Here is a 114893-nt window from a genome sequence, read left to right on the forward strand (position 1 = left end):
CCAAAAAAGAAATGCAATCGTGGAATGCAGCACTTACCATTACCCGGGAACACCTGATTACCCATGTTGGTTACCGCCTCCTATCGGCACGCATGCTGGTGGGCTATTACACCTATTGCACTACAGACACCGGTATCAAGCTGGAAAATTTCTTCATCGATCCACGATGTATCAACCAGGGGTATGGCAAGGAAATGCTGACTCATTTTTTGCAGCGGATCTCTGAATCTTCTGCCTCGAAAATATATCTTGAAGCAGACCCCCACGCAGAGAGCTTTTACCATAAGTTCGGTTTTAAAACCGTGGGATCAGTTCCTTCATCCATCCCAGGGAGAAGTCTTCCCATTATGGAACTCAAAATCGGTGAAATACCCAGGAAACTTACCTGAGATCGACCTTCACCCCGAATTCAAGGGTTCTCGGGTAAAAACACTTTTTTTCATCACAGGCCTGATAAAAAAGTTGTCCGGGAATCAGCTTAACGCCTTCTTGCTGTGAACTGATCAAAATGGCTTTAAAGATCGCTTTGCCCGAATAAACCTGCAAGGAATCGGTACTTCCCTGCAGGAGTATGCGGTGCGGTTCCGGGAATTCCAGTTCTTCAAGTCGCACAGAGTTGGGGAGTTCCAGATGCAACTCGGTTTCCATGACATTTTCTTCACCCATTCCGGCAGCCTGAATATGAAATCCATCTGTGATATCAAATTGCAGGGTAAGTACCAGGGTATCTCCTATTCTGCTAAGCTCACTTCCACAGAACTGAACCCATTGCCCCGCTGCCTCCAAAGAAAACAGCAAACTCACCCATAAAATCAGATTTTTCATCTAATTACTCGCAAGATGCTCATCAAGCTTTAAACGAAGTGTTACCAGCCTGGCATCAAAATTTCTCGAATCAAGCAACGACATATACTTAATCATTCCTTCCCTGTCGACCAGAATGTTGGAGGCAAGCATCACCTCATCCCGGGCAAGGTCCGGCAATACTCCGGGAGGAGCGAATCGGGCTGCCACCTTCCCATCGCAATCAATAAGTACGGGAAAAGACAAATTATACTTTTCTTTCATGTTCGATCTGACCAATTCGCGCGATTCTTTCACATCGATGAGCAAAACCTGAACCCCTTTGTCATGGTACTCGCGGTAAAGTTGCTCGAGATGAGGCGCCTCCGCATTACAAAAGGGACACCAGGTAGTAGCGATATGAATTACCACGTAATTGCCGCGAAAATCACTCAGGGAAATTTCATTCCCGTCAAGGTCTTTGAGGGTGAATTCGGGCGCTTTCATTTCACCCCCATCTACACCGCTGTATTCCTGGGCTCCCAGCGGCACAAAAAAGAGAAAACAAAGTCCCAGCCATATGAGCTTTTTCATAATTTATTGGTTTTTAGGTGTTTGTATCATAAAATTACCAAATAAATCACTGTAAATGAGCATTTTAGACAATTAATCAAAAGATGAGTACGGTAAAAACTGCTTTAATAATCCCAGCTGTCAGGACTAAAAGCTGATCAGGAGGAAAGCCTCTGTAAGAAGCTCTTAAGGGGTTCTTTGACGTAATAAAATATCATCAGCAGACAAAGGCATTAACATTACAATTAAAATCCTTATTTTTAAGAAGATAAGATGAAGAATTGTATGATCGTAACCAATCAAATTGTTCGGGAGTTCCTCCAGACCAGGCAGGCCACTGACGAGATCTGTGCGCCCCTGAAATTCGAAGATTACGTGGTTCAACCCGTGGTTGATGTTTCTCCGCCTAAATGGCACCTGGGTCATACTACCTGGTTTTTCGAAGAGTTCGTACTTAAGAAGTTCAAACCGGGCTATGAAATATTCGATGAAGATTTCGCCTTTATTTTCAACAGCTATTATGAAACCGTTGGAAAAAGGGTCTTACGACCCAACCGGGGCAATCTTACCCGCCCTTCGGTCGAGGAGGTTTATCGTTATCGGGATTATATCACCAATCAACTTTCAGAATTCCTGGAAGACAATCTCACAGAAGAAGTCAAAAGAGTGGTAGAGATTGGCATGCATCATGAAAAACAACATCAGGAGCTTCTGATCACTGATATCAAATATATTCTGGGCAGCAATCCGCTTTTTCCGAAATACTCTGAAACCTTCGAGGAACATAAAATTGAAAAGCAGCGACAGAAGTGGGTGAAAATACCTGAGGGTGTCTATGAGATCGGTCACGTAACCCGGGGCTTCTGTTTCGACAATGAATTGGGCAGACATAAAGTATACCTGCATCCCTATAAGATCTCGAACAAATTGGTCACCAACGAGGAATATCTTGAATTCATGAATGCAGGAGGTTATAACGACTTCAACTACTGGCATGCTGAAGGCTGGGACTGGGTCAACACCAACCAGGTGAAAGCTCCTAAGTACTGGCATTTCATAGACGGAGAATGGCAGCATTATACCCTGAAAGGGCTCAAACCCATCGATCCTGAGGCCCCGCTTACTCATGTTTCCTATTACGAAGCCTTTGCTTTTGCCCAATGGAAAGAATTACGCCTGCCGACCGAATTTGAATGGGAGATAGCCCAGGATTATTTTGACTGGGGAAAACGCTGGGAGTGGACCGAAAGCGCCTATCTGCCATATCCCGGATTTAAAAAGGATACCGGAGCCTTAGGAGAATACAACGGAAAGTTCATGGTAAACCAAAAGGTTCTCAGGGGAAGTTCTGTAGCTACCTCTAAAAATCACAGCCGGTATACCTACAGGAATTTCTTTCATCCGCATCTGAGGTGGCAATATACGGGAATACGTCTGGCGAAATAAATAACAATGAATTGAAATCAACCCGAACATTTATGAGCACCCTGGAAGAAGATGTGTTCAGCGGACTGACCGCATATCCGAAAAAACTACCCTCTAAATATATCTACGATAAGACAGGCGATGAACTCTTTCAGAAGATCATGGACATGCCCGAGTATTATCTCACCAGAGCTGAATTCCAGATCCTGAAGAAACACAAGGAAAAGCTAAGCAAGGTATTTGATGCTTTTGGCGGATTCGACCTGATAGAACTTGGTGCAGGAGATGGTAAAAAGACTAAAATTCTTCTGAAGCACTTTATGGAGAAAGGGCTTGATTTTCATTACACCCCTATAGACATCAGCCAGAATGTGCTCGACTCTCTGAAAGCATCTTTAAAGGAAGAACTGCCGGGCTTGCAGGTTACCAGCAGACAAGGGATGTACTTTAAAGTGTTGCAGGACCTTGCAGGCTACAACAAACGCCGTAAGATCATCATGGTTCTGGGCTCGAACATCGGGAACCTTATGCATAAAAAAGCTATTGATTTCCTGAAAAATATCAGAGACAGCATGGGAGAAGATGATCTGCTGTTTATGGGTTTCGATCAGAAGAAACATCCACAGGTGATCCTCGATGCCTATAATGACAACACAGGTATCACGGCAGCATTCAACAAGAATTTGCTTGTCAGGATCAACCGGGAACTCGACGCTGACTTTGAGCCTGATAATTTTTTGCACTGGGAAACCTATAACCCTGAGACAGGTACCGCAAAGAGTTTTCTGGTAGCAAAGGAACCAATGACGGTACAACTAAAGAAGATCTCCCTCGAGGTGCATTTTAAGGCATGGGAAACCATACATACAGAAATATCTCAAAAGTACGATGATGACACCGTCAGGTGGCTGGCAGGGCAGTCTGACCTGGTGATCACAGAAATTTTCGGTACTGACGACGAAGCCTACAAGAACTATATTTTTAAAAGAAGGTGAACATGAAAGCAATTTGGAAAGACACAGTTATCGCCGAAAGCGACCAGACCAAGGTAGTTGAAAACAATCACTATTTCCCCCCGGATTCAGTGAATGACACCTACCTCAAAGAAAGCGAAACCACCTCTACCTGCCCCTGGAAAGGAAAGGCGTCGTACTACCATATCGAAGTTGATGGAGACATGAATAAAGATGCTGCCTGGTACTATCCGGAGCCAAAAGACGCAGCCAAAGAAATAAAAGACCACATTGCCTTTTGGAAAGGTGTCAAAATCACCTCGTCATGACTGAACAGATCAATGCCATACAGAGCAAATTTCATCACCTGGCTCAATTTCTGGCTAGCTTTAACAACAGTTTCCTGGAAAAAAAACCCGATGACAGCCAATCCAGTCTCTCCTGGTCAATAGCAGAAAGTGCATTATTCTCGAAATCGGTTGAAGGCGTACTGCTGGAACTGAACTATCCCGATATCATGATGCGTATGCATGGGGGAGATCGTACTCTGGAGGTAGATCTCCTGGGACTTGAAAAAAGCGGCATCGATGCCTGGTTACGTGAAAGCCTCAGTCAATTCTCACTGGATGCCGGGCGACTGAACCATGACAACGGTTATTCCCTGAATACAGAATTCGATACCTTTATCAGTGTAGACAGCGATGAAGAAAAAATGATTTTACAACTGGTGGAAGAGCGCAATATCGCGCAGAAAGCGCTTCAGGAGATCGGCGAACACCTTTCGAATATGAAACATTCTCCGGTGAGGGTATGGCCGCATCACTTCGATACAGGAATGCTCTCATATGCGGAATCCGGAGATCATTCAAAAGGTCTGAGTATGGGATATACCATTGCAGACAACATTTACCATCTGCCCTATTTTTATGCCTCTTCGTTAGCAGATAAAGATGCGGAAAAAACAAAAGGGATGCCGCCTCCGGGTGACGGGAAATGGGTCTCTTCAGATAATTGGAGAGGTGCAATACTCCCGACAGACAGTTCCTTCGACCTTACCGCCGTAAAGAATTTCTATCGGGAGTTTGCTGAGATTATCTCCGGTTAACGCTGATTAAAGCGCCAGAACAGCATTTTCACTGCCGGCATAGTCATTCCAACGGAAACCATCTGCCTCAGATTCGTTGATATATTCTCCGTCAACGAGATATCTGAATTCGTAACTGTTATCTGCAGGCAGGTTGAAAGCTCCTTTGAAATTACCATTTTTAAGCTTTTTCAACATAGCTCCCTTCGGGTTCCAGTCATTGAAATCTCCTACAACTGCCACTTCATTGGCAGACTCTGCAGGTACAGTGAAGGTTACCTTACAAACGGGTTTGCTTTTTAAATACTGTTTTGAAATTGCCATGGGTAAAAGAATTTTTTATAGTTGTTGTTTGCAGACAAAAGAATGTATTAAAATCAACTTAAGCAACACACTATCAAATAATTACCGATTTCGTAAAATTCTCTTAACCCTTGGGAAATAATTACAATATCCATGGTGATAAAATCAGAAATCGTCAACATAACCGGCAAGTTCAGCCACAATTTCCACATCGTTCAGATGATTATAAAGGTGAAAACCTATACGTACCCGACCCTTTCTTACCGAGTAGGCTATATTGTGAGCATCGAATCTTTGCCTGATCACCGCACTGTCTGGAAGGCTAAAGATAGTGCTGTGGCTCTTTCTGTGGGCGATACGGGGCTGCAGCAATCCACGTTCTGCATAAAGTTTATGAGCATGCTCAGACAGCCGTTTTAATTTTTCTTCCCTTTTGGCTTCCGGGGTCTCATCCAGAAACCGCAGTGCCGCACCCAGGCTGCCTGCCGCCAGAGTATCAAGGTGACCCGGCTCAAAGTGATTGGTGAGGTGATTCTTCCCCTTTAGAAATGGTTCAGTTCGTGGCGGGAGCTGCAGACTCCAGGGATATAACAAGGAATGCATACGGTCACTGAAACACATAAAACCATTGCCATAACCTGCCATGAGCCACTTATAACCGCTGGCCCCCAACACATCAATACCACTATCAACAAAAGACAAGCTGTAAGTACCGCAGTATTGCGTACCATCTGCCACTATAATCAGGTCAGGAAATTCCTCTTTCAGTGTTTTCGTGAATTCAGGTCCCATTAACAAACCATCAGTATATTGCACCAAACTGAAAGCAAAAATATCGGGCTTGTGTCGATGCAGGTATTCCCTGATCAGGTCTTCCGGATCATTATTGACCCTGGCCTTTACCAACGCTTTAAATCCCCCGGCTTCAAACGGCCAGTTCACCGACGGATAGTCATCTTCGAGCAGTAGCACCTTCATTCGTTTATCCAGACCCCCGGTGAGCACTTTCATACCGAATGAAAAGTTGGGCAGAAGAACGACCCCTTTTGCGGGAGCATCAAAAAATGATGCCACTTCTCTACGTGTTTGTTCCAGCGGATCGGATTCCCGAAACACTTCGTCTCTACCGAATCTGTAAATACGCTCTTCATGAAATTCACGCCACTTTCTCACGGTATTGCTCATTAAACCGTTGGAGGGTGTATCCAGGTAAACAGAGTGATCTGTAACAGAAAATTCAGATGAGGTAAAACGACTCTTTTCCATGAGGTTATAAAGTACTTAAAATTATTTTTTTCAGCCTGCACTGCAAAACTTACAGGTATTAATTTTTAACTTTGTACGAAATCCCGTAACAGCCTGATGTCATGAAAACCACCACCGATCAATCGAATCTCAAAAGTCAGCATGAAATGCTTGAAAGGGCACAAGAGCGCATTAAAGACAAAAAAAGACTTTATTACCATTTCGTCATCTTTCTTGTCGGAAGTCTTTTTATGGTGGTTTTTAATAAAGTATTGAATTACGGCGAACAATATGACTGGTATTTCTGGGGAATATCGGCCTGGTTGTTCATCCTGCTGATACATGCCATCAATGTCTATATCACGCATCCTTTCCTGGGCAGGGAATGGGAAAGAATGCAACGGGAGAGACTCATCGAAATTCAACAAGAGAAGATAAAAAAGATCGAGGAAGAGGTAAAAAAAGACTATCCGCTTCCATCTGATAAAAAAGAAGATACCGGCCAATGATAACGATGATTGCGGCAGCTGCCGAAAACAATGCACTGGGAAAAGACAACGATCTGGTCTGGCACCTTCCTGAAGATTTTAAAAGATTTAAAAGGATCACCTCCGGGCATGCGATTATCATGGGTCGCAAAACCTTTGAAAGCTTCCCGGGGCTGCTGCCTAACCGCAAGCATATCGTGATTACCCGCCAGGAGGGTTATGTCGCTGAAGGAGCCACTGTGGTCAATGACCTGGAGGAAGCTTTTAAAGTAGCTTCAGACGACCCTCAGCCCTTCGTTATAGGGGGTGGCGAAATTTATAAACTCGCGTTGCCTTACGCAGAAAAAATCGAATTGACACGGGTACACGGTTCTTTCGATGCAGACGCCTATTTTCCGGAGATAGATCCTGATAATTGGGAATTGACAGCCAGCGAGTTTCACCCGAAAGACGAGCGGCATAATTATGCATTTACCTATCTTACCTACCTCAGAAAGAGATAGATGTCATGCAAAAACAGCTTATCGGGATCATCCAGAAAGCCCTTGATACAGAAATCAGAGGCTATAAACCATTAAGCGGGGGAGATATCAACCAGGTCTACCTGCTTTCCCTGCCCCATGACAGGTCTGCAGTGGTCAAACTCAACGACGCCTCCCGGTTTCCAGGGATGTTCAAGGCTGAAGCAAAAGGCCTGAAAGAGATCAGAAGAACGAACTCTTTCAGAGTGCCCGATGTGCTTACAGAAGGAAAAATTAACCAACAATCATACCTGGTGCTGGAATATATCTCAGAAGGTGGGAAGAAGGACGATTTCTGGGAAGAATTCGCTTTCAAACTTCAGAAAATGCACCGGAAATCATCAGATCAGTTCGGATTAACTACAGACAATTATATAGGTAGTCTGCCTCAAAGCAACACCCGCCATCAAAAAGCTTCCTCATTCTACATCTCCGAGCGAATAGAGCCGCAGGTAAAAATGGCTCATGACCGTGGATTTTCTCTCAGGTTGAACGAATCCTTCTATGTTCGTTTGGAAAAATTGATTCCCGATGAAAAACCTTCACTGGTGCATGGAGATCTCTGGGGAGGAAATCATATGACAGATGAAACAGGATCACCATGCCTGATCGATCCTGCAGTATCGTATGCCCCAAGGGAGATGGACCTGGCCATGATGCAACTCTTCGGAGGATTTTCATCTCAGGTCTACCAACATTACGAAGCGCTCTTTCCCCCGGAAGGGAACTGGCGGGAAAGAACAGATATCTGGCAGCTATACTACCTCCTGGTTCATTTAAATCTTTTCGGCGCATCATACCTAGGAAGCGTCAACTCGATAATTGCCAAATACTCTTAAAACTTAATGTGTTCTATTTCAGTTATTTATGTTATTTTAAAGGGGTTGTTTGATTTTTATGAAATTCGATCGCACATATCAGTTCACAGCCATACTTTTATTTTTTCTCTTTCCGTTGTTTGCCCAGCAGGAAAGTGATGAGGAATGGATATTGATCGCCTCTAAAACCGTTTCCTATACAAATGAAGAAGATGTGATCACCCTGAACGGGGCGGAAAAAGAGATCAGCAGGATCATGCTTAAGTGTATTCAGGGAAGCGTCTCGTTCAGAGGGTTTCGTGCAGAGATGGAAGACGGCGGTGAGAAAACCTACAAGACAACGGGAGCTTTGATCATTCCTGAAGGCGGAAGCAGTATGTCATACGACCTTCCGGGAAAAAGACAAAAGGTAAAGCGCATCATACTGGACTATGACGCAGGTGAAAAAACACCGGAATCAAGACGGGCAAAAATAGAGATATGGGGACAAAAATGGAAGACCGGTTAAACTGAGGTAACCACAAGTTGGGGATCTTCATGTCTTTCAAAACGCAATAGAAAGCGCTTCAGTAAAACTGGATCACCCGAAGTCAGGAAGCGATGAACCGGTTCATTCGAAAGACCTGAAAGCAGATCGTACGATCGAAGCACGTTAAGGGTTTGACGGGCTACGGGCTTACCGCTATCAACAATGGTAATTCCTTCAGGCATGATTCTTTTGATACGCTCAGTAAGCAAGGGATAGTGGGTACAACCCAATACTACATGATCTGCCCCTGAACGTATCATAGGCTGCAGATAACGATTCAACAAGAGGGTCATGGTATCGCTTTCGATCTGATCACTTTCGATAAGAGGAACGAGCCCGTCTCCATATTGCTGAATGATCTGTATATCTTTCAGGTAGGTCCTGGCGGTTTTACTGAATAGCGAACTCGCCAGCGTACCCCGGGTCGCCAACACACCAATGGTTCCTGATCTGGACTGAAGCCCGGCGGGTTTAATGGCAGGTTCTATCCCGATGAACGGCACAGAAAACTCAGCTCTGAGTTCTTCAATAGCGTTGGTGGTAGCTGTATTACAGGCGACCACAATGAGCTTACAGCCCAAATCCATCAACCTTCTGGTATTGGCCCTGCTCAACTCAAGTATAGCCTCGGGAGACCGCTCTCCGTAAGGCGCATTTGCGCTGTCGGCCAGGTAAATGGTCGATTCGAACGGCAACAACTCATTGATCTCTTTCCAAATGGTGAGTCCGCCGATGCCTGAATCAAATACACCTATGGGATTCGGGTTCATATTTCTAAAAATAAAAAAACCGGCTGAGATACAGCCGGTTTTTCAAAAGGATACTAAAATTTATTAGAATCCAAGTTCCTTTTTCACATCGTCAGTGATATCTTTTCCGTCTGCAAGAATCACACCTGAACCAGCAGATGCATCCAGCACATAGTCAAAGCCCTGAGCACGACCTACTTTTTGAATAGCATCGTTAGCCTTTTGAAGGATTGGTTCCATCAGCTCAAGCTTCTTTTTATTGATCTCTTGTCTTGCCTGTTGCTCGGCCTGCATGATATTTTGTTCCATACTGGCCAGCTCCTGCATTCTCTTTGTGTTTTCTTCCTGAGACTGAGCATTGGCTTCGTTTTTGTAAAGCTGCGACTTGTTTTGCAGTTCCTGATAAGTAGTTCTGATATCAGCCTCATAAGTCTTACCCAATTTCTCAAGCTCTGCCTGAGCTGCTTTCATTTCGGGCATTTCGGTCAACAGTTTTTGAACATCGATATGGGCTACTTTGCTCTGGGCACTGGCAAAGCTCACGGTTCCTACTGCAAGGACAACTGCAATTACTAATGTCTTTAAGTGTTTCATGGTGTTCTAAATTTCTAAAATTGAATTACGTATTATCGGTTTATTAAATAAGACTACCCGTATTGGTAGTGTCTTTTTCTTTCTCATTTCGCTCAGCTTCCCGAGCCTTACGCCGCTTCTCTCTTTCTTCAAGCAGTTTTCTGCGTCGCTCTTCGTAGGCCTTTTTTCGGGCTTCTATTTCTTTCAGCTTTTCCTGTCTTTTCTCTTCCAGGGCTTCTTCTCTGTCGATCTTCTTCTGCTCATACTCATCCTGTTTCGCCTTGAGATCAGGATCGAGTTCTTTGATCACTTCGAGGGCTTCATTAGGCTTCCCTTCTTCCTCGTTCCGCTTGCGGTTGATATCAATACTGCGAAGTACCTGGTCGCTCACATCGAATCTTCGATCTGAATACAGCATAACCACGTCGGCAGATTTATCAAAAATAAAATCGTAACGCTTGGCTGCAGCCAGTTCCTGTACTGCGATAAAGACTTGGTCCTGTATCGGTTTGACAAGTTGACCACGTTGCCTTACAAGATCTCCCTGCGGACCAAAACGATCCTGTTGATAATCGAGCATCTCAGCCTCCAGGGCATCGATTTCCGCTTTGCGTTCTTCGACCAACTCAGTGGTGAGCAGAACCTTTTCAGCGTTCAGATCAGCGCGCATTTGTTTGATCGCCTGCTGCTGTTCATCGATCTCTTCCTTCCAGCGTTGTGCCTTCTTCTCCAGCAATTCGTTTGCCATCTGATATTCATCAACGTTCTGAAGAATGTATTCCATATCGACATATCCGATCCTCACACTCCTCTGAGTCTGGGCCTGTGCCACAAGCATGGAGAAGCCGAAAAGCACCGTAAAAAGAACCTTATGTCGTATGTTTTTTTTCGTTACCATCATCGCGGTATTTGCACAAATGTAAACAGCTCTAAACAATTAACAACGATCATGTATAGAAAATATCGTGCCAAAACGGTTTAAAATTGTTGTCCGATGATAAAGTGAGTTTGCCATCCGCTTGGTTGTGTATCGCCGGGAATGTTGTCGAAACCGTACCCGAAATCAATACCGAGCAAACCAAAGGCAGGCATGAAGATTCTCACACCCAGACCGGCTGAACGCTTAAGGTCGAATGGGTTATAATCTTCGAATCCATCAAATGAAGCTCCACCTTCCAGGAAGGTCAGCGCAAAGATAGACGCGGTTGGTTTCAGGGTGATCGGATACCTTAATTCAAGGGAGAACTTATTGTAAACCGTTGCCCCCAATCGTCCTGAAAGGGAGTTATTGGGATATCCTCTTAACTGAATATTCTCACGACCATCGAGGGTAAAGTTTCCAAGACCGTCACCTCCGAGGAAGAAACGCTCTAACGGAATCACACCTCTGTCCTGATTGTATGCACCAAGGAAACCAAATTCTCCAAGGCTTTTTAACACCAGGTCATCCACAATTCTGGTATACCAGGTTCCGCTGAACTTGATCTTGTAAAATTCGAGCCATTTAAATCTTTCCTGCCCGATCTTTTCTTCATCAGGAACGGGCTCTCCCTGTAAATTCAGACGCTGAAAATCCGGATCATCTTCCAGGCCGGCATAATCAACACCGTTGAACCATGAATAAGGTGGTGTGACCTTAGCACTGATCGACCACAATGAACCCCTTGTAGGGAAGATCGGGTTTACGGCAGTGTTGTTTCGCGTAAGTGCCACGGTATATGAAAGGTTTCTCGAATATCCGTTCGGGAACGGAAACAGACCTATGTCGTAATTCTGGAAATCGTAATTCTGAAAACTCAGAGCGTGAGAGAGCTGAAAGCTGTCGTCAGGCCAACGCAATCTTTTTGCCAGACCCAGTGTAATACCTGTGATCACAAAGCGCTGATCCCGGTCGGCTTCTCCTGTTATAGGGTTAAATCGGAACTGCAGGGTACGTGAAAGTGAGGTTGAGAACTGAACCGGTTTTTTACCTCCCAGCCAGGGCTCAGAAAAAGAGAAACTATAGGTCTGGAAAAAACGGCTGGCTTGCAACCTTAATGAAAGTCTTTGTCCGTCTCCCATAGGAACCGGCTTATAAGCTTCCCCGTTAAAGAGGTCTTTAATGGCAAAGTTACTGAACGAAAGCCCCAGGGTACCGATAAAGCCACCCCCGCCGTAACCACCTTGCAGCTCTATCTGAGAGGAACCTTTTTCCTCTACATTATACTGCAGATCAACCGTACCGGTTTGTGGGTTCGGATTCTGAATATCAGGCGTAATGGTCTCAGGATCGAAGAACCCAAGTTGTCCAAGTTCCCTGATACTTCTCACAATACGGTCTTTAGAATAGAGCTGACCGGGTCTCGTACGCAGTTCCCTGTAGATAACGTGGTCATTGGTCTTATCATTTCCAACCACTCGCACGTTATTCAGATACGCTTCTTTACCTTCAATGATGCGAATTTCAAAGTCTATGGTGTCATTCTGAGCAGAGGTCTCCACCACGTTGATCTGCGAAAAGAGGTAACCGTTGTTCTGGTAGAGGTTGTTGATGGTTTCTGCATCGGGCTTGGTATTGTCTTCAATACGTTTTGCCAGCAGTACCCCATTATAGGTGTCTCCTTTATTTATCCCGAGGAAGCCTTTAAGAGCCTCATCGCTGTATGCAGAGTTACCCACAAAATCGATATCTCCGAAATAATAGCGGTCTCCTTCTTCGATATTAATGTCAAGACTGATCGAATTATCGTCATTATAAATGATACTGTCACTCAAAACACGGGCATCGCGGTATCCGTTCTCCTTATAGGTATCGATCAGTGCACTGAGGTCTGTTTCGTAATCTTCCGGGATGAATTTGGATTTTTTCCAGAAGCGACCGAAGAATTTCTCCTTGGTATTCTTCATGGATTTCTTCAGCTTCCGGTCTGAAAGCTTTTCATTCCCTATGAAATCGATCTCATCGATCTTAACCTTCTCTCCCAGGTCTATATTCACCACCATTTTCACGGCGTTGGCCTCGGTGGTATCGGGTATGGTATTGATATTAACCTTGGTATTCAGGTATCCCTTCTTCTTGTACTTATTGACCAGGTAGTTACGGGTATTGGCCAGAAAGCCTTCGGTCACCTTTTTCCCTTTTTTGATATCGGCTTCAGTGAGCAGGTCTTCCACCTTTCGCTCTTTGATTCCGTTTATCTTAACATCAGACAAATTCGGAAGTTCCTGAATGGAAAGTTCCAGAAATACCTTGTCACCCTGTATATCTGTGATGTAGAATTCTATATCGCTGAACAACTGAAGACCCCAAAGCTTGCTGATCACGTCGCTGATCTCTTGTCCGGGAATGGTGATTTCCTGTCCGACACGAAGTCCCGTATAGGTAACTACGGTTTGTTCGTTAAAACTTTTAAGTCCGGTGACTTCCAAACCTCCAAGTATGTATTCTTTTCCCTGGTCATAAGTGGTTTCCTGGGCAAAGGTTTGGGTTGAGGTAATCAGAAAGCATAGTAGTAGTAAATAAAATACACCCAAATATCGGTTAAGCATGATATTCTTAGTTAAGTTGTTCGCTTGTTTTTCCAAATCTGCGTTCTCTGTTTTGATAATTCTCTATAGCCTGAAAGAGATGTTCCTTCTTAAAGTCAGGCCACAGAACTTCAGTAAAATACAGCTCGGCATAAGCGATCTGCCATAACAAAAAGTTACTTATTCGATGTTCACCACTGGTACGTATCAGTAGGTCGACATCGGGCAGATCATGGGTATAAAGATGTTTATTAATAACCGTATCATCGATATCATCGAGAGACATTAGGTTATTTTTAACTTTAGAGGCCAGCTGTTTTACGGCATTTTTTATCTCTTCCCTTGAACCATAGCTCAGGGCAAGAGTAAGCGTCATACGCTTGTTATTTCTTGTTTTTTGAATGACCTCGAGAAGTTCCTGATGAGCTTTTTCCGGGAGGGCGTCTAATTTGCCTATTGCATTCAGACGAATGTCGTTGTCAACAAGGGTGTGCAGTTCCTTCCGAAGGGAAGACACCAGGAGCTTCATAAGGGTATCGACCTCCAGTTTAGGGCGCTTCCAGTTCTCGGTAGAGAAGGCATAAAGCGTCAGGTTTTCGATACCGATCTCAGCACTGGCCTCTACCACCTCCCGCACCGACTTGGTGCCGTTCTCATGGCCGAAAATGCGCAGTTTACCCTTACTCTTGGCCCAGCGGCCGTTGCCATCCATAATGATCGCAATGTGTTTGGGTAAATTTTCCTTGTTAATCAGTTTCTCATTCATCATTCGTCAATCAAAGCAGTAATAACATGGCTTCTTACCAAAGGTGTAGGTCAGGGTCACCCCGGTAAATACGAACCAGTCATCACTAAAACTATTTCCAAACCTCACAGGATTTATTCCCACATCCTGTGTACCCGGATCACTCCCATCGAGATTATTGGTGAAGGTATACCTGGCACCAATCTCTCCTCCGAGAACAAAACGCGTTCCGATTTTCCCTTTCACACCCAGGGCCATCGGGATCGCAAATGTACTTTTATTTCTATTATGCTCGGCTGTATTGCCTTCAAAATAGAGATCGTTGTAGCGCACATAAGAAACCCCACCATAGATATAAGGAGTAACCGGATTACTGAAGTCATGAAGATTAAATTCTACAAAATTAAACTCCATTCCAACCGACACCTCCAGCAGGTCGTTCTCAAAGCTAAAGTCACGCTGTTGCCGGGCAGAGTTCTCTGAATCGGCATCATCTGACTGTAACTGCGTATAGATTACGCTGAGCCTGTAAGAGTAGCGGTTGCTGAGATTCCATTTTGCCAGGCCACCAATGGCCACACTGTTCGGGTTTATATAAGTGGTCGGACCGACATCACCGATATAGTTACTACCCCCTGCAAACGCACCTATTTCATAGGTTTGGGCAGAGGCGAAGCAGGTTAAGAACAGTAGTATGGCAAAAAGTTTGATTCTCATACACTTCAAAGTTTGCAAATATATACATTATGATATTCTAAAGGCAATATCATATTGACGAATCTGCTAGTTAAACAATTATTGTGAGATTTTATTGTATTTTTTGAGATGATTCCGATCAATTACGCCGATCTTCTCCCCAAAGAAGCTTATTTCTCAGGGTTTTCAGGAAACTTTGGTCTTCCAGGTCGACCATTTTTACTGTAAAGGGTGCCTTCTCAATAAAAATTTCGGTAGTATTTGACAGTGTAGCGATACGGCTGTCGAGAGACACCAGGTAATTTTCCTCCCTGCCGCTTACCTTAAGACGAATCTTGGTATTATCGGGTATAACCAGCGGACGGGCGTTCAGGTTATGAGGCGCGATGGGTGTCAACACAAAAGCATCGGTACTCGGCGTGATCACCGGTCCGTTGCAACTCAACGAATAGCCGGTAGAACCCGTAGGCGTTGAAACGATCAACCCGTCTGCCCAGTACGAGGTCAGGTACTCCCCGTCAAGCCATGTAGCCACAGTGATCATCGAAGTGGTATTCTTTCTGCTTATCGCAACCTCATTGAGGGCAAAATTAACCTCAGCCTGATCCTCTATACCGGGATCTGTGGTAATCTGCAGCAATGCACGGCGTTTGACCCTGAATTCTCCTTTACTGATCACCTCTACCGTTTTTTTGATATCTTCTTTCTGAACCGTGGCCAAAAAGCCGAGTCGCCCTGTGTTGATACCCAGTATCGGGATATCCAGGTCTCTTACATATAATATGGTTCTGAGTATGGTACCGTCGCCCCCGACACTGAAAAAAAGATCATACGAATTGTCAAGATCAGAAAAGTCTGAGAAGGTCTGGTAGGTATCAGCGATATCGAAATGATCGCGAAGTATTTCGAGATAACCCTTTTCAATATGAACGGTCGCATCGATGTTGCGAAGCTCGTCGAGGAGATTCAAAACACACTCTGTCTTATCTTCACGGTAATACTGACCGTAAATACCTATCTTCAAAATGAAAGAGATTTAATAGTTCTACATCACAATGTTCGGACATAAAAAGCAATTAGCCAACCAAAAATCATGTAAAGCAACCCAAAGACCCGGGAACATCATATATCCAAATAGCGCCTCAGGTAATCTGAACGCTGTCTCAGGCTCTCGATATAGCGATCATCTTCAGCTTCAGAAATAACCTGGTAATTATATCTTCTGAAAGTTTGCAGGATCTCATTAAGTCCTGAGGAGGCAATTTTCAGGGTTACCTGTACCCTGTCGTTTTCGAGATCTGAAATGAACGCCCCCAAAAGGCGACCGTCATTGCTCTCAACTATTTGGGCGATCTCGCTGAAGCTGTAATCAGCCTTTCCTTTTTCAATCACCAGCACGCCTCCTGATTCATTTAAAAAAGGAGTATCTTTAAATATCCCCACAATATCCACCAGGTCATAAAAGCCCAGATAATTCCCATCGCTGTCAAGCACAGGCATGACATTGGCATTATTACGGGCAAAGGCCTCCAGCACGTCGACCCACAAGGTCTTTTCTGTCACAAAGAAAAGATCGAGTGCGTACAGGTAATCGCTTACCCTTTTGTCAGGATCAAAAGCCTGCATATCCTCCTCTGAAATATTACCCAGCAACTTGTTTTCTTCAACCACCGGAATGTGGGAGTTGGTACAGGAAGAAAACATCCCTGCAATCATCTTGATGGGATAATTGGGTAATACGGGCAGCACATCGTTATTGATATAAGACCTGATCTCCATGACTCTGTTATTCTACCGGCAAATTAATCATTTCCACAGACATTCGGGCGGTCAATCCTTTGTATTTTTGTGCTAAAACATAAGAACAATGACCAAGCTAAGTGTAAATATCAATAAAATAGCCACTCTGAGAAATTCGAGAGGCGGTGATATCCCCAACGTAGTGAAAGCCGCTGTTGACATACAGAATTTCGGAGCCCAGGGAATCACCATCCACCCCAGGCCCGACGAACGACACATTCGTTACCAAGACGCAAGAGACCTGAAAACAGTGGTTCACACAGAGTTCAACATCGAAGGCAACCCTATCAAATCATTTAAAGAACTCGTACTTCAGGTGGTTCCCACCCAGGTAACACTGGTGCCTGATGCTGAGGATGCCATCACCTCTAATGCCGGATGGAACACCGTAAAACACCGCGATTATCTTACCGATATTATCAGAACCTTTAAAGAGGCCGGCATTCGTACTTCGATCTTCGTTGACCCCGACCCCGACATGGTCGAAGCAGCAGTGGAGACCGGAACCGACCGGGTGGAGCTCTATACGGAATCATATGCGGTCGATTTTGCCAAAGGAGAAAAAGAAAAAGGCATAGCTCCCTTTGTCAAAGCTGCCGAAAAGGCCCGGGAAGTGGGCATCGGACTCAATGCCGGGCATGATCTTAACCTGAAGAACCTGAAATATTTTAAAGAAAATATTCCCGGCCTGCTGGAGGTATCTATCGGGCATGCTCTTATTTCCGAATCGCTTTACCTGGGTCTGGAGAACGTGGTTCAAATGTATCTGGAACGATTAAAATAAACACATGCAAGTACTACATTCTAAAATACTCGGAAAAGGGGAACCCCTTATCATTTTACATGGTTTTCTGGGAATGTCAGACAACTGGAAAACCTTGGGAAGCAGTTATGCAGAAAACGGCTTCGAAGTGCATCTGCTCGATCAGAGAAATCACGGAAGAAGTTTTCACAGCAAGGAATTTGACTACGACCTGATGGTAAAAGACCTGAAAGCTTACATGGATGAAAACTCCATTGAGAAGGCATCCCTGATCGGGCATTCCATGGGTGGAAAAACGGCCATGTTCTTTGCCTGTCAGCATCCTGAAAGAACAGAAAAATTACTGGTAGCCGATATTGCCCCCAGAGCTTATGAACCTCATCACCAACATATTTTCAAAGGCCTGCAGTCGATCGACCTGAACAAGATTTCATCGCGAAACGAGGCGTCCTCTGCTTTGGAAAAACATATAAAAGAATGGGGAATTCGCCAGTTTCTACTCAAAAACCTCTACCGAAAGGGCAAAGATGAATACGGCTTCCGGTTCAACCTGCCGGTTCTGGCTTCCAGCCAGGAAGATATCGGGCAAGCGCTTCCGGAGAATCATCGGTTCAGCGGCCCCACCCTTTTCCTTAAAGGAGATCGCTCTGATTATATAACTGAGAAGGATCATAAAGATATCAGTTCCCATTTTCCGGAATCAGACATAAAAAGCATTGAAGGAGCAGGCCATTGGCTTCATGCTGAAAAACCGGATGAATTTTTTGAACTTTCGTCAGCCTTTCTTAAAAGCTGACCTCCAGCGAAATCAGGCCTGCCGCCTGTTAAATTGGTAATTTCGTTGCATAATCATTAAATAATTGTGACTTTTGGGCACCTTAAAAATTCAAAATCAAAAAGCATGAAGAAATTCCTTACAGGAGCAGTCATATTTTTGCTTATGTCTGCTGCTGCCTATGCAGGAGGATACCGTATTGCACTTCAAGGCCAAAAGCAATTGGCTATGGGGCATACCGGTGTCGCAGTGATCAACAGTTCTGAACTGGCCTTTTTCAACCCGGCCGGACTCACTTTTCTGGAAGACTCTTTCACTTCGAGTGTGGGGATGAACCTGGTTTATTCAAACATTGTATTTCAAAACGAAAGATACGGATGGTACACCGAGTCTGAAAGCCCGGTTTCTACCCCGTTCAACGCCTATGCCTCATTTAAAATAAACGAATGGGCAAGCGTCGGAATGGCTGTTTACACGCCCTATGGCTCAAGTGTTGAGTACCCTACCAACTGGGAAGGTTCTCACCTGATCAATGAGATCAGCCTCGCGGCCATCTTTTTTCAGCCTACCCTGTCTGTCAAGTTAACCGATAAGTTGAGTATCGGAGGGGGGGCTATACTGGTAAGCGGAAGTGTCGATTTTACAAGAAATCTTGACCGTAGCACCACCAATGTGGAAGGAGAACGACTTGGAGTGAATATCAACCAAAGCGGAATTACTGCCTGGGGTTATAATCTGGGACTGATGTTCAGACCCACCACAGCATTCACTCTTGGCGTTAACTACCGCTCAGAGATCATCGTCGATGCTGAAGAGGGTGAAGCCGACTTCAGAAACATTCCTTCGAATCTGCAAGGACAGTTCTCAGACGGAACCTTCAACGCCAGCCTGCCGCTTCCGGCTGAGCTGACCTTTGGAGCCTCATACCAGGTAAACGAAAAGTGGTTGCTGGCTGTAGATATCAACCGGGTATTCTGGGATGTTTACCAGAGCCTCGATGTGGAATTCAGCAACGGTCTGGTTTCAGAAAATCCGAGGAACTATAAGAATTCAACCAGCTATCGTTTCGGTATGCAATACAAGGCCAATGAGCGTTTCACTCTCAGAGGCGGGTATTATTTCGACGAGTCACCGATCCAAAGCCGGTACTTCGCTCCTGAAACACCCAGAAATGATTCGAACAACTTTACAGGAGGACTCACCTTTAACCTGAGCGAACACTTCGCTATCGACGCTTCTTTCCTTTACATTCACTTTGATGAGGTTAACGAATCGTACGATTTTTATCAGGAAAACGGACAAAATGTTTCCTTCGGGGGAACTTATAAGAACAATGCATTTATCCCCGGACTGGGAGTAACTTACAGACTCTAAAAAAGATATTCATGAGAAGATCATTATATATACCATTACTGGCAGGATTATTCGCAGCCTGCCAGCCCGAATTCAACGACCCTGTTAACGAAGAAGGATTCTACAGCAGCGGAGAAGCTGATCTGACCACTTACGTGGCCCTGGGTAACTCACTGACTGCCGGGTTCGCCGACGGAGCATTGTACAGAGACGCGCAAATAAATTCATATCCGAACATCATCGCCCAACAGTTCTCTCTCGCAGGAGGAGGTGCTTTTACCCAGCCACTAGTGAATGATAACACGGGAGGACTTCTGGCAAACGGACAAACGATCAGCAGTCCGAGACTGGTGCTGAACTTTAACGAAAACGGATCTCCCGTTCCCGTTACCCTCGATGCAGAACCGACAACAGACATCACCAATGTACTGGAAGGCCCCTTCAACAACATGGGTGTACCCGGTGCTAAAAGCTACCACCTGCTGGCCAACGGGTATGGTAATCTCGGAAATTTCCCGACTGCAGCCAATCCCTATTTCATTCGTATGGCATCGTCACCCGATGCCAGCATTCTCGAAGATGCGGTAGCTCAAGACCCTAGTTTTTTCAGCCTCTGGATCGGAGCCAATGATATTTTAGGTTATGCCACCTCCGGAGGTACAGGCGTAAACCAGACCGGCAACCTGAATCCGCAGACATATGGCAGTAACGATATTACTGACCCTACCCTTTTCGGTGGTGTCTACCAGCAAATTTTACAGGGACTCACGTCAAACGGGGCTCAGGGTATCGTTCTGAACCTTCCTGCCGTTTCAGGCATTCCGTTTTTCACGACTGTTCCTTACAATGCCATTCCGCTTGATGCAGGAACCGCAGCCTTGCTGAATGAGAATTATGCGGCCTACAACGGAGGAATTCGACAACTTCAAGCCGGAGGGGTGATCAGCGCAGAGGAAGCCGACAGCAGAATCATCAGTTTTCAGGCCGGACAAAACCCGGTAGTTATTTTAGATGAGTCACTGACCGACCTTACCGGTTTCAACCCGGCCCTGGTCAATCTGCGACAAGCTACTGCTGAAGACCTTTTACCACTGCCTGTTTCACGGGTACTGGGTACACTAGCCGACCCTTCAAACCCGCTTTCGGTAATCGGAGTTGCCGTTCCCTTGAATGACGCTCAGGTATTAACCATGACGGAAGTTGCCGAGATAGAAGCCGTAAGAGCCGCCTACAACAATACCATAGCGGCCCTGGCTCAACAATTCGATCTTCCGCTGGTAGACGTTGATTCTCTTTTCGATCAGCTGATCAGCCAAGGAATACCTTACGACGGCGGCACCATTACCGCAACGTTCGGTACCGGAGGAGCCTTTTCTCTTGACGGGGTTCATCTAACGCAACGTGGCTATGCCGTGATCGCAAACGAGATCATAGACCAGATCAATCTGCGCTACAACGCCAGTATTCCCGAAGTCAATGCAGGTTATTACCCGGCAGTTTTCGTAGAATAATCGATTTTATAATCTTTCATATTTTAAAAAGCGCTACAAATTGTAGCGCTTTTTTTATCTTTAAGACACACTAAATAAACAACCTATGAAATTTCTGATAAAAATCCTGCTTTCAGGACTTGCGGTGATCATACTCGAACGCATTCTTCCCGGCGTCTCTGTAGACGGCTATATGACCGCTATCATTGTAGCGCTCGTTTTGGGACTATTAAACTTTATAGTGAAACCCATTCTGGTCATTCTGACCTTACCGGTAACCATACTTACCCTGGGACTGTTTCTTCTTATTATCAACGCTATCATCATACTGCTGGCTGATTCTCTGGTAAGCGGCTTTCAGGTAGACAATATTTGGTGGGCACTCTTATTCTCCCTGTTGTTGTCGATACTCGAATCCATACTGTTTTCAGCAGTAAAAAAAGACAAATAGCCTGTAACAAAAACAGGCCAAAAGATACCAACATTGTAAAGCTGTTCTCCTATGAACAAAACAATGCGATTTGCCTTTGACGCCCTCCCTCTTCTGCCAGCGTTGGCCATTGGCTTGCTTTTCATGTTGGGAAAGGGCGGGGCATTTGACCCTTTAAACAAATTTTCGACAGCACTGCTTATCGACCTGCTGCTGATCATCCCTGTCACCTATTGGATCATTATCAGAAACCGAAAGATATCCATGATTACCGTGATCCCACTGATAGGTCTGGGAATAATCACGGCAAACCGGCTTTTGGGATCAGAGTCCGGCCAGACCCTTACCTTAATCAATACGTACGCAATCCCGTTGCTGGAGACGTTACTCATCTCAGTATTGCTCTTCCAGGCCCTACGGATCAGGAAAATATATCAGGCACATTCAGAAACCGCAGGATTTTATCCGGCATTAAAGCAGGCTGCGACCGAAATCTTACCGGGAATACCCGGCAAATTGCTCGCCCAGGAGATAGCAGTTATATACTACGCTTTCTTTAACTGGACCAAACCCTGCCATACAGGAAAAGCTTTTAATTACCACCGGAATAATGAAACAAGCCTGTGGTTGGGGGTCCTGCTCATCACAGGAATCGAAACCGTTGTGCTTCATCTTTTACTTGCCCGCTGGAACGAAACCGCAGCCTGGATAATCACTGCAATAAGCCTTTACACCCTCCTGCAATGCTTAAGCATTTTACGTTCACTTCGGCATTTTCCCATAGAGGTAACAGAAAAGCACATCTGTATCCCCTACGGCTTTATCAATGAAGGGATCATCGAGATCGACAACATCGAGGCAGTTACCATCAGCAGCAAAGACGAAGAAAAGAGAAAACTTACACGGTACCATTCGCCACTTGGCACTATCGCCCATCATAATTGCGTACTTACCCTCCGGCAACCCGCCGTGCTCAGCGTTATGGGTTTCGCCAAAAAATATGATAAGCTGCTTCTGCAGCTCGATGACCCACAGACCTTTTATCGTGAAGTTCAGAGCCTCATCACAACTGATCAACACGATGCTCCTGAAAACAAAAAGCTTTGTTAATTCCCTAGATTCTTGTAGCACAAGCATTTAAAATCTTTGCGCACTTGCTAAAAAGTCGTATTTTTGCAAGCCAAAATTAAGGCGATAATAAAGTTTAACATGGATATTACAAGAGAGCAAATCGATGATTTAAATGCAATCGTGAAGGTTGCGATTACTAAGGAAGACTACAGCGACCGCGTTGACGAGATATTGACAAATTATCGCAAGAACGCCAATATTCCCGGGTTCCGTAAAGGTCATGTTCCTATGGGACTGGTTAAAAAGCAGTATGGAAAAGCCGTACTGGTTGACGAAGTAAACAAATTACTTCAGGATTCACTGAACAAATATCTTACCGAAGAAAAACTGGATGTTTTAGGTAATCCGCTTCCAAAAGCTCAGGATGACCTGGATTGGAATGCCGAAGAGTTTTCATTCGAGTTCGAATTAGGTCTGGCCCCTGAATTTGAGGTTAGCCTGGAAACAAAAAAACCCATCACCCACTATAATATCATCGCTGATGATAAAATGATCGACGAACAGATCGATCGCATTGCCAAGCAATACGGCAAGCTTATCAGCCAGGATGAGGTTACTGAAGAAAGCGAGATCACCGGAGTTTTCAAGAACGAAGAGAAGGAGATCGAAAATCGCGTTACCCTTGAACTGGACAAGATCAAAGGAAAGCGTAATAAAGATAAATTCCTCGGATCAAAACCGGGAGACACACTGTCGCTGAAAACCAAGAATCTTTTTGAAGATGATCACGATCTGATCCAATACCTGAAGATCGATCACAGCGAGGCACACGATCTGGATATCGAGATCGACTTTGAGATCGAAGAGGTTAATAAAAGAGAAGCAGCTGAACTGAACCAGGAATTCTTCGACAAGATTTTCGGAGAAGGTCAGGTAAGCTCAGAAGATGAGATGCGCGCCAAGATCAAGGAAGATGCTGAGAAGCAATTCAAGCAGCAGTCTGACCAGAAATTGCTTAACGTTATAACCGAACAACTGATCGAAAACACCAAATTCGACCTTCCCGCTGCATTCCTGAAAAAGTGGATTCAGACCACCGGAGAAGAAGAAATGAGTGACGAGCAGGCCAGTGAAGAATATGAGAAGTCTGAGAAAGGCCTTCGTTATCAGCTGATCGAAGGAAAGATCATCAAAGACAACGAACTTCAGGTACAGTTCGATGAACTTAAAGATCATGCCAAGCAGTATGTGCGTATGCAAATGGCACAATTCGGACAAACAAATCCGGAAGAGGAAGTGCTGGAAAACATCGCAGGTCGTATCATGTCAAACCAGGAAGAAGTAAAACGTCTTTCTGAGCAGCTGATGAATCAGAAACTAATCGACCTCTTCAAAGAGAAAGCGAACCTGAAGACCAAAGAAGTTACTTACGAAGACTTCGTTAAAGAGGTCTACGGATAAAGACGTCTTAATAAAATAAGTATCTTTAAGGCGTTACATGAGTATATGTAACGCCTTTTTATATACTAAAAACCGATTAAGATTTATATGGACTTTGCAAAAGAATTCAAAGCGTTTGCTACCAAAGACCAGGGAATAAGCAGCCTGCGTCTGGAAAGCCTTATGAGCGCTATGACCCCGGTGGGTCTTACACCGAATATCATTGAAGAACGTCAAATGAATGCTGTGGCGATGGATGTTTTCTCCAGACTGATGATGGACCGCATCATCTTTCTCGGAACCGGCATCAACGACCAGGTGGCCAATATAGTTCAGGCCCAGCTGCTCTTTTTAGAGAGCACCGATTCGTCTAAAGACATTCAGATCTATATCAACTCTCCGGGCGGTAGTGTTTATGCCGGTCTGGGGATTTATGACACCATGCAATATATCAAACCTGATGTTGCCACCATATGTACAGGTATGGCCGCTTCGATGGGAGCAGTGCTTTTATGTGCCGGAGAAAAAGGTAAACGATCTGCCCTTCCCCATGCCAGGGTGATGATTCACCAGCCGCTTTCAGGAGGTCAGGGTCAGGCCAGTGATATTGAGATCATGGCGAATGAGGTCCTTAAGATCAAAGAAGAGTTGTACCAGATCATCGCCAAACATAGCGGTCAGTCGGTAGATAAAGTGACCGATGACAGTGACCGGGATTATTGGATGAAAGCCAAAGAAGCTAAAGAATATGGTATGATTGACGAAGTTTTAGAACGTAACGACTAAAAAAAAGGTTTAACCTGTAGTCGAAATCGTACCTTTTTACTATAGAACATTTAGGTCTTCCCCGGAAGACCGATAAATTAAATTTAATGGCAAAAGAACAATTAGAATGCTCTTTCTGTGGAAGGAAAAAGCCGGAGACCAATTTACTGATCGCCGGCCTGGATGCGCATATTTGCGACAGGTGTATAGAGCAGGCTCATGGAATCGTTCTGGAAGAGACACATCAGGCTAAAAAAAGCGAACTGTCGTCAGAGCTGATTCTCAAAAAACCCATTGAGATCAAGACATTTCTTGATCAATTCATTATCGGGCAGGACATCACTAAAAAAGTCATGTCTGTAGCAGTTTACAACCATTATAAGCGATTACTGCAACCCACTTCCAAGGAAGACATCGAGATACAAAAAAGCAACATCATCATGGTGGGTCAAACCGGTACCGGTAAAACCCTGATGGCCAAAACCATCGCCAAGATGCTGAACGTTCCCCTGGCAATCGTCGACGCTACCGTACTCACGGAAGCAGGATATGTAGGAGAAGATGTGGAAAGTATACTCACCCGCCTGCTGCAGGCGGCCGATTACAACCTCGAGAAAGCTGAAAGAGGTATCGTTTTTATCGATGAGATCGACAAGATCGCGAGAAAAAGCGATAACCCTTCCATCACCCGTGATGTTTCAGGTGAAGGAGTACAGCAGGCGCTGCTGAAACTTCTGGAGGGAACCACCGTCAATGTGCCACCCAAAGGAGGAAGAAAGCACCCGGATCAAAAGTTCATCGAAGTGAACACCGAGAACATTCTGTTCGTAGCCGGAGGAGCTTTTGACGGAATCGAACGCGTCATCTCCAAACGTCTGAACATGCAGGCCGTTGGTTATAGCGCTTCAAAGATGGATCAGGATATCAATAAGGAAAACCTCCTCCAATACATCATTCCGAAAGACCTGAAGGAATTCGGCCTTATACCGGAGATCATCGGAAGATTACCTGTTTTGACCCACATGGATCCGCTGGATGCGAAAACGCTTCGAGCGATCCTTACAGAACCGAAAAACGCCATTATCAAACAATATGAGAAATTGTTTGAAATGGATCATATCGATTTCGAGATCACCGACGATGCGCTTGACTATATTGTTGAAAAAGCCATCGAATACAATTTGGGTGCCAGAGGTCTTCGCTCACTTTGTGAAGCCGTGCTTACCGACGCCATGTTCGAATTACCGAGCGCGAAAGAAAAAAACCTCGTGGTCGATAAAGACTATGCAGAAGAAAAACTCACCAAGGCCAAGATCAATAAATTGAAGGCTGTTGGTTAAGAGAACAACGCACACACAAACAAGAATCCCGGAGGTCAACTTCGGGATTTTTTTATGTATGATTATTTGAAATTCCTATTTTTAAAGAAACCTGTTATTTATGAAAAATTATCTGCTCGTCGTATCCGCATGTCTTTTAACCTGCTTGTCTTTACAAGGACAACTTTCGAAAAAAGAAAAAGCCATTATAAACTCCGTATCAGAAAACCAGGCTGAAGCCATGGACTTCTTAAAGGAAACGGTGAATATAAACAGCGGAACCCTGAATCTGGAAGGCGTCAAAAAAGTGGCGCAACTTTATAAAAAGGAGCTGGAAGAAATGGGCTTTGATACGGAGTGGATACCGATGCCAGAAGAAATGCAGCGCGCGGGCCACCTGTTTGCAGTAAGAAACGGGAAAAAAGGGAAAAAAATTACTACTGATAGGGCATCTTGATACAGTGTTCGAGGAAGACAGTCCGTTTCAACAATTCACGATGTTGAATGATTCGGTTGCAGCAGGCCCCGGGGCCAACGACATGAAAGGGGGTAATGCCATGATCATTTTCGCTCTGAAAGCCCTTTATGAAAACGGCTTACTCAAAGACTCAAACATAACGGTAGCCTTTACAGGCGATGAGGAAAGCACCGGCAAGCCTCTTTCAGTCAGCAGAAAAGACCTTATCGAAGCTGCCGAAAAAAGCGACGTGGCACTGGGTTTTGAAACTTCAAGCGGCTTTGAATATGCCACTGTCGCCAGAAGAGGGTCTTCAGGCTGGAAACTCACTGTAACAGGTAAAAGAGCCCACTCTTCGGGTATCTTTAGCGAAAACACCGGAGCAGGGGCCATTTTTGAAAGCTCCCGCATACTTCATGAATTCTATGAAAGACTCAGCGATGTACCGCTGCTTACATTTAATGCCGGAACCATACTCGGAGGTACGCAGGTAAATATGGAAAACCATACGAAGGGCACCGTATTCGGGAAAACCAACGTGGTACCACAAACAGCTGTGGTACATGGCGGCTTACGGTTCATTACCGAGAAACAGAAAGACAGTGCACGGGCTGTAATGAAAGAGATCGCCAAAGAGAATCTGCCTCAAACTTCGGCTGAGATTGAATTCACAGACAGTTACCCGGCTATGCCGCCCACAGAAGGAAACTACGCCTTACTGGAAAAACTCAACCGGGTAAGTGAAGACCTGGGGCAAGGCCAGGTAATCGCCTATGACCCCGGACGCAGAGGAGCTGCAGATATCTCCTTTATCGCTTCCTACGTCGATGGTCTCGACGGCCTGGGCGCCATGGGAAGAAGTGCTCATACTCCGGAGGAAACCATCAACTTAAAAACGTTTGAAGCCCTGACCAAAAGAACAGCCCTGCTGATCTACCGGCTTATCGATGAAAAATAAAATAAGTTCAGCGAAAGATCCTTTACCTGTCTGTTCAATTGCGGTTCATGGAAAGCAACTCCTCGAGATAATCCCTTGAGTTCGACAACCTGGGCACCTTATGCTGACCTCCGAGCTTATCCTCCTTTTTCAACCAGTCGTAAAAAAGGTTTCCCCTGGCGATGTGCAGGGTTGGCAAGCGAAGGGTCATATCGTTATAACGCTTGGCCTCATAGTCAGAGTTCAGCGTCTTCAGGGCATTATCCAGAATAGTGATAAAGCGGTCTGCATCTTCAGGTGCCTTACGAAATTCAATAAGCCACTCATGCGATCCCTTTTTCTTTCCACTCATAAAAACAGGTGCAGCAGTATAATCAATGATCTCAGAACCCGTATGCTCACAAGCGATCTTTAAAGCCTCCTCAGCATTCTCAATAATAAGCTCTTCACCAAAGACATTGATGTGGTGCTTGGTGCGGCCGGTCACTTTGATTCGATACGGATCGGTAGAGGTGAACCGAACGGTATCTCCAATAAGGTATCTCCAGAGACCCGCGTTGGTGGTGATCACCATTGCATAATTCTTTCCTTGCTCAACCTCCCATAACGGAATAACCTTTTCGTTCGGAGTCCCGTACGTATCCATCGGAATGAACTCGTAAAAGATACCGTAATCAAGCATCAGTAAAAGTTCATCGGAATTGTTCCGGTCCTGAATCCCAAAGAAACCTTCAGAAGCGTTATATATTTCGTAATACCTGAAGTCTGAACGGGGCAACAGGTTTTCATACTGCTCCCGGTACGGATTGAAACTTACGCCTCCATGGAAATACACCTCCAGGTTGTTCCAGATATCAAACAGATTATCCTTCCCTGTGGTTTCCAGAACGCGGTTCAGAAGCACCAGCATCCATGAGGGAACCCCTGCAAGGCTGGTCACATCTTCATTTATGGTTTCGTTCACGATGGCGTCGAGCTTGGTTTCCCACTCGCTCATCAGCGAAACCTTATTACTGGGGGTACTGCTCATCTCTGCCCAAAAGGGAAGATTGTCTATTATAATGGCTGAAAGATCTCCGAAAAAGGTGTTATTGCTTTGATAGATCTCTTTACTTCCACCCAGGCGTAGACTTTTACCGGTAAAGAGCTTGGAGTCTTCATTATTGTTGAAATAAAGCGACAACATGTCTTTCCCTGCCTTAAAATGGCAATCTTCAAGCGCCTCAGGACTCACAGGAATGAACTTACTCTTGGCATTGGTCGTACCACTGCTCTTGGCGAACCATTTTATCTGGGTAGGCCAGAAAATATTGTTCTCTCCCCTCCGTGCACGTTCGATAAGCGGTTCGAAATCTTCATAACGCATAAGCGGCACCCTTTCGGCAAACATTTCATATTTCGATATATCTCTGAAGCCGTAGGCACTTCCCACCTCGGTATCTTTTGCAAGAATCACCAATTGATTCAGCAATTCAAGCTGGACTTCCTGAGGGTATTTCATGAACAGTTCCATTTGGTGAAAGCGCTTTTTCAGCAACCATGATGCAACCGAATTAAATAGAGGGAATGGCATTTATTCTGTTTATCTTTGGCTAAAAATAGCAAAAAAGTTCAGACATGTACGAGGGTGTTCTTACAAAAATGATCACAGAGTTTACATCACCTGTAAACTACTATCTGGTATTAGACAACGACTTTGTCAACCTGAATCAATTACTGGATCACTCGATCAGCATCACCTTTCTTAAGCATCAGTGTATTAACTGCGGATTGAACAAACCCATCTACCGGCAGGGTTTTTGTCAGAGCTGTTTTTTTGATGTTCCCCAGGCGGCCGACTGGGTGATGAAACCTGAACTCAGCAAGGCACATCTGGATGAAGAAGACCGGGATCTGGAATACGAAAAAAAGGTGCAATTGCAACCTCATATCGTATATCTTGCCAATTCGAGCAGTATCAAAGTCGGAGTGACCCGGAAGACCCAGGTTCCCACCAGATGGATTGACCAGGGCGCCCACGAAGCCATTGAAATCGTTGAAGTACCCAACCGATATCTGGCCGGCATCACAGAAGTGGCGCTGAAAGAACATGTGTCAGATAAAACAAACTGGCGAAAAATGTTGAAAAACGAGATCGAAGATGAAGACCTCGCTGCTTACCGTGACAAACTCAAGGCATTTATACCTGAAGAGGCCATGGAATATTTTATTGCCAGCAATCTTGAAACCGAGATACAGTTCCCGGTTCTGCGTTACCCCTTAAAACCAAAAAGTCTGAATCTGGATAAAACTCCTGAATACACAGGAACATTAAAAGGAATAAAAGGGCAATACCTGATATTTGAAGATGATACGGTTTTCAACGTGCGTTCGAACGAAGGTTATGTAATAAGGCTAACACCAAAGGACTAAGCCGAAACAAATCCATCAGAAGATTTACCCCATATATTTCAGCAGGCAATGACTTCGATCGCTATGCTGCAGCTTCTTGATAGCCAGATCTTTTATCTGACGGATGCGTTCACGGGTAAGATCGAGTTCATCGGCGATCTCTCCGAGACTTTTTGACGACATGCCTCCCAGCCCGTAGGCCAGTTTAATTACCAGAGACTCCCGCTCTCCGAGAAAACTCAAAACCTGTTCGATCTCGTTTTTGAGCGATTCATCCATCAATTCCTTATCAGGGGTATCTGAGGTGGTATCAGGGAGAAAACCGTAATAATCCGTATCAGAATCATCACTGATGGGCGCATCGAAAGAAAGGTGCGTTCGCTGAAGAGACATACAGGTTTTAACTTCGTTAAGACTTAAGTCACTTGCCTCTGATATCTCCTCTGCCTCAGGATTTCTCATAAATTCCTGTTCCAGGTATGAACGGGACTTTCTGATCTTGTTGATGGCATTCCATTTGTTAAGAGGAATACGCACCATGCGCGTTTGTTCTGCGATGGCCTGCATGATACCCTGCCTGATCCACCATACCGCATAGGAAATAAACTTAAAGCCCCTGGTTTCATCAAAACGTTCGGCAGCTTTCACCAACCCCATATTTCCTTCATTGATAAGATCTGAAAGGGTGAGTCCCTGACCCTGATATTGCTTAGCTACAGACACTACGAATCTCAGGTTCGCCTCTACGAGTCGGGTGAGAGCAATCTGACTTCCCGCCCTGATCTCCCGGGCAAGTTCTACCTCAGCCTCAGCAGTGATCAGTTGTAATTTAGCGATATCATTGAGGTATTTATCTAATGACATATCACCTCTGTCAGTAATCTGGGAAGAAATTTTAAGCTGCCTCATCGAAATATCAGGATTTAGATTTTTTGCGTACGTAGATCAAATTCCTGTTACCGACTGAATTCTTTCTCAATTCAATTTCAAACCCAGGTATCGATTTAATCAGCGGAGTAAGTTTATGAAAGCCGTAATTTCTTGCATCGAAATTCGGTTGTTTTTTTTGCAGCAATGCCCCTACTTCACCAAGAAAGGCCCAACCTTCATCATCTTCAAGGTCAGCTATGGTAGAACTGATGAGCTTTATTACTTTCGGAGTAAGTTTGTCAGGACCTGCTCTTTTCTTGGAAGGCTGTGCCTGCCCTTCGTTCTCGCCGTTTTCAAGAGCAAGAATTTCCAGATAGATAAATTTATCACAGGCTACGATAAAGGGGTTCGGGGTTTTCTTTTCACCGATCCCGAAAACCATCATTCCGGCTTCCCGTAGTCGTGTCGCCAGCCGTGTAAAATCACTGTCGCTGGAAACCAGGCAAAAGCCATCGAGTTTTCCGGTATAGAGAAGATCCATGGCATCGATGATCATCGCTGAGTCGGTAGCATTCTTTCCTACCGTATAGCCATATTGCTGAACCGGCGTGATCGCGTTTTCCAGCAACACCTGCTTCCATTTGTTTACCCCGGGACGAGTCCAGTCGCCATAAATTCTTCTGACGGTCGGATTCCCGTATTTGGCAATCTCCTCCATCATTTCCTTGACATGTCGCGAGGGAATATTATCCCCGTCGATCAATACGGCAAGGTTTAGTTCAGGTTTCATTATTTATTCCTCCTGACTGCGTCTGTATTCGTCACGGTAGATGGCGTTGGCAATCTCTTCACGTCTCTCCTTTGACGGCTTGCTGAAATATTGGTTTGAACGAATATTCTTGAGCTGTTGGGTTTTTCTGTATTTGCGTTTGTAGCGCTTAAGGGCCCTGTCTATTGACTCGCCCTGTTTAATGGGTATAATTAGCATATTGTATAATTTATATAAAAAAGGGGCTTACCGCCCCTTTTCAAACCGTTATTGTTCTTATTTGATACGAACGTTCACTGCATTGAGTCCTTTGCGACCTTCTTCGGTATCAAAGGTTACTTCATCGTCTTCTCTAATGTCGTCAATAAGTCCGCTTTCGTGTACAAAGACATCCTTGCCTGAATCAGACTCGGTAATAAAACCAAAACCTTTGGTTGCGTTGAAAAATTTTACTTTCCCTGTTTCCATTTGTTATATATTAAAAATTGAATAAATATTCTGCATTACAATGACGTTCCTGCATGGGTACGGGAACTCATCGTGGTCCTGAAGCAAAAAATCGAAATAGGGATGAAATAAAACCGCTGGAATTAAAAATCCGGTTTAAGATATGAATGCTTTGAGATGACAAAGAAACGCCGATAAAACGGCAATAACTAATTTTTAACCTTAATTTATTATAATTCGCTGGTATTCAGCAGAAATAAGATCAGCTATTCACCTTCCACTGGTGGGATTCATCGGCAAAGATCTCCTTTCCGAAAACAGGCACCTCGCTTTTAATACGATTCACTATGTGCTCTGTCGCCCGATAGACCTCTTTTCTCCTTTCTGAAGAGACAAAGACAAAGAAACAAATCTCTCCGGCAGCTACCCTCCCCAGGCTGTGATAAATGTGCATACAGGTAAGTGGAAACTCCCTGAAAGCCTCTTCCCTGATCTCATGTACCTTTTTTAAGGCCATCTCTTCATAAGCGGTATACTCTATAGCCGCGGTGGTTTTGCCGTCAACCACATCTGCCCTGACCTGCCCCAGAAAAATGTTGTGGGCTCCTATATCATGCTTGCTCTGATGTTTTGCGATAGCTTCGGCAATAAAATCGGGAGATATCGCCCCCTGCCTGAAAATATTCTTCATAAATCCGGTCTTTACAGCTTAAAGATACTACATTCTCCTCACGTCGGCCTTGTCAACAAGACAGGTATTTAAACAATTCCATTCCCTATTTAAAAATCTGACTGTTTGACTTCGGAGCTTACTGCTATATTCCTGAAAAATTCTGACAAACTGTTTCAGAACGAGCGCTTATTTCGTAGTTTCGCTTCTCTATCTCACTATACACTATGACGTTACAAGATTTTTTCAATGCCATACGAGAAGGCAACGTATCTGACATCAAAAAGGCCCTTACCGAAAACCCTGAATGGGTTGATCAGAAAGACGACAGAGGTTCTACCCCATTGCTGCTCGCTTCCTACTACGGGCATCAGGAGGCAGTTGAAATGCTGTTGAACTTCAATCCGGATATAGATGCCAGAGACGCCTCGGGAAATACAGCCCTTATGGGAGTGTGTTTTAAAGGACATACAGGCATAGCCCGTTTATTGCTTGAGAAGGGAGCGAATCCAAACGCTCAGAACGGCAATCAGGCTACACCTCTGATATTTGCAGCAACCTTCGGGCGGGCAGAAATCATAGCCTTGTTAATGGAATACGGTGCAGATGCAGATATCAAAGACAATAAAGGATATACCGCCGCAGACCATGCCAGGATGCAGGGAAACGACAAGATCGTAACTCAGCTGCAGTCTTAAGTCAGCGATAAGGCAGAATATTTCCGCATAAAAAAAGGGGGCAGCCGCCCCCTTTTGTTGTATAATATCTTATTTGAAATGGTATCTTCTGAATGCCTCGATCGCTGCGTAATCGGCCAGCCCCAGCTTGTGATATTTGGTCGCTGTATCTTTGTTTCTTTCTTCTGCACGCACCCAGAATTCCCTGCTGTCATCTCCCTGAAACATCACTCCGTCTTTCTGTGACTGATGGAAGAAGATCGCTCTTCTTTTACGCAGCACCTGGTCAGGGCTCATGGGAACTGCCATTTCGATCTCATGCATATCCCATTCATGCCATGCACCACGGTACAGCCATACCCAACAGTCATCCATATAAGCCTTTTCCTTCAAACGTTCCAAAGCAAGGAACAAGGCATCCAGACAGGTCTTGTGTGTGCCGTGCGGATCTGCAAGGTCACCCGCCGCATAGATCTGGTGAGGTTTGACCTCTTCAATGAGGTTCATCATGATTTGGACATCCTCCTCCCCCAGAGGCTTTTTCTTTATGGCACCGGTTTCATAGAACGGTAATTTCAGGAAATGAGCCCTCGAATCGGGAATTCCGACATAACGGGTAGCTCCCAGTGATTCCTTCTGCCTGATCAGTCCTTTTAACCTGCGCACCACTTCTGCATCGGGAGCATATTCTTCATTCTGATTAATGCTTTCGATCACCTCTCTGAAGAGTTTATCTTCCGGATTCAGTTCGGCCGCCACTTCAGCGAATTTCATTGCCTCATGATTTGACACTGCGATATTTCCTGACGTCTGATAGGCTACATGCACCTCATGACCCTGTTCAACCAGGCGGTCGAATGTCCCGCCCATGGAGATCACATCATCATCAGGGTGCGGACTAAATATGATCACCCGTTTTCTGGCCGGTTCAGACCGCTCAGGTCTTTTGGTATCATCGGCCCCCGGTTTTCCGCCGGGCCATCCGGTAATGGTGTGTTGCAGAACATTGAACATTTTAATATTCAGGTCATAGGAAGACCCTTCTTTGGTAAGAAGGCTTTCCATTCCATTATCGTTATAATCCTTATCGGTAAGTCTGAGTATCGACTTTTCAGTATGCTCACATAACCAAACCACGGCTTTTCTCGTAAGAGAAGAAGTCCATTCACAGGGTCCAACCAACCACGGGGTCTTTATACGGGTGAGTTCTGATGCTGCCCCCGTATCGATAACGAAAGTTGTGTTCTCATGTTCCTGAAGATAGGTGGCCGGTACCTGAGAGGTGATCTCCCCTTCGACCGCTTCACGAACAACTTCTGCTTTATTTTTTCCCCACGCCAGCAATACGACCCTTTTCGCCTCCATCACGGTCTTGATTCCCATGGTGATGGCTTTTTTAGGCACATTTTCAAGCCCCAGGAAAGAAGCAGCAGCATCTGAACGGGTCAGATGATCAAGAGTGATCAGACGGGTTCTTGAATTATAATGAGAGCCGGGCTCATTAAAACCTATATGACCGGTTCTCCCGATCCCTAAAAGCTGAAAATCAAGTCCGCCGTAAGATTTGATCTTTTCTTCATAACCGATACAAAAATCCAGAATCTCATCGGTCTCCAGGTCACCCCGGGGAATATTTACATTTTCCGGCGGAATATCCACATGATCGAAAAGATATTCATGCATGAAATAATAGTAACTCTGACTGTTCGCCTTCCCCATAGGGTAATACTCATCAAGATTGAATGTCACAACGTTTTGAAAGCTCAATCCTTCTTCCTTGTGCAGTCTGATCAATTCTTCATAAACCTTGATCGGCGAAGAACCGGTAGCGAGACCCAATACGCAGACTTCCCCCTTGTCATTCTTCTTCCTGATCAAATCAGCTATTTCGGCGGCGACGATGGCCGAAGCTACATTCGAATCGTCATAAACCACATTGTGTATTTTTTCGAACCGCGTATTTTCATATATACCGGCCGGCTGGTAACTGATATCCTTGAGATTACAGAGTTGTTCTTCAGCGATCATAATGATTTCTATTTTGTCGGAACTGCGTTGATAGTTCTATATTACAGCACTAAAATAAAAAACATCCATTTAAAAACTGCAATTAAAAGCAAAATATTTCCCTATTCCTGCTGTTTTTTGCTGCAAATGTAAGTTTCTCACTAGTTTTCAATAGGGTTCGCATGCCCTCATCTAAAATTACAGGCTATCTGACACATTATCAAACGTTTAATGCAATAAGGCGGTTTCGGCAATATCGGCATCACTCTCCCGAAGTGCCCCCTACAAAAAAGCCCTCCTACAGCAGGAAGGCTTTATTAAACCATATACCGGCTTCTTATTTACGATTTACCGTATCTTTTTTCTTCTTTCCGAAAATACCTTTCAGGAGCTGCCCTGCTTTCTCTTCAATAACTTCACGGCTGGCCGGGCTTGAATCTTTCGGCTTGCTTACACTGTCGGTCGCAGTTGACCCCAGCAGCTTATCAAGTGCCCCTCCTACTGCATCTGTACCCTTTTTGGTAAGCTCATCCCTTTGCTTTTGAACCAAACGCGTAGTGAGCGTGCTAACAGCCTCATCCATATCGGTACTTACCGAAGGATTGGTATAACTTCCGGTGACTGATGCTGTAACCGGAACCGTCATATCGGCACCACCAACTTTTTGCAACAGACTCTGCACTTCCCCTCCGAGATATCTGGCAGGCACTTCAAATCGCAACTTGTAGTTCATACTCATATCAAAATTGTGCCCTCCTGATACATTGACCTGTATATCGTTAAAAGTAAAACTGAAAGGTCTTACTTCCACTTTTCCGTCAGAAAACTCCAGATAGGTTTCTATGGTGCGACCTTCAAGCTTCTTGAGATCAAAAAATGAAAGATTATTGCTAAGCTGGTTTACCAACGGCATGGATGTCGATTCCACCTCACGGGTGGTGATTCTCGCATCTGCATTCCCGTTCAGGGAGTTCAGCACGGGGGTCAGGTCTGTACCCAGGTTACCATTCAGCCGCAACTGCGAATTGAGCACACCCTGCAGAGCTTCAGCAAGGGGAACAAGTCTTTTAAGCAGGTCAACCTTTTCAAAAGAGGAGGCTATATCAAGCTCATTAAGCCCGAAGTTCATATCAAACTGCGGTTCATTTTCACGGGTATTTAAAGTTCCCTTGAGGCTTAAACGTCCGCCCAGGGCATTCGCACTGATATCGTCGAACTTCAGTTCCTGATCGGCAAGGCTTAACGCTACCCGCGCGTTCTTTAATTCGATATTATCATAGACCACCGTGGCTGCCTGACCTCTGAATCGCAGGTCGAGGTTAGCGGGCAATTTAAAAGCATCTTCTGTCTCGCCGGAGGCATCGGTATTGCTGCTGTCGACCGCCGTTTTAAAATCTGAGACCACAAGCTTCTGGGAATCCAGCTCGAAATCTCCCTTCATGACACCGCCATTCATAACAGCCTCCAGCACCTTATCCAGATTTCCTGAAAGCTTCATATCGCTTTGCCCTGTTTTAACCATGGTGTTTGACAGGCGTACTTTGTTATTATTCAAAGCCAGATTTGCTGTTTCAATCATCACAATTCCCGGCAGCATTTCAGTGGCATATCTTACATCCCTTGCATTCATTGATCCGGCAACCCTGACATTCTTATAGTTCTCCTGCTCTATGGAACGCTGATCGAAATTAGCGTCCATATCCACAGTTATAATTCCGTTAAGCTCCTCTTCCATCGGGAGGGGGTAAGCTTTTGAAAGACTACCCAGGTTGATACGACCTTTTGCTTTCAGGTCAACCAGCATATTCCCGGTGAGCCGGTCGATAAGTGCATGAGCTGCAAATCGATCCTGATCGATCCTGAACCTCAGGGTATCGATATGCATATACGTATCATCTGTATCACCTGTTTCATTGGCCAGGCTTCCGGTAAACTCAATGTCATCTACTGACTTGGGAAGGTCCGGATAATTGAAAGAGGCATTCTCGGCTACCATCCCTATCGAAAAAGCGGGAATTCGCTCATCGGTAGACATTCCGTTAATGCGACCGTTCACCTTAAAGTCACCACTGGTGGTCACTCCCTGAATGTTTCCTGAATACGCTTCAGGGATCAGTGCCAGAAAATTGCTGAAATCAGATGCCGGGGTACTGAAGCTCAGATCTACCATTTGCCCCTCATCCATCAGTTGCACATACCCATCGAAGATAAGCGGCAAGCGATTTACCAGAGCCTTATTTTCGAGGAAGCTGTATTTATTCTGTTCCAGATCGATCTCCAGCAGCGCTTCGAGGTCTACCGAATGATGATCGAGATAATTAACACTGTCATATGTAAAAGACACCTTCCCCCGGGTTTGGGTATTGAGGCGGGAAACCACCTGTGAAAGATCTCCCTGACCACTATGCTCGAGACTGTCGAGCAGTAAATAAATTCCTGTGCCGTAGTCTTCATAACTGATCTTCCCGTTTTCGATACGATACGAACGGAGGTCTATTCCGGCCGAACTGCCACCTGGTTCAGCAGGAGCTTCATTGCCACCTGCTTTATAGATGTCGTAATTTGCTTTTCCTGCAGAGTCGATCACTATTTTCATACGGGGTTGCTCCATCAAAAACTCATTCACTGAGATCTCACCTGAGTTATCCCAGAGCGTTCGTAATGGTAATGACATACTCAGCCGGCCAGCCCTGAATAGCGTATCTCCCTTAAAAGGTTCCTTGTTGATCACCTCCGGTTCGCTGAGTGTCAGCGCTACGTCAGGAAAACTTCTGAACAAGCTCAGATCAGCCGATTCGAAGTCAAATTCAGCATCTATCTGCTTGTTGATCTGTTTTTTTATTTGGTCGGCGATACGATCTCTGAACATATAAGGCAGTATCACGAGGGCAGCCAACAGGACCACAAGAATACCGGCGATTATTTTAATGATCTTTTTCATTGAAGTAAGGGCTTTAATTGTTTGGTGAAGGTATAAAACACCGTCATTGCTTTTTTAAAAAATACGGAATTTTAATACAACTTTAAAACCCTCTTCAAAGGTCTCAACCCTTGGTCATTGAAAAACTGATCTCTTCGTTTCGTTCAAGGGCAAAATACCTCCTGAAAAGAAAGACGAACAGATAAAGAAAGGGCGTATCGAATATGGCCACAAGTACCTTGAAAGCGAAGCCGCTTATCACCAGCCCGTAAAAAGCACTCCAGGGCAATACACCAAACAGACACAACAGCAATACTACTGTGAAGGTATCGACAAACTGTGAGGTGAATGTCGAGAAATTATTTCTCAGCCATAAATATTTGCCGTCTGTAATTCGTTTCCAGAAATGGTAAATGGAAATATCGATATACTGAGCGAAGAGATAGGCCATCATCGAAGCGAGAACAGCTACCGGTGAGAGGGCAAATACCTGGGTAAACACCCGGTCATCTACCGGTGAATCGGCAATAGCGGGAACCGCATTGGCCACCCAAATGATAAGCATGGAAAATAAAGAAGCAAATATTCCGGCCGTTACCACCTGATTCGCTCTTTTTTGTCCGTAGATCTCTGAGATCAGATCAGTAATCAGAAAGGTGATGGGATACGGGAGAATTCCTACCGAAATTTCAAAAAACCGGGCCCCGAAAAGCTCTGAATCTCCGAAAGGATACCAGTAGAAGAATTTCTGGAAGATCAGATTCGAAACCACCAGGGAGGTAATGAACAGTGCTGCCAGAAAAAGATATACCCGAAAGGCCTTTGACTCTTTGCTGCGATCCATTCTTTAGCGTATGTTGATTTCAAAAGGGAGACGGGCATAGACTCCTTTTTGTTCACCCCAGGTTTTGATATTTTGTAAAATTCCGAACAGCTCTTCCCCTATTTCCTGCTTTAACAACTCCTGCTTTGAGCGAAACAGACCTACGCCTGAGCGTCCTCTGAGTATTTCCTCTATACTGGTTTCATATACCGGATAATCAATGGTCTTGTAATCGCTTATCCCCGCCTGTTCAGCTGCGTATTTCACGGCATCATCAAGGCCTCCCAATTCGTCTACCAATCCTTTTTCAAGAGCCTGAACACCTGTCCACACTCTTCCCTGCGCCACCTCATCTACGGCTTCCACACTCATATTACGCCCTTCGGCTACCTTGTTGAGAAACTCCCGGTAATAATCTTCGATCTGTTCCCTGGCCAGTTCACGGAACTCTTCATCTGCCGGTTCAAAAAGGCTATAGGGTGTGGAGTGCCTGTTCGTATTTACCTGTTCAGCATTAATACCAATACGATCTGCGAGCTCATGCATATTGGGAATGGTGGCGAACACACCTATCGAACCGGTTACAGTCGAAGGCTCTGCAAAGATATAGTCGCCGGCAACGGCCATAAAGTATCCGCCTGAAGCAGCCATATCTCCCATGGAAATCACAACCGGTTTCACTTTTCTGGTCACCAGGATCTCTCTCCAGATCAGATCTGAGGTCAGAGCCAATCCGCCAGGACTATCTATTCTGAGCACGACTGCCTTGATTTTATCGTCTTCCCTGGCCTTTCTGAGTGCTTTGAACATTACGCCCTGACCTATATAGTCATCACTCCCCTCACCATATCCGATCTCTCCCTGCGCATAGATCACGGCTACGCGATTGCTGCCATATGCACCCCTGGTCTGAGCCACATGTTTCGCGTAATCCCGTATGGTGATCAGGTTGATATCTTCAGAGGTGGGTTCATCAAGTTTACGCGTGATGAGATCCCTGTATTCGTCGGTATAGAAAAGGGCATCTACGAAGCCGTTTTCAAGTGCCAGCCCGGGTGTTCTCGCACCCAGGGAATCTGCCAGCCGGTTTAAACGCTCCTTCGGAATATTCCTGTCTGCCGAAATGTCTGCCAAAAAGGTATCCCATAATGATTCGAGCAGTTCGGAGATCTGCTCCCTGTTCTCTTCGCTCATTTCATTGCTCAAAAAGGGCTCCACCGCACTTTTATATTTTCCGTGACGTATTACCTCCATCTTGACTCCCGACTTCTCCTGAAGCTCTTTATAGAATAGCACTTCTGAAGAAAGCCCTCTGAAATCCAGCTCGCCTGCAGGGTTAAGAAAAACAGAATCGGCTACTGAAGCCAGGTAATAATCTTTCTGAACCATCAGATCCCCATAGGCATATACCCATTTTCCCGACTCCTTAAATGTCGCTATGGCATCACGAATCGCCTTGGCACTGGCCGAACCTGCGGTAAGAAAGGAGTTATTGATACTTATTCCCCTGATGCGATCGTCGGTTCGCGCGTGATCTATGGCAGAAAGAATATTATTAAGTCCGTTATAATTTTCGTATTCCCATTGCAGGTCAGTGAACTTGAACTGTCCGCCATAATCCTTTATCGGCTCCTGGAAGGAAATTTCAAGAACCGAGTTGTTTTTTACGCGCACAACATCCTCTGAACTTCCGGCCAGACTGGCGATTATCAGAAAGAACATAAAAATAATACCGAGCGCTATAAGGGTCCCCATGACAGAGGCAAGCAGGTTTCTGAGAAACTTCATCGTGCAATTTTTTTGATTGGTCTACAAAAGGCAATAAATGTTACAACCGATCCGGCTGATGCCTGTTGTATGAGCCTAAACTTTTCAACAATACCCACAAAGATAAACTTTTGTCGTATTCTTTTTTTTACTTTGCCGATCTATGAAATCGAGCAAAAAAGCATATCTCTCATTAGGTAGTAATGTAGGCGATCGAATGGGGTATCTGACCAATGCCCTGGAGATGCTGGACGGCCATGCCGGTCAGGTCACAAAAACCTCTCCGGTCTACCAAACCCCGGCCATGGGTTTCGAAGGTGACGACTTTTACAACGCCTGTGCACTGTTAGAAACCACGCTGGAACCTCAGGAACTGCTGGAAATCATTTTGGCAACTGAACGTATTTTGGGAAGAGTAAGAAGCAGTGACGGGAAATACACGGCGCGCACCATCGACCTGGACATACTGTTCTATGAAGATGAGGTCATCGACGAATTTGACCTGAGGGTACCCCACCCCAGGGTACATGAAAGACGTTTTGTTCTGCAACCTCTTTTTGATCTGGCACCTCAACTGAAACATCCCGTTTCAGGGAAGTCAATCAAAGAGCTGTTAGAGAACTGCCCTGACACCTCAACGATAAAAAAGATCGATCAGGAGCTGGAAGTGGTCAAGAAAGACTTCTCAGGATTCAGCTTCATAGCTATTGAAGGAAATATAGGTGCCGGAAAGACCACCCTGGCTAAGAAAATTGCAGCCGATTACGACGGAAAGCTCATCCTGGAGCAATTTGCCGACAATCCGTTTCTGCCTAAATTCTACGAAAACAGGGAACGCTACGCCTTCCCGCTTGAAATGTCATTTCTGGCTGAAAGATACCAGCAGTTTACGACCGACACCTCGCAAAGAGACCTGTTCAAGAGTTTTATGGTGAGCGATTACGATATTTTTAAATCGTTGATATTTGCCAAGGTAACCCTGGCTGAAGAAGAGTTTAAGCTTTACCGAAGACTTTTCAACTTCATGTATAATGAGGTCGCCAAACCCGATGTATACGTTTACCTGCACCAGAATACCGAACGGCTGCTCGAAAATATCAGGAAAAGAGGAAGGGATTACGAGCAAAATATTCCGTCTGAATATCTGGATGCCATTAATAAGGGCTACCTGGAATTCATCAAAACGCATTCAAGCCTGAATTCGCTGATCATCGACGTCTCCGAGCTTGATTTCGTTCAAAAGCCTGAGGATTACCAGTACATCATCGACCAAATACACGAATTCGGGGTCAAGAGAAGATAATACAGTTTTTTTCAGCGAATTTTTGGTTTTTAAAATCAGGTTTTATTAATTAGTACCACACAAAACGAGCGAAACTAGCTAACTTTACTTAAATATTTTTCGAGGATCCGCACTTACGGATCCTTTTTTTTGTCCGGTCACTTCCTCATTTTCGATACCACATCCCAGACAAGCACTCCGGCACTAACCGAAATATTCAGCGAATGCTTGGTTCCATACTGCGGGATCTCTATCACCCGGTCAACAGCAGACACCACCTTTTGAGCCACTCCCTTCACCTCGTTACCCAACACGAAGGCATAGCGCTTTCCTTTCTCGGGAGAGAAGTTCTGCAATTCCTGTGCCCCTTCAGCCTGCTCAAGAGCTATGGTCTCCACATTTTCTTTCTTTAGCTGCTCTACCAGTTCCAGGGTATCTTCAAAGTACTCCCAGCTTACGCTTTCGGTGGCACCCAGCGCCGTCTTATGAATGTCTTTATGCGGCGGAGTGGCGGTGATCCCGCATAACCAGATCTTTTCGATCAGAAAAGCATCGGCGGTACGAAATACAGATCCGATATTGTTAAGACTCCTCACATTATCGAGTATGAGAATCACCGGCATCTTTTCAACCTCCCTGAACTCTGAGACGTTCAACCGATCCAATTCGCTGTTTTTTAATTTTCGCATGCCATTAACTTTTCAGCAAAAATATAATTTCTTAACGCGATATGCATCAGATGTTGATTTCACCTGGCGTAATCCGGGAGAGACTTTGGCCGGCGGCTGCGAAATATCAACAGTTTCTGTTTATAAACAACCTGACAAAAAATGTAAAAGCCAAACAAAAAATAATAGTTTTGAATATTCTATAAATCCTTTGAGTTTTGGCGGCAAAGAAAAAGAAAGCAACCCCTTTAATGAAGCAGTACAACACCATCAAGGCGAAATATCCTGATGCTCTTTTACTGTTTCGGGTAGGAGATTTTTACGAAACTTTTGGTGAAGATGCCGTTCGCACAGCCAAAATTCTTGGGATCGTTTTAACCCAGCGAAACAACGGAAGCGATCGAACCGAACTGGCCGGATTTCCTCACCATGCCCTGAACACTTACCTGCCTAAGCTCGTAAAGGCGGGTGAAAGGGTAGCCATCTGCGATCAGCTCGAAGACCCCAAACAAACCAAGACGATCGTTAAACGGGGTGTGACAGAGCTGGTAACTCCCGGGGTAGCATTGAACGACGACATCCTTCAGGCAGGCAGCAACAATTTTCTCTGTGCGGTACATTCGGGAAAAACCCTGATGGGGGTTTCATTTTTAGATGTTTCAACCGGTGAATTTCTGCTGGCGGAAGGTAAACCCTCATATATCGACAAGTTGCTGCAGAATTTCTCTCCCAGTGAAGTTCTGGTATCTAAGAAGCAGAAAATCAGCTTCCGGGAAACCTTTGGAAAACACTGGCATGACTTTCTCCTCGAAGACTGGATCTTCCAGGATGATTATGCCCGGGAAACCCTGAACACTCACTTTAAAACCAACACCCTGAAAGGCTTTGGCGTTGAAGACCTGAAGGAAGGGATCATCGCGGCAGGCGCTATCCTGCATTACCTTTCAGAAACACAGCATAAGCAACTCGACCATATCAACAAACTTCAGCGAATCGCAAGGGAAGATTACGTCTGGATGGACCGTTTCACCATGCGCAACCTTGAGCTTCATCACTCAAACGCTGCCAATGCGGTCACCCTCATCGATATAATCGATCACACACAGTCGCCCATGGGAAGCAGGCTGTTGAAACGCTGGTTGGCTCTTCCCCTGAAAAAGAGCGAAGAGATCATCGGGCGCCATGAAACGGTCGAACACCTGACCCGGGAGAAAGAACTGCTGCATGCCCTGCAGCAAAAGATCGGCTCGTTAAGCGACCTGGAGCGCCTGATATCAAAGGTGGCCACCGGTAAGATCAACCCGAGGGAAGTGGTACACCTCAAAGAATCCCTTTCTGTAATCACACCGATTCAGGAGCTTATCAACAAAAAGGGAAACGACCCCTTGAAGTCTCTTGCCACATCTCTGGATCCTTGTGAGGAGCTCACAGGTCGTATCAGCACCATGCTGAACGAAGAAGCTCCTGTAAACCTTTCCAAAGGATCGGTGATCGCCGAAGGCTACTCGGCTGAACTCGACGAATTGCGCAAGCTGGCATTTTCAGGAAAAGATTATCTCGACCAAATGCTGGAGCGGGAAATGGAAAATACCGGGATCTCATCGCTTAAAATTTCCAGCAACAATGTTTTTGGGTATTATATCGAGGTGCGAAACACCCACAAAGACAAGGTTCCTGCTCATTGGATCAGAAAACAAACCCTGGTAAATGCAGAACGCTATATCACTGAAGAACTGAAGGAATATGAATCGAAGATCCTCGGAGCCGAAGAGAAAATAGCCGTTCTGGAACAACAGTTGTTTACCCAGCTTGTGGTATGGATGAATGACCACATACCCGCTGTACAGAAAAACGCAGGCTTGCTGGCGCAGCTTGACTGCCTCTGCGGTTTTGCCAACCTGGCTGTGCAAAATGATTACCGCCGTCCGCAGATAGACGATTCGACAGACCTGGAGATCGTACAGGGGCGTCATCCCGTGATCGAAAAGCAACTCCCCCCGGGAGAAGCCTATATAGCGAATGACGTATGCCTGGATCGCGAATCGCAACAGATCATCATGATCACAGGACCGAACATGAGTGGTAAGTCTGCCATCCTGAGACAAACCGCACTGATCGTTCTTTTGGCCCAGATGGGTAGTTTTGTTCCTGCCGAATCAGCCCGTATCGGGATAGTCGATAAGATTTTTACCCGGGTGGGTGCCAGCGACAATATCTCGATGGGTGAATCGACCTTTATGGTGGAGATGAATGAAACAGCAAGCATTCTGAACAATCTTTCTGAGCGAAGCCTGATCCTGCTCGATGAGATCGGCCGTGGTACGAGCACCTATGACGGGATCTCTATCGCATGGGCCATCACCGAATACCTGCATGAGCACCCTTCGAAAGCAAAAACGCTTTTCGCCACGCATTATCACGAGCTCAACGAGATGTGCGACAGTTTTGAACGTATTAAAAACTACAATGTTTCTGTAAAGGAACTGAAAGACAAAGTGCTTTTTCTGCGGAAACTGGTTCCCGGCGGAAGCGAACACAGTTTTGGTATCCATGTGGCCCGAATGGCCGGGATGCCTCAGCAGGTGATCACACGTGCCAATAAAATGCTGAAGAAGCTCGAAAAATCCCATTCGGGGGAAGAGATTGCCGGAAGCCTGAAAGAAGCGGCTGATGAAGAAATGCAACTGAGTTTCTTCAACTTAGATGACCCTTTGCTTGAGGAGATCAGAGACGAAATTCTGCATACAGACATCAATACCCTGACCCCGGTGGAGGCCCTTATGAAACTCAACGAGATCAAGCGGATGCTGGTGAAAAAAAAGCAGGCATAAAAAAGCATGCTTTTTAAAAAAATACTTTGCATTTTACAGAAATGTTTTAAATTTGCACCTGCTATCACGGCAAGAGTTCGAGAGAACGAACCGAATAGCACCGTTCATATAAACCATGCGAAAATAGCTCAGTTGGTAGAGCGCAACCTTGCCAAGGTTGAGGTCGCGGGTTCGAATCCCGTTTTTCGCTCTAATACGCAGGCCCCTGCTTGCGTATTTTTTTTACCAGTGCGAGAGCAGCTCGAGTGGTGGAATTGGTAGACACGTTGGACTTAAAATCCAATGAACAGCAATGTTCGTGCGGGTTCAAGTCCCGCCTCGAGTACAGATGCATAAAAAGCCGGAACGCAAGTTCCGGCTTTTGTGTTTTCAGACGGCCGTCAAAAACTCGTTTTTGTAAGGACAGATGAAAACACAAAAGACAGGCCCGGAGGGTCCTGGCTTTTTATGCTCAAGATGACCGGGCGGGACTCAGCGAGTGGAACGAGCTAACCCCGCCGTTACGGGATGCGGGATACGGATATGCTCATCAAAAAGGCTGATATTAACGATCTCCGGGTTCACGATGCACAACATCCCTGGGGATATCTGAACGGATACAATACCCCCTTCCGTCAACACCTTTGGTGTTGCCACCTTCCCCCGGCCGGGGGAAGAAACCTAATTTTTTAAACTTTGATCAAGCCCCAGGGAGTATAACGAAGACCCCCGTCATCGCGGGATGTGGGGTGTGTGATAATTACCAAAATACAAGTGCCGGTCACAAAATACCCACGGGTGTACAACTACCTGATAGTGATTATAATCAATAGTCTCTGATAATTTTCCTATATGGGGATTTATCAGCCATTAAACTTGTAAAAAACTTGGATTTTTTGGTTAATACTGATTATTTTACACCCCCCAAATCAGCCCTTAATCTATGCCCCAAAACCTGATTGATTCCGACCAAAGGCTTCGGGATCTGATTCAACATGACGTACAACTCCTGCATTGGCTTTTAGCCAGGCGCAGTGACGGATTTTGGTTCTTTGAAGCCGGAAATCCCGCATCCTTCTTTACAGATGAACGCTTCTGGAAGTCGGTTAATCTTGCCGTTCCCGAAGCAGCCGCTCAGTGGGAACGCTCGATGGAGCTGCTTTCTCCTGACGCCAGAAATCGTTTCCGAACTCTGATTACAGATATTCAGGCAAAATCAGATTTCAGCGAGACCCTTATCCTCCAACCGAACAACGGTGAGAAACACCCCTTTGCTATCGATACATACCTGGTGAGAAATCATAAGGTCCTGCTCATTCGTTTCAATAAAGTCCCCGAACGGGAAAACTCAGATCTTTTAAGCAGTCTGTCAAAACAGAACGAACTCTACCGGATCACCAATAAGGTTTCAAAAGTCGGTGGCTGGGAGGTGCGCTTTGATGAACCTTCAATAACCTGGACATCAGTCACAAAGGAAATTCATGAGGTCCCCGACGATTATGAACCGGATTTAGAAACAGCCATCTCTTTTTACAAGGAAGGCTGGAGCAGGGAATCGATACAGAAGGCCGTAAAAGAAGCTGTCGAAAATAGAATTCCTTACGACAAAGAATTAAAACTCATTACGGCTAAGGGACGGGAAATTTGGGTCAGAGCCGTAGGAACCCCAGAATTCGATAACGGAAAATGTATCAGAATTTTTGGGACGTTCCAGGATATCGGGGAGGATAAACGGAAAGAAAACGAGCGTTTACTTACCAAAGAACGATTCGAAGTTCTTTTCAACAAATCATTTATGGGAATGGTCCTGGTCGATACCAACCAGAAACTTATACGGTATAACCGGGCCAGTGTTGATATCATGGGTCTGGAAAACATGTCCCATGAAGAAATCATGGGCATTACCTTCAAAGATCTTGTACACCCTGAAGACCTCCCGACAGCCCAGACTTACAGAAGGAAACTGCTGAACAGAGAATTTGACTCATATAATCTTGAATGCCGCTTCGTTAAAAAAACCGGCGAAACAATCTGGTGTCAGGTACATACCTCATTGATACATAGTCCGAACCTCAATGAATCCTTTATCCTTACCACTTATGAAGACATCACGGCCCGCAAGAACCTGGAGGAAAAGGCAAGCACCTATGCCCGCAGATTCAAAGCGGCTTTTGAACACTCTCCCATTGGGGTAGCACTGGTTTCATTAAAGGGGCAATGGTTAATGGTCAATAACGCTTTGGGAAATATCATTGGCTATACCAAAGATGAACTACTGGAGATGAGTATTTCTGAACTAACCCACCCGGCAGACCGCCAGAACGACCTTCACCTAATCCAGCAATTAACCAGTGCCAGAAAAGAAAGTTACAGCGTACAAAAACGGTTTATTCACAAGAACGGCAATATTGTTCACGGACTCATACATGTCTCTCTCATCAGAAATGAACAAGGTGATCCCCTTTATTATATGGGGCAGATCAATGACATTACCCGAAGGGTGGTCACTGAAAAAGCTTTGACCGACAGTTTAGGAGAGTTGCAATGCCTGCTAAATGCCACCACTCATGTCTCGATCATCGAAACAGATCTGAACGGGGTGATCAGGAAGTTTAATAAGGGTGCTCAAAACCTTTTAGGGTATAAGCCCGAGGATGTAATAGGAATTCATCAGCCTGTTTGTTTCCATGACAATAAGGAAATTAAAATGCGTTCAGAGGAACTTACCGATTATTATGGCCGGGAAATAAAAGGGTTTGAGGTATTCATTCACAAAGCCCGGAAAGATGAGTTCGAATCACGGGAATGGACATACATCAAAAAGAACGGTGAACGATTTCCGGTACAGCTGGTGGTAACCGCCATTCACGATTATACCGGGCAGATCACTGGCTATCTTGGTGTAGCGACCGATATCAGCAGACTTAAAAAAATGGAAGCTTCTCTTTTGCTGGAAAAGGCAAAGGCCGAAAGAGCAAGCCGGTCCAAATCAGAATTTCTGGCGAATATGAGTCATGAGATACGCACCCCTCTCAATGCCATCGTTGGATTTTCTGAACTGATGAAGCAAACCGAGCTCAGTACGACTCAATCACAATATATTCAGACGGTCTGCACCTCGGCAGACCACCTGCAAGATATAATTAATGATGTGCTTGATTTTTCAAAAATCGAGGCGGGAAAGGTAGAACTGGAATCTGAAGACACCAACCTTTATTCCCTTTGTTTGTCAACCATTGACATGATACAATACAAAGCAGAAGAAAAGGGGCTAAAGCTTAAATTCGATTATGATCAATCTCTCCCCTATCTGGTGAAAACCGATAAGGTTCGTTTGAGGCAAGTATTGATCAATCTGCTCGGGAATGCCATAAAATTCACTCATAAAGGGCATGTACACTTAAAAGTAAGCATGCCAACAAACTCAGAAAAAGACTCGTCAGTGGTTCTTTTCTCGATAGCAGATACCGGCATAGGTATCGAATCTAAAAACATACAAAAGATCTTTAAGGCTTTCGACCAGGAAGATAGTTCGACCACTCGTAAATACGGGGGCACGGGTCTCGGGCTAACCATCAGCAACAGTATACTGAACCTTATGGGCAGTCAAATACATGTAGAAAGCGAACCCGGCAGAGGAAGTACCTTTTATTTTGAAGTACCCTTCGAGGCTTCAGAAAAAACAGGCCAGCCGGAAACTATATCTGTTTTACCGCGTCGTATCCTGCTGGTAGGCGAAAAACATCTTCTTCCCAAGGTAACTCTGGAGAACCTTGCAGCCCAGAAGGTACAGATATCAACAGCCCGCAACAGCATTGAAGCCATTGACCTTTTGAATGGCCCTCTGAGTTTCGATCTACTCATATCAGAGCTTACCTTACCCTATACAAGTGCGGGGAACCTGATAGGATATATCAGAAACCATATGAAAATACCATCCTCTCAATTACCGGTTATTGTACTTTTTGACCCTGATAAAGAAGTCAATCAGGAGCGAATCAAAAAAGCGTGTCATGATGCCGATCTGATACCCAAACCAATTACGGTGTTTTCGATTGCTGATTGCTGGGAAAGGCTTCAAAAATCAGCTGCAGCAACACTGGTGTTGACAAAAGAAAGCAAAGCGTTCAGCTGGATTGAGAACCCAAGGGTCCTGATCGCAGAAGACAACCCTGTAAACCTGTTGCTCGTAAGAACCTTGCTGGAGAAATATATTCCTCAGGTACAAATACTGACCGCATATAACGGGGAAGAGGCGCTTGAGATTTTTAAAACCCACAAGGTGGATCTTATTTTAATGGACCTGCAAATGCCCGGAATGGGAGGTAAAGAAGCCACCAGACACATACGTTCTTTTGAACCCGAAGGCCGTGAAACACCTATCGTTGCGCTTACCGCTCGGGCGCTTAAGGGTGAAAGAGACCGCTGCCTGTCTAACGGAATGAACGAATACCTTACAAAACCGATTGTGCAACAGGAATTGCTGCACATGTTAAAAAGATTCTTAACCCTGAAAAAAACCGACCTACATGTATTCTGAGGAGAAAGACATAACCAAAGTTCTTCTGATCGAGTCAGACAGCCAGGAGGCGTCCAGATTTGCCGACGCATGTAGCAAGGCGAATATTCAATCGATCATTCTGAAAGACAGTTACGAAGCGGTGCAATATCTTAAACACAAGAAAGAGGTTGATCTGATCATAGCTGAAAAGAACTGTATTCCGCTTGATTCATCACGGTTTCGATCTTATCTGCAGAACGAATTACAACTGCAGTTACCGGTGGTGGTTTCAGTAACTGCCGAAGAAATAGTAAATGACACTTATTCACAAGATCCCGGCCCTCTGATTCAAAAACCCTTTGAACCCGGCATTATTCAATATCTCAGACGGCTCCTGATGGCTGACAAAAACGTTTCCGATCAACAGATTTATTCACTCCAGTACCTCGAAGATATCTCAGAAAATGACAGCTCCTTCATAAAAGAATCCCTGATTCTTTTTTTGGAGACTACTGAAACATGCATTCCCGATTTGATCGCAGATGTTACAGAAGAAAAATTTGAAAGCGCCAGGAGTATCGCTCACAAGATCAAACCATCTTTTGCCATGCTTATGGCGAACCGCGCCGTTGAAATATGCGAGCAGATATGCCATCAGGCTTCTGATGAACAATTACCTGAGCTGGTCAGGGAATTATATAGCCTCCATGAGCAGATCGCTGAAAAAATTAAGCGTGACCATTTAAAAAACAAGCACGTATGACACCCAAAATCCTAATCATTGAAGATAACACCATGGTGTTAAAATCGTTGGAATTCAAACTAATCCGGGAGGGCTTCGAAGTGCTTACGGCCTCCGATGGAAGGCAGGGCATGTCACTGATCCGGGAAGGATCTTTCGAGCTGGTTATTACCGATTTGATGTTGCCTTTTATAACCGGGCTTGAAATCATCGAATATATTAAAACTGAACATCCCGACACTGCAGTTATCGTATTGTCGACTTCAAATCAGGAGCATATCATAGCTGATGCCTTCAATCTAGGAGCAGATGATTTTATCACTAAACCCTTCAATCCAAATGAACTGACACTCAGGGTTAAAAGAAGTCTGGGAATCAGAAAGACATGATTGAATTAATTCCTGAAATAAAGAATCATACCGAAGGGATCATCCATTTAATACATGGATTGTCTGTTTTTTTCCTCATCCTTGTGGTAAGCCTGATCCTGCGTATCATTATACTCCGTCATCTGAAAAGGAGGCGAGCTGTAAGGCGAATGAAACTGCAGGACAAAGGTCTGAAACTCATACATATCTTTCTTTTTGAAGAGACATCTTTAGACGCTGAAATCGTTCAGGAATTTCAAAGGAAACATCTAAGGACCGATTGGAGAAAAAAAACCTTTACCGACCAGGTCATCGAATTCCTGGAGAATTTCAGGGGCGAATCAACAGGGAAATTGAAAGAACTCTTCTGCGCCTTAAAGCTGGACCAGTATGTATTTGGTATTCTAAAGGAGGGTAAATGGTATGAACAGGCAGTAGCCATTCACTATTGTTCTGAATTATCACTGAAGGCCGACGACCTGATTAAAAAACTATTGAATCATAAATATTACAGGGTGCGCGAGCAGGCCTATTATTATTTTGTAAAAACGGCCGAAAGCAATCCCTTGGCCTTTATAGAGCATCTGGATCACGAGCTCACCATGTGGGAAATGATAAATCTAGAAGATTGCCTCAGGTATTACTATACCGGCTCTGAACCCGATTTTTCTATAGGATTATCTCATCCTCTGATTTCGGTTCGTATTTTCGCTATTCGACTGATCGGTGTCTTTAATCAATTTGAGCATAGCCTGAAAATCCTACCTTTTCTTCAGGCGGAAAAAGATCGGGTTAGAACAGAAACAATAAAAGCGCTTTCCAGACTGCAATATGCTGAACTGCACACGCACCTGCTTCGTAATTTTCCGGGTGAGTCTCCACGGGTACAAGATCATATCCTTAACGTGATCCTTGACAAAGGAAGCTATACAGAGATCAAGGCTCTGGAAACACTTATTCCGGGGTGTCACGCACAAACGCAGCGAAGATTCGAAAGAAACCGACGACTTGTTTCACCAGCTCATAAAATCGCCTGAACCGATGACACTTCTCAACGACATAACATCGTATATCACCCTCTCATTTCTGATTTATGGCTTCCTGGTGGGCATGGGCTATCTGTTTTCTGCAGTCTTTTCCTTCTTTGAGATCCGGGAATACAAGCGATCATCCAAGATTGAAAAAAAGGTGGTTATGCTGCAATCTTCCAACCTGCCCTCCATATCGATACTGGCCCCTGCCTATAATGAGGCGGTAAATATCGTTGATAATATTCGTTCCCTCCTTACCATCAATTACCCCTCATACGAAATCATCATAATCAATGACGGAAGTACCGATAATACCCTGCCTAACCTTATCAGGCATTTTAATCTCGAACAAACAGAACTGGTATTTCTAAACAACATTCCGACCCGGGATGTAAGGAAGGTTTATAAATCAAAAAACAAGGCATTTGAAAAACTGCTGGTTATCGATAAAAAAAACGGTGGTAAAGCAGACGCTTTAAATACGGGGATCAACGCAGCTTCACACGATTATTTCTGTGCAATCGATGTCGACTGCATCCTGGCAGATGACGCGCTTTTAAAGTTGGTAAGGCCCTTCTTGAACGACAAGAAAAAGGTGATTGCCTCGGGAGGTATCATACGTGTGGCGAATGCCTGTGAGATTCAGGGAGGAAGAATCGTATCGGTTCGTTTGCCCAAAGGTTTCCTCGAACGGGTTCAGATACTGGAATACCTGAGAGCTTTTCTTATGGGAAGAATGGCATGGTCAAGGGCAGACGGTTTATTACTGATTTCGGGAGCTTTCGGCCTGTTCGATAAGGAAACAGTTATCGATGCAGGGGGGTATAACACTCAGACCGTAGGAGAGGATATGGAATTACTGGTAAGAATGCGTCGTATGATGCATAAGAGAAAAACCGCCTATAAAGTTGGTTTTATACCAGATCCATTGTGTTGGACCGAAGTCCCGAATGGTCATAATATCTTAATCAGGCAAAGAAACAGATGGACCCGCGGAACGATTGAAACATTATGGATTCATCGCGGGATGTTGTTCAATTTGAAATACCGGGTTCTTGGAGTTCTGAGTATGCCCTATTGGTTATTCTTTGAATGGCTGGCACCCCTTATAGAGGGCTTCGGTCTGCTATTTTTCATCCTGCTCCTCAGTCTGGGACTGGTGAACTGGGTCTATGCCATATCATTTATGGCAGCAGCATACGGCTTCGCTGTTTTGTATTCGATTACAGCCATTTATTTCGAAGAAATTTCCTTTCAACAGTATAAAAAACCTAAATACATCTATAAACTGGTTCTTACGGCCCTGCTGGAACCAATATTATATCATCCTTTGGTGTTTTGGTCTGCCCTCAGGGGTAATATCGATCTGCTGAGAGGAAAAAAATCCTGGGGCCAGATGACCCGGCAAGGGTTTGACAGAATCGACAAAGCTAAAAACTGACAGATATCCATGAAGAAATTTAACCCTATACTTTCCCTCCTATTCTTTGTTATATCATTAACCGTTACGGCCCAGGATCACGCAAGCCCTGAGCGCTTATATGAAGATGCACGAAATGCAGCCTTTCAGCAAAAAGACTATAAAACTGCCATAGACCTGGCCCTCACAGCCCTGGATATTCAACCGGATTATCCTGAGCTGCAACTCTTTCTTGGCAGACTTTACCGATGGAACGAACAGCCCGAAAAAGCGAGAGCAGTATTTGAAGACCTGGTTTCATCACACCCGCAGTATCAGGAAGGTGTTCGGGCTTACAGCCGACTGGAACTGGAGGAGAGAAATTACATCAAGGCCCTGACACTGATCGAAAAAGGCCGCATCAATGATCCTGAAAACAGGGAGACAGCTATTCTTCAGGCTCAGATCCTGGAACAAATGGAAAAACATCAACAGGCTTTCAGGCTCTCAGACTCTCTGCTAAGGGAGTTTCCTGACAACAAAGAAATCGCCCGAATGCAGGAACGATTGTCGCGTACAAATTCTCAATCGGCCGTAGGATTGTCTTATGAAATAGTAAATTTTGAGACCCGTTTCGATACCCCCTGGCAGTTCGTTCGCTTATTCTATGAAAAGAAAACATCATTAGGGCCGGTACAGTTACATCTGAACTACGCTAACCGGTTTGAGATGAACGGCCTTCAGGCCAGTCTGGAATCCTATCCCCGCCTGGGTAAAAAAACATATGCCTACCTCGCTGCAGGCATCGCCACCGACAACGGAGTCTTTCCGCAATTCAGGGGAGCCCTCTCGGTCTTTCAGCAATTGCCGGCCAAATTCGAGTTAGACGGAGGTGTCAGGATACTGACCTTCGAGGAGACTACATGGACCTACACCGCAGGAATCGCCAAATACCTGCCAAACCTGTTCCTGCGATTCAGTGCTTTTATCACTCCTGAAAAACAGGATCTGGCGCCCGCTTTCAACCTTACCTCCCGCTATTACCTGAACGAAGCAACGCATTTCCTGGAGCTTCAGGCGGGTACCGGGGTGAATCCCGACAGCAATGTCAATGGCGTGCTCACACAGCAGGACGAAAGACTTACAGCCTCATCACTCTTCCTGAGTTATCAACTACCTCTGAAAAAGCTGTGGTATCTCAAAGTCGGAGGCGGGATTGAAAACATCGAATACACCGAAACAGAGTCCGGAAAGCAATATCGCTTTCAGGTCTCTGCCATCAAAAGATGGTAGAATTACTTCTGGTTCCTGGTAAAAAGCGCCGTCACGCTTAGCTTTACCTTGCCAGCTTCACTCCAACTGTTCAGCAACTGCACCATTACCGGATTAAAAATTATACCTGAAAGTTCATTTCAAAACATAAACAATTAATTAACAGGTACTTAGTTTTTTAATGTGTATTTTTTTGCGGAATTAAAATCCATATAATGATCAAAGAGCAAATTCATCTTCACGATCTGGATAAGATTATGAACCTCTTCTGGGAAAAAGGATATAAATCGGTATCCAGGGAGGATCTTGCAGAAATTATTGGCGATGAGGGGTCTCATCACACTAAAAAGACATTATTCAAATTAGCATTCCAACATTACCTGAAGATAAACTATAACTTCATTCAAACTTTTCTTGACAATCAGCGATCGGTTAAAGAAGGGCTCTCTCAGCTTATGATACTGGGTGCTGAGGAAGCGATTTCTGACCCCAAGTCTAAGGGTTGCCTGGTGGTCAATTCCATCGTGGAAATGACACCTGCAGATGATGAAATGATGATGCAATTCCTGGAAAACAAAATTTTTGTAGAGAACATTTTCAAAGAATATCTCAAACGTGGTATTGAAAACGGCGAGCTCAGGAAAGATCTTGATTTGACTTCGGTGGCTGCCTGCCTGTATAACAATTACAGCGGTTTGAAAATAATTGCCAAGGTTCAAAAAGACCGAAAGGCCATTTATGAAATGATCCGAACAAGCATGAAGGTTTTGGATTAGGTGGCATTCAAAATGGTTATTCAGAGACCAGCAGACATTTCCAACTTAGCTATCTTTGCATGGTAGTTAATGTAACATGTCTGAAATACGAATTGAGTTTTTCACAAGCCCTCGTTGCGGAATTTGCCAGGCGTTGAAACCAAAATTATTACGGCTGCTTGAAGAAGAATTTCCCGACATACCCATGGAGATCACAGACTCTGCAGCAGAACCTGAAAAAGCTGCTCAAGCCCTGATATTTACAGCTCCGGTGTTGCGCATCCTGCTCGATGGAAGGGAACAGCAACGATTCGCACATGCCTTCTCAATCGACCAGGTACGGTCGACCTTGCTGAAAGTAAGCAAGCAGGTTAAGTAATATTATTCCTTCTTTGATCAAATCTATTTTTTCGATTTTTTTCTATATTTATAAAGTCTTAAGCTCCTATTATGAAAAAAATCACCTTACTCCTCGTCCTGCTCTCATTGGCAGGATGTCGTTCCCGTGGCACTTTTAATATCACCGGCTCTTGGATCAGCAAACACAGTGAAACCCGGTTGATGCATATTGACAACACAGATGAGGGCCTTTATGTGGAAGTGTTTGACAGAAAAACAAGATTGGAGGAATTACAAGGCAACCGCTACGCTTTTGAACTTTTGGATAAAGACTTTGAGCTTTTACCGGTGAGCGATAAGGAGGTTGAGCTGAACGGAACTCCTTTCATAAGACTGGAAGACAGTGAAACCGCAAAAATTAGCGGTCTCTATATGCAAGAGAAGGAAGAAACTACTTTTAAATCCATTCAGATACGCCTGGAAAACGGAGGGCACATTTGGAGCATCACCCAAAATGATGACAGGGTAGCCGACTTTTTCCCGGTAAGTGAAGGCAATCACTTTATATTTTCCTACGATGGCCAAACCCATCGCTTCAAGCTGCAGAACAATTGCCTCATCCGGTCAGACGGAGAAAAGTATTGCAAATAGGTCACACTGACTTTAGTCATGTTTTTCACTCTTGATATTTCCTACATTTATTTTATAAACCGATGTCATGGGAAAGATCAGGAAATTGCTGCTTGTTTGCCTGCTATGCATAATACTGGTGGCCGCAGCGGTGCTTTTGATTCAAACTTTTGACTTTTAAACCAAAAATCATGAAAAAAAACATGGGTACCACTGATCGAATAGTACGATTAATAGTCGCTGCAGGAATCGCAGGGCTTTACCTTTCAGGAATAGTCGAGGGAACTTTAGGTCTTATACTCCTGGCCCTGGCTCTTGTATTTACCGTCACCTCGCTGATTGGATTTTGTCCCTTGTACCTTCCCTTTAATCTCAACACCTGCCCCGGAAAGAAATAAATAGAATGTAAGCGCGATCAATTTAACTGTATTGAACTACCAAAACATGAAATTCATCCCCTTTCACGAACAGAAAAGGAAGATTCCCCTATATTTATTTCATTGATTTTAAATTTGTTCACTTTCATGCAATACAGAAAAGCTGCCTGCTTATCGATATTGATCATACTTTTCTCTGCCTGTAAAGAAAAGATATCAGATACCGCATCCGCAACTGTAAAAAACGGAGAGGAGATAAAGGCGCCACACCCGGCTCCAGAGGGAATGGTCTGGATACCCGGGGGTAATTTCACCATGGGTGCCCCGGAGAGCGACCAGAGAGCCTGGCCGCACGAAAAGCCGGCACACCCGGTACGTGTTGATGGCTTTTTCATGGATCGAACTGAGGTCACAAACGATGAATTCGCTGAATTTGTTCGTGCAACCGGATATACAACTGTCGCTGAAAGACCTGTTGACTGGGAGGTACTCAAAACGCAGGTGCCCCCGGGAACACCCAAGCCACAAGATTCCCTGTTGCAGCCCGGATCTTTGGTATTTGAAATTCCAGATGACCCCAACCCGAATGAAATGAACTATTTCCAGTGGTGGAAATGGCAAACAGGGGCGAACTGGAAAAACCCACAGGGGCCGGGAAGCTCTATAGAGGGAAAGGGCAAGCATCCGGTAGTTCATATTGCTTTCGAAGATGCCCTGGCCTATTGTGAGTGGAAAGGGAGAAGACTTCCCACGGAAGCTGAATGGGAATTTGCGGCCCGCGGAGGTCTTACAGATCGAACTTTCAGCTGGGGAGATGAGCGTGAAAAACTGGAAGAAAATGCCAATACGTGGACCGGTCCTTTTCCCGAAGAAGAAACCCTGGAAGACGGCTATTCCCGTCTGGCCCCAGTAGCATCGTACCCCCCAAACGGATTCGGATTACATGACATGGCAGGAAATGTCTGGGAATGGACCACAGACTGGTATAGCTCAGATTACTACCTGCAGGCACGAAAGAAAGGAGAACTGGTAAACCCAAAAGGTCCTGAAGAATATAACAACCCTTCTAATCCATATACCGCTCAAAAGGTCACCAAGGGCGGTTCATTTCTATGCAGTGATTCCTATTGCGCCAGTTACAGAGCTACGGCCAGAATGGGCACAGATATTGACTCGGGACAGGAACACCTCGGATTTCGAACTGTTATAGATCCGAAATAAAAATTCCGAAGCCACAAGACCTGATCCTGTAGCTTCGGAAAACAACTTAAAATTAAACGGATTTTTACTTACATCCCGCTATACCGACTGCTTCACTCTTTTGAAACGATCTGTTATTCTCAAGCGGGTAAATGGCAGCACCCTTAAGCAGGTTTTTACAAAATTCAGGTGTATCTCTTTGACCACTTAAAATTCTTTGAAGCATCTTTTAAAGCGGTAACTGTTATATTCAATGATCACCATTTGAGGGATAAAAAAGGTGTACCATTATATAACGAATAATGGGAAGGATTCGTATGACGAATCGAAAAAAAAGGGAAGTTAGTTAGCCTCAGCTACTCCGGGAAGACTTAATTCTTAAGCACTTCCATTTGCTGAGAATGACTATGCCAGTCAAGCGAGGCATAAACGACTCTGATGTTGCGATAGGATTCATTTAACACCTCTTCTATTTCATGCTCATTCAGTTCAAACTGTGCCGATTCATTCAGGTCATTCATAAGAGATCTGCACAAACACAGCGAACCTGAAAGTGATCGCAAAACTAATTGCCTTTCAAGAGGAGTTCCGATACAGGCGCGAACACTTGCATCTTTTTTCAAGCGCTCCAACATAATACGTTCGCAAGCCTTGATGAATTTCTGCTTTTTCATATGCAGGGGGTTGGTTAATAGCAATGATTAGGTGAAAGTTATAAAAACCATAAAGCGGAACGAAAAATGATCAGTCGGCTTAATCGTTTTTTGCTACGCTTTATCGAAAATCATCACATAACAGCATTAATGTAAGTTTTAACTTACTAATTTTTGACGAAATATCTATAGATTTAGTAGACTTATTTTACCTACCCCCCTCAGCAAGCCTAATCTTCTAACCAAACCGTTCACTCTTCTGTTTCGTAAACTGGATTTCTACCATCACATTTTTAGTGCAAGGATGACCTTGTAGTATTTCATAATCCCCTTCTTCCAATATTGTTCTTCATAAATCATCATAATAATTCGGTGATGATTACATTTGTATCAACAACAATCAGGTCGACTGTCATAAAAAACAGCCCCGGCCACGAACCCGAAATCGTCAGTTTAAAGTAAAAACCTCAATAGCTCTATCATGGACAAAAGATCATCAACACCTTCATCAAGATTAGAAAGAAGGGTTTCTCAGGTTTTCAAAATACAGTTTCTTTTGACCCTGGGTTTACTATTAATGTCCTTTCAGCCCCTCACTGCACAGGTCACGGGTGAACTTTTCGGAAAAGTAACAGACCAGACAGGAGAGCCCATTCCGGGAGCTTCAGTCTACCTCGAAGGCACCAATATGGGTACACAAACCGATATGAACGGCCGGTATGAGATCAGAGATATTCCCCCGGGTTCGTATAACCTTGTCGTAAGCTATATCGGCTATGAAACTCAGACACGATACAACATCATAGTGCGATCAAAAGGAACCCCGAATTACAATTTTACCTTGAAAGAGTCTGCTGAAGAATTGCAGGAAGTGGTCGTTACCAACCGCAACAAAATAAGCAGGCCCAGGGAAACGCCGCTATCGACACAGACCTTATCAGCAGTCGAGATTGCAACCTATCCGGGCAGCAATAATGATGTGGTACAGGTGGCCCAGACCCTGCCGGGAGTATCTCCTTCCATAGGCGGTTTCAGAAATGATCTGATCATACGAGGGGGGGCGCCCAACGAAACGGTATACTATCTCGATGGTATGGAGATTCCCAACGTAAATCACTTTGCCACCCAGGGGAGTGCCGGGGGGCCGGTGGGTCTGATCAACGTATCTTTTATTGAAGATGTCACCCTCTCGACCTCTGCTTTTGGCGCCCGCTATGACAATCCGCTTTCAGGAGTACTGCGATTTTCTCAAAGGAAGGGTAACAACCGGAATTTCAATGGCAACTTCAGGGTGAGCGCTTCCGAAGCGGCCCTTACGCTGGAAGGACCGCTTTTCAAAAAAGACAGCGAAACCGCCAAAACCACCTTCCTGGCTTCGGTGCGACGCAGTTATCTGCAATTTCTGTTTGAAGCCATCGGGCTCCCTTTCAGACCTAATTACTGGGATTACCAATTCAAAGTGAACCACGTCATAGATGAATACAATGAGATCAGCCTTATCGGGATCGGCTCTATTGATGACTTTACCCTGGAGGCTCCCGATGAGTTTAACGAAGAACAACAGGCACAATTAGAACAGGCTCCGTTCATAGAACAACGAACCAATGCGACGGGTATCACCTGGAAGCGCAGGTTGAAAGATGGTACAGGATTTATGGAAACAACCCTTAGCAGGAATACGCTGATCAACGATTTCACCCGCTACCGGGATCCGGAAAATGAAACCGGGGTGATCTTCAGCAATGATGCCTCAGAAACAGAGACCAAACTGCGTTACGCCCTTACCAAATTCTTTGGCGGATGGAAGCTATCTGCCGGGTTCAACACACAGCGTTCAGATTATGAGAACGAGACCCTGAATGTGACAGATGATATTCGCTTTGATACCGCTATCGATTTTTATAAATACGGTTTCTTTTCAAACCTCACCCGGTCTTTCTTCTCAGACCGCCTTGACGTTTCGTTTGGTTTCAGAATGGACGATGACACCTTTACCGATGGAAGTGATCTGTTGTCGACCTTTTCCCCCAGGCTGTCTGTGTCTTACGAGTTCATAGACAACTGGAGGCTTAACGGATCTGCAGGCAGGTATTTCAAACTGCCCCCATATACCATCCTCGGCTTCAGAAGCAATACAGGGGAACTTATTAACCGGGATGTGAAGTATACCCAAAGCGATCACCTGGTGTTGGGGATTCAGCATTATTTCAGTCCTTCATCAAGTATTTCCCTTGAAGGTTTTTATAAACGCTATGACGATTACCCGGTATCAGTGCTTGACAGTGTCTCCCTGGCTAACAAGGGGGGTGGTTTTGAAGTGCTGGGAAATGAAGCCGTAGAAACCGTAGGTAAGGGCCGCAGCTACGGAATGGAACTGCAATTCCAGCAAAAGCTCACCAACAATTTTTACGGAATCTTCGCCTACACCTGGTTTAGAAGTGAATTTACAGGCTTTGACCCAAGTGAATATTCACCCTCTGTATGGAATAGTCGTCATCTGGTCTCCTTTACCGGGGGATACAAATTCAGTCGTAACTGGGAGATCAGCGCCCGGTACCGTTTTGCCGGAGAAACACCTTTCGTACCCACCGACAGGGATGCTACCCTTGCCAATTATCCTGAGGTCATTCTGGATTACAACCGCCTCGGAGAGGAGAAGCTGGATATTTTCAGTCAGCTTGACCTGCGTATCGACAAGAAATGGAATTTCAAGGCCTTATCGCTTGATGTCTTTATTGAAGCCCAGAATGTATTGAGTCAAAACATTCCTCAACCGCCTGAATACGGCCTTGCCAGAAACCCTGACGGCAGCGTGACCGAACCCCGCAGCCTGGTGGAGATCGAAAGCGATACCGGCCAGATCATTCCGAGTTTAGGGATCGTTGTCGATTTTTAGTCAGATTAGCTTGTTCAGTATGATTTGAAACAAAAAAAGCCTTCCTATACCGGAAAGCCTTTCATTCGGTTTAATTACTAAACCACGATCGTGACAAGCACGACCGACAACACAACGTTGCAAATATAAAAAAGCCTGATTGAATCAGCCCCACTTTTTCTTATTTTTTAATAATAACAGCCTGCTTATGCCCGCCAGACCGGCATTAAAAATGGGCTAAACTCACCTGTCCTGACCCATCATTACATATAGAAACCCGGGATGAACGGCAGTCTTAATTCACTTTTACCGGTTTTTTAAAAATATACTCCAGCACAACATCCCTTTCTGCCAGTTTATCTTCCAGGGCAGGCTTGACGATGATGTCAGGGACTACCGGACTAAAGATCTCAGGGTCACAGCCTGCGCCGTAATCCATCGCTGTGGTTACCTGCATAATAATTCCCGATGCAGGCAATGCAAAACTGTAGACTTCTCCAAAATCATTGGTGTTTTCTCCGGTCGGTTCACCAATCAGAGTGCCTATATCAGCTGTTTTTGCAGCATCGGCAACCATATTCGCGCTGGAGAACGTGAGCGGCCCTGTGGCCAGAAACACTTCACCGGTAAACTTTTCGTCGACCTGCATCCTGCTTACGGCCGATTCACAATTACCCATGTGCCACAGACTGCCATTATTTTGTGAATGGTATTCACTGTCTGTATTTCCGCTTTCCAAAAGCTGATCCTTATACTGCTGGCTGATTCGCCAATCGCGCGAACCTTGCAACTGAAAAGGCTTGTCTGTAATGAATCCGAAAAGCACCTCCCCCAAAATCGAATTTCCGCCCAGATTCTGCCGAAGGTCTATCACTACCCGACTGATATTATTCTTTCTGAATTCATCGAAAGCCTGCTGCAGGAGTGCACTCCAATCCTCCCATTCGCCACTCATGGTGGCGAAATTGATATACCCGGTATCATCCTGCAGAACCTTATACGCATTGCCCTCCAGAAGCCCCGGCAGTGTCAGCCTGATGCTTTCAACGAAATCAATACCTTCAGCTGTGGTTACCACACCGTGCTTACCATCTGTGGTCACATATTCAATGGCAAAAGGTGCACTAATTCCTTCGAGGTAAAGAAAATATGCAAGGACACTATTTGTAAATGACTCACCGAATTCAGGCAAGCCACCCATGTTCGTCAAAACATTTTGAAGCAAAGGTCCAGACTGGTGCCCATTAATGGCTACAACCTCACAAGCTCCGGGAATTCCTGCTTTTTCAGCTGTACTTTCAGATAGAAATAATTTTTCATCATGAATGATGGCAGGCCAGGGAAAGAATTGGCTTTTACTTAATTCTGCTCCCAGCACTTTCTGACTGATTGAAGGTGCGGTATGCCCGTCTTCAAGAACCGAAGTTAATTTGTAGAGCGCCTTTATAAAATCCTTTGGATGTACAGAGTCTGTGATCCCTTCCTTAATCAGGTTGACATGCCGATCGTATTCTTCGCGGCTAACGTAAAAATAGGGGTCATAATGCACTGCCAAAAGGGTCTTGTTAAAAAAATCGATATCTCCTAGTGCCGCTTCCCTGCTAACGAGGGTTTGTCCCACTGTATTCCATTGCATCAGACAACCGAATACAAAACCAAAAACATATTTCATCTGTTATAAAAACACACTTGTAAAACACTGTAAATTAAATACATAAATCAACATCTTTTGCAAAAATATTTTGAACAGGATATTTAATTTAATGCTGCTTACAGATGAAACAAAAGTTGACTTGTTACAGTTTGAAGATCATTTATTTAAACATGAAAGTATTCTCTGTGCCAACAAATTTAAGCGAGTTCAAAATCTGTAAATTCTTCAGATTACAGAGGTGATTTTTCAAGCCGGGGAGGTGACTGAGATAAGCGGGAAGGAAACTGTCGCTACATTATAAACAGCAGATATGAAATTCGAGGCAATGCCGGTTAACCCCTAAAATCAGCCCCATAAAAAAAGCTCCTCTGTTTTAGAGGAGCTTTTGAATTTGAAAGCGGTCTGGACGGGACTCGAACCCGCGACCCCATGCGTGACAGGCATGTATTCTAACCAACTGAACTACCAGACCTTTCTTGATTGCGGATGCAAATATACACCCCATTTTTAATAACACAAACCTTTTTGAAAGAAAATTAAAAATCTCATCGAAACAATCACACAAACCTTTGTCTTTCAACAAGGTAGGTAAGCAAAATATTTTCCAGGTCTCTTGATATATCGGCCTCCACATACTTGATTCGATACTGGGCACAACGCAACTGTATCGCCTTGAAGAATTTAGCGATCTCCTCCTGATAAACCTGTTGGTAATTTTCTGAAAAAATATCGATGCTTTGTCCCGTTTCCACATCGGTAAACCTCCCCGGTTTGCCGTCAAAATCAAACAGGAACTCATGAGCCTTATCCATAACGTGAAAAAGAATCACCTCATGTTTGTTGTATTTGAGATGCTGCAATGCAGAAAAAAGAGCATCCTGTTCAATATCGGGTTGGAACATATCGGTAAAGAGAAAGATCATGCTTCTTCTGTGAATTTTCTCTGCTATCTGATGCAGGTAGGTATAAGTATCTGTTCCCTTACCTCTACTACCGGTTTCCAGCAATGATTCAAGCGTATTGGTCACCAGGCTGAAATGACGTTCACTTCCCTTCTCAGGCGCGTAGAATTCATAGTCATCAGAGAAAACACTCAATCCGACAGCATCGCGTTGCCGCTTAAAGATATTCATAAGGGCTGCAGCTGCGAGAACAGAAAACCCGATCTTGTTGTACCGGTGTACAGATTGCTCACCCACCTCGGGATAATGCATGGAAGAAGAATTATCGATGATCAGGTGGCAGCGCAGATTCGTCTCTTCTTCATATCTGCGGGTATACAGCCGGTCTGTCTTGGCAAACAACTTCCAGTCTATATGACGGGTACTCTCTCCGGGATTATAGATCTTATGCTCGGCAAATTCAGAAGAAAAGCCGTGAAAAGGACTTTTATGCATGCCACTGATAAAGCCTTCGACCACCTGATTGGCAATCAGTTCGAGGTTTCCCGCCAGCTTTATGTTATTCAGTTCCTTTTGTAGATTCATTTTTGTCTATTAATCTCTTTCGAGCTGCTCTTTCCTGCGGCATCAAGCAATTATATATAAAACGGTTGACCGGGGCCTTTACCTTCAAACGCTCTGCTTCCCGAACAATATACCCATTAAAATCGTCAATCTCAGAGGGTCTTCCCGCCATTATATCTCTTTGTACAGAGGCGGTGGTGTGATAATCCTGTTTATCGATAGCTTCAAAGGTTTTATTCAGATCTTCATCTCCCAGGAAGACTTTTCTGGCATTTGCCACCCTGATAATTTCCCGGGCGGTTTCTTTCATCAGCGATCGTATTTCAGGGTCTTCCCTCATCACTCCTACCTCTGAACGGGTAAGCGCTCCCATTCCACTCAGGGTACAGATAAACAGGAATTTTCTCCAGATCTCCAGCTCGATATCTTCACTGAGACGGCTGTCAAAGCCGGCTTTATCGAAAAGCGATTTAATGTGGATGCCACGTTGGGAGTTCTTGTCGAACAATTCTCCGAAAATGATCTGAGGGTGAAAGGCAAAATGATTGATCACCCCCGGATTATCTATCTTGCTTATGATGCGGCACAGTCCGCCCATCACCCTTTCCTCACCTAAGATACGTGCCAGTTTTTCAGCGTTGTTCACTCCGTTCTGCAACGGGATCACCACCGAATCCGGCTTCAGAATTGCTGCCAATTCAGCTGCAGCTTCTTCAACCTGCCAGGTCTTGGTACAGAGCAGAACGAGGTCTGGGTTTCCTGCTTCATCAACGCGATCTGTCACCAGGTCGGGCACAGCCAGAAAATCTCCATAGATGCTCCTGACCTTAAGACCGTCTCTCTTTATGGCCTCTGCGTGATCTCCACGAGCCAGAAAGGTGACACGCGAATCGGTCAGGGTCAGTCTGCCTCCGAAATACCCGCCTACTCCCCCGATTCCGTATACAAGAATTTGCATGCTTATGACGTTACAATTATTATAGTGATTAAATTTACTTTATTACTTTTACACCAGCAATTTCTCCCGTAATGAGCAAATCTTTTGAACGCTATCAGAAACGCAAACTGATATCTTCCTACTTCTCGGTGGTACTCAGCATCGCCCTGGTGCTTTTCCTGCTTGGGGTACTGGGATTACTTGTGATCAATACCAAAAAACTGGCCGATCACTTCAAGGAACAGGTAGCCATTACGGTTTTTCTTAAAGACAATGCCAAGGAAGTTGAGATCTCCCAGCTTCAAAAAAGCCTGGCCATGGCCGATTATACCAGAGAAGCATCATTTGTTTCAAAAGACGAGGCCGCCGAAATGCACAGTAAGGAGATCGGGGAGAACTTTCTGGAATACCTGGGATACAATCCGCTTCAAAACTCGATAGACCTTCGCCTTAAAGCCGATTATGTAGCCAACGACAGCATTCAGATGATCGCTGCCGACCTGCAGAACCGGTCTTTTGTGGATGAAGTGTCATACGATCAGCCACTGATATCATTGCTGAACGAGAATGTGCGCAGAATGAGCTTCTGGATCCTGGTAGCCAGTGGAGTATTCACCCTGATAGCCGTTCTATTGATCAACAGTTCGATCAGGCTCTCGGTTTATTCCAAGCGATTTATCATCAAAACCATGCAAATGGTGGGAGCGACCAAAAGATTTATCAGGCGCCCCTTTATCTGGAAAAGTGTCAAACTCGGAATGATAGGTGCCGTGGTGGCCATTATAGCTCTGGTAGCCGGCTTATATTATCTCGACCAAAGATTTCCGCAGATGCAGCTACTGGGAGAACCTGAAACTCTCGGGATGCTTTGTCTGGGTATTTTCGCTATGGGTATTGTGATAACTTATATAAGCACGTATATTGCAACCCAGCGTTTTCTCAACCTGAGAACCGACGATTTATATTATTGATCTGCTATGAGTAAAAAACAGATGACCGGCAAAAAGAACAGAGTGACCCATTCGGCACACAAAACTTTCATCTTCGAGCGCAAGAACTACATATTCATGTTCATAGGCCTGGGGGTAATTCTTTTAGGGTTTATACTGATGAGTGGCGGCGGAAGTGACGATCCCCAGGTGTTCAATCCTGAGATCTTCAGCTTCAGAAGAATCCGACTGGCTCCCACCCTGGTACTTATCGGTTTTGCCATAGAGGTCTACGCCATCCTCCTGAATCCGAATACTGACAAAAAGGAAAGCTAACAGGTTTTTCTTTCTCTGCCTAAAAAATCACCATGGACACACTTGATGCCATAATCCTGGGAATCATCCAGGGGCTTACTGAATTCTTACCTGTCTCTTCAAGCGGACATCTCGAACTCGGGAAGGCCCTTTTAGGAGACGAATCCATCCCTGAGGAAAGCCTGCTGTTTACCGTCGTTTTACATTTTGCCACCGCACTCAGTACCCTGGTGGTCTTTCGCAAAGATATCCTGGAACTGCTTACCGGACTTTTCACCGCGAGTTGGAATGACGAAAAGATATTCAGCCTTAAGATCATCATTTCGATGATCCCGGCAGCCCTCGTAGGCTTCTTTTTCGAGGAGCAGCTGGAATTGCTTTTTGGAGGGAATATTCTGTTGGTAGGTTTCATGCTCATCATTACCGCCCTGCTGCTTTGGCTTGCAGACCGGGCAAGGTTTACAGAAAAAAGTGTGAGCTACCGCAACGCGTTTGTCATAGGGATCGCACAGGCCATCGCCATGCTTCCGGGTATTTCGCGTTCAGGAGCCACCATATCCACCTCTGTATTGCTGGGTAATGATAAGGAAAAAGCTGCCAGATTCTCATTCCTTATGGTCGTGCCTCTTATCTTCGGAAAGATCGCAAAAGACCTGTTGTCGGGTGCACTTACCTCGGAAAACGCCCAGTCAGGCGTACTGCTGATCGGCTTTACAGCCGCCTTTATTTCGGGTATAGCGGCCTGTACCTGGATGATCAGCCTGGTCAAAAGAAGTAAACTCACCTATTTTTCAGTCTATTGCTTTATTGTAGGCCTGTTGTCTATCGTACTGGGATATTACTATTATTGATTAAGTTTGTCACCGAACCGGTGACACCATTTTACCTATGGAATTTACAGAAGAGGCTATTAAAGCAGGACAGGTTCTGCTGGTTGACAAACCCCTGGGGTGGAGTTCCTTCCAGGCGGTAAACAAGATCAAATGGGCCATTAAGAAACGGTACAAACTCAAAAAGATCAAGGTAGGTCATGCCGGCACCCTTGACCCGTTGGCCACCGGCCTTTTGGTGATTTGTACCGGGAAATTCACCAAGAAGATTCCCGATATCCAGGGTCAGGTTAAGGAATATACCGGAACCATCAAACTGGGCGCCACCCGCCCCTCATACGACATGGAAACAGAGATAGATCAGCATTACCCGGTTGATCATATAACTGAAGAAAAGCTTCGTATAGCTGCAGAAAAACTCACCGGTGTGATCGCTCAGCACCCCCCTGTTTTCTCAGCTATAAAGAAAGATGGAAAACGCCTGTATGAACTTGCCAGACAAGGAAAAGACGTCACCACAGAAGCGAGAGAGGTTACCATATACGATTTTGATATCGACCAATCACAATTTCCGGAGATCGCATTTCGTGTGGTTTGCAGCAAGGGCACTTATATACGATCCCTGGCTCACGACTTGGGGAACCTTCTGGAATCAGGAGCCTATCTCTCTTCCCTGCGAAGAACCAAAATAGGAGATTTCAACGTAGATAATGCAGAGAGTCCTGATACCTATGCAGGAAGGATTGCTGAATCTTAAAAGAAAATAATTGCTATATTTAAAGACCAAGTCTGTTAAAATGAATCTGAGTAACAAACAATTATCCCTGATCATCACCTTTTGTATCATGGGTATTTTTTTGTTGATCTTATTCAATATCAGGATGGCCGGTGAAAAGGAAGAAGAGTTTCTCTATGAACTCAGCTTCGATGAGGAACTGCTCGAAGAAATTCCACAGGAAGAGGTTAAAATGACCGAACTGGAAACCCATCAGGCCTATAACGAAGCTGCCAAGAGTTCGTACGCCAAAGAAATCGAAGAGTTTAAAACACTGGAAGAACTCACCCAGGAGATGCAGGAAAATGCTTCAGAAGATCAATCGCCTCAAGACCTGGACGAATTATCAGAAAATCTGGGACTGGCAAAAGAATTTACCGAGAAGCTAAAGAAGCAAAAAGAGATGCTTCAGAAAAACCTGGAAAAAGGAGAAGAAGAAAAGGTAAACGTAAAAAGGCGTACCACGATCACCTACAGTCTGGTTGACCGCATGCACCGGGACCTTCCAAACCCTATTTACACCTGCGAGAGTTTTGGCAAAGTGGTGATCAATATTAAGGTCGATGCCCTGGGCAGGGTAACCGATGCAGACTTTAATGACAAAAGCTCTACTACCGATAACGGTTGCCTGGTCGAAAACGCCATCTATTATGCGAAACAGGCTCGCTTTGACGCATCATCCCGTTCCGAGCAGCTTGGCTCAATTACCTACCTGTTCCAGGGAGAGTAAATCCAGAATATCATTCTTTATATTCACACCTTTGTCTTTGTTGTACCAAAGTTGCAAATCTTTCTTAAAATCAGGACTCAAAACGCCTTTCAGCAATTTTTCCTTATCCACCATGGCCGTTGCCACCGAGGGTCTGGGCCCCCATTCACCCATAACCTGATTCTCTCGGTCGAGAAGAATCACTTTCGGAATGGAGCGGGCTCCTTTGGTCAGAAACCGATCCATTAATCGTTCTTCTTCATCCCTAAAAACAATACGCAGTTTCAATTGGTCTGATGCCTGAGCGATCTTATTAAGCACCGGAAGTGCGTGGGCAGCATCACCACACCACCCCTCACTGATCACCAGCATGGTCATGGGAACTGAAAGCGATGACAAACGGTCGAGATCATCTTCTCCCAGTTTGAAAGTTTTATCGAGACGTCTCATCCGACGCTGATTCAGCATACTGTAATGATTCATTGCCTCGCTCTGTACCTTTCCGGTAGAACGTCCCTGCAGCAGCAATTCATCTACCAGGGCTTTATATGCCTCATAATCGAGAGAACGATTTAAGGCCGAATCAATCATAATTTCACCGGTCAACTTTGTTTCCATCTGTTGTTCTAAAATCTAAAATGCTCTACATTAGTGGGAATAAAGTCAAAACCTTACGAAAACCACTTTCAGGGAGCAAAAATAACCAAAGTGATGAATATTAAAAGATGCGGCTGGTGTGAAGGAGATCCTCTCTATGAGGCATATCACGACGAGGAATGGGGAGTGCCGGTTATCGACGATGACAGGCTTTTTGAATTCCTGATCCTGGAAACCTTCCAGGCAGGATTATCGTGGATTACCATACTGCGAAAACGGGAGAATTTCAGAAGAGCCTTTGATCAGTTCGATTATCGGAAAATTGCAACATACGATGACCAAAAACTGGAGGAGTTAAGAAACGATGCCGGTATCGTACGAAACAAATTGAAAATAGCTGCCACCGTTCAGAATGCCCGGGCTTTTATGCAGGTTCAGCAAGCGTTCGGCAGTTTCAGCAATTACATCTGGCAATTCGTCGATCACGAACCCATACAGAACCAGGTAACGAATTACAGAGAAGCCCCGGCCACCACCCCGCTAAGTGATCGCATTAGCAAAGACATGAAAAAAAAGGGGTTCTCTTTTGTCGGCAGCACCGTGATCTATGCCCATATGCAGGCTACAGGAATGGTGAATGATCATGAGACAGACTGTTTCAGACATGACGAAGTCAGGGAGCTGGGGAAGCAGGTAAATGGGTAAGTGGATACATGGGTACATGGGTAGATGGGTAGATGGGTAGGCAGGTAAACGGGTACATCGGTACATGGATAGCAGGTAAATAGATAGGTGGATTAGAAGCCTCAACTCACGGCGACCGGTTTTCAGTGATCTAAAGCGAGCTGCAGTACACCCCAGGCTTGAGGATTTACTACTCTTCACTCTTAACCCATAACTCTTAACTTCATATCAATCCCTGAGATGCTCTATAAACTCCTTTCTCCGAATTTCCCGGGCACCCAGGCGTGATAAGTGATCTGTATAGACCTGGCAATCTATAAGCGTATAATTGAGAGATCTGAGGTGTTCCACCAGATGAACAAAACCCACTTTAGATGCATTGCTCACTTTTGAAAACATGCTTTCCCCGCAATAAACATTTCCAAGGTCTACCCCATAGAGTCCGCCTACCAGTTCATCATTCTCCCACACCTCTACAGACCTCGCCTTGCCCTGCCTGTGAAGCTCTGCGTATGCCTGTTTCATATCATCGGTTATCCAAGTTCCTGACTGGCCGGATCTCCTGATGGAAGCGCAGGCATTTATCACCCGGTCAAAGGCCCGGTCAAAGGTGACCTGAAACCTGTTTTTTCGCAATTCAGCCCTCAGACTTTTCGAGATCTTTAATTCTTCAGGAAAAAGCACCATACGCGGATCCGGACTCCACCATAAAATAATATCGTCATCGCTTTCAAACCAGGGGAAGATACCGCTCTGATAGGCCAGTAACAGTCTTTCCGGAGACAAATCGCCCCCCAAAGCCACTATGCCTTCAGCACTGGCCGCAGATAAAGGAGGAAACCATAAGTCTTTTGTCAGAAAATACATATGTAAATAAGAGATTAAATTATTTTACCGCTATTATTTACTTTTTGCATGAAATTTCTTGGAGTTAATAATAATTTACTACAAATTTACAGTAACCTTTACTAACTATTTATTTTCATCATTGCTTTTTGAGTTTAATGTAAAGGTGAACCTAAAACCACAAGATAAAGCTCCGGTTATTGCTTGCCGGAGCTTTTTTAGTATTTATCCCCTGCCATTCCGGTTCCCTTGCTTTCTCCTGCATCATCGCATACCTGATAAACGCCGTAAGGTTTGCAAATGTTGTATACCCATTTTTCAGCCATAAAAAAAGCCCTTCAGGAAAAGAAGGGCTTGTCGTATCAGAAGGGAAGATCGTCGTGATCTTCTTCATTAAAATCATTTGCCGGCTCGAAAGCATCTGCAGGTGGCACGGGCGGCACTCCCTGATCTGGAGCTGCAGGCTGCAACTGCTCGATACGCCAACCCTGTATGCTGTTAAAATATTTGGTTTCTCCCTGTGGGTTTGTCCATTCTCTTCCACGTAGATTAATGCTTACTTTTACCTGTTGACCCACCTGGAAATTGTTTAACAATTCACATTTATCCTGAACGAATTCGATCATCAGATGCTGTGGATATTGCTCTTCGGTGGTCACGACCATCTCGCGCTTTCTAAAACCATTGTTTCCGTAGGTTTTAGTGTCATCGATCATTTTAATTCTTCCTTGTACTTCCATTATAATTGCGTATTTATTTTTTTATTTGATTTGCTGCCATCAATAAATTCCAGGCAGAAGACACATCATCGGTTTCCAGGTACAATTGGGCCTGCCGGTGTATTTTTTTCTCATCATCACTGCTTAGTACCGATTTAGCCTCTATATTACCGCTGATGAACGCCTCGACCTCATCGGGTGTCGGCAGGGCTTCCACATTTCCTAATTTACCAAGGTCGTTTCCGGTTAGCACTTTGCTCAACCTGATCGATTCAGGGATGCGGTCTACCCCTATGCCGAGGGTGGCCAGTGGTTTCGGCACCTCAAATAAGCCCATATTGGAACGGCTGTACCAGTTCCCTCCCATTCTGCTGACCAGGTCGATGCGATGCTGATCGATATTTCCCTCTTCATCGAGCACCTCTTCAGATATATGCATCTTAAGCACCTCGCAAAGAATGAGGTTCCCGGCTCCTCCGGTTTCACCAAGCTTGATGATCTCACGAACTTTACACTCGAATTGTACAGGTGATTCGGCCACCCTGAAGGGTTTCACCTTATCAGAAGGCAGCATCGTAAGCCCTGATTTCTCAAATTCATTGACCCCTTTATCATATTCGGTGCTGCTGAGCGACATCTGTTGAACGATATCGAAATTAACCACATTGATCACCACTTCCCCGGTTGCTTCCGCATTTTCAAGGGTGTGCTTGGTAGTATTATTTCTAACCCTGCGGTTGGGTGAAAAGATCATCACCGGCGGGTTTGAACTGAACACATTAAAAAAGCTGTAAGGAGAGAGGTTGGGCTTTCCCGATTCGTCGACGGTACTTGCAAAAGCGATCGGTCTCGGTCCGACAGCCCCGAGAAGATATCGGTGCAATTCGGCCGTCTTTACAGATGAAGGTTCAATTGATATCATGATATGACTTTGGGCAAAAATAGCCATTCTCATGCCCAATAAAAAATGTTTTAAGGAGACCTAAAGTTTTAATTTATAGCTTTTACGCTATCTTTATACACCAAGCCCAGCTTTAAATCGTATGAAAAAAACCACACGTTGGATCCTGATCATTTCTTCTTTCGTTATTGTGGTATCGATACTTTCGAACACCTATGTGTTTTTTCAGCGATTCAAGGAGGAAGAACGAACCAAGATGAAAATCTGGGCTGAAGCCCAGGCAGAATTCCTGCAAACCACCGACCTGGAAAAAGACCTGGGAGATCTCACCCTCGAAGTTTTAAAGAACAACAATACCACCCCGATGATTTACGTAGGGAAGGAAGGCGAGATGCGTATCAACAATATTCCGGAGAAAAGAGCGGCAGACTCAGCCTACCTCAAGGAAAAGATCAGGCAGTTCGCAGAAGAAAACAGCCCCATAGAGGTCAGTTACAAGAACGACATCTACGGCACCCTGTATTACGGAAACTCCCAGGTACTCAACAATCTTAAATACTACCCCATTGCCCTCATACTTATCATTCTGTTGTTTGCCACCGTGGTTTACTTCTTTTTTCGCACGGCTCGTAATTCTGATCAGAATAAGCTCTGGGCCGGTATGGCGAAAGAAACAGCACACCAGATCGGCACCCCCATATCATCTCTTTTAGGCTGGAACGAGCTTCTTAAGGCAGAAAATACAGACCCTACGATCACCCGGGAAATAGAAAAAGACATCAAAAGACTGGAAACCATCACCGAAAGATTTTCCAAGATCGGTTCGGTACCGTCACTGGAAATGCATGATATCGTCAAAGAAACCCGGAACACTTACGAATACCTGCAGGCGAGAAGCTCAAAACTGGTGCATTTTAACTTCCACAGCAATCAGGAGGTGATCTATGCCAATCTCAATACGCAACTGTACAGCTGGACTATAGAAAACCTCATCAACAATGCCATAGACGCTATGAAAGGCAAAGGAGATCTTACCCTGGAAGTGCTGGAAGACAAGAAAATGGTAAAGGTGAACGTTAAAGATACCGGAAAAGGTATTCCAAAGAGCGATTACAGCAGAATCTTCAAACCGGGTTTTACCACCAAAAAAAGGGGGTGGGGCCTCGGATTATCACTGGTGAAGCGCATCATCGAAGATTACCACAAAGGAAAGGTGAGGGTTTTACATTCTGTGCTTGGAAAAGGAACGACCATACAAATAACCCTAAATACGGCCGAAAAATGAGTGTTAACGCCACATTGATCAAAGAAGCTGAACTAAGTAACAATTGCCCTGAATGCTATTCGAATGACAGCCTGAGGCTTCAGTTCTATCAGAAGCACTTGGAAAATCTTCTTTACACCAAAGCAACAAGCACCATCACAGAGTCTCTGAAATGCTCCAAATGCAAGACTACTATTTATCCCGTGAGGTATACGGAAGACATAGAAAGAGTACGTGATTTTTACTTTAAAACACTTGAAAGACCGGCCACAGGAATAAAACTCCGCCTGCTTTCATGGATACTCTTACTCGCAGTGATCATTGCCGGTGCGGGCATCTACTGGTACCTGCAGCAACAGAATCTCTTCACAACTGACTTCTGATCTGTTGAGCGATCGACTCGAATTCTTCCTTCTCCAGATTCACCTTTTGCTGAAAGGTCATATCAGCCATTTTTGATATCGGAATCAGGTGTACATGCACATGCGGCACTTCCAGGCCGATGACGGCGATCCCGACCCGCTTGCAGTCCATTGCCTTTTCGACGGCCAGGGCCACCTTTCTTGAAAATGCCATGAGCTCCATATACGTCTCGTTGTCAAGATCGGTGATCTTGTCAACTTCTTTCCTGGGTACGCAAAGCGTATGACCCTTTGTATTCGGGTTAACATCTAAAAAGGCGATACAATGCTCATTTTCTGCGATCTTATAACTGGGGATTTCCCCCTTGATAATCCTGGTAAAAATCGATGCCATACTGGTTATTTTTAAGGAAAAGGTACGTTATTTTGTTTAAGGTTAAAAACGGATACGGACATAAAAAAAAGGCCTGATTCTCATCAGGCCTCTATTTTCTTAATAACATTTTCACGCTTGCTTAGAGCAATTGCTCCAACGCTTCAGAATATGCTGTCTTTGGTGCAACACCTACCTGTCTTCCGACAACTTCTCCGTTTTGAAAAACAAGCACGGTAGGGATATTACGAACTCCGTATTTAGCCGCAAATTCCTGATTGGCATCAACATCTACCTTCCCAACCACAGCTTTTCCTTCGTATTCCTTACTGAGTTCATCAATGATCGGACCTACCATTCTGCAGGGTCCGCACCAGGCAGCCCAAAAGTCTACCATTACTGGTTTATCACTTTTTAAAACTACTTCGTCAAAAGTAGCGTCGGTTATTTCTAAAGCCATATGTTTAATTTTTTAAAGTTACAAAGTTAGTCATTTATTGTTCGAATCCTTACAGGGGCTGTATTTGTTTTACCTATGCCTTTATTTGTTAAGGTAATAGGCCCTGTTTAGTTAAGCTTATAAAGAACTTCCTGTCTGCTCAGCTCTGTTAGTAATTCACTGCTGATATTAACCTTATGCTTCCGGCTCGGCATATTGAGCTTGATCTCATTATCCATTTCATAGATCACAAAGTTCAAAATATGATCTCCTTTATGAAGTGTGAAAGTTTCTTTCAGACTGTTGATACGATCTTCCATTACCTCGTCCAGTTTCAGGTGGATGGTGAGTTTTTTAGCGTAAGTTTCCATGATGTCCTGCAGCAGCTGAATGGAATTAAACTGCATACGTGGCTCCCCCTTTTTCCCGGTATCGCGGTTCACCCAACCCTCACGTATAAACACCTTACAATAGACAAAAGAGTTCACTACCAGAAAATGGCGAAACTTGAGATAGTCTTCTCCAAAGATCCTGAACTCATATGATTCGTTGTAATCTTCAAGAGTAAAAGCAGCCCATCCTTTTCCGTTCTTCGATACCCGGTGTTGTACATCGGTCACAACTCCTGCCAGTGAAACCTCGCGGTTCACTATGGCATTCAGATCGCTGAGGGTGGCAAGGGAAGCGTTGCAGAAATTCTTGATCTCGGTACTGAAATCGTCAAGGGGGTGACCCGAGATATAGATCCCCACCACTTCTTTTTCCTTTCGAAGCTTCTCCATGGTACCCCATTCTTCACAAGGAGGAACCACCGGTTCAGGTATCTGAACTTCACTGGCCTCTCCGAAAAGGCTTACCTGAGCAGAATTGGCATTCTCCTGGAATTTGGCTCCGTACTTGATCGCCTTTTCCAGAAAGCTTATGCCGTCTCCATCTTCATGGAAATACTGAGCCCGGTGAGTCTCGGCAAAAGAGTCAAAACCGCCGGCCAGGGCAAGGTTTTCAAAGGCCTTCTTATTAGCCGCCCTGAGGTCGATACGCTTGGCCAGGTCAAAAACCGACCTGTATCTGCCTTCTTCGCGCATTTCGACTATGGTATCAACAGCACCACGTCCCACCCCTTTGATGGCTCCCATTCCGAAGCGAATCGCATTATCCTGGTTCACCGTAAACTTGTAGTATGATTCATTCACATCAGGCCCCAGCACCTCGATCCCCATTCGCTTGCATTCCTCCAGGAAAAAGGTCACCTGTTTGATGTCGTTCATGTTGTTCGACAGTACGGCAGCCATGTATTCTGCCGGGTAGTTTGCTTTCAGGTAGGCCGTCTGGTAACCAATCCAGGCATAACAGGTAGAGTGAGATTTATTAAAGGCATAACTGGCAAAAGCTTCCCAGTCTTTCCAGATTTTCTCCAGCTTCTCCCGCGGATGACCATTCTTTTCCCCACCATCAAGAAACTTGGGTTTCAGCTGTTCCAGCAGGGCAAATATCTTCTTACCCATCGCCTTCCGCAGCATATCTGCCTCACCCTTGGTAAAGCCGGCCAGCTTTTGGGAAAGCAACATCACCTGCTCCTGATAGACGGTAATACCATAGGTTTCTTTCAGGTATTCTTCCATGGCAGGGAGGTCGTAAACGATCTCTTCCTCTCCATGCTTACGACGAATAAAGCTGGGGATGTATTCAAGAGGTCCCGGGCGATAAAGGGCGTTCATGGCGATAAGGTCGGCAAATACCGTCGGCTTCAGGTCTTTCATATGTTTCTGCATTCCTGCAGATTCGTACTGAAATATCCCTACCGTTTCACCGCGCTGGAACAATTCATAGGTCTTCTCATCGTCAAGCGGAAACTCATCAGGATTGAGCTCAATTCCGTGCTTATACTTGATGAGCTTCACAGTATCCTTTATCAGAGTAAGCGTCTTCAGACCAAGAAAATCCATTTTCAGCAGTCCTGCGCTTTCAACTACCGAGTTATCGAACTGGGTGACATACAGGTCAGAATCTTTTGCAACCGAAACAGGCACAAACTTGGTGATATCATCGGGGGTAATGATCACACCACAGGCATGGATCCCGGTATTACGAAGGGAGCCTTCAAGTACCCTTGCCTGGTTGACCGTAAGGGCTTCAAGGTCTTCTCCTTCTGAAATATTTTTTAATTCATTGACCTTCTCGAGCTCGTCTCCCCTTAATTTGGCTTTCAGATCTGCATCTGAAAGACCAAAGATCTTATTCAGTTTAATATTGGGTATAAGCTTGGCGATGCGGTCTGCATCGTGCAGCGGAAGATCAAGTACCCTTGCTGTATCACGTATGGATGATTTAGCCGCCATGGTACCATAGGTAATGATCTGTGCCACCTGGTTGGCACCATACTTTTCGATCACATAATCCATCACCCGGCTTCGGCCTTCATCATCAAAATCGATATCGATATCAGGCAGCGAGACCCGGTCAGGATTCAGAAACCGCTCAAAAAGGAGGTCATAGGCGATCGGGTCCATATTGGTGATCCCGAGACAATAAGCAACTGCAGAGCCTGCCGCAGAACCCCTTCCGGGGCCGACCGAAACTCCCATTTTCCGCGCAGCATCGATAAAATCCCAAACGATGAGAAAGTAGCCCGGGTAACCGGTATTTTCGATTACCGATAATTCAAAATCGAGTCGTTCCCTTATCTCATCAGTAAGGGTTTCATATCTCTTTTTGGCTCCCTCGTAAGTAAGATGCCTGAGATAGGCATTCTCACCCCGCTTACCTCCGTCTTCATCATCCTTTTCATCCTGAAACTCCTGCGGAATGTCAAATTTAGGAAGCAGTACATCGCGGGCAAGCTCGAAGGGCTCTACCTTTTCAACGATCTCGCTTACGTTGATGATGGCATCAGGAAGATCCCGGAAAAGCTCCTTCATCTGCTCAGAACTCTTGAAGTAATATTCGTCGTTCGGCAAGCCGTAGCGATACCCCCGGCCGCGACCAATGGGCGTATCTTTTTTCTCGCCGTCTTTTACACAAAGCAGAATATCGTGGGCGTTGGCGTCTTCCTTATTTATATAAAATGTATTGTTGGTAGCGATCAGTTTAACATCATGCTTTCTTGCCAGGGCTACCAATGAAACGTTGACACGGTCTTCATCTTCCTGATTATGTCGCATGATCTCGACATAGAGATCATCTTTAAACTCTTCTTTCCACCACAACAGGGCCTCTTCAGCCTGGTTCTCTCCCACATTAAGCAATTTGGAAGGCACTTCCCCGTACATATTCCCCGTAAGCACGATCACGTCTTCCTTGTACTTTCGCACCACCTCACGGTCGATACGGGGCACATAATAGAACCCATCGGTATAGGCTATGGAAGACATCTTGGCCAGGTTATGATAGCCATTCTTGTTCTTCGCCAGCATTACGATCTGGTAACCGTTGTCTTTGCGGGATTTATCAGTATGATCTTCACATACATTAAAGGTACACCCCACGATGGGCTTCAGCATCACCTCTTCGGGTTCTGTCCCGTTTTCCAATGCTGCATCAATGGCCGATTTGGCTTTTTTGTTATGGTCGCTAACCGCCTTCACGAAGTGAAAGGCCCCCATCATATTTCCGATATCGGTCAGGGCAACGCCAGACATCTTATTGGCGGCAGCTGCCTCTACCAGCTGCGGTACGCTGGAAGTGGCCTGTAAAATAGAAAATTGCGAATGATTGTGGAGATGGGCAAAAGGAACATCGGCCAGTTCTCTCAGGTTTTGTCTGATCTCGTCTTTTGACGGGCCATCTTCGGTTTCGGCCTTTTGCAGACTCAGTCTGATACGCTCGGAGGCAGCCTTCAGGTTGATATGCTTCAGCCCGATAAGCTGAATGGTATCAGGATTGGCCTGCTCAAAGTCACTGAAGTAGCCGGGAGCCTGCTGCAGTTCTTCCAGGGTAAAACCTTCACATCGCCTGATCAGCTCGAAGAAACAGCGGGTGGTTGCTTCCACGTCGGCCGTTGCATTGTGAGCCTCACCAAAAGGCTCTCCAAAGAGATGCTCATGAAGTTCTGTAAGTGTCGGAAGTTTAAACTTTCCACCCCGACCTCCGGGAATCTGACATAACAGGGCCGTTTCTTCGGTACAGGTGTCCAGAACCGGAAGTTCGGCAAGCATATTGTCCATACCCTCCCGAAAGAATTCAGCCCCCATAATATTGACATCGAAGCCTACGTTCTGACCCACCACGAACCGCGTGCGTTCCAGGGCCTCTTTAAAACGTTCCAGAACAGTCTCCAGCACTTCACCTTCTGCCGCCGCCAGTTCTGTTGAAATTCCGTGAACCTGTTCAGAGTCAAAAGGGATATTAAACCCTTCCGGTTTAATCAGGTAATCCTGATGATCGATCACCTTCCCGTACTCATCATGCAATTGCCAGGCGATCTGCACCGCTCTTGGCCAGTTATCGGTATCAGATACGGGAGCATCCCATCGTTTGGGAAGACCGGTGGTTTCAGTATCAAAAATAAGGTACATGGGCACTGGAAGTTTTCTCGTTCAACTGCTCACAATCGCAATCAAAGCACCAAAAGTCATTATCCGGGATCCCCCGGGAACAGACTGATTCAAAGCAATGATTAACCGCTGGGCTGAGGTGCTAAAATTAAGCAGAAAATAAAGCTTAATAAAACCAATTTATCAAGAGTTATCAACGTTAAAATCAAGCCTCCGTCACCAAAGTCCTGAGACCCGGAACAAGCGACCGGAAGAGGCTTAAACACAGTTCCGCTGAGACTTTTCGGTTTTAACGGCAAGCTTTCGTCTCAAAAGTGGAAACTCAAAGATTTCATACCTCAAGGCCTTAGATAAAATCGCAAAAAATAGAGTTTATCAGTCCTGAATAAAAGGAGGTTTAATATCTTTGTTAAACAAAATAAACAATCAATACAATGTCCATATCTGATCTGTATTCAAGCGGTTTTCGTGAAAGAAACCGTGACCACTTTGCTTCAATTGTCAGGGTTGCCCTGTCTGATGGCGAACTGACTGAACAAGAGCACGCCTTTTTAAAACGACTGGCCAATAATCTCGATATACCTGAAGGCAATTATGAGGAGATTCTCGAAAATCCCTTTGCCTATCCTGTAAACCCTCCCTACGATCACGAGCGCAGACTGGAACGTTTATACGATATTGCCAGAATGGTTTATGTAGATGAGATCGAAGACGAACATGAGCTCAATATCATGCGACGACTGTGCATCGGACTTGGATTCAACCATGAAGACATTGACAAGGTTATAGACCACGCTATGCAGCTTATTCATGAAAAATCTGATCTGGACACCTTTGTTGAAGACTTCAGAAAGAAGATAAAGCATTAAAAAAAGCCGCTCTCACGAGCGGCTTTTTTAATTAATTTTTTGAATAAGCTTGCATAAACTCTTCAGCCTTGCTGACCATGTTCTTACTGCCGCAGAAAAAGGGCACTCTCTGATGCAGGGCTTCAGGCTCGATATCCATGATGGAATTAAACCCGTCACTGGCCTTTCCTCCGGCCTGTTCTGCCAAAAACGCCATAGGATTACACTCGTAAAGAAGCCTCAGTTTTCCATTGGCTGCCTTACTGCTCTTAGGATAGATAAATATTCCTCCCTTGATCATGTTCCGGTGAAAATCAGACACCAAAGACCCGATATAACGCGAGGTGTACGGACGATCCCCTTCTTCCTCCTGGCAATACTTGATATATTTTTTAACCCCTTCAGGAAAATGGGTATAGTTCCCTTCGTTGATCGAATAGATCCTCCCGTCTTCCGGGTATTTCATATTTGGATGCGATAGGTAAAAGGTGCCTATAGCCGGATTCAGCGTAAATCCATTTACCCCGTGACCGGTGGTATATACCAGCATAGTCGAGGTACCGTAGATGATATAACCCGCCGCTACCTGTCTTCTTCCCGGTTGCAGGAAATCCCTGAGTTCAACCGGAGAACCTATGGGGGTCACACGTCGGTAAACAGAAAATATGGTACCCACCGAGACGTTGACATCGATATTACTCGAGCCATCAAGCGGATCGAAAAGCACCACGTACTTGTTCTGATGATTCTTATCAAGACTGTTTACCGAGATAAAACTGTCTTCCTCTTCCGAGGCCAGGCCGCAAACGATCTCACGGTTTGTCAGGGTTTGAATGAATTTCTCATTGGCCAGAACATCCAGCTTCTGCTGATCTTCACCCTGTACATTGGTGTCTCCGCTTGTACCGAGTATATCGACCAAACCGGCCTTGTTCACCTCGTGATTTACCACCTTGGCTGCCAGCCGGATGGCATTGATCAATTTCGAAAGTTCTCCTGATGAATATTTAAAAGCCGCCTGGTTCTCTATGATAAATTCACCAAGGGTCTTGTTTTTTCCTGACATGTTTGCATTTTAATGTGAAGCTGTGAACAAATATCGATATTTTTGTGAAACTACAACGTTTTCGTAAAATTCTATTTTTTTCGTTTTATAACTTATAGTGATATTTGTAACAATATGGAGTATGTAATTCGTCCCGCAGTAAAAGAAGACATGAAACAGGTACTGGATCTTATCCAGGAGCTGGCAGAGTTTGAAAAAGAGCCAGACGCGGTTGAGATCACCGTATCAGACCTCGAAAAAGACGGTTTTGGAGAACATCCCAAATTCGTTTGCTTCGTGGCCGAGGTTAATCATCGTATCGGAGGCATGGCTTTGGTTTACCCCAGGTATTCTACCTGGAAAGGCGAAACGGTACATTTGGAAGATCTGATCGTTAGTGAAGACCTGAGAGGCACCGGAATGGGAAGTGCTCTTTTCGAAGAAGTGATTCGCTATGGCCGGGAGAAAGGGGTCAGGCGTATCGAATGGAATGTACTCGACTGGAACGACGGAGCCATTCGTTTCTATGAAAGAAACGGGGCCAGAGTTCTGCGCGATTGGGACACAGTACAACTCGATGAAGAAGGAATAAATAGTTTTTTAGAACGAATTGATGAGAATATTTAAGTTTGGAGGAGCATCTGTAAAAGATGCGGCAGGAGTGAGAAATATTGTTAAGGTTTTAGAAACCGTTGGCTATGAAGAGACCTTACTGGTGGTATCTGCCATGGGCAAAACCACCAATGCCATGGAAAAGGTGGTGAGAGATTATTTCGATGAAAAAGCCGATCACCTGGCCGCCCTGCAGGAAGTGATCGACTATCACCATGACATATTAAAAGAGCTTTTTCCCGGAGTGCAACATCAGATTTATGCGCGATTTAAAGAGCTCACCGATGAGGTCAAAGGCTTTCTGGCCTGGAACAAATCTCCAAAATACAGCTTTGTCTATGACCAGGTGGTCGGTTACGGAGAGCTCATATCAACCTCGATCGTAAGTGCCTATTTTGAAGAAACAGGCATCAAAAATACCTGGCTGGATGTAAGGGAACTTATTAAGACAGGTTCAGATTACCGGGATGCAACCGTGAATTGGGATCGCAGCCAGCAAAATATAACTTCCCGCATTAACAGGAAGGTTCTCAATATCACTCAGGGATTTATCGGAAGTGACGACAACAACTTCACCACTACCCTGGGACGGGAAGGTTCAGATTATACCGCAGCCATACTGGGATACTGCCTGAACGCCGAATCGGTAACCATCTGGAAAGATGTACCGGGAGTTCTGAATGCCGACCCGAGATATTTCCAGAATCCCGAACTCTTACATGAGGTCTCATACCGGGAGGCTATCGAACTGGCTTTCTACGGAGCTTCGGTTATTCACCCGAAAACCCTGCAACCCCTACAGCGCAAAGAGATACCCCTGCATGTACGGTCGTTCCTGCAACCCGAACAACCCGGCACGGTGGTAAAAAAATCAAAGGGTATCAGTCCGAATATACCATGCTTCATTCTCAAAAAAGACCAGGTTCTGCTGAAGTTATCTTCTCTTAATTTCGATTTCATCGTTGAGGAAAATATCAGTGAGATATTCAGAATGTTACACGACCACCGTTTAAAGGTTGACCTGATTCAAAATTCAGCCATCAGCTTCTCGGTTTGTGTAGATAACAAGTTCCAGCAGCTGCCTGAACTCTTTGAGAAACTCAAGTCCAAATACAAGGTAACCAGCTACGAATCTGTTTCGCTCTACACGATCAGGCATTTCAACCAGGAAGCCATCGATTCGCTTCAGAATGGCAAAGAAGTTCTTTTGGAACAACGCACACAGGAAACCGTACAGTTAGTGACCCGGGAAACAAAAGGATAGTTTCTTTTCCTATATTTGTAACCGACCAACAACCAAACCTATGGGATTAGTTACCGCTAAGGAAGTGGCTCAGGTTATCAAAGCTGATAAATACGGCATTTTAGGCACTTTCATGGGCTGGATGCTGATGAAAGCGTTGAAGATTTCTACCCTGAATCGAATTTACAACGATCATAAAGAGAAGAAAGATCTCGAATTTCTCAATGCCATACTTGAGGAGTTCGAGATCAACTTTGAAATTCCGGAGGAGGATCTGAAAAGACTTCCAGATGACGGGGCTTATATCACCATTTCCAACCATCCGCTTGGCGGGATCGACGGAATATTGCTGCTAAAGCTCCTGCTTGAAAAACGCCCTGATTACAAGATTATCGCAAATTTCCTGCTCCACCGAATCAAACCTCTGGAGCCTTATATAATGCCGGTCAACCCGTTTGAGAACCATAAAGATGCCAAGAGCAGTATTGCCGGTTTCAAACAGGCCCTGGCCCACCTGAGGGAGGGACACCCCCTGGGAATTTTCCCTGCCGGTGAGGTATCGACCTACCGGGACGGGAGACTGATCGTTGACCGCCCCTGGGAAGAAGCAGCCATGAAACTGGTCAAGAGAGCCGAGGTGCCCGTGATCCCGATTTACTTTCATGCCAAGAACAGTCAGTTGTTCTACAGGCTCTCAAAACTCGACGATACCCTCAGAACCGCAAAATTACCTTCAGAACTTCTCACCCAGCGACACCGGGTGATCAAAGTGCGTATCGGGCGCCCCATTTCAGTGAGTGCTCAACAGGAATATGAAAATCTTGGAGAATTCACCGAATTCCTGAGACGAAAAACCTATATGCTGGCCAACGCTTTCGAGAACACCCGTTTCATACCGAAAGTACCCACACAGATCAAACTTCCGCGTTCACCCCAGCAGATCATCAGACCGGTAGACCGCGATCTTATGGACCAGGAAGTGTCCTTGCTGAGGGAACAGGACAAACGGCTCCTGGAAAGCAAGAACTTTGAGGTTTTCCTGACCCAGGCCGAGCATATGCCCAATATCTTAAGGGAGATCGGAAGACTCAGGGAGATCACCTTCCGCGAAGTCGGTGAAGGAACGAATCGTTCTATCGATCTCGACAAATATGACGAGTATTATCACCACCTGTTCCTGTGGGATAACATAGAAAAATGCATCGTGGGAGCCTATCGCATGGGATTGGGTCAGAAAATCTATGATCAGTATGGCATCGATGGATTTTACCTCAAAGAACTCTTCAGGTTCGAACCTGAACTCTACAAGATGATGAGCGAATCGATAGAAATGGGCCGCGCCTTCATCGTTAAGGAATATCAGCAAAAACCGATGCCGCTGTTTCTTCTTTGGAAGGGAATCGTTCACACTACCCTGAGATTTCCCGAACACAAATACCTCATTGGTGGCGTGAGCATAAGCAACCAGTTTTCGAATTTCTCAAAGAGCCTCATGATCGAATTTATGAAATCACACTATTGGGATCCCTACGTGGCTCAGTATGTAAGACCTAAAAAGGAGTTCAAGGTGAAGCTGAAAGATGCCGACAAAGAGTTTGTTTTTGATGAGACGCAGGCAGATCTGAACAAGTTTGACCGCATGATCGACGAAGTGGAACCCGGCAACCTTCGTTTGCCGGTGCTTATAAAAAAATATATCAAGCAAAATGCCCGGGTGGTGGCTTTCAACGTAGATCCGTTGTTCAACAATTCTGTTGACGGATTGATGTATATCAAAATAGCAGACCTCCCTGAGAGTACGGTAAAACCTGTTATGGAAGAATTTCAGGCCGAATTGGAACGAAAGTTCGCCAATGGAAATAACCAGACATCGGCAGAGTAGTCTGATCAGGCAAAATATTTTTTCTTGAAGTCAAGGCAAAAATTACGAATAGCTATCTGAACATGATGATACAGCTCATAAAGCTGCTCTTCCCCGCCTTCAAAACCGCTTGGGTTAGGCAGGCTTTCATGAACATAGACCGCTCTCTCTGAAGGTACGAACGGACAATTCATTCTAAATTCATCGCTGAAGGAAATGATGTAATCAAAGGTCATATGTTCCAGGTCATCTATGGGATGTACTTTGATATGAGTAATGTCAATACCCTCTTCAGCCATCATATCGGCCGCCCTCGGATCAGCTTCCCCGGGTTGCACATAAGCACTGTAAACATCAGCTTTATCTCTCAGGTAAAACTCCAGGTAGCCATGCGCCATCTGCGTACGGCACACTTTACCGCCGCACAATATCATAATCTTAGTCTTCCCGTCTTCCCGGACCTGGGTTAACTTATCATCTGTTTTTTCCCTCATAACCAATAATCATAAAATGATCCTGCATGATGAAAGTCACCTTGCATCAGCAGATTGAAAATTTAAAATTATTATCAGTTTAGGTTGCGCTTGTGAAAAAGAGCTTTAGCCCTAAAACACTTACAAAAGTTAAGAAAAATTTAAACGCAAAGTCAGAATCAATAGATGAAATCTATATATGACAACCATTAAGGCATGCTATTATACCCTCAGAACCAGGGTTTATTTCCGGCCTGGTAGGTCTGGTAGAATTCCAGATCAGATTTGGTCAGGTATATCACCCCTTCTATAAGCCCTACCACCCATACCAGCCACCCGGCAGCACCACAGGTAATGGCGCCGAGTATGAGAGTGACCCCTAACATGATGAACCCCTCCTTATTGTAACCCAGTATGAATTTATGCACCCCAAAGCCTCCCAGAAGAATAGCCAGAATTCCGGCCAGCAACTTTTTATTGTCTTCCCTGCCCAGAGCTTCTTTAGCACCATCTGAGAATTCTTTGGCTGTTCTCTTGAATTCTTCTTCGGCTTCGTTTGCGAAATCTTTAGCCTTGTCTCCAAAGGGCTTCTTTTTTTCGTCCATAGTTTATTAATATTGATAGTTCAACCTTTTACTTTCCTTATCGCGGGACTTATTGCAAAGCCTCATCGATCGGTTCCCAGAGTTCGATCTTATTCCCATCAGGATCCATGACCCATCCGAATTTACCGTAACTGAAGGTCTCCATCTCACCGACAACCTCTACACCCTCTTCCTTAAGAACACTCAGGAGTTTTTCAAGATCTTCTACCCTGAAATTCATCATAAAATATTGCTGAGAAGGGGCGAAATAAGTTGATGAGGCATCGAAAACACCCCATTGGGTACTCCCACCGCCTGAGCGATCGTCTTTCCAGACAAAGTTCCATCCGTATTGGTCAGTGGGTATTCCCAAATGCCGGCGATACCAGTTCTTCAGACCTTCGGGATCTGAAGATTTAATAAATATTCCACCGATCCCGGTTACTCTTTTTTCCATCTCCTATCTTTTTATTTTTTCTTCATACAGGCTGATCCAGGCCTCCGGTGTGAATTTCGCGCTCAGTTCAGCGATCAAATCGAAGGGGATTGCGTCCATTTTACGAAACCGAACACAGCTTTTACCCATATCGGGCTTTTTACCTGTCTCATTCTTATAGCTCTCAGAAAACCATTTCAATAAGGTCTGATCGGCATATAACCCGTTATGATAAAGGGCCAGGTAATTTTTCTGACTGCCAAGATTTATAAAAGGAAGGGGTTTTTCAGGATCACAGTGATAACCTTCAGGGTAACGGCTGTGGGGAACAACATAGCCTATCATACCATAACTCATGGTTTCTTCGAAGCCGGCAGGCAGGTTGGAAAGTATGGTTTTCCGAAGTCTGGAAAAGGCTTCTCTCCTGTCGCTCTGAACAGAAGCGGCATAGTCGTCTGGCGTGGATGCTTCTATTTTCATACCCCCTGGAATTCTATTTCACCATTAATTTAGCGAATTCCCGGGTAAAATGGAATTATTGTTTGCTTTCCTTCATCACAAAATCAGCCTGAATCTTATCAACGATGGTACGGGCCAGCTTTTCCTTGCTTTCGACGGTCCATCCGGCTACGTGCGGACTAAGGATAACCCTGTCTGACTTGAGCAACCAGTCAAAAGCTTCGGGCAGTTCATGATCATCAAACATATTTTCAAAAGATGACTTCTCATATTCCAGCACATCGAGCGCTGCCCCCTTAACCTTCCCGCTTTTCATGGCAGCCACCAGGTCTTCAGTGACCACGCTTTTACCACGGGCGGTATTGATGAACCAGAAAGGCTTTTGAAACGCCTCGATATATTCCCGGTTAACCATCCCGACCGTCTCAGGGGTCTGAGGAGTATGCAAGCTCACCACATCGGCATTGCGCTGAAGCTCGAGTATTCCTACCTGCCGGGCGTAATCATCTCCCACCCCACCTACGATATCATAACAGATCACATCCACATCAAAACCGCTGAGTTTCCTGGCAAAGGCTTTTCCCATATTTCCATACCCGACTATCCCTACGGTTTTTCCTTTCAGTTCTTCACCCCTGTTTTCTTCTCTCAACCAAATCCCTTCCCGTACCTCACGGTCTGCTTTCACCATTTTGTTCATCAGGGCAAGCAACATCCCCAGTGCATGTTCCCCTACCGCATTACGGTTTCCTTCAGGCGCATTGTATAACGCGACCCCCTTCTTGCGGGCATATGCCACATCTATATTCTCGAGACCCGCGCCTACCCTTCCGATGAATTTCAACCGGGTGGCAGCGTCAAGAAAGGTCTTATCGATCGGGAACCGACTCCTGATTACCAACCCGTCATATTCATGCAGGATCTTAAGCACTTCCTCCCTGCTCTGGGTATATGCCTCTGTGTTGGTAAATCCCATTTTTTCCAGGGACTCTATCAGTAACGGATGATTGGTATCAAGATGTAAAACCTTCATAGTATGAATTTTTTAAGCAGGAATCGTTCGGGTATCTGGTTAAAAGCCCAGTATCAGCTTCGCAATATAGAAGAAAAGGAATATTCCAAAGATATCATTGCTGGTGGTAATAAAGGGCCCTGTGGCAATAGCGGGATCGATACCTTTCTTGTCAAGAATGATAGGAACAAAAGTACCGATCAGTGCAGCCATGATAATAACGGTAAGCATGGAAAATGCGATGGTCATACTTACAGCGATGGGCTGATTCATCAGGTAGCCAAAAAAGATCACTAAAAGAGCCAGTGCCCCTCCGTTAATCAGGCTCAGGCTCACTTCCTTGAGCAAACGGCTCAGCAGGCTCCCCTTCACCACATCGTTGGCCAGACCCTGCACGATAATCGCTGAAGACTGTACGCCCACATTTCCTGCCATCGCGGCGATCAGCGGGGTATAGAAAAACAGACTCCGGTATTCAGGACTGGCCATCACGTCTTCAAAGCCTTCCAGGATAAAAACACTTCCCAATCCGCCCAAAAGTCCGAGCACCAACCAGGGCAACCGTGCCTTGGTCAGTTCCCAAATGCTGTCGTCGGCCTCCACCTCCTGGGTAATACCCGCAGCAAGCTGATAATCCTTTTCTGCTTCCTCTTTGATCACGTCAACGATATCATCAATGGTGATACGACCAACCAGCCTTCCCATCTCATCGATCACAGGTATGGCTTCCAGGTCGTATTTAGACATCAGTCTTGCCACATCTTCTGCTTTATCGTGAACGGTGACGAAATCTACCTTGGGAATATACACTTCATTGATCTGGCTTTTGGTTGAAGTGGTCAGCAGGTCTTTCAGCGAAAGCCTTCCTTTAAGTTTGTCGTTGTCATCGACCACATAGATCGAATGCACGCGAGTAACATTTTCAGCCTGCCGCCGCATCTCTTTGACACAGGTCAGCACGTTCCAGTTCTCGTTCACCTTCACCAGCTCCTTCGCCATGAGACCCCCGGCCGAATTTTCGTCATAGCGAAGCAATTCGACGATATCTTCGGCATGCTGCTTGTCTTCAAGATGCGAAATGATCTCCCGCACCCGCTCTTCGGGCAGCTCAGCAATAATATCGGCTGCATCATCGGTATCAAGCTCCCCTATTTCCTCAGCGATCTCCTTACTGGAAAGGTTTCGCAGGATTTGCTCCCTGACATCGTCATCGAGCTCGGTAAGCACGTCTGAAGTTTTCTCACTATCGAGCAGCTTAATCAGGTAGGTCGCATGATCCAGCTCCATTTCATCGATGATCTCAGCAACATCGGCATAGTGATAATCTGCCATCAGATCCATCAGGGCATCGTTCGACTTATCGTCGATAAGCTGTTCGATCTGCTCTATAAGGTCAGGACTGAGCTTGAATGGAGTCATAGCAGTGTTTGATTTTTTTAGGCGCCTCCCGGGCTTTCGGCAGTCGCTTTTGAACCTGACGGCTCAAAGAGCTTCAACAATGCCTCAATCCCTGGCGCGATTCAATGCGTCATCTGAAATACGTCCCGTAAGCGCGATAAAATCTTCAGTGCTGAGTTGCTCGGGACGCCGATCAAAGATAGTATCTTCTTTTAAATTATCAGAAAGGTTGAAGCTTTTTAAACTGTTGCGCAGCGTCTTTCTGCGTTGTTGAAAAGCTGTTTTCACCACCCTGAAAAAAAGCTTTTCGTCACAATCAAGATGATGGTCCTTTCTGCGTATTAACCTGAGCACCCCCGAATCGACCTTGGGAGGCGGATTAAAAACACCCGGGGGAACCGTAAAAAGATACTCCGCCTCATAAAATGCCTGAACCAGCACTGAGAGTATCCCGTAGGTCTTTGAACCGGGCTTCTCACAGATGCGCTGAGCGACTTCCTTCTGGAACATCCCTGTAAATTCGGGCACTCTTTCCCTCCATTCAAGTGCCTTGAAAACGATCTGAGATGAAATATTATAAGGAAAGTTTCCCGTGATGGCAAAATTTCCCGGTGCCACAATCGCAGCAGGATCCAGCTTTAAAAAATCAGCCTCAATGATATGAAAGCGTTGTTTTTGCTCTTCGCTCAACCCCTGTTCAGAAGGAAAGGTTTGCTGGAGATAAGCGACAGATTCGGTATCGAGATCGATGGCATAGACCGACAAAGGTTTTTGTAAAAGATATTTTGTGAGCACACCCATTCCAGGCCCGACTTCCATCACCTGTTTATAATCAGCCAATGTGAGAGTGTTCCCGATTCGTTCGGCTATGCGTTCATCCCGAAGAAAGTGCTGACCAAGGTGCTTTTTTGCGCGCACCTTACCCCCTTCCTGCGGAGATTGCTTTGCTGTTTCCTTTTTCCTTTTGTAGGGTTTGCTCATCTGTGTATCGCCTGAAACCGGTTAATGCTCACTAACGATCTCAAGCTCGGTGCGAAAAGCAACGAATTTGTCGGCATAACGGCGTTGGGCATCTGCCCTCAGCCTTTCTGAGTCTTCTTTATAATATCTTTCGAGGGTGGCACGGTCTTGTGTAAAATATTGTACTGAGTAAGTAATCCCACCCATTTCTTCTTCGACCAATACTTTTACCATGCGTGCATTGGTGAATTTTCCCGTAGCGATCATATCGGGTATATGTGTTTCTTTCATCCATTGCAGCCAGTCATGGTGCACCTCTTCATCGATATTGATCGTTACATTGTATATTAACATAATCCTTGCTTTTACTTACACCCTGCAAAAATACTAATTAATTACGTCTCCCCTCAACTGGCGAAAACGCTTACGAGCCTTAACAAAATAGATGCTGTCTTCGTGCTCAAAGATCAGGCGTTCAAGAAGCGGGGCGGCTTTCTCCTCGTCCTCAAGCGGACCGAGGTAAAGCTCTGCAAGCTGGAAAAGCGCGTCATCTGTAAGTATTCCTTCAGGAAAGAACTCTATGATTTTCTTGTAATTGGTAGCTGCCTTTTCATACGCTTCCTGCCCCTCTAAAAGCAGGGCCTGCCTGAAGAGCGCCTCATCTTCGATACTCTCGTCTTTGTGTTCCTGTAATATTTGTTCCAGCAGGTCGATCGCTTCTTCATTCTTGTTCTGATAAGCCATAAGATCAGCCTTTGAATAGAGCTTCAGGGCTGTTTGCAGCGAGTCATCAAGTGAATTATCTGAGATAAGCAATTTCAGTTGTAAGGCATCGTTGGCGATCAATTGAGAGGTAGACGACTTAAGTACTTTCAGCTGGGTTTCGGCCCATTCGAAATCGCCCTTGTAGAAACTCGTTTGGGCGACCTTAAAGCGTGCCTCCTGGGCTATCACATCATTTTTAAGATTCTTTTGCACCTGTGAAAAATAAATCAGGGCCTGATTGAACTTTTCCTGGTAGACCAGAATATCACCAAGGGCCATTTTTACAGATGCCTCCTGGTACCGGTCCAGACCTGCATTCAGCAATTCTCGCAGATCTGAAATAGCCTGGTCGCTTTCTCCCATTTCAAAGGCCAGGTAATTCGCATGCAGAATTCTCAGATCGGCCGTTTGCGACGGGTCCCGGAATTCCTGGAAAAGCTCACGAAAATCCCGTTGAATCTTTTCAACATCCTCCTCCCGGTTAATGGCGATCTTTAAGTTAAACAAACGTGCCTGCAGATAGGTGTCAGGAACACTGGTCTTTTCGGCCACAAAGGTGAAGATCTCATCTGCGGCACTGTATTCCCCGGCATCATAGGCGATCAGTCCCAGATCGATCAGCTCTTTGAGGCTGGGCTGCTCAGAGCGGTTATAGATGGCCTTTTCCTGGGTAAACGCACTGCTGTACTGCCCCTCCTGAACGAACAACCAGCTGAGCAGTTCGTTCCAAAGTATATTCGGGTCTTTCTGAGCCCTTAGTAACAGCATGCGTTTAAGCATTTTATTGTTGGTATCATCGGTCTCATCAAAAAGAAACCTTCCGATATTGCGCTTGATGTTTTCTTTCAGGTTCTGCCTTTCCACGATCAGATCGAGATAGGTGGCATACATCTTTTCGATATCACCCTGCTCTCCGTAGATATAGGCAAGGTCATAATTGAAGTTCATGTTCTCATCGAGCTCCATCCCTTTCCTGAAAGCCTTGATAGCGTAGTCGAGTAAGGTTTTACTTCTGAAGCTGTTACCGATCGAATAGGCGTAATTGGGATTCTCTTCAATCACCTCCAGCGCTTTTTCATAATATTTTTCTGCCTCCTGATCCTGTTGTTGCAGCATGTAATTGTACCCGAGTTCTATATAGATCATGGGCAAAACCTTATCGGCACGGGTCTTCTCAAGCAACAATGCTTCTGCCTTATCATATTCCTCAAGCTGTTGATAACATTTGACCAGCGACTGCAGGTAGTTGATATTATATGGCTTTTGCTGGTATAACTTTTCATAATAGGCAGCAGCCTGTTCGTATTTTCCATTATTCAGGTACTGAAAAGCAATAGCTTCATCCTGGGCTGTGGCCAGCTGAATGAAAAAAACGAAAAAGCTTAAAACGATAAGGCGTGAAAAAGTACTGCTCATACTCAAATATAACGGAAAAGCAGCTAGGTTACTGTTAAGAAGATGTGAGATATCAGTTCAGCTGCAAAGAAACTGGCATGGGCGTATGCTAAATGGATGAACACCCTTTTCAGACATGCTGGTCGATCAGGATCACATTCCCATCAGGATCTTTCAGAACGATGCTTCCGGGACCGGATCCTGAAGTATCGGTTTCCCGCTCCAGCGCAATCCCCCTGGACTTGATGTTATTCTGAATCTCTCTGACATCTGTATATTCCGAAAGCTCTTCCGCCTCCTGGTTCCAACCCGGATTGAAGGTCAGTATATTCTCCTGGAACATGCCTTCAAAAAGGCCGATGAGCGTCTGTTCGTTCTTCATGATCAGGTAATGAGAAGTACTGTCTCCCGCAAAAACACTGAATCCCAGATCTTCGTAAAACTTCCTGGACGCATCCAGATCTTTAACCGCAAGGCTTACTGAAAAGGCTCCTAATTTCATTTTTGTATTTTTTAGAACAACTCTTAAAAATACGTATTTAATGCCTTGAATTTCACAATCGGTAAACCAAAATTACTCATCCATTTTAAGACGACTAATTTCAATTCCTGCCAGTTACGGTTAACGATAATCACAGTCGGGCTAATAAAGCAATAACCGGCGACCACAATCAGGCTGCACCTTCCCTTTATTTTGTATAGATGGTTTTGAAATGTTCACAGACAATAACCATGTCTTCGGTGAATTTGTCTCCGTAAGGCTCCATTTCCCTGGTATAATAGGCCTCATGTACTTTTCGCCAATATTCCAGCGATTTATCCCCTTCTCCTTCGATTTCTGCAAACTCAGCAGTGATCTCCCTGTAAGGAGTGAGCTCCACTTTTGTGGTTTCTATGATCGCTCTGGGATTTCCCTGCCAGTCGGTGACTATGTACTGATCTCCCACCTCAGGAAGAGATTCGTTGTGTTTTTCATACCACCAAAGGGAGGTCGCTGTCGCCTGTTTTATACCTTTGACCACTAAATCGGCACATTCATCTGCATCCGTTTTATTGTCACAGAAGTAGAATGACTCAGGCTTTTCCCGGATCGGATTATCCGGATGACCTGCCAAAAACTCATTCCATATCAAATCGGTACTGACTGTATTTACTTCTTCCTGATTCATGCGTCACAAATAACTGAGAGACATTGTTGAGATTATCAAAATTCTCTAAAGCTTTCATGCCTTTACATCAATGCGGTTTCAGGCCAGGGTCAGTCGATCATTTCGAAACCGGTATACGGCACCAGCACTTCCGGCACTCGTATTCCTTCAGGTGTCTGGTAATTTTCCAGTATACCCGCAAGCACTCTTGGCAGGGCCAGGGCACTTCCGTTCAGGGTATGAGCAAGGGTTGTTTTTCCTTCCTTATCCTTAAAACGGAGCTTCATGCGGTTCGACTGAAAAGTCTCGAAATTCGACACGGAGCTGATCTCCAGCCATCGCTCCTGAGCCGTTGACCAAAGTTCGAAATCGTAGGTCAGGGCCGAGGCGAATGTAAGATCACCTCCACAAAGTCTCAGAATTCGATAAGGCAACTTCAGGTCTTTGAGTATCCCTTTTACATGCTCGATCATCTCTGCATGGGCTTCGTAACTCCTTTCCGGGTGTTCGATGCGAACGATCTCCACTTTATCAAACTGGTGGAGACGGTTCAGGCCGCGCACATGAGCCCCGTAACTACCTGCCTCTCTTCTGAAACAAGGGGTGTACGCTGTGGTGCAAAGCGGAAAATCTTCTTCCTTCAGGATCTCATCGCGGTAGAAGTTGGTAACCGGTACTTCTGCAGTAGGAATAAGATAGAGGTCATCTACCCCGATATGATACATTTGTCCTTCCTTATCAGGCAGAGACCCTGTACCTATCCCGCTGGCTTCATTGACCAGGTGAGGCACCTGAACTTCCTGGTAGCCGGCTTCGACATTCTTATCCAAAAAATACGAGATCAGCGCCCGTTGCAGCCTGGCTCCCTTCCCTTTGTAGACCGGAAACCCGGCACCGGTGATCTTGGCTCCCAGGTCAAAATCGATAATGTCATATTTTTTTGCCAGTTCCCAGTGCGGAAGTGCCCCGTCATGCAGTTTCGGGATCTCTCCTTCTGCGTATATCTCTTCGTTATCAGCATCGGTATTCCCCTCCGGAACACTCTCATGGGGCAGATTTGGTATCTTGTAAAGCAATTGGGTCAGGGCTTCAGCCTTGATGCCCAGTTGTTCATTCAGATCCTTGGAGCGTTGCTTCAGGTCGGCGGTAGCAGCCTTCATTTTATTTGCCTCCTCAGCATTTCCTGATTTGAAAAGCATCCCGATCTCTTTTGAAAGCCGGTTCGATTCAGCTAAGGTATTGTCCAGCTCGGTCTGCAGGGAACGACGTTCTTCATCGAGGGCAATCACCTCTTCGATCATCGGTGCAGCATCCAGATTTCGCTTTTTCAACCTGTTGATGACCTCTTCCTTATTATCTCTTATATAGGGTACCTGAAGCATATGTATTCGAATTTATTCTTGAAAAAACTATAAAAGTCCGGCACAAATTTAATCGATTACCAACGATATGGAAACCTATTCGTTTCCTTTTTTAGAAGGGTATATCCAGGTTTCGTGCCTGAAGGTGTGCCATGGCTCTGCAGCAATATCCACATCAGGTCTGATGAAGCGCTCAAGGGGTCTTCCGTTCACACTCACCTTACTCCGGGTCACATAGACCGAGACATCTTTTCCCTGGGCCGCCATATCTTTTTTGATACGCCTGGCAAACTGCCAGATGACATCAGGTTTGGTCGTAATGATACGGCGCTGCTTAGGGGAGAGTATCGCCTCGTGATCGATGTGTATTCTTTCTCCTGTCGCCTTATCTACCGCCTCAAACGTGATATAACCATGCTTGGTTCGAAGCATCATCCTCCAGCTCATGCGATGGCCCTCTTCGGTCCACAACACATCATCGGGTATCACGTGATGCCTGAGAGGCAGCAGTATCTGTACCGTAAAATAGATGCCGCCCACCAGCAACAAGGTATTTTTATAATTTGGCACCTGCACAGGATTATTCTCAAAAGCCGGTTTATGTTTTAAAAACCGTTTCCTGATCGTCTCCGGATCATAAAAAAACAGGATAAAAGCCAGTGACAGATAAGGGAAGATCCCGATCTGCAGAACAATCGAGTTGAACAGATGAAAGAAGACCGAAAGCAAGAGGGCGAAGTTTCTGGTGCGCTTCCATAGCAGCAGAGGAATGATCAGTAAATCAAAAAGAATCCCGAACCATGCGATTGATGCATGAACCCATGGTTCCTGGAGCAGGTCCCCGATGACAGGATAATTTGCTTTGGTAGCCATTAGTCTCGCAGGTACGGTCAGGTCCAGCCAATCGGGATAAAGCTTGGCTACCGACGCGTAGGTGTAAACAATAAAAAGCTGAAGTATGATCACTACCCGTACCCAGTTGGGCATATCCAGGGATTTTCTCTCCGGGTTACGCCTCACGTCTATTGACTTGTAACGATCTGCAGGGACAACCAGCATAAACAGACAAACCAGTATCAGCAGGTAATAATGATTGTTGTACGAAGACTTCTGCATCAGGTACACACAGGTCCACATAACCGTAAAAAGACCCAGGCTGAGCCTGTATCGGTAACCTAACATCACCATGATTCCGAGTACGGCCATGAATCCAAAATAAAAATACATTCCCATACCCGGCAGCGGCTGTAAAAAATCAAACCCGATAAAGTTAAAAGTGAATTCCGGTTCAACAAGGGTACGGCGAACCCATCCGGTCAGTATGGCGCCGAAAGTCTCCAAAAAAAGCAGCAGGCCGAATATGATCCTGAAAACGATCAAAGGCGCATTGTCTACCCTTTTGTATAGGAGTTTGTCGATCATTTTTTACCCGCTATATAGGCCAGGGATTGTTCCCGGTCTTTCTTAAGCTGCTCCTGCAGATCATCGACAGAATCGAATCGCTGTTCATCGCGAAGCCGGTGCAGGAACCTGATGGTAAGCTTCCTGCCATAAAGGTCTTCATCAAAATCGAAAAAGTTCACCTCGATACTTCGTTGCTCCCCGTTGACGGTAGGGTTGTATCCTATATTCATCATCCCGTACAGCTCCCGGTTGCCAACCTCACTTTTCACCACGTATACTCCGTTGAGAGGAATGAGCTTGTAAGATTCAGCCACTTCGATATTGGCTGTAGGAAAATCGATTTGCCTGCCGAGACCCTTTCCCTTACTCACCGTGCCGGTGATCAGGTACTCATACCCGAGATAATTATTGGCGGTTTCGATTTGACCCGCCTGCAGTGCCTTTCTAATTTTTGTCGAACTCACCGAGACCTCATCGACCTCCTTGGCCCCGATCTGCTCCACCTCAAAATCATACTGCTCTCCGTAACGAATCAGGTCATCGATGGTTGCCGTGCGGTTTCTTCCAAAGCGGTGGTCGTAACCAATAATGACTTTCTTAGCGTTGATGGCATCGACCAGCACTTCCTTCACATAGCTTTCGGCCGTCATACGGGAAAACGATTTTGAAAAAGGGTGTATGATCAGCTGATCCAGGCCGGTCTTTTCCAGGATGGCAATTTTCTCATCTAAAGTATTAAGCAGTTTCAGATCAGAAGCCTGCTGCAGCACCATTCGCGGATGAGGGAAAAATGTCAGGATGGTCGATTTCAGATCATTAGCCCTGGCGTTGGCCACCAGTCGTTCTATGATCTTCCGGTGACCGACATGAACGCCATCGAAAGTTCCAATGGTGACGACGGTATGATGATCTTCCTGTGCTTCAAAAAGGTTGCGCTTTATGATCACTTAGAAAGCATTTACGTTTTAGGTTTCAGTTCACAAAATAACGAATTTAATGGTTATAAAATGGATATTTATCTGCTGCTTCCCGAATTTCAATAACTTTCTGTCAGGCTTTTTTTTATAATTTTAAGCCAACACTAAAAACGCATGAAAAAGACATACTTCTACTTACTACTCTATTTTACTCTTTTTGGTAGTTTACAGGCTTTTTCCCAGGATAACCAGATCTGGAAAAGAACGGCCGTTAGTACACTAAACGCCGCCACCATCCCCGGTTCCGAGCCTATGGGATTTACCGTATCACAAAAGACTCTGAAACAAAACCTGAGTAAGACCTCCGGTAATGTTTTTAACAAAGAGATTCTTACCATGACATTTCCCGGACTGAATGGCGAAATATTGTCATTCCGGCTTCAACCATCAGGAGTACTCTCAGAAGGTCTGCAAAGAAAATTTCCGCAATTAACCACCTATAAAGGCTTCGCTCTGGAAGATCCGGAGCAGCAAATACACCTTTCATTTAACGGTGAGAAGTTGCATGCCATGATCATGAAGAATAATCAGATCTCCCTGCTGAACCCTGTGTCAAATGATTCTTACCTGCTTGCAGCCAAAAGCTCTTTTCAGCGGAAAGAATTTAACTGTCTTTATGAAGAAACAAAAACCCGGCTCGAAGTGGAAAAAGAGCCGGGCGTGCTCAGAGCTTTCGACGACAGCTCGGTACGCACCTATCGCCTTGCCGTAGCTGCCACTGCCGAGTATTCAAATTATCATATCGAAAATAAGGGGTTGACCAATGCCACTGTGGTTGAAAAAAAACTGGGGGTTCTTGAATCTATAGTCACCACTATGGTAAGGGTCAATGCTGTTTTTTTGAACGACCTGGGTATCACTATGGAACTGGTCGAAGATAACGAAGCGGTTATCTTTCTGGATCCCGACACCGATGGATTCACCAACAGCAGTCCGGGTGCCATGATTTCAGAGGTGCAGCAAATCATCGATTCACGCATCGGTATCAACAATTACGATGTGGGTCATGTTTTTGCCACAGGTTCGGGAGGAATAGCACAGTTGTCTTCACCCTGTACCAATGCCAAGGCAAGAGGGGTGAGCGGACTAAGCTCTCCCGAAGGCGATCCTTTCGACATAGATATTGTGGCCCATGAATTCGGTCATCAGTTCGGAGCCTCACACACTTTTAACAATTCGTGTAATAATAACCGTAGCTCTGCAACAGCCGTAGAACCCGGAAGCGGCTCGACCATTATGGCCTATGCCGGGATCTGCCCTCCGAATGTGGAAGGACAGAGCGATGGATATTTTCATGCCATCAGCATCGCTCAGATTCACGAAAATGTCACAAATGGCAACAGCAGTGGCTGTGCTGCTATCACAGCCAATGGCAATACCGCTCCCATAGTAACCGATGAACCGAATAAAAGCATACCCGCCGGAACAGCCTTTGTTCTGACGGCAGAAGCCACCGATGCAGATGGTGACAACCTCACCTACTGCTGGGAGCAACAGGACAACGAGATATCGCAACAACCACCAAGGCAAAATGCCTCGGGAGGACCGAATTTCAGGTCGGTGATACCCAGCCCCTCTCCGACCCGTTTCTTCCCGCGTGCCTCGGCCATACTTAACAACAACCTCAGTCCTACCTGGGAAGTCATCCCAACAGTCGCCAGAAATCTGGACTTCTCGGTTCTGGTCAGGGATAACAGCCTGGACGGAGGACAGTCGGCACGGGATGATGTACGCATTGAGGTGGTCAATACAGGAGAACCCTTTACTGTCACCTCCCAGGCCGAAGATGAAACGATCGGAGGAAGTTCGATCATTACTGTTACCTGGAATGTAGCGGGTACCGACATGGCTCCGATCAATGTTTCCCGGGTTGATATATTCATGAGTATCGGGGGAGACCTGCAAAATCTGATACCCCTGCAGACGGGAACTGCGAACGACGGAGAAGAGTCGGTAGTGATTCCCGGTGACCTTACTTCAGACAATGCCCGCATAGTGGTGAAAGCGGTTGATAACGTATTTTTTGCCGTGAATCGTGGAACCCTAAGCCTGCAACCGGCAGACTTTTTCCTTGAACTCGAAGGCCTGGAATATCAGGTATGTAAACCGGATGACCTGCAAATACCGGCTATCTTCAACACTTCCCAAAGCTTTTCGGGCAGCGTTGACCTTCAGGCTTCTCAGGTACCGGCCGGACTATCGGTCACTTTCGATCAGAACGGGCTTACCACAGATGAAACGCCTGTTACTATCAATGTCTCCGGAACAGCCAATCTGAACAAAGGCAATTATACCTTTCAGATAACAGCCACCGATGGAACAGAATCGATCTCGTACCCTTTCCGGCTTACCGTGTTCGATGATCAGTTCGCTGCTGTAACACCGGTGAGTCCTGCAGAAAACAGTGTTGATGTACTTGTCGACACCCCTTTGGAGTGGGAAACACTTTTCAATGCTGAGACCTATACTGTAGAGATATCAAACGCGGCCGATTTCAGCAGTATCGTGGAAACGGCGACTACAACCACCACGAACTACACCCCTCAAAATCTATTGGGAAGTACGGAGTACTTCTGGAGGGTAAAACCTGTAAATCGTTGCGGGGAAGGTTCGTTTGGTGCGGCCTCAAGCTATACCACCATTCCTATCGACTGCCGTGTTTTTGATAATAATGAGACAAAAACCATCGGCAACGATCCGACCACGGTCAGCTCGAGCATTTCCATTGCAGAGCAGGCTACCATCAACAGTATAAGCGTGTCGGTAGATATCACACATACCTATGTGGAAGACCTGATCATTCGTTTGACCTCTCCTTCGGGAAATACCATAGTACTGTTGAGCAATCAATGTGGAGAGAGCGATGACATTTCAGTGACCTTTTCAGACGAAGGTGAAATTCTGACCTGTGTTTCTGATCCTGCAATACAAGGGGTGGTCATGCCTCAACAGGCACTGGAAACCTTCAAGGGAGAACCTGTTAACGGCTTATGGACCCTCACGGTTGAAGATGTCGCAGCAGAAGATGGCGGATCGCTAAATTCTTTTGCGCTTGATATCTGCGTGAACGGAAGCTTTGCTCCTGATTCAGATAATGACGGGGTTTTTGATGATGACGATCTTTGTCCCGACACCCCTCCGAATACCAAAGTTGATGTAACGGGCTGCCCGGTTTTCAGCCTGGCTAACGATAATTTCAGTATTCAAACCATCGGGGTGAGTTGCAGAAACAATAATGACGGTTCTGTTATTATAGAAGCCGATCAAACCTTTAACTACACCGCTACCCTGACGGGGGCAGGCGGCGAACAGATCAGTGGCTTTACCTCTGGGACAACTTTTGACAACCTTTCCCCCGGAAGCTACAGTCTTTGCATCACCCTTCAGGAGCAGCCGGATTATGCACAGTGTTATGAGGTGATCATCGACCAGCCTGAAGCACTCAGTGTTTCTCAAAAGATCGATGAGTCCGAAAAAACAATTGAACTGAACCTTCAGGGCGGGGAGCTCTACACCATCAGGCTTAACGGTCTGACCACGCAAACCCGTGATTCGGAGCTTACCCTATCTTTAAAAGAAGGATTGAACAGCCTGAAGGTATCGACAGACAAATCATGCCAGGGTGTGATTGAAAAAACCTTTATAATCGGAACACAACTCAGTGTTTTCCCTAATCCGGCAACCGATCTGATCACATTAAGCGGGAAAGAACTCAGCAATGCTACCGGTTTCTCTGTTTATGACCTAAACGGAAGACTGGTTCTTACCGGCAAACCCGTGATCACCACCAGCAATACCTGGAAGATCGATTTAAGCAGTATTCCTTCGGGGATGTACATTGGTTCCCTGAACGGAATCGAATCAGAGAAGACCTTTAAAATCGTGAAAAAATGAACCGACTTTTATTACATATAAGCCTTGCCTTCACGGCACTGTTTCTAATCTCATGCGGAGGTGATGACCCCCAGCCACCACAAGCTGCAAGCCTGGTATTTCCTGAAGATAACACCGAATGTCTTGAAGGAGTAGTCTCTAGTTCTGACCCTGGTCAAAGCACCATAACCTTCAGCTGGCAACAAGCTGCCGGAGCAACCTCCTACAACCTGATCGTTAGAAACCTCAACACCAATATCTCAGAAAGCTTTGCCACCAGTGCCACCAGCTTTGACGTTACCCTTGAAAGAGGCGTTCCCTATTCATGGCAAGTGGAATCGTTATCAAGGGAACTACCTAATGAGACAGCGGTGAGCCAGACATTTCGGTTTTATAACGCCGGAGAAGGAGTGGTCAACTATGCCCCTTTTCCTGCAGAATTGATCTTTCCGGCTTCGGGAGCCACAGTATTCATCAACGGAGGTGACCTGAATCTGCAATGGAGCAGCAATGATGTCGACGGAGATCTTGACAGATTCAGAATTATACTCGATACGACAGATCCGCCACTAACCCAGGTGGGCGAATCTCAAAACAGAACAAGTTTTGCGGTTTCCGGCTTGCAGCCCGATCAGCTATATTACTGGCGTATCGTCAGCATCGATGAGGCCGGCAACGAATCGGTGTCTGAGGTGTCTGAGTTTATCGTAAGGTAATCAGGTATTGTTAAAGGTATTCATGGTAATGGCCGGGCCTGCGGTTCCGAATGAACGAATGAGCTCTGCAGATCGCTCCAGTCTTTCGGTAAGTTTTTCCCTTTCGGCTTCGGTCCATTCTCCCAACACATAATCAACCTGCTTCCCCTTCGAAAATTCAGCACCTATCCCGAATCGAAAACGGTGATACTGGGTTGTTTGCAAACGTGCCTGTATATCTTTCAGACCGTTATGTCCGCCATCGCTTCCTTTGGCCTTTAACCTTATGGTTCCGAATGGAAGATTGATATCATCGGTTATTACCAGCAGGTTCTGAAGTGGAATGTTTTCCTTCTCCAGCCAATAACTAACAGCTTTCCCACTGAGATTCATATAGGTGTTGGGCTTTAATAACAAGAAGGAACGGCCCTTGAACTTATAAGTGGTTACATCTCCCAGTCGTGCGGTTTCAAAAGTCAGGTCCTGCTTTTCAGCCAGGTGATCAAGAACCTTGAACCCGATATTATGCCGGGTTTCTGCATATTCCGAACCTATATTACCCAGTCCGGCGACTAAATACTTCTTCATGGGGTCTGAATTTGATGGTAACTTCTCGTTTTCTGTATTGAAGATCCTGCGAAACCAGTCGATCATAGAGATGCTGTTTTCACAAAAATAAAAAAAGCACCTTCACGGGGAAGGTGCTCTGATATATTTCCGAAAATGGGCTTACTCGGCTGCTTCTTCTGCAGGAGCTGCTTTTCCGGCTGCTTTTGCTTCTTTGGCTGCATCCTGAGCTGCTTTCATAGCCGCACGAGATACTCTCACCTGACAAACAACTGTATTGTCTGGGTGCATGATTTTGTAATCATCGCTTCCAACTTCAGTAACATAAAGCTTGTTTCCGATCTCTAGCTTAGAAACGTCAGCATCGATAAAATCAGGAAGTTTAGAAGGTACAGCTTTCACTTTAAGCTTACGCTTAGTCATACGCAGTACCCCACCGGCGATAACACCCGGAGAGTTTCCTACCTTACGAACAGGCACCTCGATACTTACCTCTTTATCTTCAAATAACTGGTAGAAATCGATATGCAAGATACTGTCTGATACAGGATGGAACTGGATATCCTGCATGATCGCATCATGACTCTCACCACCCAATGAAATTTTCACAGTGTGTGCATTTGGAGTATAAACCAAATCTTTAAATGCGATTTCATCAGCTGAAAAGTGAATCGGTTTATCCCCTCCGTAAAGCACGCAAGGAACCTTTCCAGCATTACGTAAGGCTTTGGTCGCTGCCTTGCCTACGCTTTCTCTTTTAGATCCTTCAATTGTGATAGACTTCATTATATAAAAATTAAAATAGTTTACATTAAAAATTTTGAACTGATCGAGGTGTTGTGATGTACGCGATGCATTACATCTGCAAACAACTCTGCACAGCTCAGCACCTTGATCTTCGGACTTTCCTTACGAAGCGGGATCGAATCGCTTACGATCAGTTCTGTAAGCTTTGAATCCTCGATTCGTTCGTAAGCGTTTCCTGAAAGCAGGGCATGGGTTGTAATAGCCCTCACGCTCTGGGCTCCTCTCTCGATCATCAGGTCTGCCGCTTTGGTCAGCGTTCCTGCCGTATCGACCATATCGTCAACAAGTACCACGTTCTTTCCTTCCACATCTCCGATCAGCTCCATATGATCGATCACATTGGCTTTTTTACGTTGCTTGTAACAGATCACCACATCGCATTCCAGGAACTTCGAATAGGCATAGGCTCTCTTGGAACCACCCATATCAGGAGAGGCGATGGTCAGATTGTCGAGTTTCAGACTCTGAACGTATGGCAAAAAGATGGTTGAGGCAAAAAGGTGGTCAACCGGTTTCTCAAAGAAACCTTGTATCTGATCGGCATGAAGATCCATGGTGATGATACGGGTGGCACCTGCCGCTTCTAAAAGCTTGGCGATCATCTTTGCACCTATCGGAACCCGGGGCTTATCTTTACGGTCTTGTCTTGCCCATCCAAAATAGGGTAAAACCGCGGTGATATGCCGGGCAGAAGCTCTTTTCGCTGCGTCGAGCATCAACAACATTTCCATTAAATTATCAGAACTTGGGTGGGTCGACCCGATGATGAACACCCGGGTTCCCCGTACCGACTCCTCAAAAGACGGCTGGAACTCTCCGTCGCTGTAACGGGAAAAGATCACCTTCCCCAATTCTGCGCCGAAAGATTTGGCAATTTTCTCAGCTAATTCCTGTGATTGTGTACAGGCAAATATCTTTGGTTCCGGCACTGAATAAGGCATCTTAAATTCTTGTTTAATAGTTATTTATTGTCGTGTCGATTTTAAACAGGGTGCAAATTTAGAAATTTCTAGGAACTATAGGGATATTATTATATGTAATTTTTGCGCGGGGAAACAAAATATTTTTTAGTTTTGCACACCGAAATGCTCGAGTGGCGGAACTGGTAGACGCGCTGGATTCAAAATCCAGTTCTTTCGGGAGTGCGGGTTCGATTCCCGCCTCGAGTACAGATGAATACAAAGTCAGGATGAAAGTCCTGGCTTTTTTGTTTTCAGATGAAGTAGAGCGCTTTGTTTTTATTCAATAGTAATCGCAGATCTCGTGAATATAGAGCATCCTCTTTCAAAAAAGACCTCCTGCTGCCTGTCGCTTTAAATGTCTCACTATCTTTGCCCTGCATTCCGGAGGACTTCGTTTATTCTTCCCATTAAAAAGCAAATACATGTCATCTTTTCAAGAATTCAACATCTCCCAACGATTACTGCAAGGCCTGAGCCAACTGGGGATCACCAAACCCACACCTATTCAGGAAAAATCATTTTCGGTTATTAAGTCCGGGTCTGACATGCTCGGAATAGCACAAACAGGTACCGGGAAGACCCTGGCCTACCTGTTACCGGTTTTACAACAACTGAAATATTCCAAAGATCCGCACCCCAGAGTATTGATCGTGGTACCCACAAGAGAGTTGGTCGTTCAGGTTGCCGATACTGCTGAGACCCTTTGCAGGAATTTAAATCTCAGGGTTCTTGGGGTATATGGAGGCACGAATATCAACCGCCAAAAAGATATGCTGAGCTTCGGCTGTGATATCCTGGTAGCTACCCCCGGAAGGCTATACGACCTGGTCATTTCCCGGGCTGTACAATTACGTGCTATAAATAAATTCATACTTGATGAAGTAGATATTATGCTGGACCTGGGTTTCCGGTTTCAGCTCACTAATATTTTTGACCTGCTTCCCGAGCGCAGACAAAACATTATGTTTTCTGCCACTATGACCGAAGATATTGAAGCCTTTATCTTGAATTTCTTTACCAATGTGACCAAGGTTTCCGTAGCATTAAGCGGAACCCCTCTGGAAAACACTACCCAAAAAGCCTATGCAGTTCCCAACTTTTACACCAAAGTAAATCTTCTGCGTGAGCTGCTCCGGGATGAGGAAGAGTTTCGAAAGGTCCTGGTGTTTGTATCCAATAAAAAAAGTGCCGACCTGCTGTCTGAAACCCTGAAAGATCCCTTTGGAGAATCGCTTGGCGTTATTCACTCGAATAAAACCCAGAATTACCGCTTGCGGTCTTTAGATCAATTTGAAAAAGGACAGCAGCGCATATTGGTCACCACTGATGTGAGTTCCCGCGGGCTCGATCTCGATAAGATCTCACATGTGATCAATTTTGACACACCCCATTATCCGGAAAACTACATTCATCGTATAGGCCGTACCGGGAGAGCCAAAGAAAAGGGAACCTCCATTTTACTGTTCACTGAAAAGGAACAGCCCCTGAAAGAAGCGATTGAAACTCTTATGGATTTCAAAATCCCGGAAATTGCGATGCCGGAAGACATAACGATCGCAACGCAGCTCAGCCCCGATGAACGGCCATATAAAAAGGAAGCCCACAATCCGTTGACCTATTCTGATAGCGATGCCCCCGGACCGGCATTCCATAAAAAAAAGGAAAAGAATCAGAAGACCAACCAAGGCGGTTCCTATCGCAGGACCATCAAGCAGAAATATAAAAAGCCCAAAACCAGAGGTGATAAAAAATTTAACAATCGTAAAAAAAAGAAATAGTCCTAAGAGGCTTCCGACACTTCATCTTACAGAACCACTGCACGCCTGAGGAGTACCCCTCCTTAAAAAGGATGGGATAGATTTCTTTTTTTCAATTGAGCTTACCTCAAATTCGCATAAAAGATGCCTTCCTGATTCATGAACGTGCCATCCTTTCTGTTCAAATCCAACCTTCCTCCCGCAAAATTCGTGGCCTGTAATCCCAATTCCCGGAACATACACGCCGTAGCGGCAAAGTCCCATATGCTACCTCCGCCACTTTCTTTTTTGGGATACTTTAGCATGCATGCCGGACCATTTTCCAGTACAAGGATAGCATTCATCACGGCACCTCCTCCGGCAAGCTCTTTTATCCCCTTCAAATTCAATTTTTCCACATACTCAGACAGCAGGCTTTCTATTTCGGAGGCTCTGGGTGTGTCCTTTAATTCCCGATCGGTCACGTAGGTCAGATAGTTGTTTGTATGTTGTATTTTCCAGGGCTCACAATTCTTAAAAACACCTTTTCCTTTTACAGCGTGATACAATGTATTTGTGGTGGGATCAAAAACAACTCCTATATGCGGGGTTCCATCTTTTGCGACCAAAGCTATCGATACAGAGAAACCGGGTTGTTTATTGATAAAAGGTAGTGTTCCGTCCAAAGGGTCAATACACCAAAAATAATCAGCTTCGAACCGGCTCCCGTCATCTTCGATCTCCTCTGATAAAAGCCCTAAACCGAATGCTTCACAGCTAGGGAGCAGCTGCGAAAGAATTTCTTTTTCAGAGGCCAGATCGGCTGCAGTTACGACCTGGGAGGCGTAGCTTTCACCCCCGTCCTTTTCCACTGCTTTAAGATCATCATTCATGTGCTGCTGAATGATGCTTCCTGCAGCCATGGCGGCCTCGATCGCTATATCGGTAAGTTTTGACAAGTTCATTGCTATAAATTATCGATCACTTCTGCAGTGATACGTTCACTGTAACTATTGATCTTCCAGTGATCGGGACTCCACCCTTTCAGAAAGCGATGAAAATCTGCCCAGGCTACCCGATACAATGACCGCCATTCGTCTTCCAGAGCTTCATTCCTTTCCGGCAATGCTCTTTGCAGATACCCGAAATAGGTATCCAGGATCTGAGCTTCCAACCGTTCACAATCTCTTTCATTCAGGCAGCTTCCTATAAAATAAGCGACATCTTTCATCCCGCATCCGCCACCGACATACTGAAAATCCACCCCGCTAACCTCTCCGTCTATTCCAAAACAGAAGTTTGCGAGTTTCGCATCACCATGAACAAAGGTCTTGTATTTACACCCATTTAGTTTTTCATCAATGATTGGCGCTGCCTCTTTCAGCTTTGGATCATTCAATACCGCTAATTCCTGAGGCCTGGTTTCCAAATGCCAATACGTACCAACCTCCCATAGGCCTTCAGGATCTTTACCCAGGTAACTCGCGTGAAATTTTGCCAACCACTCTAAACACCATGCTATTTCGTCCCATGAAACATCAACCTTGCGTATAGGGTAGCCCGCTTCATCCAGATCTTCCAAAACCATCAGCACCTCATCATCTTTCGTCTCAATGGCAAGACAATGTGGCAACCGGGCAGCACTGAACTTACTGTAGGTATCATACCATGTAGTTTCTACCTGGTACGACTTTAATTTGCGTTGATGACCTATATCGGTGTTCCATCCGCGAGGGTGCTTTTTGTCATCAGGAATCTGTACGTGTTTTACCACCACACTGGCTACCGCAGCATTCTCCAAACCCACCCGAATGATTTTTCCGTACCCACTCCACAATTCCTGGATCACCTCTTTTTCGAAGCAGGTCAAAGCCCCTGTTTTTTGCAGAATGATCGATCTGAAAGATTCTTTCATAAGGTTCCAAATATAACAAAATGCAGCCGGGAGTAACTTATCAGGACCTTTTGGAGGTGCCATGGTATGCAACAACCTTATTCTTTTTCAAATTCGATGAGTTCATTTAATTTACTCTCAGCTTCTTTTAATTCTGAATCCCACTTTTTGTAAGCATCGAAAGGGATTAAGCGGATTAAAAAGGAGACAGAAACTATGCTTAGTATAAAGATCAATAAATAGTCTTGATTGGAGTAGATGGATATATGGAAATATAGCTTAAGGTAAACCGGGATTAAAGTGATAATCCAGAATGCCACTATTCCTTTGTCGAATTTTGAGAACTTCAAGGTGTGAATTCTGAAATTTTCAATGGTTTTCTGAAGCTCGACAATATTCATTGTACTGTAATTCACTTTTTTCAATGAAAGATGCTGAAAGAATGAAAAAAGCATGGCAAGCCCACCCATTATCGCAGGCACACTATATGCCAAATCATCAAACACTTTTACAGCAAAGAAAATAGAAATACCAAAATACACCAGCGCCAGGTTTCTCCCCAGAATGGAGATGTTCATATATTTCTCAAGCTTGTTTTTAGAATGATTTATAGTGATTTGATTCAATCTGTTCTCGTTTATTTCAAGCCGATTAGAAATGTCTGCATTTGTCTCCACCCACATCTTTTTAAATTCGTTTAGATCCATTTTGTCACGTTTTGTTTTAGTTTATTTTTTATTCGATTGATTTTAGTACCAACATTGGTTGTGGAAATACCGACGATCTCGCCTATGTCGGAGTAATTAAAATCATCTAAATAAAGCAGCATGATGGCTTTATCGAGTTCATTCAGTTGATTCAGGAAGTATTTCACAGTCTGCCATTTTTCAAGAACATCATCCTCCGATTCTGCAAGTGTTTGCTCCATAAAAATGGAATCCATAGATACATGAGACGCGGCTCTTTTGTTTTTCCTGTAAAAGGAAATAGAAACATTCATCGCAATTCTATATATCCAGGTTGAAATTTTAAACCTTTCGTCATAATTATCGACAGACTTCCATAATTGGATCAAAATTTCCTGTTCCAGGTCTTTCTTATCCTGTTCGTCTTTGCAATAGATGTTTATGACCTTGAACAAGACACCTCTGTTCTCCTGTATGATTTTTTTAAACTTCTGCGTTTTCTCTTTTTGATTCAAAACTGTTGTTTGTTTACACCCCATTATTCGCAACTTTTCCTTGAAAAATCACAATCGGGTAAAAGATTTTTTTCGTCTGAGTATTTTAAGCTTGTGTAAAGCTGTATTTTAAACGCTTCAAAGTAAGAAAATGATTAAAAAAATTCTCCTCAGCCTGTTGGTTATCGTTTTATTGTTTGTAACCTGGTTCGTTTGGTACAATCTCAAAAGTGACGACCCAATGAAAGTCATCGCAGAACTACCTTCTGAGGTTCAGTCAAGGTATGATAGTTCAGACGACTGGTGGAAATCAACAACAGTATACCAGGTCTACCCCCGCTCCTATTATGATTCTGATGGCGATGGTATCGGTGATTTGGCCGGCATCATTCAAAAACTCGACTACATAGATTCCATTGGATTTGAAACTATCTGGATATCACCTTTTTTCCAAAGTCCGCAAAAGGATCACGGTTATGATATCGCGAACTTTCGTAAAATAGAACCGGAATACGGCGATCAAAAACTGGTAGACAGCCTGATCGCAGAGGTTCACCGTCGCGACATGAAGATTGTTTTTGATATGGTTCTCAACCATACCTCAGATCAGCATGAATGGTTTCTGCAATCAAAGAGCTCACGTGACAACCCGAAAAGCGATTGGTATGTATGGCGGGACGGAAAAAAGGATACTCCCCCTAATAACTGGAAAAATATAGTCGGACAGGAAAGCGCCTGGAATTATGATGAAGCCCGCGATCAATGGTACTACGCGGCTTTTTTACCCTTTCAGCCCGATCTCAACATGCGCAATCCGGAGGTGAAAGCGGCTGTTTTTGATATGGTGCGCTTTTGGCTGGATCGTGGGGTAGATGGATTCCGGCTGGATATTTTCAATTTCATTTTTGAAGATGAGCAATTACGGGATAATCCGTTTACTTTTCGCTACCTACCCGATTTTGATAATCGAAAATGGCTCTTCAGAAATCATCTCTACAATTTTCACCAACCTGAGGTGATCACGTATGCCAAAGATCTTCGTAAAGTACTGGAAGATTACCCGGAAGAGAAATTTATGGTGGGAGAAGTTTTTGGATCACATCACCACATGCGGGAATTGCTGGGCATGGAGTCACATGATGGGCTAAACCTCGTTTTTCTGTTTGATATCGTGGAAGAATTCGAATTTTCGGCCGACTTTTTTCGAAGTAAACTGAGTGAGTTCGAAGCAGCATATCCCAAACCCCTGGCACCAACCTATGTTTTCGGCAACCATGACCAACCCCGTATAATTTCCAGGTTAAACAATAAGCCTGAAAAGCACGAAGTATTGGCTACCTTTCAATACACCGCACGTGGAGTACCCTTTACCTATATGGGAGAAGAGATCGGAATGCATTCAGGTGATATCCCTTTGGAAGAGGCACAGGATCCTCTTGCACGCTACTGGGTGGGACTTCCTGAGTTGATACGTGAAAACTCCCCCATATTCAATCGCGACAACTGCCGCACGCCTATGCAGTGGAACAGTAACGCAAATGCGGGCTTTACCACGGGATCAGATACCTGGTTACCGGTGGAAAAACATTACAAAGAGATCAATGTAGCGAAATCGGTGGCCGACAGCAGCTCGCTTCTACATCTTTACCGTGACATCATTCAGCTGCGTAAAACCCATCAGGCACTGCAGACCGGAGATCTGGAATTGATCGAGAAAGACGCAGTACCAGACAATATTCTTGCCTACACTCGTCAATCACCTGAAGAAAAGTTGCTTATACTATTGAATTTTTCAGAGAAGGAAACATCGATCAATTCAGAACGCCTGGATCTACCTTCGGAACCGTTGTATGCCCGCAGAACAGAATCAGACGGAAAGAATTTGACATTGGGTGAATTTGGAATCGCCATTTATCGTTTACCTTAAACCGGATACGATATATTATTCATTCTTTTAGAAAAATGAAGAAATACGACATAGCCTGTTAAATATTTACATTCGAATTATATGGTAAACTGTTTTAAGGATTTGAATTCCCTACAACATTATCTTCTCTTTTCCCTCTTGCTTATCTCCAGCTTTGGTTTTACCCAGAATAAGGAATTTATAAGGGTTTTCGATTCTGAAGGCAAAAAAATTCACGCCGGTTTTATCACCTCGGCAGACGAAAATTTTCTTCATCTTAAAAGGGGCTCAAAGGCTTATACCCTGCCTTACCTGGAGATCGGCTATATCAAAACCTTTCGTTCGTTCGGTCATGACAGTGGTTTGGGCGCGGGGATCGGCCTGGGAATATCTGCAATTTTTGGGGCTATCGTTTTATCAGACACCGGTGATACCGGCATTGGGGGAGCTCTCGGGGCTGGTATTGCCGGAGGAGGTGCTGCCGTTCTGACCACCAGTGGTTTTCTTACAGGAACCATCATCTGGCTACTCAAAAAAAAGAAAACTTATCACATTCAGGGAGACCCAGTTTCCTGGGAGCTTTTCCGAAACAGCTTAGCGAAACCTGACAGGTGAATACAAAACCCGGATTTTTGCCCGGGCCTTCTGTTTCAAGGGACCGTCAAAAGCCTGCTTTAGTAAAGGGGATGGATAATAAAAAAGCAATAGCCATTGGCACTTCGCTTTGAATTTCCAGCAGGATGTTTCAGGGCATTAAATTAAACCTCCCAAACAGGCCTCTTACCTGAATAAAGCAGTTCTTAATTTCACTTCTTATCCAGCTCCTCAAGCAGCGTTCTCGCCCTTTCTGTTAGAAGATCCTTGGCAATAAGATCTTCTAATACCCTTTGCGCTTTTTCTTTATCCCCTAAAGCACTGTAGGTCTGCGCCATAACCATTTGCAGATTTTCATCAAAGAAATAGGGCGAGCTCAATTCAACCATAGTAACGCCTTTTACAATCTCTTTTTCATCTTCTTTTGAGGCCAGGATCTTATAATACCCCCATACGGCGATCAACGGCATCTCATAGGAATCCTGGTTGCTTTTCAGTTCTTCGGCGGCCGATGTGACCGATCTTTTACCATTGGTCACCTCCTGGATCAGGTCTATACTTCTTTCATCTTTGTACAGATCTCTGGCTACAGGTTCTATCCCCAGGGACTTCACCACTTCCTCGGCCGACTTGGTGGTGGAAAACGGATTCTGCCCGGTAATAAACTTCCCCGAAACCGACACTTTGCTAAGCATAAAATCGGCCTGACTGAAAACAGCTCCCCTGGCTTTTAACTTATCTTCCAAACTAAAAGGGAATTCCTTCACCCATTTCTTACCAAAGAGATCTTCTTCCAGGTTGCAAAACCCGGTGAGCTCCACGCCTTCAATAATGAACTTGTCGCCATCCTTCACATTGGCAAAAGCCGCGGGTCCATGACAAACCGATGAGATCACGGTACCCTCTCTGCGATAGAGGTTCACTATGATATCTTGCAGGGAAGGATCAAAAGGAAGGTCGAACATCGCTCCCTTGCCTCCTACCACATATACAGCATCATAGGCAGATGGATCTACCTTAGAGGTGGGTAGGGTATTGTTCAAAACCTCCAAAGTGGTCGGGTCATTCAAAACGGCCTGATTGTATGCCTTATCTTTATTGAACTGGTCTGCTTCCACCTTTCCTCCCTTAGGACTAGCCACATCTATGACAAGATTATTCTTCTTAAATATCAAATAGGCCTGGGTAAATTCATCAAACTCATAGCCCGGTCTGGTTTCCCCTAAATCCTTTCCGTAGGAACTTACCACCATCAGAATCTTTTTAGGTTGATTCTTTGCCTGGCCAAGGAGCATAAAAGGAACCATTAGGACAAGACATACTATTGCTTTTTTCATTTTGTCATGATTATTATAGATATATAAAATCGACGAACAACTCACGGTTTTGTTACCCTGAATCTTTTTTAAAACCAATAAATTCAATCAATCTTTCGTCCACGGCTTTCGGCAAGGCGTAAAAAAGAGTATGACACCGTTAAAAAAGGAAGGTATATGAGACCAGGAGCCTGAATGACCCCATTAATTATTTAGTGCGCTTTCCATTTGTTCTGTCACGAACCGCATGATCTTCTTTGCTCCATCTATTCCGATTTGATAGTCAACCACCTCCCCATTTTGATTTAACAAAACCGTTGCTGGCAATATATCTGCTTTATAAGCAACCCTTACGGCAGTGGTTGAATCAATCAGTATCGGGTATTGAACCTCCACCTGATGAATCGTTTCTCTTATCCTGTTCATCGCCTCCAGCTCATCTCCCTGAAATTCTGTAAAGCCAATAACTCCTACCCTTTGATCCTTGTGGGTTCTATAGAACTCATCAAGCATCGGCATCTCCTTCAGACAGGGAGCGCACCAGGTAGCCCAAAAGTTCAGAATAGTAAACCTATTACCTGCCGTATAGGTATCGACATTGAATGCATCCATAATATTAATAGCATGAACAAAGGTGACGGCCGGAGCTTTATTTTTCTCTAAAGCCTCCATAGACCTGCTCCTGGATGCTTCCATTCTTTCAGCATTATAAATATTGAAATGAACATGATACAATCCTAAAGCAGACATTACCACCAAGGCAAAACCTATCAGGCGGTATTTCGGTAAAGCCGTTCGGCTGATCCAAATAAAGATCAATCCTAGCAAAACTGAGACTATAGCAAATACTACGGGCAAAATATCCTTACCCTGAAAAAATCCCCGGTAAGCTAAAATGGCTAATAGAATATTCAAGGTCACGAGGACTAACTGAGCATGTTTCAAAATTTTCATAAAATTCGGTTTTACAGATACCGAAATTAATCACGGTCCCCTGAAATCTTCCGGTCTGAACAAGGAATGATTTGAAAAGAAGCAATTTTGGTGCGAACATCAGAAAGAGTCATCTTCACCACTGCTATGCTGTGATGATCAACCATCTTTTTGGGATAAGTGCCCCTATAGAATTTCTTTAATTACCGATTTATATTTCCTGGAGACAGGAAATGTGAAATACTCATCATTTACCTTCAATTGTATTTGAGTATTCCCTTTTTCAGTGATCAACTTATGGTAGAAATTCATATTGACCAG

113 protein-coding genes and 4 tRNA genes (2 of these 117 cut by a window edge) are annotated in these 114893 nt (G+C 45.0%); 57 read left to right on the forward strand and 60 right to left on the reverse strand.

The window, feature by feature from the left end:
* A protein-coding gene (locus K7R10_RS15335) for a GNAT family N-acetyltransferase (protein ID WP_224483925.1) crosses the window boundary here: on the forward strand, positions 1–389 show its 3' portion. It extends 82 nt beyond the left edge of the window; the window shows 389 of its 471 coding nt (coding positions 83–471); its start codon lies beyond the left edge, outside the window; the stop codon is at positions 387–389.
* Here K7R10_RS15335 and K7R10_RS06770 read toward each other — a convergent pair.
* Both K7R10_RS06770 and K7R10_RS06775 read right to left on the reverse strand, forming a co-directional pair.
* Complete coding sequence (locus K7R10_RS06770; protein ID WP_224483926.1) at positions 382–825, reverse strand: protein-disulfide reductase DsbD domain-containing protein; 444 nt, start codon at positions 823–825, stop codon at positions 382–384. The genes K7R10_RS15335 and K7R10_RS06770 overlap by 8 nt on opposite strands.
* Positions 826–1377: a peroxiredoxin family protein gene (locus tag K7R10_RS06775; protein WP_224483927.1), complete on the reverse strand. Its 552-nt coding sequence runs from the start codon at positions 1375–1377 to the stop codon at positions 826–828. It lies immediately after the preceding gene.
* Positions 1378–1641: 264 nt separating this feature from the next.
* On the opposite strand from K7R10_RS06775, the gene egtB reads away from it, so the two are divergent.
* Genes egtB through K7R10_RS06795 form a run of 4 tightly spaced genes read left to right on the forward strand, consistent with a single transcriptional unit; the run spans position 1642 to position 4839 of the window.
* Positions 1642–2802, forward strand: a complete 1161-nt coding sequence (gene egtB / locus K7R10_RS06780; RefSeq protein ID WP_224484314.1) for an ergothioneine biosynthesis protein EgtB — start codon at positions 1642–1644, stop codon at positions 2800–2802.
* 11 nt (positions 2803–2813) lie between these two features.
* The gene (locus tag K7R10_RS06785; protein ID WP_370631300.1) at positions 2814–3776 is read left to right on the forward strand and encodes an L-histidine N(alpha)-methyltransferase; all 963 of its coding nucleotides are present in this window, start codon (positions 2814–2816) and stop codon (positions 3774–3776) included.
* 2 nt (positions 3777–3778) lie between these two features.
* Entirely contained in the window at positions 3779–4063 is a 285-nt protein-coding gene (locus tag K7R10_RS06790; protein WP_224483928.1) for a DUF427 domain-containing protein, read from the forward strand.
* Positions 4060–4839, forward strand: coding sequence for a hypothetical protein (locus K7R10_RS06795; protein ID WP_224483929.1), 780 nt, complete (start codon positions 4060–4062; stop codon positions 4837–4839). Before K7R10_RS06790 ends, K7R10_RS06795 begins: the two co-directional genes overlap by 4 nt.
* Positions 4840–4845: 6 nt before the next feature.
* On the opposite strand, the gene K7R10_RS06800 is transcribed toward K7R10_RS06795, so the two are convergent.
* Both K7R10_RS06800 and K7R10_RS06805 read right to left on the reverse strand, forming a co-directional pair.
* Complete coding sequence (locus tag K7R10_RS06800; RefSeq protein WP_224483930.1) at positions 4846–5142, reverse strand: isoamylase early set domain-containing protein; 297 nt, start codon at positions 5140–5142, stop codon at positions 4846–4848.
* A 144-nt stretch (positions 5143–5286) separates the two neighbouring features.
* Positions 5287–6387, reverse strand: coding sequence for an aminotransferase class V-fold PLP-dependent enzyme (locus K7R10_RS06805; protein ID WP_224483931.1), 1101 nt, complete (start codon positions 6385–6387; stop codon positions 5287–5289).
* A 101-nt stretch (positions 6388–6488) separates the two neighbouring features.
* Here K7R10_RS06805 and K7R10_RS06810 point away from each other — a divergent pair, with 101 nt between their 5' ends.
* The 4 genes from K7R10_RS06810 to K7R10_RS06825 are packed head-to-tail and all read left to right on the forward strand — an operon-like array spanning position 6489 to position 8701.
* Positions 6489–6875 carry a 2TM domain-containing protein gene (locus tag K7R10_RS06810; RefSeq protein WP_224483932.1) on the forward strand — a complete coding sequence of 129 codons (387 nt, stop codon included), beginning with the start codon at positions 6489–6491 and terminating at the stop codon, positions 6873–6875.
* Positions 6872–7357: a dihydrofolate reductase gene (locus K7R10_RS06815; protein WP_224483933.1), complete on the forward strand. Its 486-nt coding sequence runs from the start codon at positions 6872–6874 to the stop codon at positions 7355–7357. The genes K7R10_RS06810 and K7R10_RS06815 overlap by 4 nt, the downstream gene beginning before the upstream one ends.
* Positions 7358–7362: 5 nt before the next feature.
* Positions 7363–8214 carry a fructosamine kinase family protein gene (locus K7R10_RS06820; protein ID WP_224483934.1) on the forward strand — a complete coding sequence of 284 codons (852 nt, stop codon included), beginning with the start codon at positions 7363–7365 and terminating at the stop codon, positions 8212–8214.
* Between the two features lie 58 nt (positions 8215–8272).
* Positions 8273–8701 carry a DUF2541 family protein gene (locus tag K7R10_RS06825; protein ID WP_224483935.1) on the forward strand — a complete coding sequence of 143 codons (429 nt, stop codon included), beginning with the start codon at positions 8273–8275 and terminating at the stop codon, positions 8699–8701.
* On the opposite strand, the gene murI is transcribed toward K7R10_RS06825, so the two are convergent.
* The 8 genes from murI to K7R10_RS06865 form a co-directional block, all read right to left on the reverse strand.
* Positions 8698–9492 carry a glutamate racemase gene (gene murI / locus K7R10_RS06830; RefSeq protein WP_224483936.1) on the reverse strand — a complete coding sequence of 265 codons (795 nt, stop codon included), beginning with the start codon at positions 9490–9492 and terminating at the stop codon, positions 8698–8700. The two genes, K7R10_RS06825 and murI, sit on opposite strands and share 4 nt — an antisense overlap.
* A 63-nt stretch (positions 9493–9555) precedes the next feature.
* Positions 9556–10065, reverse strand: a complete 510-nt coding sequence (locus K7R10_RS06835; RefSeq protein ID WP_224483937.1) for an OmpH/Skp family outer membrane protein — start codon at positions 10063–10065, stop codon at positions 9556–9558.
* A gap of 43 nt (positions 10066–10108) precedes the next feature.
* A complete protein-coding gene (locus K7R10_RS06840; protein WP_370631301.1) occupies positions 10109–10945 on the reverse strand; it encodes an OmpH/Skp family outer membrane protein in 837 nt (278 codons plus the stop codon).
* A 77-nt stretch (positions 10946–11022) separates the two neighbouring features.
* Positions 11023–13572, reverse strand: a complete 2550-nt coding sequence (gene bamA / locus K7R10_RS06845) for an outer membrane protein assembly factor BamA (protein WP_224483938.1) — start codon at positions 13570–13572, stop codon at positions 11023–11025.
* 7 nt (positions 13573–13579) lie between these two features.
* A complete protein-coding gene (gene uppS / locus K7R10_RS06850; protein ID WP_370631308.1) occupies positions 13580–14317 on the reverse strand; it encodes an undecaprenyl pyrophosphate synthase in 738 nt (245 codons plus the stop codon).
* Positions 14318–14323: 6 nt separating this feature from the next.
* A complete protein-coding gene (porG, locus tag K7R10_RS06855) occupies positions 14324–15013 on the reverse strand; it encodes a type IX secretion system protein PorG (RefSeq protein WP_224483940.1) in 690 nt (229 codons plus the stop codon).
* A 118-nt stretch (positions 15014–15131) separates the two neighbouring features.
* A complete protein-coding gene (locus K7R10_RS06860; protein WP_224483941.1) occupies positions 15132–16016 on the reverse strand; it encodes an NAD kinase in 885 nt (294 codons plus the stop codon).
* 98 nt (positions 16017–16114) lie between these two features.
* The gene (locus K7R10_RS06865) at positions 16115–16771 is read right to left on the reverse strand and encodes a CBS domain-containing protein (protein ID WP_224483942.1); all 657 of its coding nucleotides are present in this window, start codon (positions 16769–16771) and stop codon (positions 16115–16117) included.
* A gap of 88 nt (positions 16772–16859) precedes the next feature.
* Here K7R10_RS06865 and K7R10_RS06870 point away from each other — a divergent pair, with 88 nt between their 5' ends.
* The 11 genes from K7R10_RS06870 to K7R10_RS06915 all read left to right on the forward strand — a co-directional run bounded on the left by K7R10_RS06870 (position 16860) and on the right by K7R10_RS06915 (position 27613).
* Entirely contained in the window at positions 16860–17576 is a 717-nt protein-coding gene (locus tag K7R10_RS06870) for a pyridoxine 5'-phosphate synthase (RefSeq protein ID WP_224483943.1), read from the forward strand.
* A 4-nt stretch (positions 17577–17580) separates the two neighbouring features.
* The gene (locus K7R10_RS06875) at positions 17581–18351 is read left to right on the forward strand and encodes an alpha/beta fold hydrolase (RefSeq protein WP_224483944.1); all 771 of its coding nucleotides are present in this window, start codon (positions 17581–17583) and stop codon (positions 18349–18351) included.
* Between the two features lie 105 nt (positions 18352–18456).
* The gene (locus K7R10_RS06880) at positions 18457–19704 is read left to right on the forward strand and encodes an OmpP1/FadL family transporter (RefSeq protein ID WP_224483945.1); all 1248 of its coding nucleotides are present in this window, start codon (positions 18457–18459) and stop codon (positions 19702–19704) included.
* 11 nt (positions 19705–19715) lie between these two features.
* On the forward strand, positions 19716–21194 hold the full coding sequence (locus K7R10_RS06885) for an SGNH/GDSL hydrolase family protein (protein ID WP_224483946.1): 1479 nt from the start codon (positions 19716–19718) through the stop codon (positions 21192–21194).
* Positions 21195–21279: 85 nt separating this feature from the next.
* Positions 21280–21624, forward strand: a complete 345-nt coding sequence (locus K7R10_RS06890; protein ID WP_224483947.1) for a phage holin family protein — start codon at positions 21280–21282, stop codon at positions 21622–21624.
* 51 nt (positions 21625–21675) lie between these two features.
* On the forward strand, positions 21676–22713 hold the full coding sequence (locus tag K7R10_RS06895) for a hypothetical protein (protein ID WP_224483948.1): 1038 nt from the start codon (positions 21676–21678) through the stop codon (positions 22711–22713).
* A gap of 99 nt (positions 22714–22812) precedes the next feature.
* Positions 22813–24135: a trigger factor gene (gene tig, locus K7R10_RS06900; RefSeq protein ID WP_224483949.1), complete on the forward strand. Its 1323-nt coding sequence runs from the start codon at positions 22813–22815 to the stop codon at positions 24133–24135.
* Positions 24136–24222: 87 nt separating this feature from the next.
* Positions 24223–24900, forward strand: a complete 678-nt coding sequence (gene clpP / locus K7R10_RS06905) for an ATP-dependent Clp endopeptidase proteolytic subunit ClpP (RefSeq protein WP_224483950.1) — start codon at positions 24223–24225, stop codon at positions 24898–24900.
* An 86-nt stretch (positions 24901–24986) separates the two neighbouring features.
* On the forward strand, positions 24987–26219 hold the full coding sequence (gene clpX, locus K7R10_RS06910) for an ATP-dependent Clp protease ATP-binding subunit ClpX (RefSeq protein ID WP_224483951.1): 1233 nt from the start codon (positions 24987–24989) through the stop codon (positions 26217–26219).
* A 100-nt stretch (positions 26220–26319) separates the two neighbouring features.
* Positions 26320–26655, forward strand: a complete 336-nt coding sequence (locus K7R10_RS15340; protein WP_370631302.1) for a hypothetical protein — start codon at positions 26320–26322, stop codon at positions 26653–26655.
* A gap of 40 nt (positions 26656–26695) precedes the next feature.
* Positions 26696–27613, forward strand: coding sequence for a M20/M25/M40 family metallo-hydrolase (locus K7R10_RS06915; protein WP_370631303.1), 918 nt, complete (start codon positions 26696–26698; stop codon positions 27611–27613).
* Between the two features lie 34 nt (positions 27614–27647).
* Here K7R10_RS06915 and K7R10_RS06920 read toward each other — a convergent pair whose 3' ends face one another.
* Positions 27648–29165: a GH3 auxin-responsive promoter family protein gene (locus tag K7R10_RS06920; RefSeq protein WP_224483952.1), complete on the reverse strand. Its 1518-nt coding sequence runs from the start codon at positions 29163–29165 to the stop codon at positions 27648–27650.
* A gap of 44 nt (positions 29166–29209) precedes the next feature.
* Between K7R10_RS06920 and K7R10_RS06925 the strand changes: the two genes are divergently transcribed.
* Positions 29210–30004: a DUF2797 domain-containing protein gene (locus K7R10_RS06925; protein ID WP_224483953.1), complete on the forward strand. Its 795-nt coding sequence runs from the start codon at positions 29210–29212 to the stop codon at positions 30002–30004.
* A 24-nt stretch (positions 30005–30028) separates the two neighbouring features.
* Here K7R10_RS06925 and K7R10_RS06930 read toward each other — a convergent pair whose 3' ends face one another.
* The 5 genes from K7R10_RS06930 to K7R10_RS06950 all read right to left on the reverse strand — a co-directional run bounded on the left by K7R10_RS06930 (position 30029) and on the right by K7R10_RS06950 (position 32760).
* Positions 30029–30892 (reverse strand): sigma-70 family RNA polymerase sigma factor, encoded by an 864-nt coding sequence (locus K7R10_RS06930; protein WP_224483954.1) that lies wholly within the window; start codon positions 30890–30892, stop codon positions 30029–30031.
* A 7-nt stretch (positions 30893–30899) separates the two neighbouring features.
* Positions 30900–31643, reverse strand: coding sequence for an NYN domain-containing protein (locus K7R10_RS06935; RefSeq protein WP_224483955.1), 744 nt, complete (start codon positions 31641–31643; stop codon positions 30900–30902).
* Positions 31644–31646: 3 nt separating this feature from the next.
* Complete coding sequence (rpsU, locus tag K7R10_RS06940) at positions 31647–31841, reverse strand: 30S ribosomal protein S21 (protein WP_224483956.1); 195 nt, start codon at positions 31839–31841, stop codon at positions 31647–31649.
* A 57-nt stretch (positions 31842–31898) separates the two neighbouring features.
* Positions 31899–32090 carry a cold-shock protein gene (locus tag K7R10_RS06945; protein ID WP_224483957.1) on the reverse strand — a complete coding sequence of 64 codons (192 nt, stop codon included), beginning with the start codon at positions 32088–32090 and terminating at the stop codon, positions 31899–31901.
* Between the two features lie 241 nt (positions 32091–32331).
* Complete coding sequence (locus K7R10_RS06950) at positions 32332–32760, reverse strand: molybdenum cofactor biosynthesis protein MoaE (protein ID WP_224483958.1); 429 nt, start codon at positions 32758–32760, stop codon at positions 32332–32334.
* A 206-nt stretch (positions 32761–32966) separates the two neighbouring features.
* Here K7R10_RS06950 and K7R10_RS06955 point away from each other — a divergent pair, with 206 nt between their 5' ends.
* On the forward strand, positions 32967–33437 hold the full coding sequence (locus K7R10_RS06955; RefSeq protein ID WP_224483959.1) for an ankyrin repeat domain-containing protein: 471 nt from the start codon (positions 32967–32969) through the stop codon (positions 33435–33437).
* Between the two features lie 69 nt (positions 33438–33506).
* Here the strand turns inward: K7R10_RS06955 and nagB are convergent, their stop codons facing one another.
* The 4 genes from nagB to sppA all read right to left on the reverse strand — a co-directional run bounded on the left by nagB (position 33507) and on the right by sppA (position 40954).
* Positions 33507–35444 (reverse strand): glucosamine-6-phosphate deaminase, encoded by a 1938-nt coding sequence (gene nagB / locus K7R10_RS06960; protein WP_224483960.1) that lies wholly within the window; start codon positions 35442–35444, stop codon positions 33507–33509.
* Positions 35445–35760: 316 nt separating this feature from the next.
* Entirely contained in the window at positions 35761–38364 is a 2604-nt protein-coding gene (locus tag K7R10_RS06965) for an AsmA family protein (RefSeq protein WP_224483961.1), read from the reverse strand.
* A gap of 103 nt (positions 38365–38467) precedes the next feature.
* On the reverse strand, positions 38468–39187 hold the full coding sequence (locus tag K7R10_RS06970; RefSeq protein WP_224483962.1) for a queuosine precursor transporter: 720 nt from the start codon (positions 39185–39187) through the stop codon (positions 38468–38470).
* A 3-nt stretch (positions 39188–39190) separates the two neighbouring features.
* The gene (gene sppA, locus K7R10_RS06975; protein ID WP_224483963.1) at positions 39191–40954 is read right to left on the reverse strand and encodes a signal peptide peptidase SppA; all 1764 of its coding nucleotides are present in this window, start codon (positions 40952–40954) and stop codon (positions 39191–39193) included.
* Between the two features lie 142 nt (positions 40955–41096).
* On the opposite strand from sppA, the gene folK reads away from it, so the two are divergent.
* Positions 41097–42236: a 2-amino-4-hydroxy-6-hydroxymethyldihydropteridine diphosphokinase gene (folK, locus tag K7R10_RS06980; RefSeq protein ID WP_224483964.1), complete on the forward strand. Its 1140-nt coding sequence runs from the start codon at positions 41097–41099 to the stop codon at positions 42234–42236.
* A 137-nt stretch (positions 42237–42373) separates the two neighbouring features.
* Here folK and K7R10_RS06985 read toward each other — a convergent pair whose 3' ends face one another.
* Positions 42374–42904, reverse strand: a complete 531-nt coding sequence (locus K7R10_RS06985; protein ID WP_224483965.1) for an RNA methyltransferase — start codon at positions 42902–42904, stop codon at positions 42374–42376.
* On the opposite strand from K7R10_RS06985, the gene K7R10_RS06990 reads away from it, so the two are divergent.
* From K7R10_RS06990 to K7R10_RS07060, 15 genes are all read left to right on the forward strand, one after another.
* Complete coding sequence (locus K7R10_RS06990; RefSeq protein WP_224483966.1) at positions 42903–43172, forward strand: hypothetical protein; 270 nt, start codon at positions 42903–42905, stop codon at positions 43170–43172. The genes K7R10_RS06985 and K7R10_RS06990 overlap by 2 nt on opposite strands.
* The gene (gene mutS / locus K7R10_RS06995) at positions 43135–45714 is read left to right on the forward strand and encodes a DNA mismatch repair protein MutS (protein WP_255610467.1); all 2580 of its coding nucleotides are present in this window, start codon (positions 43135–43137) and stop codon (positions 45712–45714) included. Before K7R10_RS06990 ends, mutS begins: the two co-directional genes overlap by 38 nt.
* A 117-nt stretch (positions 45715–45831) precedes the next feature.
* Positions 45832–45904, forward strand: a tRNA-Gly gene (locus K7R10_RS07000).
* Between the two features lie 49 nt (positions 45905–45953).
* A tRNA-Leu gene (locus K7R10_RS07005) sits at positions 45954–46039 on the forward strand.
* A 597-nt stretch (positions 46040–46636) separates the two neighbouring features.
* A complete protein-coding gene (locus K7R10_RS07010; protein ID WP_224483968.1) occupies positions 46637–50233 on the forward strand; it encodes a PAS domain S-box protein in 3597 nt (1198 codons plus the stop codon).
* Positions 50223–50957 (forward strand): Hpt domain-containing protein, encoded by a 735-nt coding sequence (locus tag K7R10_RS07015; protein ID WP_224483969.1) that lies wholly within the window; start codon positions 50223–50225, stop codon positions 50955–50957. Before K7R10_RS07010 ends, K7R10_RS07015 begins: the two co-directional genes overlap by 11 nt.
* Positions 50954–51325, forward strand: a complete 372-nt coding sequence (locus K7R10_RS07020) for a response regulator transcription factor (RefSeq protein ID WP_224483970.1) — start codon at positions 50954–50956, stop codon at positions 51323–51325. Before K7R10_RS07015 ends, K7R10_RS07020 begins: the two co-directional genes overlap by 4 nt.
* Positions 51322–52341 carry a hypothetical protein gene (locus K7R10_RS07025; protein WP_224483971.1) on the forward strand — a complete coding sequence of 340 codons (1020 nt, stop codon included), beginning with the start codon at positions 51322–51324 and terminating at the stop codon, positions 52339–52341. The genes K7R10_RS07020 and K7R10_RS07025 overlap by 4 nt, the downstream gene beginning before the upstream one ends.
* Before the next feature lie 4 nt (positions 52342–52345).
* Complete coding sequence (locus K7R10_RS07030; RefSeq protein ID WP_224483972.1) at positions 52346–53776, forward strand: glycosyltransferase family 2 protein; 1431 nt, start codon at positions 52346–52348, stop codon at positions 53774–53776.
* Between the two features lie 9 nt (positions 53777–53785).
* Positions 53786–55027 (forward strand): YaiO family outer membrane beta-barrel protein, encoded by a 1242-nt coding sequence (locus K7R10_RS07035; protein WP_224483973.1) that lies wholly within the window; start codon positions 53786–53788, stop codon positions 55025–55027.
* 194 nt (positions 55028–55221) lie between these two features.
* Positions 55222–55782 (forward strand): TetR/AcrR family transcriptional regulator, encoded by a 561-nt coding sequence (locus K7R10_RS07040; RefSeq protein WP_224483974.1) that lies wholly within the window; start codon positions 55222–55224, stop codon positions 55780–55782.
* A 76-nt stretch (positions 55783–55858) separates the two neighbouring features.
* Positions 55859–56140 carry a thioredoxin family protein gene (locus K7R10_RS07045; protein ID WP_224483975.1) on the forward strand — a complete coding sequence of 94 codons (282 nt, stop codon included), beginning with the start codon at positions 55859–55861 and terminating at the stop codon, positions 56138–56140.
* 71 nt (positions 56141–56211) lie between these two features.
* Entirely contained in the window at positions 56212–56751 is a 540-nt protein-coding gene (locus K7R10_RS07050; protein ID WP_224483976.1) for a hypothetical protein, read from the forward strand.
* 170 nt (positions 56752–56921) lie between these two features.
* Positions 56922–57128: a YgaP family membrane protein gene (locus K7R10_RS07055; protein WP_224483977.1), complete on the forward strand. Its 207-nt coding sequence runs from the start codon at positions 56922–56924 to the stop codon at positions 57126–57128.
* Positions 57129–57254: 126 nt separating this feature from the next.
* Complete coding sequence (locus K7R10_RS07060) at positions 57255–58328, forward strand: formylglycine-generating enzyme family protein (protein ID WP_224483978.1); 1074 nt, start codon at positions 57255–57257, stop codon at positions 58326–58328.
* 350 nt (positions 58329–58678) lie between these two features.
* Here K7R10_RS07060 and K7R10_RS07065 read toward each other — a convergent pair whose 3' ends face one another.
* Positions 58679–58981, reverse strand: coding sequence for a hypothetical protein (locus K7R10_RS07065; RefSeq protein ID WP_224483979.1), 303 nt, complete (start codon positions 58979–58981; stop codon positions 58679–58681).
* A 460-nt stretch (positions 58982–59441) separates the two neighbouring features.
* Between K7R10_RS07065 and K7R10_RS07070 the strand changes: the two genes are divergently transcribed.
* The gene (locus K7R10_RS07070; protein ID WP_224483980.1) at positions 59442–61856 is read left to right on the forward strand and encodes a TonB-dependent receptor; all 2415 of its coding nucleotides are present in this window, start codon (positions 59442–59444) and stop codon (positions 61854–61856) included.
* Between the two features lie 274 nt (positions 61857–62130).
* Here the strand turns inward: K7R10_RS07070 and K7R10_RS07075 are convergent, their stop codons facing one another.
* The 4 genes from K7R10_RS07075 to K7R10_RS07090 form a co-directional block, all read right to left on the reverse strand.
* Positions 62131–63507, reverse strand: coding sequence for a S41 family peptidase (locus tag K7R10_RS07075; protein WP_224483981.1), 1377 nt, complete (start codon positions 63505–63507; stop codon positions 62131–62133).
* Between the two features lie 380 nt (positions 63508–63887).
* Positions 63888–63961 (reverse strand) — tRNA-Asp (locus K7R10_RS07080).
* Positions 63962–64046: 85 nt separating this feature from the next.
* A complete protein-coding gene (locus K7R10_RS07085; protein ID WP_224483982.1) occupies positions 64047–64976 on the reverse strand; it encodes a DUF58 domain-containing protein in 930 nt (309 codons plus the stop codon).
* The gene (locus tag K7R10_RS07090; protein WP_224483983.1) at positions 64951–65913 is read right to left on the reverse strand and encodes a ketopantoate reductase family protein; all 963 of its coding nucleotides are present in this window, start codon (positions 65911–65913) and stop codon (positions 64951–64953) included. Before K7R10_RS07090 ends, K7R10_RS07085 begins: the two co-directional genes overlap by 26 nt.
* A gap of 71 nt (positions 65914–65984) precedes the next feature.
* Here K7R10_RS07090 and K7R10_RS07095 point away from each other — a divergent pair, with 71 nt between their 5' ends.
* Genes K7R10_RS07095 through K7R10_RS07115 form a run of 5 tightly spaced genes read left to right on the forward strand, consistent with a single transcriptional unit; the run spans position 65985 to position 69471 of the window.
* On the forward strand, positions 65985–66863 hold the full coding sequence (locus K7R10_RS07095) for a cell division protein FtsX (RefSeq protein WP_224483984.1): 879 nt from the start codon (positions 65985–65987) through the stop codon (positions 66861–66863).
* A gap of 6 nt (positions 66864–66869) precedes the next feature.
* Positions 66870–67157, forward strand: coding sequence for a DUF3098 domain-containing protein (locus K7R10_RS07100; protein WP_224483985.1), 288 nt, complete (start codon positions 66870–66872; stop codon positions 67155–67157).
* A 32-nt stretch (positions 67158–67189) separates the two neighbouring features.
* On the forward strand, positions 67190–67987 hold the full coding sequence (locus K7R10_RS07105; RefSeq protein WP_224483986.1) for an undecaprenyl-diphosphate phosphatase: 798 nt from the start codon (positions 67190–67192) through the stop codon (positions 67985–67987).
* 37 nt (positions 67988–68024) lie between these two features.
* A complete protein-coding gene (gene truB / locus K7R10_RS07110; protein ID WP_224483987.1) occupies positions 68025–68723 on the forward strand; it encodes a tRNA pseudouridine(55) synthase TruB in 699 nt (232 codons plus the stop codon).
* A 40-nt stretch (positions 68724–68763) separates the two neighbouring features.
* The gene (locus K7R10_RS07115; protein WP_224483988.1) at positions 68764–69471 is read left to right on the forward strand and encodes a hypothetical protein; all 708 of its coding nucleotides are present in this window, start codon (positions 68764–68766) and stop codon (positions 69469–69471) included.
* Here K7R10_RS07115 and K7R10_RS07120 read toward each other — a convergent pair.
* On the reverse strand, positions 69442–70068 hold the full coding sequence (locus tag K7R10_RS07120) for a thioredoxin family protein (protein ID WP_224483989.1): 627 nt from the start codon (positions 70066–70068) through the stop codon (positions 69442–69444). The two genes, K7R10_RS07115 and K7R10_RS07120, sit on opposite strands and share 30 nt — an antisense overlap.
* Before the next feature lie 93 nt (positions 70069–70161).
* Between K7R10_RS07120 and K7R10_RS07125 the strand changes: the two genes are divergently transcribed.
* Positions 70162–70752 carry a DNA-3-methyladenine glycosylase I gene (locus K7R10_RS07125; protein WP_224483990.1) on the forward strand — a complete coding sequence of 197 codons (591 nt, stop codon included), beginning with the start codon at positions 70162–70164 and terminating at the stop codon, positions 70750–70752.
* A gap of 207 nt (positions 70753–70959) precedes the next feature.
* Here the strand turns inward: K7R10_RS07125 and aat are convergent, their stop codons facing one another.
* The 3 genes from aat to K7R10_RS07140 form a co-directional block, all read right to left on the reverse strand.
* On the reverse strand, positions 70960–71598 hold the full coding sequence (gene aat / locus K7R10_RS07130; RefSeq protein ID WP_224483991.1) for a leucyl/phenylalanyl-tRNA--protein transferase: 639 nt from the start codon (positions 71596–71598) through the stop codon (positions 70960–70962).
* Between the two features lie 341 nt (positions 71599–71939).
* Positions 71940–72317, reverse strand: a complete 378-nt coding sequence (locus K7R10_RS07135; protein WP_224483992.1) for a DUF3127 domain-containing protein — start codon at positions 72315–72317, stop codon at positions 71940–71942.
* Between the two features lie 13 nt (positions 72318–72330).
* Positions 72331–73218 (reverse strand): flavin reductase family protein, encoded by an 888-nt coding sequence (locus K7R10_RS07140; protein ID WP_224483993.1) that lies wholly within the window; start codon positions 73216–73218, stop codon positions 72331–72333.
* A gap of 121 nt (positions 73219–73339) precedes the next feature.
* Here K7R10_RS07140 and K7R10_RS07145 point away from each other — a divergent pair, with 121 nt between their 5' ends.
* Together K7R10_RS07145 and K7R10_RS07150 are read left to right on the forward strand one after the other, a co-directional pair.
* On the forward strand, positions 73340–74482 hold the full coding sequence (locus tag K7R10_RS07145; protein ID WP_224483994.1) for a sensor histidine kinase: 1143 nt from the start codon (positions 73340–73342) through the stop codon (positions 74480–74482).
* Positions 74479–74844: a hypothetical protein gene (locus K7R10_RS07150; protein WP_224483995.1), complete on the forward strand. Its 366-nt coding sequence runs from the start codon at positions 74479–74481 to the stop codon at positions 74842–74844. Before K7R10_RS07145 ends, K7R10_RS07150 begins: the two co-directional genes overlap by 4 nt.
* Here K7R10_RS07150 and K7R10_RS07155 read toward each other — a convergent pair.
* The 3 genes from K7R10_RS07155 to dnaE all read right to left on the reverse strand — a co-directional run bounded on the left by K7R10_RS07155 (position 74828) and on the right by dnaE (position 80149).
* Complete coding sequence (locus tag K7R10_RS07155; protein ID WP_224483996.1) at positions 74828–75217, reverse strand: HIT family protein; 390 nt, start codon at positions 75215–75217, stop codon at positions 74828–74830. The two genes, K7R10_RS07150 and K7R10_RS07155, sit on opposite strands and share 17 nt — an antisense overlap.
* Before the next feature lie 121 nt (positions 75218–75338).
* A complete protein-coding gene (gene trxA, locus K7R10_RS07160) occupies positions 75339–75656 on the reverse strand; it encodes a thioredoxin (RefSeq protein ID WP_224483997.1) in 318 nt (105 codons plus the stop codon).
* Positions 75657–75763: 107 nt separating this feature from the next.
* The gene (gene dnaE, locus K7R10_RS07165; RefSeq protein ID WP_224483998.1) at positions 75764–80149 is read right to left on the reverse strand and encodes a DNA polymerase III subunit alpha; all 4386 of its coding nucleotides are present in this window, start codon (positions 80147–80149) and stop codon (positions 75764–75766) included.
* A 413-nt stretch (positions 80150–80562) separates the two neighbouring features.
* On the opposite strand from dnaE, the gene K7R10_RS07170 reads away from it, so the two are divergent.
* The gene (locus tag K7R10_RS07170) at positions 80563–80997 is read left to right on the forward strand and encodes a tellurite resistance TerB family protein (RefSeq protein ID WP_224483999.1); all 435 of its coding nucleotides are present in this window, start codon (positions 80563–80565) and stop codon (positions 80995–80997) included.
* A gap of 31 nt (positions 80998–81028) precedes the next feature.
* On the opposite strand, the gene fbp is transcribed toward K7R10_RS07170, so the two are convergent.
* A complete protein-coding gene (gene fbp / locus K7R10_RS07175) occupies positions 81029–82042 on the reverse strand; it encodes a class 1 fructose-bisphosphatase (RefSeq protein WP_224484000.1) in 1014 nt (337 codons plus the stop codon).
* Between the two features lie 114 nt (positions 82043–82156).
* On the opposite strand from fbp, the gene K7R10_RS07180 reads away from it, so the two are divergent.
* The 3 genes from K7R10_RS07180 to K7R10_RS07190 are packed head-to-tail and all read left to right on the forward strand — an operon-like array spanning position 82157 to position 85758.
* The gene (locus K7R10_RS07180; protein WP_224484001.1) at positions 82157–82648 is read left to right on the forward strand and encodes a GNAT family N-acetyltransferase; all 492 of its coding nucleotides are present in this window, start codon (positions 82157–82159) and stop codon (positions 82646–82648) included.
* Positions 82635–83897 (forward strand): aspartate kinase, encoded by a 1263-nt coding sequence (locus K7R10_RS07185; RefSeq protein ID WP_224484002.1) that lies wholly within the window; start codon positions 82635–82637, stop codon positions 83895–83897. Before K7R10_RS07180 ends, K7R10_RS07185 begins: the two co-directional genes overlap by 14 nt.
* 40 nt (positions 83898–83937) lie before the next feature.
* Entirely contained in the window at positions 83938–85758 is a 1821-nt protein-coding gene (locus K7R10_RS07190; protein WP_224484003.1) for a GNAT family N-acyltransferase, read from the forward strand.
* Between the two features lie 5 nt (positions 85759–85763).
* Here K7R10_RS07190 and K7R10_RS07195 read toward each other — a convergent pair whose 3' ends face one another.
* From K7R10_RS07195 to K7R10_RS07260, 14 genes are all read right to left on the reverse strand, one after another.
* Positions 85764–86231 (reverse strand): arsenate reductase/protein-tyrosine-phosphatase family protein, encoded by a 468-nt coding sequence (locus tag K7R10_RS07195; RefSeq protein WP_224484004.1) that lies wholly within the window; start codon positions 86229–86231, stop codon positions 85764–85766.
* Between the two features lie 209 nt (positions 86232–86440).
* Positions 86441–86815: a TM2 domain-containing protein gene (locus K7R10_RS07200; RefSeq protein WP_224484005.1), complete on the reverse strand. Its 375-nt coding sequence runs from the start codon at positions 86813–86815 to the stop codon at positions 86441–86443.
* A gap of 49 nt (positions 86816–86864) precedes the next feature.
* Positions 86865–87251, reverse strand: a complete 387-nt coding sequence (locus tag K7R10_RS07205; RefSeq protein ID WP_224484006.1) for a VOC family protein — start codon at positions 87249–87251, stop codon at positions 86865–86867.
* A gap of 3 nt (positions 87252–87254) precedes the next feature.
* Complete coding sequence (locus K7R10_RS07210) at positions 87255–87710, reverse strand: DUF1801 domain-containing protein (protein ID WP_224484007.1); 456 nt, start codon at positions 87708–87710, stop codon at positions 87255–87257.
* A 55-nt stretch (positions 87711–87765) separates the two neighbouring features.
* Positions 87766–88722, reverse strand: coding sequence for a 2-hydroxyacid dehydrogenase (locus K7R10_RS07215; protein WP_224484008.1), 957 nt, complete (start codon positions 88720–88722; stop codon positions 87766–87768).
* 39 nt (positions 88723–88761) lie between these two features.
* Positions 88762–90120: a magnesium transporter gene (gene mgtE / locus K7R10_RS07220; RefSeq protein ID WP_224484009.1), complete on the reverse strand. Its 1359-nt coding sequence runs from the start codon at positions 90118–90120 to the stop codon at positions 88762–88764.
* A gap of 84 nt (positions 90121–90204) precedes the next feature.
* On the reverse strand, positions 90205–91080 hold the full coding sequence (rsmA, locus tag K7R10_RS07225; protein ID WP_224484010.1) for a 16S rRNA (adenine(1518)-N(6)/adenine(1519)-N(6))-dimethyltransferase RsmA: 876 nt from the start codon (positions 91078–91080) through the stop codon (positions 90205–90207).
* 21 nt (positions 91081–91101) lie between these two features.
* Positions 91102–91413, reverse strand: a complete 312-nt coding sequence (locus tag K7R10_RS07230; RefSeq protein WP_224484011.1) for a DUF4286 family protein — start codon at positions 91411–91413, stop codon at positions 91102–91104.
* Positions 91414–91446: 33 nt separating this feature from the next.
* Complete coding sequence (locus K7R10_RS07235) at positions 91447–93240, reverse strand: tetratricopeptide repeat protein (protein WP_224484012.1); 1794 nt, start codon at positions 93238–93240, stop codon at positions 91447–91449.
* A 109-nt stretch (positions 93241–93349) separates the two neighbouring features.
* Positions 93350–93721 (reverse strand): VOC family protein, encoded by a 372-nt coding sequence (locus K7R10_RS07240; protein WP_224484013.1) that lies wholly within the window; start codon positions 93719–93721, stop codon positions 93350–93352.
* A 187-nt stretch (positions 93722–93908) separates the two neighbouring features.
* The gene (locus K7R10_RS07245; protein WP_224484014.1) at positions 93909–94388 is read right to left on the reverse strand and encodes an ASCH domain-containing protein; all 480 of its coding nucleotides are present in this window, start codon (positions 94386–94388) and stop codon (positions 93909–93911) included.
* 89 nt (positions 94389–94477) lie between these two features.
* Positions 94478–95749 (reverse strand): serine--tRNA ligase, encoded by a 1272-nt coding sequence (gene serS, locus K7R10_RS07250; protein WP_224484015.1) that lies wholly within the window; start codon positions 95747–95749, stop codon positions 94478–94480.
* Positions 95750–95824: 75 nt separating this feature from the next.
* The gene (locus K7R10_RS07255) at positions 95825–97150 is read right to left on the reverse strand and encodes an HTTM domain-containing protein (RefSeq protein WP_224484016.1); all 1326 of its coding nucleotides are present in this window, start codon (positions 97148–97150) and stop codon (positions 95825–95827) included.
* On the reverse strand, positions 97147–98079 hold the full coding sequence (locus K7R10_RS07260; RefSeq protein WP_224484017.1) for a bifunctional riboflavin kinase/FAD synthetase: 933 nt from the start codon (positions 98077–98079) through the stop codon (positions 97147–97149). The genes K7R10_RS07255 and K7R10_RS07260 overlap by 4 nt, the downstream gene beginning before the upstream one ends.
* Before the next feature lie 144 nt (positions 98080–98223).
* On the opposite strand from K7R10_RS07260, the gene K7R10_RS07265 reads away from it, so the two are divergent.
* Positions 98224–102003 (forward strand): reprolysin-like metallopeptidase, encoded by a 3780-nt coding sequence (locus K7R10_RS07265; protein ID WP_304621896.1) that lies wholly within the window; start codon positions 98224–98226, stop codon positions 102001–102003.
* Entirely contained in the window at positions 102000–102698 is a 699-nt protein-coding gene (locus K7R10_RS07275; RefSeq protein ID WP_224484018.1) for a fibronectin type III domain-containing protein, read from the forward strand. Before K7R10_RS07265 ends, K7R10_RS07275 begins: the two co-directional genes overlap by 4 nt.
* Here the strand turns inward: K7R10_RS07275 and pth are convergent, their stop codons facing one another.
* From pth to K7R10_RS07290, 3 genes are all read right to left on the reverse strand, one after another.
* Positions 102699–103331 carry an aminoacyl-tRNA hydrolase gene (gene pth / locus K7R10_RS07280; RefSeq protein ID WP_224484019.1) on the reverse strand — a complete coding sequence of 211 codons (633 nt, stop codon included), beginning with the start codon at positions 103329–103331 and terminating at the stop codon, positions 102699–102701.
* 75 nt (positions 103332–103406) lie between these two features.
* Positions 103407–104030, reverse strand: coding sequence for a 50S ribosomal protein L25/general stress protein Ctc (locus K7R10_RS07285; RefSeq protein ID WP_224484020.1), 624 nt, complete (start codon positions 104028–104030; stop codon positions 103407–103409).
* A gap of 20 nt (positions 104031–104050) precedes the next feature.
* Positions 104051–104992, reverse strand: a complete 942-nt coding sequence (locus tag K7R10_RS07290) for a ribose-phosphate pyrophosphokinase (RefSeq protein WP_224484021.1) — start codon at positions 104990–104992, stop codon at positions 104051–104053.
* A gap of 146 nt (positions 104993–105138) precedes the next feature.
* Between K7R10_RS07290 and K7R10_RS07295 the strand changes: the two genes are divergently transcribed.
* Positions 105139–105220: transfer RNA gene (locus tag K7R10_RS07295), tRNA-Leu, on the forward strand.
* Between the two features lie 215 nt (positions 105221–105435).
* On the forward strand, positions 105436–106791 hold the full coding sequence (locus K7R10_RS07300; protein WP_224484022.1) for a DEAD/DEAH box helicase: 1356 nt from the start codon (positions 105436–105438) through the stop codon (positions 106789–106791).
* A 101-nt stretch (positions 106792–106892) separates the two neighbouring features.
* On the opposite strand, the gene K7R10_RS07305 is transcribed toward K7R10_RS07300, so the two are convergent.
* The 4 genes from K7R10_RS07305 to K7R10_RS07320 all read right to left on the reverse strand — a co-directional run bounded on the left by K7R10_RS07305 (position 106893) and on the right by K7R10_RS07320 (position 109844).
* The gene (locus tag K7R10_RS07305) at positions 106893–107714 is read right to left on the reverse strand and encodes a 3'(2'),5'-bisphosphate nucleotidase CysQ family protein (RefSeq protein ID WP_224484023.1); all 822 of its coding nucleotides are present in this window, start codon (positions 107712–107714) and stop codon (positions 106893–106895) included.
* A gap of 2 nt (positions 107715–107716) precedes the next feature.
* Positions 107717–108664, reverse strand: a complete 948-nt coding sequence (locus K7R10_RS07310; RefSeq protein ID WP_224484024.1) for a protein kinase family protein — start codon at positions 108662–108664, stop codon at positions 107717–107719.
* 77 nt (positions 108665–108741) lie between these two features.
* A complete protein-coding gene (locus K7R10_RS07315) occupies positions 108742–109350 on the reverse strand; it encodes a hypothetical protein (protein ID WP_224484025.1) in 609 nt (202 codons plus the stop codon).
* Entirely contained in the window at positions 109341–109844 is a 504-nt protein-coding gene (locus K7R10_RS07320; RefSeq protein ID WP_224484026.1) for an RNA polymerase sigma factor, read from the reverse strand. Before K7R10_RS07320 ends, K7R10_RS07315 begins: the two co-directional genes overlap by 10 nt.
* A gap of 130 nt (positions 109845–109974) precedes the next feature.
* On the opposite strand from K7R10_RS07320, the gene K7R10_RS07325 reads away from it, so the two are divergent.
* Together K7R10_RS07325 and K7R10_RS07330 are read left to right on the forward strand one after the other, a co-directional pair.
* Complete coding sequence (locus K7R10_RS07325; RefSeq protein ID WP_224484027.1) at positions 109975–111750, forward strand: glycoside hydrolase family 13 protein; 1776 nt, start codon at positions 109975–109977, stop codon at positions 111748–111750.
* 102 nt (positions 111751–111852) lie between these two features.
* Entirely contained in the window at positions 111853–112344 is a 492-nt protein-coding gene (locus K7R10_RS07330; protein ID WP_224484028.1) for a hypothetical protein, read from the forward strand.
* 191 nt (positions 112345–112535) lie between these two features.
* Here the strand turns inward: K7R10_RS07330 and K7R10_RS07335 are convergent, their stop codons facing one another.
* The 3 genes from K7R10_RS07335 to K7R10_RS07345 form a co-directional block, all read right to left on the reverse strand.
* Positions 112536–113660: a type 1 glutamine amidotransferase domain-containing protein gene (locus tag K7R10_RS07335; protein ID WP_224484029.1), complete on the reverse strand. Its 1125-nt coding sequence runs from the start codon at positions 113658–113660 to the stop codon at positions 112536–112538.
* Positions 113661–113843: 183 nt separating this feature from the next.
* Complete coding sequence (locus K7R10_RS07340) at positions 113844–114593, reverse strand: TlpA disulfide reductase family protein (RefSeq protein WP_224484030.1); 750 nt, start codon at positions 114591–114593, stop codon at positions 113844–113846.
* 165 nt (positions 114594–114758) lie between these two features.
* Positions 114759–114893, reverse strand: partial view of a LytR/AlgR family response regulator transcription factor gene (locus K7R10_RS07345; RefSeq protein ID WP_224484031.1) — the 3' portion only. Its footprint extends 348 nt past the window's final position; the window shows 135 of its 483 coding nt (coding positions 349–483); its start codon lies beyond the right edge, outside the window — the gene reads right to left on this strand; it ends in the stop codon at positions 114759–114761.

Origin of the sequence: Robertkochia aurantiaca, from assembly GCF_020166495.1 — a bacterium.
GTDB lineage: Bacteria > Bacteroidota > Bacteroidia > Flavobacteriales > Flavobacteriaceae > Robertkochia > Robertkochia aurantiaca.

What these genes read in the sequence shown, in the direction of transcription:
- K7R10_RS06770 (WP_224483926.1), bottom strand. Translation starts at nt 825, where the DNA reads ATGAAAAATCTGATTTTATGGGTGAGTTTGCTGTTTTCTTTGGAGGCA.
- K7R10_RS06775 (WP_224483927.1), bottom strand. Translation starts at nt 1,377, where the DNA reads ATGAAAAAGCTCATATGGCTGGGACTTTGTTTTCTCTTTTTTGTGCCG.
- egtB (WP_224484314.1), top strand. Translation starts at nt 1,642, where the DNA reads ATGATCGTAACCAATCAAATTGTTCGGGAGTTCCTCCAGACCAGGCAG.
- K7R10_RS06790 (WP_224483928.1), top strand. Translation starts at nt 3,779, where the DNA reads ATGAAAGCAATTTGGAAAGACACAGTTATCGCCGAAAGCGACCAGACC.
- K7R10_RS06795 (WP_224483929.1), top strand. Translation starts at nt 4,060, where the DNA reads ATGACTGAACAGATCAATGCCATACAGAGCAAATTTCATCACCTGGCT.
- K7R10_RS06800 (WP_224483930.1), bottom strand. Translation starts at nt 5,142, where the DNA reads ATGGCAATTTCAAAACAGTATTTAAAAAGCAAACCCGTTTGTAAGGTA.
- K7R10_RS06805 (WP_224483931.1), bottom strand. Translation starts at nt 6,387, where the DNA reads ATGGAAAAGAGTCGTTTTACCTCATCTGAATTTTCTGTTACAGATCAC.
- K7R10_RS06810 (WP_224483932.1), top strand. Translation starts at nt 6,489, where the DNA reads ATGAAAACCACCACCGATCAATCGAATCTCAAAAGTCAGCATGAAATG.
- K7R10_RS06815 (WP_224483933.1), top strand. Translation starts at nt 6,872, where the DNA reads ATGATAACGATGATTGCGGCAGCTGCCGAAAACAATGCACTGGGAAAA.
- K7R10_RS06820 (WP_224483934.1), top strand. Translation starts at nt 7,363, where the DNA reads ATGCAAAAACAGCTTATCGGGATCATCCAGAAAGCCCTTGATACAGAA.
- K7R10_RS06825 (WP_224483935.1), top strand. Translation starts at nt 8,273, where the DNA reads ATGAAATTCGATCGCACATATCAGTTCACAGCCATACTTTTATTTTTT.
- murI (WP_224483936.1), bottom strand. Translation starts at nt 9,492, where the DNA reads ATGAACCCGAATCCCATAGGTGTATTTGATTCAGGCATCGGCGGACTC.
- K7R10_RS06835 (WP_224483937.1), bottom strand. Translation starts at nt 10,065, where the DNA reads ATGAAACACTTAAAGACATTAGTAATTGCAGTTGTCCTTGCAGTAGGA.
- K7R10_RS06840 (WP_370631301.1), bottom strand. Translation starts at nt 10,945, where the DNA reads ATGATGGTAACGAAAAAAAACATACGACATAAGGTTCTTTTTACGGTG.
- bamA (WP_224483938.1), bottom strand. Translation starts at nt 13,572, where the DNA reads ATGCTTAACCGATATTTGGGTGTATTTTATTTACTACTACTATGCTTT.
- uppS (WP_370631308.1), bottom strand. Translation starts at nt 14,317, where the DNA reads ATGAATGAGAAACTGATTAACAAGGAAAATTTACCCAAACACATTGCG.
- porG (WP_224483940.1), bottom strand. Translation starts at nt 15,013, where the DNA reads ATGAGAATCAAACTTTTTGCCATACTACTGTTCTTAACCTGCTTCGCC.
- K7R10_RS06865 (WP_224483942.1), bottom strand. Translation starts at nt 16,771, where the DNA reads ATGGAGATCAGGTCTTATATCAATAACGATGTGCTGCCCGTATTACCC.
- K7R10_RS06870 (WP_224483943.1), top strand. Translation starts at nt 16,860, where the DNA reads ATGACCAAGCTAAGTGTAAATATCAATAAAATAGCCACTCTGAGAAAT.
- K7R10_RS06875 (WP_224483944.1), top strand. Translation starts at nt 17,581, where the DNA reads ATGCAAGTACTACATTCTAAAATACTCGGAAAAGGGGAACCCCTTATC.
- K7R10_RS06880 (WP_224483945.1), top strand. Translation starts at nt 18,457, where the DNA reads ATGAAGAAATTCCTTACAGGAGCAGTCATATTTTTGCTTATGTCTGCT.
- K7R10_RS06885 (WP_224483946.1), top strand. Translation starts at nt 19,716, where the DNA reads ATGAGAAGATCATTATATATACCATTACTGGCAGGATTATTCGCAGCC.
- K7R10_RS06890 (WP_224483947.1), top strand. Translation starts at nt 21,280, where the DNA reads ATGAAATTTCTGATAAAAATCCTGCTTTCAGGACTTGCGGTGATCATA.
- K7R10_RS06895 (WP_224483948.1), top strand. Translation starts at nt 21,676, where the DNA reads ATGAACAAAACAATGCGATTTGCCTTTGACGCCCTCCCTCTTCTGCCA.
- tig (WP_224483949.1), top strand. Translation starts at nt 22,813, where the DNA reads ATGGATATTACAAGAGAGCAAATCGATGATTTAAATGCAATCGTGAAG.
- clpP (WP_224483950.1), top strand. Translation starts at nt 24,223, where the DNA reads ATGGACTTTGCAAAAGAATTCAAAGCGTTTGCTACCAAAGACCAGGGA.
- clpX (WP_224483951.1), top strand. Translation starts at nt 24,987, where the DNA reads ATGGCAAAAGAACAATTAGAATGCTCTTTCTGTGGAAGGAAAAAGCCG.
- K7R10_RS15340 (WP_370631302.1), top strand. Translation starts at nt 26,320, where the DNA reads ATGAAAAATTATCTGCTCGTCGTATCCGCATGTCTTTTAACCTGCTTG.
- K7R10_RS06915 (WP_370631303.1), top strand. Translation starts at nt 26,696, where the DNA reads ATGTTGAATGATTCGGTTGCAGCAGGCCCCGGGGCCAACGACATGAAA.
- K7R10_RS06920 (WP_224483952.1), bottom strand. Translation starts at nt 29,165, where the DNA reads ATGCCATTCCCTCTATTTAATTCGGTTGCATCATGGTTGCTGAAAAAG.
- K7R10_RS06925 (WP_224483953.1), top strand. Translation starts at nt 29,210, where the DNA reads ATGTACGAGGGTGTTCTTACAAAAATGATCACAGAGTTTACATCACCT.
- K7R10_RS06930 (WP_224483954.1), bottom strand. Translation starts at nt 30,892, where the DNA reads ATGAGGCAGCTTAAAATTTCTTCCCAGATTACTGACAGAGGTGATATG.
- K7R10_RS06935 (WP_224483955.1), bottom strand. Translation starts at nt 31,643, where the DNA reads ATGAAACCTGAACTAAACCTTGCCGTATTGATCGACGGGGATAATATT.
- rpsU (WP_224483956.1), bottom strand. Translation starts at nt 31,841, where the DNA reads ATGCTAATTATACCCATTAAACAGGGCGAGTCAATAGACAGGGCCCTT.
- K7R10_RS06945 (WP_224483957.1), bottom strand. Translation starts at nt 32,090, where the DNA reads ATGGAAACAGGGAAAGTAAAATTTTTCAACGCAACCAAAGGTTTTGGT.
- K7R10_RS06950 (WP_224483958.1), bottom strand. Translation starts at nt 32,760, where the DNA reads ATGAAGAATATTTTCAGGCAGGGGGCGATATCTCCCGATTTTATTGCC.
- K7R10_RS06955 (WP_224483959.1), top strand. Translation starts at nt 32,967, where the DNA reads ATGACGTTACAAGATTTTTTCAATGCCATACGAGAAGGCAACGTATCT.
- nagB (WP_224483960.1), bottom strand. Translation starts at nt 35,444, where the DNA reads ATGATCGCTGAAGAACAACTCTGTAATCTCAAGGATATCAGTTACCAG.
- K7R10_RS06965 (WP_224483961.1), bottom strand. Translation starts at nt 38,364, where the DNA reads ATGAAAAAGATCATTAAAATAATCGCCGGTATTCTTGTGGTCCTGTTG.
- K7R10_RS06970 (WP_224483962.1), bottom strand. Translation starts at nt 39,187, where the DNA reads ATGGATCGCAGCAAAGAGTCAAAGGCCTTTCGGGTATATCTTTTTCTG.
- sppA (WP_224483963.1), bottom strand. Translation starts at nt 40,954, where the DNA reads ATGAAGTTTCTCAGAAACCTGCTTGCCTCTGTCATGGGGACCCTTATA.
- folK (WP_224483964.1), top strand. Translation starts at nt 41,097, where the DNA reads ATGAAATCGAGCAAAAAAGCATATCTCTCATTAGGTAGTAATGTAGGC.
- K7R10_RS06990 (WP_224483966.1), top strand. Translation starts at nt 42,903, where the DNA reads ATGCCATTAACTTTTCAGCAAAAATATAATTTCTTAACGCGATATGCA.
- K7R10_RS06985 (WP_224483965.1), bottom strand. Translation starts at nt 42,904, where the DNA reads ATGCGAAAATTAAAAAACAGCGAATTGGATCGGTTGAACGTCTCAGAG.
- mutS (WP_255610467.1), top strand. Translation starts at nt 43,135, where the DNA reads ATGAAGCAGTACAACACCATCAAGGCGAAATATCCTGATGCTCTTTTA.
- K7R10_RS07010 (WP_224483968.1), top strand. Translation starts at nt 46,637, where the DNA reads ATGCCCCAAAACCTGATTGATTCCGACCAAAGGCTTCGGGATCTGATT.
- K7R10_RS07015 (WP_224483969.1), top strand. Translation starts at nt 50,223, where the DNA reads ATGTATTCTGAGGAGAAAGACATAACCAAAGTTCTTCTGATCGAGTCA.
- K7R10_RS07020 (WP_224483970.1), top strand. Translation starts at nt 50,954, where the DNA reads ATGACACCCAAAATCCTAATCATTGAAGATAACACCATGGTGTTAAAA.
- K7R10_RS07025 (WP_224483971.1), top strand. Translation starts at nt 51,322, where the DNA reads ATGATTGAATTAATTCCTGAAATAAAGAATCATACCGAAGGGATCATC.
- K7R10_RS07030 (WP_224483972.1), top strand. Translation starts at nt 52,346, where the DNA reads ATGACACTTCTCAACGACATAACATCGTATATCACCCTCTCATTTCTG.
- K7R10_RS07035 (WP_224483973.1), top strand. Translation starts at nt 53,786, where the DNA reads ATGAAGAAATTTAACCCTATACTTTCCCTCCTATTCTTTGTTATATCA.
- K7R10_RS07040 (WP_224483974.1), top strand. Translation starts at nt 55,222, where the DNA reads ATGATCAAAGAGCAAATTCATCTTCACGATCTGGATAAGATTATGAAC.
- K7R10_RS07045 (WP_224483975.1), top strand. Translation starts at nt 55,859, where the DNA reads ATGTCTGAAATACGAATTGAGTTTTTCACAAGCCCTCGTTGCGGAATT.
- K7R10_RS07050 (WP_224483976.1), top strand. Translation starts at nt 56,212, where the DNA reads ATGAAAAAAATCACCTTACTCCTCGTCCTGCTCTCATTGGCAGGATGT.
- K7R10_RS07055 (WP_224483977.1), top strand. Translation starts at nt 56,922, where the DNA reads ATGAAAAAAAACATGGGTACCACTGATCGAATAGTACGATTAATAGTC.
- K7R10_RS07060 (WP_224483978.1), top strand. Translation starts at nt 57,255, where the DNA reads ATGCAATACAGAAAAGCTGCCTGCTTATCGATATTGATCATACTTTTC.
- K7R10_RS07065 (WP_224483979.1), bottom strand. Translation starts at nt 58,981, where the DNA reads ATGAAAAAGCAGAAATTCATCAAGGCTTGCGAACGTATTATGTTGGAG.
- K7R10_RS07070 (WP_224483980.1), top strand. Translation starts at nt 59,442, where the DNA reads ATGGACAAAAGATCATCAACACCTTCATCAAGATTAGAAAGAAGGGTT.
- K7R10_RS07075 (WP_224483981.1), bottom strand. Translation starts at nt 63,507, where the DNA reads ATGAAATATGTTTTTGGTTTTGTATTCGGTTGTCTGATGCAATGGAAT.
- K7R10_RS07085 (WP_224483982.1), bottom strand. Translation starts at nt 64,976, where the DNA reads ATGAATCTACAAAAGGAACTGAATAACATAAAGCTGGCGGGAAACCTC.
- K7R10_RS07090 (WP_224483983.1), bottom strand. Translation starts at nt 65,913, where the DNA reads ATGCAAATTCTTGTATACGGAATCGGGGGAGTAGGCGGGTATTTCGGA.
- K7R10_RS07095 (WP_224483984.1), top strand. Translation starts at nt 65,985, where the DNA reads ATGAGCAAATCTTTTGAACGCTATCAGAAACGCAAACTGATATCTTCC.
- K7R10_RS07100 (WP_224483985.1), top strand. Translation starts at nt 66,870, where the DNA reads ATGAGTAAAAAACAGATGACCGGCAAAAAGAACAGAGTGACCCATTCG.
- K7R10_RS07105 (WP_224483986.1), top strand. Translation starts at nt 67,190, where the DNA reads ATGGACACACTTGATGCCATAATCCTGGGAATCATCCAGGGGCTTACT.
- truB (WP_224483987.1), top strand. Translation starts at nt 68,025, where the DNA reads ATGGAATTTACAGAAGAGGCTATTAAAGCAGGACAGGTTCTGCTGGTT.
- K7R10_RS07115 (WP_224483988.1), top strand. Translation starts at nt 68,764, where the DNA reads ATGAATCTGAGTAACAAACAATTATCCCTGATCATCACCTTTTGTATC.
- K7R10_RS07120 (WP_224483989.1), bottom strand. Translation starts at nt 70,068, where the DNA reads ATGGAAACAAAGTTGACCGGTGAAATTATGATTGATTCGGCCTTAAAT.
- K7R10_RS07125 (WP_224483990.1), top strand. Translation starts at nt 70,162, where the DNA reads ATGAATATTAAAAGATGCGGCTGGTGTGAAGGAGATCCTCTCTATGAG.
- aat (WP_224483991.1), bottom strand. Translation starts at nt 71,598, where the DNA reads ATGTATTTTCTGACAAAAGACTTATGGTTTCCTCCTTTATCTGCGGCC.
- K7R10_RS07135 (WP_224483992.1), bottom strand. Translation starts at nt 72,317, where the DNA reads ATGGAAGTACAAGGAAGAATTAAAATGATCGATGACACTAAAACCTAC.
- K7R10_RS07140 (WP_224483993.1), bottom strand. Translation starts at nt 73,218, where the DNA reads ATGATATCAATTGAACCTTCATCTGTAAAGACGGCCGAATTGCACCGA.
- K7R10_RS07145 (WP_224483994.1), top strand. Translation starts at nt 73,340, where the DNA reads ATGAAAAAAACCACACGTTGGATCCTGATCATTTCTTCTTTCGTTATT.
- K7R10_RS07150 (WP_224483995.1), top strand. Translation starts at nt 74,479, where the DNA reads ATGAGTGTTAACGCCACATTGATCAAAGAAGCTGAACTAAGTAACAAT.
- K7R10_RS07155 (WP_224483996.1), bottom strand. Translation starts at nt 75,217, where the DNA reads ATGGCATCGATTTTTACCAGGATTATCAAGGGGGAAATCCCCAGTTAT.
- trxA (WP_224483997.1), bottom strand. Translation starts at nt 75,656, where the DNA reads ATGGCTTTAGAAATAACCGACGCTACTTTTGACGAAGTAGTTTTAAAA.
- dnaE (WP_224483998.1), bottom strand. Translation starts at nt 80,149, where the DNA reads ATGTACCTTATTTTTGATACTGAAACCACCGGTCTTCCCAAACGATGG.
- K7R10_RS07170 (WP_224483999.1), top strand. Translation starts at nt 80,563, where the DNA reads ATGTCCATATCTGATCTGTATTCAAGCGGTTTTCGTGAAAGAAACCGT.
- fbp (WP_224484000.1), bottom strand. Translation starts at nt 82,042, where the DNA reads ATGTCAGGAAAAAACAAGACCCTTGGTGAATTTATCATAGAGAACCAG.
- K7R10_RS07180 (WP_224484001.1), top strand. Translation starts at nt 82,157, where the DNA reads ATGGAGTATGTAATTCGTCCCGCAGTAAAAGAAGACATGAAACAGGTA.
- K7R10_RS07185 (WP_224484002.1), top strand. Translation starts at nt 82,635, where the DNA reads ATGAGAATATTTAAGTTTGGAGGAGCATCTGTAAAAGATGCGGCAGGA.
- K7R10_RS07190 (WP_224484003.1), top strand. Translation starts at nt 83,938, where the DNA reads ATGGGATTAGTTACCGCTAAGGAAGTGGCTCAGGTTATCAAAGCTGAT.
- K7R10_RS07195 (WP_224484004.1), bottom strand. Translation starts at nt 86,231, where the DNA reads ATGAGGGAAAAAACAGATGATAAGTTAACCCAGGTCCGGGAAGACGGG.
- K7R10_RS07200 (WP_224484005.1), bottom strand. Translation starts at nt 86,815, where the DNA reads ATGGACGAAAAAAAGAAGCCCTTTGGAGACAAGGCTAAAGATTTCGCA.
- K7R10_RS07205 (WP_224484006.1), bottom strand. Translation starts at nt 87,251, where the DNA reads ATGGAAAAAAGAGTAACCGGGATCGGTGGAATATTTATTAAATCTTCA.
- K7R10_RS07210 (WP_224484007.1), bottom strand. Translation starts at nt 87,710, where the DNA reads ATGAAAATAGAAGCATCCACGCCAGACGACTATGCCGCTTCTGTTCAG.
- K7R10_RS07215 (WP_224484008.1), bottom strand. Translation starts at nt 88,722, where the DNA reads ATGAAGGTTTTACATCTTGATACCAATCATCCGTTACTGATAGAGTCC.
- mgtE (WP_224484009.1), bottom strand. Translation starts at nt 90,120, where the DNA reads ATGACTCCATTCAAGCTCAGTCCTGACCTTATAGAGCAGATCGAACAG.
- rsmA (WP_224484010.1), bottom strand. Translation starts at nt 91,080, where the DNA reads ATGAGCAAACCCTACAAAAGGAAAAAGGAAACAGCAAAGCAATCTCCG.
- K7R10_RS07230 (WP_224484011.1), bottom strand. Translation starts at nt 91,413, where the DNA reads ATGTTAATATACAATGTAACGATCAATATCGATGAAGAGGTGCACCAT.
- K7R10_RS07235 (WP_224484012.1), bottom strand. Translation starts at nt 93,240, where the DNA reads ATGAGCAGTACTTTTTCACGCCTTATCGTTTTAAGCTTTTTCGTTTTT.
- K7R10_RS07240 (WP_224484013.1), bottom strand. Translation starts at nt 93,721, where the DNA reads ATGAAATTAGGAGCCTTTTCAGTAAGCCTTGCGGTTAAAGATCTGGAT.
- K7R10_RS07245 (WP_224484014.1), bottom strand. Translation starts at nt 94,388, where the DNA reads ATGAATCAGGAAGAAGTAAATACAGTCAGTACCGATTTGATATGGAAT.
- serS (WP_224484015.1), bottom strand. Translation starts at nt 95,749, where the DNA reads ATGCTTCAGGTACCCTATATAAGAGATAATAAGGAAGAGGTCATCAAC.
- K7R10_RS07255 (WP_224484016.1), bottom strand. Translation starts at nt 97,150, where the DNA reads ATGATCGACAAACTCCTATACAAAAGGGTAGACAATGCGCCTTTGATC.
- K7R10_RS07265 (WP_304621896.1), top strand. Translation starts at nt 98,224, where the DNA reads ATGAAAAAGACATACTTCTACTTACTACTCTATTTTACTCTTTTTGGT.
- K7R10_RS07275 (WP_224484018.1), top strand. Translation starts at nt 102,000, where the DNA reads ATGAACCGACTTTTATTACATATAAGCCTTGCCTTCACGGCACTGTTT.
- pth (WP_224484019.1), bottom strand. Translation starts at nt 103,331, where the DNA reads ATGATCGACTGGTTTCGCAGGATCTTCAATACAGAAAACGAGAAGTTA.
- K7R10_RS07285 (WP_224484020.1), bottom strand. Translation starts at nt 104,030, where the DNA reads ATGAAGTCTATCACAATTGAAGGATCTAAAAGAGAAAGCGTAGGCAAG.
- K7R10_RS07290 (WP_224484021.1), bottom strand. Translation starts at nt 104,992, where the DNA reads ATGCCTTATTCAGTGCCGGAACCAAAGATATTTGCCTGTACACAATCA.
- K7R10_RS07300 (WP_224484022.1), top strand. Translation starts at nt 105,436, where the DNA reads ATGTCATCTTTTCAAGAATTCAACATCTCCCAACGATTACTGCAAGGC.
- K7R10_RS07305 (WP_224484023.1), bottom strand. Translation starts at nt 107,714, where the DNA reads ATGAACTTGTCAAAACTTACCGATATAGCGATCGAGGCCGCCATGGCT.
- K7R10_RS07310 (WP_224484024.1), bottom strand. Translation starts at nt 108,664, where the DNA reads ATGAAAGAATCTTTCAGATCGATCATTCTGCAAAAAACAGGGGCTTTG.
- K7R10_RS07315 (WP_224484025.1), bottom strand. Translation starts at nt 109,350, where the DNA reads ATGGATCTAAACGAATTTAAAAAGATGTGGGTGGAGACAAATGCAGAC.
- K7R10_RS07325 (WP_224484027.1), top strand. Translation starts at nt 109,975, where the DNA reads ATGATTAAAAAAATTCTCCTCAGCCTGTTGGTTATCGTTTTATTGTTT.
- K7R10_RS07335 (WP_224484029.1), bottom strand. Translation starts at nt 113,660, where the DNA reads ATGAAAAAAGCAATAGTATGTCTTGTCCTAATGGTTCCTTTTATGCTC.
- K7R10_RS07340 (WP_224484030.1), bottom strand. Translation starts at nt 114,593, where the DNA reads ATGAAAATTTTGAAACATGCTCAGTTAGTCCTCGTGACCTTGAATATT.